The 112035-nt window shown below is 71.0% G+C and carries 105 protein-coding genes, 1 tRNA gene, 1 other RNA gene and 1 pseudogene (2 of these 108 running past the window's edge); 54 read left to right on the top strand and 54 right to left on the bottom strand.

The features are described 5' to 3' along the window. The 3 genes from tnpC to tnpA form a co-directional block, all read right to left on the bottom strand. Positions 1 to 765, bottom strand: partial view of an IS66 family transposase gene (gene tnpC / locus QM788_RS13785; protein ID WP_415659924.1) — the beginning only. It extends 819 nt beyond the left edge of the window; the window shows 765 of its 1584 coding nt (coding positions 1-765); it begins with the start codon at positions 763 to 765; its stop codon lies off the left edge, out of view. Positions 766 to 852: 87 nt separating this feature from the next. Then, on the bottom strand, positions 853 to 1203 hold the full coding sequence (gene tnpB, locus QM788_RS13780; RefSeq protein ID WP_415659925.1) for an IS66 family insertion sequence element accessory protein TnpB: 351 nt from the start codon (positions 1201 to 1203) through the stop codon (positions 853 to 855). Next, complete coding sequence (gene tnpA / locus QM788_RS13775) at positions 1179 to 1616, bottom strand: IS66-like element accessory protein TnpA (RefSeq protein ID WP_415659926.1); 438 nt, start codon at positions 1614 to 1616, stop codon at positions 1179 to 1181. The genes tnpB and tnpA overlap by 25 nt, the downstream gene beginning before the upstream one ends. A gap of 120 nt (positions 1617 to 1736) precedes the next feature. On the opposite strand from tnpA, the gene QM788_RS13770 reads away from it, so the two are divergent. Then, positions 1737 to 2312: a DJ-1/PfpI family protein gene (locus QM788_RS13770; protein WP_415662040.1), complete on the top strand. Its 576-nt coding sequence runs from the start codon at positions 1737 to 1739 to the stop codon at positions 2310 to 2312. A gap of 26 nt (positions 2313 to 2338) precedes the next feature. Then, positions 2339 to 2722, top strand: coding sequence for a ribbon-helix-helix domain-containing protein (locus tag QM788_RS13765; RefSeq protein WP_415662039.1), 384 nt, complete (start codon positions 2339 to 2341; stop codon positions 2720 to 2722). Here QM788_RS13765 and gdhA read toward each other — a convergent pair. The 4 genes from gdhA to sbcB form a co-directional block, all read right to left on the bottom strand. After that, positions 2719 to 4062, bottom strand: a complete 1344-nt coding sequence (gene gdhA / locus QM788_RS13760; RefSeq protein ID WP_415662038.1) for an NADP-specific glutamate dehydrogenase — start codon at positions 4060 to 4062, stop codon at positions 2719 to 2721. The genes QM788_RS13765 and gdhA overlap by 4 nt on opposite strands. Before the next feature lie 180 nt (positions 4063 to 4242). Beyond that, complete coding sequence (locus QM788_RS13755) at positions 4243 to 4524, bottom strand: hypothetical protein (RefSeq protein ID WP_415662037.1); 282 nt, start codon at positions 4522 to 4524, stop codon at positions 4243 to 4245. Positions 4525 to 4678: 154 nt separating this feature from the next. Beyond that, positions 4679 to 5617 (bottom strand): GGDEF domain-containing protein, encoded by a 939-nt coding sequence (locus QM788_RS13750; protein ID WP_415662036.1) that lies wholly within the window; start codon positions 5615 to 5617, stop codon positions 4679 to 4681. Between the two features lie 74 nt (positions 5618 to 5691). Next, complete coding sequence (gene sbcB / locus QM788_RS13745) at positions 5692 to 7125, bottom strand: exodeoxyribonuclease I (RefSeq protein WP_415662035.1); 1434 nt, start codon at positions 7123 to 7125, stop codon at positions 5692 to 5694. Between the two features lie 36 nt (positions 7126 to 7161). Here sbcB and QM788_RS13740 point away from each other — a divergent pair, with 36 nt between their 5' ends. Next, positions 7162 to 7911, top strand: a complete 750-nt coding sequence (locus tag QM788_RS13740; RefSeq protein WP_415662034.1) for a transporter — start codon at positions 7162 to 7164, stop codon at positions 7909 to 7911. On the opposite strand, the gene QM788_RS13735 is transcribed toward QM788_RS13740, so the two are convergent. Then, positions 7908 to 9041: a beta-ketoacyl-ACP synthase III gene (locus QM788_RS13735; RefSeq protein WP_415662033.1), complete on the bottom strand. Its 1134-nt coding sequence runs from the start codon at positions 9039 to 9041 to the stop codon at positions 7908 to 7910. The genes QM788_RS13740 and QM788_RS13735 overlap by 4 nt on opposite strands. Before the next feature lie 227 nt (positions 9042 to 9268). Between QM788_RS13735 and QM788_RS13730 the strand changes: the two genes are divergently transcribed. Continuing rightward, positions 9269 to 10246 (top strand): GMP reductase, encoded by a 978-nt coding sequence (locus tag QM788_RS13730; RefSeq protein WP_415662032.1) that lies wholly within the window; start codon positions 9269 to 9271, stop codon positions 10244 to 10246. 82 nt (positions 10247 to 10328) lie between these two features. On the opposite strand, the gene QM788_RS13725 is transcribed toward QM788_RS13730, so the two are convergent. After that, a complete protein-coding gene (locus tag QM788_RS13725; RefSeq protein WP_415662031.1) occupies positions 10329 to 10496 on the bottom strand; it encodes a hypothetical protein in 168 nt (55 codons plus the stop codon). Between QM788_RS13725 and QM788_RS13720 the strand changes: the two genes are divergently transcribed. From QM788_RS13720 to galU, 3 genes are all read left to right on the top strand, one after another. After that, positions 10495 to 12270 (top strand): CocE/NonD family hydrolase, encoded by a 1776-nt coding sequence (locus QM788_RS13720; protein ID WP_415662030.1) that lies wholly within the window; start codon positions 10495 to 10497, stop codon positions 12268 to 12270. The two genes, QM788_RS13725 and QM788_RS13720, sit on opposite strands and share 2 nt — an antisense overlap. Before the next feature lie 91 nt (positions 12271 to 12361). Next, positions 12362 to 15190: a valine--tRNA ligase gene (locus tag QM788_RS13715; RefSeq protein WP_415662029.1), complete on the top strand. Its 2829-nt coding sequence runs from the start codon at positions 12362 to 12364 to the stop codon at positions 15188 to 15190. A 142-nt stretch (positions 15191 to 15332) separates the two neighbouring features. Further along, complete coding sequence (galU, locus tag QM788_RS13710; RefSeq protein WP_415662028.1) at positions 15333 to 16226, top strand: UTP--glucose-1-phosphate uridylyltransferase GalU; 894 nt, start codon at positions 15333 to 15335, stop codon at positions 16224 to 16226. An 83-nt stretch (positions 16227 to 16309) separates the two neighbouring features. Here the strand turns inward: galU and QM788_RS13705 are convergent, their stop codons facing one another. The 3 genes from QM788_RS13705 to cysM are packed head-to-tail and all read right to left on the bottom strand — an operon-like array spanning position 16310 to position 17968. Further along, entirely contained in the window at positions 16310 to 16537 is a 228-nt protein-coding gene (locus tag QM788_RS13705) for a sulfurtransferase TusA family protein (RefSeq protein WP_415662027.1), read from the bottom strand. Positions 16538 to 16541: 4 nt separating this feature from the next. Then, positions 16542 to 17075, bottom strand: coding sequence for an NUDIX domain-containing protein (locus tag QM788_RS13700; RefSeq protein ID WP_415662026.1), 534 nt, complete (start codon positions 17073 to 17075; stop codon positions 16542 to 16544). After that, a complete protein-coding gene (gene cysM, locus QM788_RS13695; protein ID WP_415662025.1) occupies positions 17072 to 17968 on the bottom strand; it encodes a cysteine synthase CysM in 897 nt (298 codons plus the stop codon). The genes QM788_RS13700 and cysM overlap by 4 nt, the downstream gene beginning before the upstream one ends. Positions 17969 to 18041: 73 nt before the next feature. Here cysM and QM788_RS13690 point away from each other — a divergent pair. Beyond that, positions 18042 to 18126, top strand: a tRNA-Leu gene (locus QM788_RS13690). An 82-nt stretch (positions 18127 to 18208) separates the two neighbouring features. Here QM788_RS13690 and QM788_RS13685 read toward each other — a convergent pair. Together QM788_RS13685 and QM788_RS13680 are read right to left on the bottom strand one after the other, a co-directional pair. Beyond that, complete coding sequence (locus QM788_RS13685) at positions 18209 to 19342, bottom strand: MFS transporter (protein WP_415662989.1); 1134 nt, start codon at positions 19340 to 19342, stop codon at positions 18209 to 18211. A gap of 56 nt (positions 19343 to 19398) precedes the next feature. After that, on the bottom strand, positions 19399 to 20478 hold the full coding sequence (locus QM788_RS13680) for an alpha/beta hydrolase (protein WP_415662024.1): 1080 nt from the start codon (positions 20476 to 20478) through the stop codon (positions 19399 to 19401). A 98-nt stretch (positions 20479 to 20576) separates the two neighbouring features. Here QM788_RS13680 and QM788_RS13675 point away from each other — a divergent pair, with 98 nt between their 5' ends. Together QM788_RS13675 and QM788_RS13670 are read left to right on the top strand one after the other, a co-directional pair. Then, positions 20577 to 21509, top strand: coding sequence for a LysR family transcriptional regulator (locus QM788_RS13675; protein WP_415662023.1), 933 nt, complete (start codon positions 20577 to 20579; stop codon positions 21507 to 21509). Positions 21510 to 21562: 53 nt separating this feature from the next. Beyond that, positions 21563 to 22141 (top strand): rhomboid family intramembrane serine protease, encoded by a 579-nt coding sequence (locus QM788_RS13670; protein WP_415662022.1) that lies wholly within the window; start codon positions 21563 to 21565, stop codon positions 22139 to 22141. Positions 22142 to 22160: 19 nt separating this feature from the next. Here QM788_RS13670 and QM788_RS13665 read toward each other — a convergent pair whose 3' ends face one another. Then, positions 22161 to 23024 carry an NAD-dependent epimerase/dehydratase family protein gene (locus tag QM788_RS13665; RefSeq protein ID WP_415662021.1) on the bottom strand — a complete coding sequence of 288 codons (864 nt, stop codon included), beginning with the start codon at positions 23022 to 23024 and terminating at the stop codon, positions 22161 to 22163. A gap of 76 nt (positions 23025 to 23100) precedes the next feature. On the opposite strand from QM788_RS13665, the gene QM788_RS13660 reads away from it, so the two are divergent. The 3 genes from QM788_RS13660 (at position 23101) to QM788_RS13650 (ending at position 26009) form a co-directional block, all read left to right on the top strand. After that, positions 23101 to 24120 carry a CDP-6-deoxy-delta-3,4-glucoseen reductase gene (locus QM788_RS13660; protein ID WP_415662020.1) on the top strand — a complete coding sequence of 340 codons (1020 nt, stop codon included), beginning with the start codon at positions 23101 to 23103 and terminating at the stop codon, positions 24118 to 24120. Position 24121: 1 nt separating this feature from the next. Then, complete coding sequence (locus tag QM788_RS13655; protein WP_415662019.1) at positions 24122 to 24850, top strand: 2OG-Fe dioxygenase family protein; 729 nt, start codon at positions 24122 to 24124, stop codon at positions 24848 to 24850. 103 nt (positions 24851 to 24953) lie between these two features. After that, complete coding sequence (locus tag QM788_RS13650; protein ID WP_415662018.1) at positions 24954 to 26009, top strand: Leu/Phe/Val dehydrogenase; 1056 nt, start codon at positions 24954 to 24956, stop codon at positions 26007 to 26009. A 74-nt stretch (positions 26010 to 26083) separates the two neighbouring features. Here the strand turns inward: QM788_RS13650 and QM788_RS13645 are convergent, their stop codons facing one another. The 8 genes from QM788_RS13645 to QM788_RS13610 form a co-directional block, all read right to left on the bottom strand. Further along, entirely contained in the window at positions 26084 to 26806 is a 723-nt protein-coding gene (locus QM788_RS13645) for an ABC transporter ATP-binding protein (protein WP_415662017.1), read from the bottom strand. Between the two features lie 8 nt (positions 26807 to 26814). Beyond that, positions 26815 to 27600, bottom strand: coding sequence for an ABC transporter ATP-binding protein (locus QM788_RS13640; RefSeq protein ID WP_415662016.1), 786 nt, complete (start codon positions 27598 to 27600; stop codon positions 26815 to 26817). Between the two features lie 17 nt (positions 27601 to 27617). Next, entirely contained in the window at positions 27618 to 28697 is a 1080-nt protein-coding gene (locus QM788_RS13635) for a branched-chain amino acid ABC transporter permease (RefSeq protein ID WP_415662015.1), read from the bottom strand. Positions 28698 to 28710: 13 nt separating this feature from the next. Then, the gene (locus QM788_RS13630; RefSeq protein ID WP_415662014.1) at positions 28711 to 29634 is read right to left on the bottom strand and encodes a branched-chain amino acid ABC transporter permease; all 924 of its coding nucleotides are present in this window, start codon (positions 29632 to 29634) and stop codon (positions 28711 to 28713) included. A gap of 130 nt (positions 29635 to 29764) precedes the next feature. Then, a complete protein-coding gene (locus QM788_RS13625; protein ID WP_415662013.1) occupies positions 29765 to 31087 on the bottom strand; it encodes a replication-associated recombination protein A in 1323 nt (440 codons plus the stop codon). Beyond that, a complete protein-coding gene (lolA, locus tag QM788_RS13620; protein ID WP_415662012.1) occupies positions 31084 to 31689 on the bottom strand; it encodes an outer membrane lipoprotein chaperone LolA in 606 nt (201 codons plus the stop codon). Before lolA ends, QM788_RS13625 begins: the two co-directional genes overlap by 4 nt. After that, positions 31686 to 34088: a DNA translocase FtsK gene (locus QM788_RS13615; protein ID WP_415662011.1), complete on the bottom strand. Its 2403-nt coding sequence runs from the start codon at positions 34086 to 34088 to the stop codon at positions 31686 to 31688. The genes lolA and QM788_RS13615 overlap by 4 nt, the downstream gene beginning before the upstream one ends. A 16-nt stretch (positions 34089 to 34104) precedes the next feature. Beyond that, positions 34105 to 34773 carry a Crp/Fnr family transcriptional regulator gene (locus QM788_RS13610; protein WP_310330243.1) on the bottom strand — a complete coding sequence of 223 codons (669 nt, stop codon included), beginning with the start codon at positions 34771 to 34773 and terminating at the stop codon, positions 34105 to 34107. Between the two features lie 177 nt (positions 34774 to 34950). Between QM788_RS13610 and trxB the strand changes: the two genes are divergently transcribed. The 4 genes from trxB (at position 34951) to QM788_RS13590 (ending at position 37482) form a co-directional block, all read left to right on the top strand. Continuing rightward, a complete protein-coding gene (gene trxB, locus QM788_RS13605) occupies positions 34951 to 35910 on the top strand; it encodes a thioredoxin-disulfide reductase (RefSeq protein WP_415662010.1) in 960 nt (319 codons plus the stop codon). A 169-nt stretch (positions 35911 to 36079) separates the two neighbouring features. Next, positions 36080 to 36313 carry a 50S ribosomal protein L28 gene (rpmB, locus tag QM788_RS13600; protein ID WP_268153841.1) on the top strand — a complete coding sequence of 78 codons (234 nt, stop codon included), beginning with the start codon at positions 36080 to 36082 and terminating at the stop codon, positions 36311 to 36313. Positions 36314 to 36350: 37 nt separating this feature from the next. After that, the gene (rpmG, locus tag QM788_RS13595; RefSeq protein WP_025564431.1) at positions 36351 to 36521 is read left to right on the top strand and encodes a 50S ribosomal protein L33; all 171 of its coding nucleotides are present in this window, start codon (positions 36351 to 36353) and stop codon (positions 36519 to 36521) included. Positions 36522 to 36657: 136 nt separating this feature from the next. Continuing rightward, entirely contained in the window at positions 36658 to 37482 is an 825-nt protein-coding gene (locus QM788_RS13590; protein ID WP_415662009.1) for a lysophospholipase, read from the top strand. A 9-nt stretch (positions 37483 to 37491) separates the two neighbouring features. Here QM788_RS13590 and QM788_RS13585 read toward each other — a convergent pair whose 3' ends face one another. The 3 genes from QM788_RS13585 to QM788_RS13575 form a co-directional block, all read right to left on the bottom strand. Next, the gene (locus tag QM788_RS13585; RefSeq protein ID WP_415662008.1) at positions 37492 to 39420 is read right to left on the bottom strand and encodes a methyl-accepting chemotaxis protein; all 1929 of its coding nucleotides are present in this window, start codon (positions 39418 to 39420) and stop codon (positions 37492 to 37494) included. Between the two features lie 215 nt (positions 39421 to 39635). Next, positions 39636 to 40532, bottom strand: coding sequence for a patatin-like phospholipase family protein (locus QM788_RS13580; protein WP_415662007.1), 897 nt, complete (start codon positions 40530 to 40532; stop codon positions 39636 to 39638). Between the two features lie 68 nt (positions 40533 to 40600). Beyond that, a complete protein-coding gene (locus tag QM788_RS13575; RefSeq protein WP_415662006.1) occupies positions 40601 to 41026 on the bottom strand; it encodes an Lrp/AsnC family transcriptional regulator in 426 nt (141 codons plus the stop codon). A 126-nt stretch (positions 41027 to 41152) separates the two neighbouring features. Here QM788_RS13575 and QM788_RS13570 point away from each other — a divergent pair, with 126 nt between their 5' ends. The 17 genes from QM788_RS13570 (at position 41153) to QM788_RS13490 (ending at position 60272) form a co-directional block, all read left to right on the top strand. Next, positions 41153 to 42190, top strand: coding sequence for an ornithine cyclodeaminase (locus QM788_RS13570; RefSeq protein WP_415662005.1), 1038 nt, complete (start codon positions 41153 to 41155; stop codon positions 42188 to 42190). A 31-nt stretch (positions 42191 to 42221) separates the two neighbouring features. Further along, on the top strand, positions 42222 to 43148 hold the full coding sequence (gene ybiB, locus QM788_RS13565; protein WP_415662004.1) for a DNA-binding protein YbiB: 927 nt from the start codon (positions 42222 to 42224) through the stop codon (positions 43146 to 43148). 181 nt (positions 43149 to 43329) lie between these two features. Further along, positions 43330 to 44097: a sulfite exporter TauE/SafE family protein gene (locus tag QM788_RS13560; RefSeq protein ID WP_415662988.1), complete on the top strand. Its 768-nt coding sequence runs from the start codon at positions 43330 to 43332 to the stop codon at positions 44095 to 44097. A 2-nt stretch (positions 44098 to 44099) separates the two neighbouring features. Then, positions 44100 to 45815 (top strand): nitrite/sulfite reductase, encoded by a 1716-nt coding sequence (locus QM788_RS13555; protein WP_415662003.1) that lies wholly within the window; start codon positions 44100 to 44102, stop codon positions 45813 to 45815. Positions 45816 to 45817: 2 nt separating this feature from the next. Continuing rightward, positions 45818 to 46315 (top strand): DUF934 domain-containing protein, encoded by a 498-nt coding sequence (locus tag QM788_RS13550; RefSeq protein ID WP_415662002.1) that lies wholly within the window; start codon positions 45818 to 45820, stop codon positions 46313 to 46315. Then, the gene (locus QM788_RS13545; protein WP_415662001.1) at positions 46312 to 47067 is read left to right on the top strand and encodes a phosphoadenylyl-sulfate reductase; all 756 of its coding nucleotides are present in this window, start codon (positions 46312 to 46314) and stop codon (positions 47065 to 47067) included. Before QM788_RS13550 ends, QM788_RS13545 begins: the two co-directional genes overlap by 4 nt. Further along, positions 47064 to 48029, top strand: coding sequence for a sulfate adenylyltransferase subunit CysD (cysD, locus tag QM788_RS13540; RefSeq protein WP_415662000.1), 966 nt, complete (start codon positions 47064 to 47066; stop codon positions 48027 to 48029). Before QM788_RS13545 ends, cysD begins: the two co-directional genes overlap by 4 nt. Then, the gene (locus QM788_RS13535) at positions 48029 to 49318 is read left to right on the top strand and encodes a sulfate adenylyltransferase subunit 1 (RefSeq protein ID WP_415661999.1); all 1290 of its coding nucleotides are present in this window, start codon (positions 48029 to 48031) and stop codon (positions 49316 to 49318) included. The genes cysD and QM788_RS13535 overlap by 1 nt, the downstream gene beginning before the upstream one ends. Continuing rightward, entirely contained in the window at positions 49318 to 50157 is an 840-nt protein-coding gene (gene cobA, locus QM788_RS13530) for a uroporphyrinogen-III C-methyltransferase (RefSeq protein ID WP_415661998.1), read from the top strand. The genes QM788_RS13535 and cobA overlap by 1 nt, the downstream gene beginning before the upstream one ends. Further along, positions 50154 to 50477: a ferredoxin FdxA gene (fdxA, locus tag QM788_RS13525; protein WP_415661997.1), complete on the top strand. Its 324-nt coding sequence runs from the start codon at positions 50154 to 50156 to the stop codon at positions 50475 to 50477. Before cobA ends, fdxA begins: the two co-directional genes overlap by 4 nt. Before the next feature lie 13 nt (positions 50478 to 50490). Beyond that, positions 50491 to 51585, top strand: a complete 1095-nt coding sequence (locus QM788_RS13520) for an NAD(P)/FAD-dependent oxidoreductase (RefSeq protein ID WP_415661996.1) — start codon at positions 50491 to 50493, stop codon at positions 51583 to 51585. Positions 51586 to 51803: 218 nt separating this feature from the next. After that, the gene (locus tag QM788_RS13515) at positions 51804 to 52514 is read left to right on the top strand and encodes a PEP-CTERM sorting domain-containing protein (RefSeq protein WP_415661995.1); all 711 of its coding nucleotides are present in this window, start codon (positions 51804 to 51806) and stop codon (positions 52512 to 52514) included. A 23-nt stretch (positions 52515 to 52537) separates the two neighbouring features. Continuing rightward, complete coding sequence (locus tag QM788_RS13510) at positions 52538 to 53407, top strand: PEP-CTERM sorting domain-containing protein (RefSeq protein WP_415661994.1); 870 nt, start codon at positions 52538 to 52540, stop codon at positions 53405 to 53407. Between the two features lie 132 nt (positions 53408 to 53539). Continuing rightward, a complete protein-coding gene (locus tag QM788_RS13505) occupies positions 53540 to 55582 on the top strand; it encodes a hypothetical protein (RefSeq protein ID WP_415661993.1) in 2043 nt (680 codons plus the stop codon). Beyond that, entirely contained in the window at positions 55579 to 57711 is a 2133-nt protein-coding gene (locus QM788_RS13500) for a TonB-dependent receptor (protein WP_415661992.1), read from the top strand. The genes QM788_RS13505 and QM788_RS13500 overlap by 4 nt, the downstream gene beginning before the upstream one ends. 10 nt (positions 57712 to 57721) lie before the next feature. Continuing rightward, complete coding sequence (locus QM788_RS13495) at positions 57722 to 58897, top strand: hypothetical protein (protein WP_415661991.1); 1176 nt, start codon at positions 57722 to 57724, stop codon at positions 58895 to 58897. A 16-nt stretch (positions 58898 to 58913) separates the two neighbouring features. Continuing rightward, positions 58914 to 60272, top strand: coding sequence for an MATE family efflux transporter (locus QM788_RS13490; protein WP_415661990.1), 1359 nt, complete (start codon positions 58914 to 58916; stop codon positions 60270 to 60272). 9 nt (positions 60273 to 60281) lie between these two features. Here QM788_RS13490 and QM788_RS13485 read toward each other — a convergent pair whose 3' ends face one another. Continuing rightward, positions 60282 to 61220, bottom strand: a complete 939-nt coding sequence (locus tag QM788_RS13485) for an asparaginase (protein WP_415661989.1) — start codon at positions 61218 to 61220, stop codon at positions 60282 to 60284. Between the two features lie 71 nt (positions 61221 to 61291). Here QM788_RS13485 and lexA point away from each other — a divergent pair, with 71 nt between their 5' ends. The 3 genes from lexA (at position 61292) to QM788_RS13470 (ending at position 63286) form a co-directional block, all read left to right on the top strand. After that, entirely contained in the window at positions 61292 to 61960 is a 669-nt protein-coding gene (lexA, locus tag QM788_RS13480) for a transcriptional repressor LexA (RefSeq protein WP_415661988.1), read from the top strand. A 688-nt stretch (positions 61961 to 62648) separates the two neighbouring features. Next, entirely contained in the window at positions 62649 to 62936 is a 288-nt protein-coding gene (locus tag QM788_RS13475) for a DUF6516 family protein (protein WP_415661987.1), read from the top strand. Continuing rightward, complete coding sequence (locus QM788_RS13470) at positions 62936 to 63286, top strand: hypothetical protein (protein WP_415661986.1); 351 nt, start codon at positions 62936 to 62938, stop codon at positions 63284 to 63286. The genes QM788_RS13475 and QM788_RS13470 overlap by 1 nt, the downstream gene beginning before the upstream one ends. Positions 63287 to 63293: 7 nt before the next feature. Here the strand turns inward: QM788_RS13470 and QM788_RS13465 are convergent, their stop codons facing one another. The 13 genes from QM788_RS13465 to ompA all read right to left on the bottom strand — a co-directional run bounded on the left by QM788_RS13465 (position 63294) and on the right by ompA (position 74803). Beyond that, entirely contained in the window at positions 63294 to 66377 is a 3084-nt protein-coding gene (locus QM788_RS13465; protein ID WP_415661985.1) for a DUF927 domain-containing protein, read from the bottom strand. Further along, the gene (locus tag QM788_RS13460; RefSeq protein WP_415661984.1) at positions 66377 to 66772 is read right to left on the bottom strand and encodes a hypothetical protein; all 396 of its coding nucleotides are present in this window, start codon (positions 66770 to 66772) and stop codon (positions 66377 to 66379) included. The genes QM788_RS13465 and QM788_RS13460 overlap by 1 nt, the downstream gene beginning before the upstream one ends. Beyond that, entirely contained in the window at positions 66769 to 67254 is a 486-nt protein-coding gene (locus QM788_RS13455) for a hypothetical protein (RefSeq protein WP_415661983.1), read from the bottom strand. Before QM788_RS13455 ends, QM788_RS13460 begins: the two co-directional genes overlap by 4 nt. Then, positions 67251 to 67628: a hypothetical protein gene (locus QM788_RS13450; protein WP_415661982.1), complete on the bottom strand. Its 378-nt coding sequence runs from the start codon at positions 67626 to 67628 to the stop codon at positions 67251 to 67253. The genes QM788_RS13455 and QM788_RS13450 overlap by 4 nt, the downstream gene beginning before the upstream one ends. Next, the gene (locus QM788_RS13445) at positions 67625 to 67834 is read right to left on the bottom strand and encodes a hypothetical protein (protein ID WP_415661981.1); all 210 of its coding nucleotides are present in this window, start codon (positions 67832 to 67834) and stop codon (positions 67625 to 67627) included. Before QM788_RS13445 ends, QM788_RS13450 begins: the two co-directional genes overlap by 4 nt. Before the next feature lie 296 nt (positions 67835 to 68130). Further along, entirely contained in the window at positions 68131 to 68694 is a 564-nt protein-coding gene (locus QM788_RS13440; RefSeq protein ID WP_415661980.1) for a hypothetical protein, read from the bottom strand. 17 nt (positions 68695 to 68711) lie between these two features. Then, a complete protein-coding gene (locus QM788_RS13435) occupies positions 68712 to 68975 on the bottom strand; it encodes a helix-turn-helix transcriptional regulator (RefSeq protein WP_415661979.1) in 264 nt (87 codons plus the stop codon). A gap of 173 nt (positions 68976 to 69148) precedes the next feature. Next, positions 69149 to 69889 (bottom strand): hypothetical protein, encoded by a 741-nt coding sequence (locus tag QM788_RS13430; RefSeq protein ID WP_415661978.1) that lies wholly within the window; start codon positions 69887 to 69889, stop codon positions 69149 to 69151. 933 nt (positions 69890 to 70822) lie between these two features. Continuing rightward, on the bottom strand, positions 70823 to 72118 hold the full coding sequence (locus QM788_RS13425) for a tyrosine-type recombinase/integrase (protein WP_415661977.1): 1296 nt from the start codon (positions 72116 to 72118) through the stop codon (positions 70823 to 70825). Positions 72119 to 72289: 171 nt separating this feature from the next. After that, positions 72290 to 72662, bottom strand: a transfer-messenger RNA (tmRNA) gene (gene ssrA, locus QM788_RS13420). A 13-nt stretch (positions 72663 to 72675) separates the two neighbouring features. After that, a complete protein-coding gene (locus QM788_RS13415) occupies positions 72676 to 73353 on the bottom strand; it encodes an HAD-IA family hydrolase (RefSeq protein ID WP_415661976.1) in 678 nt (225 codons plus the stop codon). A 7-nt stretch (positions 73354 to 73360) separates the two neighbouring features. Continuing rightward, a complete protein-coding gene (gene ubiG, locus QM788_RS13410) occupies positions 73361 to 74065 on the bottom strand; it encodes a bifunctional 2-polyprenyl-6-hydroxyphenol methylase/3-demethylubiquinol 3-O-methyltransferase UbiG (protein ID WP_415661975.1) in 705 nt (234 codons plus the stop codon). 81 nt (positions 74066 to 74146) lie between these two features. Next, the gene (gene ompA / locus QM788_RS13405) at positions 74147 to 74803 is read right to left on the bottom strand and encodes an outer membrane protein OmpA (protein ID WP_415661974.1); all 657 of its coding nucleotides are present in this window, start codon (positions 74801 to 74803) and stop codon (positions 74147 to 74149) included. Positions 74804 to 75076: 273 nt separating this feature from the next. Here ompA and gyrA point away from each other — a divergent pair, with 273 nt between their 5' ends. The 11 genes and pseudogenes from gyrA to QM788_RS13350 all read left to right on the top strand — a co-directional run bounded on the left by gyrA (position 75077) and on the right by QM788_RS13350 (position 87849). Next, entirely contained in the window at positions 75077 to 77710 is a 2634-nt protein-coding gene (gyrA, locus tag QM788_RS13400; protein ID WP_415661973.1) for a DNA gyrase subunit A, read from the top strand. Between the two features lies 1 nt (position 77711). Beyond that, positions 77712 to 78287, top strand: coding sequence for a DUF2059 domain-containing protein (locus QM788_RS13395; RefSeq protein WP_415661972.1), 576 nt, complete (start codon positions 77712 to 77714; stop codon positions 78285 to 78287). Between the two features lie 16 nt (positions 78288 to 78303). Further along, positions 78304 to 79389: a 3-phosphoserine/phosphohydroxythreonine transaminase gene (gene serC / locus QM788_RS13390; protein WP_415661971.1), complete on the top strand. Its 1086-nt coding sequence runs from the start codon at positions 78304 to 78306 to the stop codon at positions 79387 to 79389. Next, complete coding sequence (gene pheA / locus QM788_RS13385) at positions 79382 to 80479, top strand: prephenate dehydratase (RefSeq protein WP_415661970.1); 1098 nt, start codon at positions 79382 to 79384, stop codon at positions 80477 to 80479. The genes serC and pheA overlap by 8 nt, the downstream gene beginning before the upstream one ends. 13 nt (positions 80480 to 80492) lie before the next feature. Continuing rightward, complete coding sequence (locus QM788_RS13380; RefSeq protein WP_415661969.1) at positions 80493 to 81389, top strand: prephenate dehydrogenase; 897 nt, start codon at positions 80493 to 80495, stop codon at positions 81387 to 81389. Beyond that, positions 81389 to 83375, top strand: a pseudogene (locus QM788_RS13375) (bifunctional 3-phosphoshikimate 1-carboxyvinyltransferase/cytidylate kinase). The gene QM788_RS13380 and the pseudogene QM788_RS13375 overlap by 1 nt, the downstream one beginning before the upstream one ends. Positions 83376 to 83529: 154 nt before the next feature. Beyond that, positions 83530 to 85245, top strand: coding sequence for a 30S ribosomal protein S1 (gene rpsA / locus QM788_RS13370; protein ID WP_415661968.1), 1716 nt, complete (start codon positions 83530 to 83532; stop codon positions 85243 to 85245). Between the two features lie 113 nt (positions 85246 to 85358). Then, on the top strand, positions 85359 to 85655 hold the full coding sequence (locus tag QM788_RS13365; protein WP_415661967.1) for an integration host factor subunit beta: 297 nt from the start codon (positions 85359 to 85361) through the stop codon (positions 85653 to 85655). A 16-nt stretch (positions 85656 to 85671) separates the two neighbouring features. Further along, a complete protein-coding gene (locus QM788_RS13360; RefSeq protein WP_415661966.1) occupies positions 85672 to 85965 on the top strand; it encodes a LapA family protein in 294 nt (97 codons plus the stop codon). Beyond that, entirely contained in the window at positions 85955 to 87112 is a 1158-nt protein-coding gene (gene lapB, locus QM788_RS13355; protein ID WP_415661965.1) for a lipopolysaccharide assembly protein LapB, read from the top strand. The genes QM788_RS13360 and lapB overlap by 11 nt, the downstream gene beginning before the upstream one ends. Further along, complete coding sequence (locus tag QM788_RS13350; RefSeq protein WP_415661964.1) at positions 87112 to 87849, top strand: glycosyltransferase; 738 nt, start codon at positions 87112 to 87114, stop codon at positions 87847 to 87849. Before lapB ends, QM788_RS13350 begins: the two co-directional genes overlap by 1 nt. Before the next feature lie 134 nt (positions 87850 to 87983). Here QM788_RS13350 and QM788_RS13345 read toward each other — a convergent pair whose 3' ends face one another. After that, a complete protein-coding gene (locus QM788_RS13345; protein ID WP_415661963.1) occupies positions 87984 to 88859 on the bottom strand; it encodes a Kdo hydroxylase family protein in 876 nt (291 codons plus the stop codon). 22 nt (positions 88860 to 88881) lie between these two features. Between QM788_RS13345 and QM788_RS13340 the strand changes: the two genes are divergently transcribed. Next, positions 88882 to 89736: a hypothetical protein gene (locus QM788_RS13340; RefSeq protein ID WP_415661962.1), complete on the top strand. Its 855-nt coding sequence runs from the start codon at positions 88882 to 88884 to the stop codon at positions 89734 to 89736. Positions 89737 to 89749: 13 nt separating this feature from the next. Here QM788_RS13340 and QM788_RS13335 read toward each other — a convergent pair whose 3' ends face one another. After that, positions 89750 to 90871, bottom strand: coding sequence for a glycosyltransferase (locus tag QM788_RS13335; RefSeq protein ID WP_415661961.1), 1122 nt, complete (start codon positions 90869 to 90871; stop codon positions 89750 to 89752). A 62-nt stretch (positions 90872 to 90933) separates the two neighbouring features. On the opposite strand from QM788_RS13335, the gene QM788_RS13330 reads away from it, so the two are divergent. Next, a complete protein-coding gene (locus tag QM788_RS13330; RefSeq protein ID WP_415661960.1) occupies positions 90934 to 92670 on the top strand; it encodes an ATP-binding cassette domain-containing protein in 1737 nt (578 codons plus the stop codon). After that, entirely contained in the window at positions 92667 to 92972 is a 306-nt protein-coding gene (locus QM788_RS13325) for a ComEA family DNA-binding protein (protein WP_415661959.1), read from the top strand. Before QM788_RS13330 ends, QM788_RS13325 begins: the two co-directional genes overlap by 4 nt. Before the next feature lie 2 nt (positions 92973 to 92974). Here QM788_RS13325 and QM788_RS13320 read toward each other — a convergent pair whose 3' ends face one another. Continuing rightward, entirely contained in the window at positions 92975 to 94264 is a 1290-nt protein-coding gene (locus QM788_RS13320) for a patatin-like phospholipase family protein (RefSeq protein WP_415661958.1), read from the bottom strand. 27 nt (positions 94265 to 94291) lie between these two features. Continuing rightward, entirely contained in the window at positions 94292 to 97861 is a 3570-nt protein-coding gene (dnaE, locus tag QM788_RS13315; RefSeq protein WP_415661957.1) for a DNA polymerase III subunit alpha, read from the bottom strand. A gap of 79 nt (positions 97862 to 97940) precedes the next feature. Here dnaE and QM788_RS13310 point away from each other — a divergent pair, with 79 nt between their 5' ends. Then, positions 97941 to 99053: an HD-GYP domain-containing protein gene (locus QM788_RS13310; protein ID WP_415661956.1), complete on the top strand. Its 1113-nt coding sequence runs from the start codon at positions 97941 to 97943 to the stop codon at positions 99051 to 99053. Between the two features lie 106 nt (positions 99054 to 99159). On the opposite strand, the gene glmM is transcribed toward QM788_RS13310, so the two are convergent. The 4 genes from glmM to QM788_RS13290 form a co-directional block, all read right to left on the bottom strand. Beyond that, a complete protein-coding gene (gene glmM, locus QM788_RS13305) occupies positions 99160 to 100491 on the bottom strand; it encodes a phosphoglucosamine mutase (RefSeq protein ID WP_415661955.1) in 1332 nt (443 codons plus the stop codon). Beyond that, positions 100488 to 101348 (bottom strand): dihydropteroate synthase, encoded by an 861-nt coding sequence (gene folP / locus QM788_RS13300; RefSeq protein ID WP_415661954.1) that lies wholly within the window; start codon positions 101346 to 101348, stop codon positions 100488 to 100490. Before folP ends, glmM begins: the two co-directional genes overlap by 4 nt. 55 nt (positions 101349 to 101403) lie before the next feature. After that, complete coding sequence (gene ftsH / locus QM788_RS13295) at positions 101404 to 103302, bottom strand: ATP-dependent zinc metalloprotease FtsH (RefSeq protein WP_415661953.1); 1899 nt, start codon at positions 103300 to 103302, stop codon at positions 101404 to 101406. A gap of 86 nt (positions 103303 to 103388) precedes the next feature. Next, entirely contained in the window at positions 103389 to 104063 is a 675-nt protein-coding gene (locus QM788_RS13290) for an RlmE family RNA methyltransferase (RefSeq protein ID WP_415661952.1), read from the bottom strand. 20 nt (positions 104064 to 104083) lie between these two features. On the opposite strand from QM788_RS13290, the gene QM788_RS13285 reads away from it, so the two are divergent. Further along, positions 104084 to 104560 carry a YhbY family RNA-binding protein gene (locus QM788_RS13285; protein WP_415661951.1) on the top strand — a complete coding sequence of 159 codons (477 nt, stop codon included), beginning with the start codon at positions 104084 to 104086 and terminating at the stop codon, positions 104558 to 104560. Here QM788_RS13285 and QM788_RS13280 read toward each other — a convergent pair. The 6 genes from QM788_RS13280 to QM788_RS13255 form a co-directional block, all read right to left on the bottom strand. After that, positions 104538 to 104981 carry a DUF4149 domain-containing protein gene (locus QM788_RS13280; RefSeq protein ID WP_415661950.1) on the bottom strand — a complete coding sequence of 148 codons (444 nt, stop codon included), beginning with the start codon at positions 104979 to 104981 and terminating at the stop codon, positions 104538 to 104540. The two genes, QM788_RS13285 and QM788_RS13280, sit on opposite strands and share 23 nt — an antisense overlap. Beyond that, a complete protein-coding gene (greA, locus tag QM788_RS13275; RefSeq protein ID WP_415661949.1) occupies positions 104981 to 105457 on the bottom strand; it encodes a transcription elongation factor GreA in 477 nt (158 codons plus the stop codon). The genes QM788_RS13280 and greA overlap by 1 nt, the downstream gene beginning before the upstream one ends. A gap of 175 nt (positions 105458 to 105632) precedes the next feature. Further along, positions 105633 to 108908 carry a carbamoyl-phosphate synthase large subunit gene (gene carB / locus QM788_RS13270; protein ID WP_415661948.1) on the bottom strand — a complete coding sequence of 1092 codons (3276 nt, stop codon included), beginning with the start codon at positions 108906 to 108908 and terminating at the stop codon, positions 105633 to 105635. A gap of 15 nt (positions 108909 to 108923) precedes the next feature. Continuing rightward, positions 108924 to 109574 (bottom strand): leucine efflux protein LeuE, encoded by a 651-nt coding sequence (leuE, locus tag QM788_RS13265; protein ID WP_415661947.1) that lies wholly within the window; start codon positions 109572 to 109574, stop codon positions 108924 to 108926. 10 nt (positions 109575 to 109584) lie between these two features. Next, positions 109585 to 110745, bottom strand: coding sequence for a glutamine-hydrolyzing carbamoyl-phosphate synthase small subunit (gene carA / locus QM788_RS13260; protein ID WP_415661946.1), 1161 nt, complete (start codon positions 110743 to 110745; stop codon positions 109585 to 109587). A gap of 168 nt (positions 110746 to 110913) precedes the next feature. Further along, positions 110914 to 111315 (bottom strand): GlcG/HbpS family heme-binding protein, encoded by a 402-nt coding sequence (locus QM788_RS13255; RefSeq protein WP_415661945.1) that lies wholly within the window; start codon positions 111313 to 111315, stop codon positions 110914 to 110916. A 90-nt stretch (positions 111316 to 111405) separates the two neighbouring features. Between QM788_RS13255 and QM788_RS13250 the strand changes: the two genes are divergently transcribed. Further along, a protein-coding gene (locus QM788_RS13250; protein WP_415661944.1) for a Bax inhibitor-1/YccA family protein crosses the window boundary here: on the top strand, positions 111406 to 112035 show its 5' portion. Its footprint extends 63 nt past the window's final position; only the first 630 of its 693 coding nucleotides appear in the window; the start codon lies at positions 111406 to 111408; its stop codon lies off the right edge, out of view.

Genomic DNA, 112035 nt, shown 5'->3' with positions numbered 1-112035 from the left:
CTGCAAATCGGTCTCGTCGCCGAAGATCAGCGGCGAGTCCAACAGCAGGTCGCGCAGCAGGTTGACGACCGGCTGCACGGCCAGGCCGGTGCGCACGGTGCTGCCAGCCAGCGTGTTGCGCGAGATGTCGGTGCCGCCGAAGCGGCCTAGCAGCACCGCCTGGCGGTACAGCGGCAGCCCGTCCAGGTACTTGGACGTGGCGATCCACGCGAGAGCGCTCTCGGTGAACAAGCCTCTGGGGATGATCTGCGCCGGGCGCGCGGCCAGCCGCATGCCGCCGTCACAGCAAGGGCACGCGTACTTCACGCGCTCGTGCCGGATGACGCGCACCTGCTGAGGAATGATGTCCAGTTGCTCGCTGGCCTCCACGCCGATCTCGCGCAGCCCGGCGCCGTCGTGCGGGCACACACGCTCGGCTTCGGGAAGTTCGTGGCGAATCACCTCGCGCGGCAGCGCCGGATCCAGCGGCTTGCGACCGCGCTTGGCGCGCTGGTGGCCGGGGACGTCGACCTTGTCGTCGGTCTCTTCGCGCGCGGGCTCGGCCTGCGCGCCGAGGTTCTCGGCCTCGTTGAAGAACATGTCCTTCTGCAGGCCGGCGACCTCGCTGCTCGCGGCGAACAGCTGTCGCTTGAACTTGTTGAGCTGCTCCTTGAGCAGGTCGCGCTCGGTGCGTGTCACGCGCAGCTCGCCGGCCAACGACTCATTGCGCTTGAGCGCGTCGGCCAGTGCTTGCTGCAAGGCGATGACTTCGTCGGGCGTGGGCATGTGGACCATCGGGAGCCAGTGTCTGGACTCCAGGGTCACTGCACCATGCGGATCTGCAGCAATGGCGCGCGAGCGCGCCAGGGTGTCTCAGCCAGCGTGCACGTACATGCGCTGGGGATGGCGCTGGACAACGCCGATGTCGATGCCCTCCAGCAACCAGTGCAGCTGCTCCACCGTCAGCGTCGGTACGACCGCTTCGTCAGGCCAGATGAACCGGTCCTCCTCCAGGCGCTTGAGCAGAAGCCAGAAGCCGTTGCGGTCCCAGCCGAGGATCTTGACCCGGTTGCGACGCCGGTTACTGAAGACGTACACGCAAGCCGCAAACGGGTCCAGGCCAAGGGCCTGCTGCACGAGTGTGGCCAGGCCGTTGATGCTCAGTCGGAAGTCCACCGGTGCGCGGTGCAGGTAGACCTTCAGATGGTCGTCGAAGCGGAACACGCCAGCCTCCCCAGCGCCTGAATCACGTCCTCGACCTGGCGCGTCCCGACGCCGCGCAGCTCGACCGTCACGCCGTTGGGCAGCCTGGCCTGCAACGTCATCTCGTGCGCGTCGCGGGCTTGGGGGACGAGCGGCTCGGCGGGCGTCCTGAACACCGGTACCGCCACGAAGGGTGATGTCGGCGCCGAAGTCACGATCGCTGGGCGCTTGCGCCGCTCGCCGTGATCGCGTATCCATTGCGAGACCTGGTTGGCGTTGATGCCGACCTCGCGCGCCAGGCGCGACACCGACACGCCGGGCCGCAAGCACAGCTCCACAAACTCGGCCTTGGCCGCCTTGTCGTAAACACAGCGTCCGCCGGGCCTCTGGCGCAGCACAAGGCGGCGCTTCAGCTCTTCCAGATCTCCCGACATACGTTCCCACTTCTGTAGTTAAGTGGGAACGCAGACTGTCAGCTTGCCTGCGGCTTCTCAAGGTCGCTGTTTATTGAGCGCTTACCCAGAATCGGCCCTCCACCAACCAAGGAGACGAACATGGGCAAGAAACTGCTGCTGGCCGGCGACTATGTGGAGGACTACGAGATCATGGTGCCCTTCCAGGCGCTGCAGGCCGTGGGGCACCGCGTCGATGCGGTCTGCCCCGGCAAGCAGGCGGGGGATTTCGTGTTCACGGCCATCCACGATTTCGAGGGCGCGCAGACCTATTCCGAGAAGCCGGGCCACCGCTTCGTGCTGAATGCCAGCTTCGACGCCGTGCAGCCGGCCGACTACGACGCGCTGGTCATCCCCGGCGGCCGCGCGCCCGACTATTTGCGCACGGTGGCCGGCGTGCTGCCGCTGGTGCAGCACTTCGCGCAGGCGGGCAAGCCCATCGCGGCCATCTGCCACGGCGCGCAGTTGCTGGCGGCGGCCGGCGTCATCCGCGGCAAGAAGGTCTCGGCCTACCCGGCCTGCGCGGCCGAGGTGGAACTGGCCGGCGCCAGCTACGCCAGCATCCCGGTGGACCAGGCCGTCACCGACGGCAACCTCGTCACCGCGCCCGCCTGGCCGGCCCATCCGGCCTGGATCGCGCAGTTCCTGGCCGTGCTGGGCACGCGCATCAGCGGCTGACGAGAATCGCCGCCAGGAGGTGTGTCATGTGCCAGGTCTTCATCAGCGCCAACCCCGAGTCCTACGAGTCGCGCACGCGCTCGGTGCGCCTGCATGGCGTGGTCACCAGCATCCGGCTGGAGAACCTGCATTGGGAGGTGCTGGAGGAGATCGCCGCGCGCGACGGCATGGGCGTCACGCAGTTGATCGAGAAGCTGCACGACGAGTTGGGGCAGGCGCGCGGCGCGGTGGGCAATTTCGCGTCCTTCCTGCGCGTCTCGGCGCTGCGCTACATGGCGCTGCTGGCGCGCCAGCGCATCCCGGCCGACCTGGCCGTGCCGCTGCGCTCGCTGGACGCCGAGGCCGTGCTGCACGGCCTGCCGGCGAGCTGGGCGCGGCCGACGCCGCGCCCCGTGGCGCTGGACCGTTAGACCACGCCCTGCGCCAGCATCGCCTCGGCCACCTTGACGAAGCCGGCCACGTTGGCGCCGTCGATGTAGCTGACGCTGCCGTCGGCGCGCCGTCCATGCTTCAGGCAGGCGGCGTGGATGCCCTGCATGATCTGCAGCAGGCGGGCGTCCACCTCCTCGCGCGTCCAGGACAGGCGCATCGCGTTCTGGCTCATCTCCAGGCCCGAGGTCGCCACGCCACCGGCGTTGCTGGCCTTGCCGGGCGCGTAGAGCACGCCCGCCGCCTCGAAGGCCTTGGCGGCCTCGATGGTGGACGGCATGTTCGCCCCCTCGGCCACGCAGACCACGCCGTGCTGGATGAGCGTGGCGGCGTCCTGCTCGTCCAGTTCGTTCTGCGTCGCGCAGGGCAGCGCCACGTCCACCGGCACCTGCCAGGGGCGCTCGCCGGGCATGAAGCGCGCGCCGGTGCGCTGGGCGTAGTCGCCGACGCGGCCGTAGTGGTGGTTCTTCACGTCCATCAGCACGGCCAGTTTCTCGGGCGAGAAGCCGGCCTCGTCGATGACGGTGCCGCTGGAGTCGGACACGGTCACGACCTGAGCGCCGAGCTGCATCGCCTTCTCGACCGCGTACTGCGCGACGTTGCCCGAGCCGGACACCGACACGCGCAGGCCCTCGAAGCAGCGGCCGCGCGTCTTCAGCATCTCCTGCGCGAAGTAGACCGTGCCGTAGCCCGTCGCCTCCGGGCGGACCAGCGAGCCGCCGAAGGCCAGGCCCTTGCCGGTGAACACGCTGGCGGCGCTGTTGGCGAGCTTTTTGTACATGCCGGCCATGAAGCCCACCTCGCGGCCGCCGACGCCGATGTCGCCGGCCGGCACGTCGGTGTCCGGGCCGACGTGGCGGAACAGCTCGGTCGCGAACGCCTGGCAGAACCGCATGATCTCGGTCGGGCTCTTGCCCTTGGGATCGAAATCGGAGCCGCCCTTGCCGCCGCCCATCGGCAGCGTCGTCAGCGCGTTCTTGAAGGTCTGCTCGAAGGCCAGGAACTTCAGCACCGACAGGTTCACCGACGGGTGGAAGCGCAGCCCGCCCTTGTAGGGGCCGATGGCCATGCTGTGCTGGATGCGGTAGCCGCGGTTGACGTGGACGTTGCCGTGGTCGTCGAACCAGGAGACGCGGAACATGACGACGCGCTCCGGCTCCACCAGCCGGTCCAGCAGGCCCTGCTCGGCATAGCGCGGATGCTGCTCGATGAAGGGCCACAGGCTCTCCATGACCTCGGTGACGGCTTGCAGGAACTCGGGCTGACCGGGGTTGCGCTGGGCGACCTGTTCAAGGAACTGGCCGACGGAGGCGTATTTCATGGCGCGGGCTTTCTCGGGGAATCGGGAGGCGCCATGTTAAAAAGTCATGAGTCCATGCACCATCTCGGGTCGAGAACCCGGTGTTCGCACCACGACAACACAGGACCGCACCAATGCAAAGCGGCGCCGAGGTCGGAGCCGCTTTGCGTTGGTGCAGGGAACGCGACGCGAGGGGCCGGCTCAGGCCTTGATGTCCAGCAACGCGCCGGTGGTGTTCAGGTGGGTCTGCAGCACCTTCACGTTGGCGATGAAGGCATAGGCGGCCGACCGCTGCTCGACGACCTCGCGGACCGGGTTGACCTCGCGCTCGGGCAGCTTGTCCACGGTCGTGGGCTCGGCACCGCGGCGGGCCGTGGCCGCACTGCCGCCGGCGGCCAGGTGGGCGATGCTGGCCGCCGACGCGCGGAGGCGCTCGCTGGCGGACGAGATGCCGGACAGGGCGGTGGACAGCGGCACGTTCATGGCTCGGCCCTTCACATTGCAAGCGCTCCGCCGTGACATCGGCCGGGCTGGCGGGAACTGTAGAACAGCCGGGCGAACACCCCGCGGTTCGGCGCTTCGAATCCGGCCCGGCCCGTGACTACCGCACGCCGTCCCGATGAAACGGCCGGCGGCGTCAGCCCGCCAGCTCTTCGTAGCCGCCGGCCGGCACGAACACGCGCACGCTGTCGCCGCCGGCCGCCTTGGCCTCGGTGCAGGCCAGCGCCGCGCCGCCGAGGACGGCGTCCACGCTGGCCAGCGAGGGCTGGATCTGCACCACGCCCAGCGACGCCTTCACGCGCGCGCGGTGCAGGCCCCAGTGCAGCCGGTAGCCGGCGACGGCCGCGCGCAGCTTCTCGGCAATGATCTGCGCGTAGTGCTGGTCGCAGTCGGGCAGCAGCAGCGCGAAGTGGTCGTCCTCCAGCCGCGCGACCAGATCGGACGCCCGCACCTTGGCCGTCAGCATCTGGCCCAGGCCATACAGGAAATGGTCGCCCACGCTGGTGCCCAGGCCGTTGACGGCGTCGGCGAAGCGGTCCACGTCCAGCCACAGCACCGACACCGGCTCGCTGCGGCGGCTGCCGACGTGCTCGCTCAGCCGGCGCTCGAACTCGCGACGGTTGGCCAGCTCGGTCACCGTGTCGTGCCGGGCCGTCCAGGTCGGCTGCAGGCGCTGCGCGCGGGCGGCCGTCACGTCCTCGACCAGCCACAGCGCCTCGCCCGCCGGGGCGTCCCAATGCACCGGCGTGGCCTGCAGGCGGCCCCAGAAGCGGTGGCCGTCGCGCTTCACGTACTCGATCTCCTCGTCCAGCGGCCGGCCGGCCGCGAACGCCGCGGCGGCGCGCTCGTGCAGGCCGGCGTGGGCCGGCTCGGTGGTGTGGATGACGCGGGTGCCCTGACCGGCGAGGTCGCTGTCGTCGCCGAAGCCGAACAGGTGGTTGAACTCGTCGCTGACGACCTCGAAGCGCTGGCCGGCCACGAAGGCGATGGCCGCCGGCGCCCGCGTCAGCAGCGCGCGCAGTCGGGCGGCGGTGAAATCGGCGGGGGCGGCAGCGGCGGATGCGGCGGGGCTCATGGGGTCTCCAGTGGAAATTGCCGGCCCCGACTATCGCAGCGCCCCCCGCCGCCGGACCGTGCGCAGATCACGCACTACGGCGCTATCTGCTCCGCGTAGTCATACAGCGCCGACAGGATGTCCTCGCCGCGCTCGTCGGCCGCCTCCCCCAGTTGGTCGATGCGCTCCATGAAGGCCGCCAGCGTCTGCGCGCCGCCCTCGCCTTCGTGCAGCCGCGCGTCGCAGTGCGCCTGCCAGCGCTCGGCCTCCTCGGCCGACAGCGAGGCCGGAAAGTTGCGCGCGCGCCAGCGGAACACCAGTTCCTCCAGCCGCCCGTCCTGGAAGGCCAGCTTGCCCTGGGCCGCACGCTCGGCGAGCTGCGCGGGCGGCGTCGCGCGCACGCGATTCAGCGAGCGGCGGTCCTCGTTGCCGATGAAGCCGCCGTAGAGGTCCTCGTCCACGTCGGCCGCCTCGAACGGCTCGCGGGCGAACACGTCGCCCCACAGCCCGTCCAGCAGCCGGCCCTTCTCGGCCAGCACCCGGGCGTGGGCGAGCTGGGCCTCGACGTCCAGCCCCCAGCGCCCGGCCATCGCGGGCGAGAGCGTCTTCAGGTTGCCGATGACGACGGGCGACTTGTTGACGTGGATGGTCTTGATCGGCAGCCGCGCGACGCCCTCGGGCAGTTCGTCCTGCTTCGTGAACATGCGCTGGCGGATGGCCTCGGCGTTCAGCGTCAGCAGCTCCTCGGGCGACGTGGCGCAGTCCCACACGATCAGCTCGTTCTTGTTCGTCGGGTGCGGTGCCAGCGGCCAGACCAGCGCGATGCAGCCGCGCTCGGGCCCGTACATGCCGGAGACGTGCAGGAACGGCTTGCCGATGCCGATCTCGTCCCACACCGCCTGCTTGCCGCGCAGCTTCAGGCAGAACTCCCACAGCTTGGGCTGGGCCTGGCGCAGCTTGCGCGCGAGCGCGACCGTCGCGCGCACGTCGGACAGCGCGTCGTGCGCGGCCTCGTGCGCGAGGCCGTTGGCGGCGGTCAGGTGTTCGAGCTTGAAGCTGGGGCGGCCGTCCTCGTGCGTCGGCCATGCCAGCCCGTCCGGCCGCAGCGCGTAGGCGCAGCGCACGACGTCGAGCAGGTCCCAGCGGCCGCAGCCGTTCTGCCACTCGCGGCCATAGGGGTCGATGAGGTTGCGCCAGAACAGGTGGCGCGTCACCTCGTCGTCGAAGCGGATGCTGTTGTAGCCGACGCCGACGGTGCCCGGCAGCGCCAGCACCGCCTCGATGGCGGCGGCGAACTCATGCTCGGGCACGCCGCGCTGCTGGCAGTGCTGCGGCAGGATGCCGGTCAGCAGGCAGGATTCGGGGTCGGGCAGGTAGTCGGGCGCGGGCTGGCAATAGAGCATCAGCGGCTCGCCGACCTCGTTCAGCTCGGCGTCGGTGCGCAGGCCGGCGAACTGGGCCGGGCGGTCGCGCCGGGGCACGCGGCCGAAGGTTTCATAGTCGTGCCAGAAAAATGAAAGGGAGGACATGGGGCGCACGATAGCGCAGCGGCTAGAGTGGCCCGCATGAAACCCGCGCTGCTGCTGCTCCTGGCCTGCATGGCCGCCCAGGCCGACGACGCGATCTCGCCCGACCGCCCCGACTTCACGAACGGCCCCGACGTGATGGCCGCTGGCCGCTTCCAGATCGAGACCAGCGGCGCCTGGCAGCGCAACCGGGCGGACGGGCAGGCGACGCGGCTGCGCTCGACGCCGACGCTGCTGCGCCTGGGCCTGGGGCACGACCTGGAACTGCGGCTGGAGAGCGAGGGCGCGCTGCGCCAGCGCCACCCCGACGGCAGCGGCCGCGCCGACCTGTCGCTCGGCGCCAAGTGGCGCATGCAGGGCGGCGGCGAGGGCCGGCCCAGCCTGGGATGGATCGCCACGGTGCAGACGCCCTCGGGCAGCGGCCCCTTCAAGGGCCGGGGCCTGCGGCCGGCGCTGAGCCTGCTGGCGCAGTGGGAGCTGCCGGCCGGCTATTCGCTGGGCACGATGGCCGGCGTCGTCACCGACCGCAACGACGACGGCCGGCGCTACACGGCCGGCGTGCTGTCGGCCAGCCTCGGCCTCCCGCTCGGCGAGCGCCTGCGCGGCTTTGCCGAACTCGCCGGCCAGCAGCTCGCGTCGCGGCGCGATGGCGGCCACGTCGTCACGGCCGGCGCCGGGCTGGCCTGGCCGCTGACGGACGATGCGCAGATCGACACCGCCGTATTCCGCGGCCTGAACCGCGACACCCCCGACTGGGCGTGGACGCTGGGGCTCTCGCTGCGTTTCTAGCGCTTCTTCACCACGACGCTGCCGATGGAGTAGCCGGCGCCGAAGGAGCAGATCACGCCCGTGTCGCCGGCCTGCAGGTCGGCGCGGTGGTGGTGGAAGGCGATGACGGAGCCGGCCGACGCGGTGTTGGCGTACTCGTCCAGGATCAGCGGCGCGACCTCGCTGCCGGCCTCGCCGCCGATCAGCTTCTTAATGACCAGTTGGTTCATGCCCTGGTTGGCCTGGTGCAGCCAGTAGCGGCGCATCTGCGCGGGCTGCAGGCCGAGCTGGCCGAGGTGGGCCTCGATGTGGGCGGCGGCCATCGGCACCACTTCCTTGAAGACCTTGCGGCCCTCTTGATAGAAGGTCAGGTCGCGGTCGCCGGGGTCGCGGTCCTCGGCGCGGTTCATGAAGCCGAAGTTGTTGCGGATGTTGTTGCTGAACTGCGTGGCGAGCCGGGTACCGAGGATTTCCCACTGGTCGGCGCCCACGGCCGTGTCGGCGCGCTCGACGAGCAAGGCCGTGCAGACGTCGCCGAAGATGAAATGGCAGTCGCGGTCGCGCCATTCCAGGTGGGCCGACGTGATCTCGGGGTTGACGACCAGCACGCAGCGGCTCGCGCCCGAGCGCACCGCGTTGAACGCCTGCTCCAGCGCGAAGGTGGCCGAGGAGCAGGCCACGTTCATGTCGAAGCCGTAGCCGCCCGCGCCCAGCGCCTGCTGGATCTCGATGGCCATCGCCGGGTAGGCGCGCTGCATGTTGGCGCTGGCGCACAGCACCGCATCCACGTCCGCGCCGCTGCGGCCGGCGGCGTCGAGCGCCTGCCGGGCCGCATCGGCGGCGATCTCGGCCATCAGCGACAGCTCGCCGTCGCCGCGCGGCGTGAAGCGCGGGTACATGCGCGCCGGGTCGAGCACGCCGTCCTTCTCGATCACGTAGCGCTGCCGGATGCCCGAGGCCTTCTCGATGAACTCGACGCTGGAGTGCGTCAGCGGCTGGCGCTCGCCGCGGGCGATGGCGTCGGCGTGCAGCGTGTTCTGGCGGTCCGCGTAGGCGTTGAAGGCGTCCACCAGCTCCGCGTTCGTGATGACGTGCGGCGGGCGGTACAGGCCGGTGCCGCTGATGACCACGGCCGGAAGGGATGCTTGCATGGGGTGCTGCGCCTGATGAGGGGCGGCCATCTTATCGGCCGGGTCGGCGCGCGGGCTTGCGTAGAATCGGGCACCGGGCCCAAATTTTGGTGTCCGGTTTTTTGTGGCCGGAACACCAGGTCAAGCGCTCGCAGCCCAGGCCGCGCACTGCATCAACGCGCGCCGTCTTGCGATCTTGAAAGGAAGCCCTCGCGCCCGCGGTGTCGGGCGGGCCGGGCACCGCCGACATGGAAATCTTCGACTACGACAACATCCTGCTGCTGCCGCGCAAGTGCCGCGTGGACAGCCGCTCCGACTGCGACACCTCCGTGCAGTTCGGCCCGCACCGCTTCAAGCTGCCGGTGGTGCCGGCCAACATGAAGACCGTGGTGGACGAGCGCATCACCGAGATGCTGGCCCGCGAGGGCTATTTCTACGTGATGCACCGCTTCGATCTGGACAGCCTGGCCTACGCCCGCGCCATGCGCGACAAGGGCCTGATCGTGTCGCTGAGCGTGGGCGTGAAGCCGGCCGACCATGAGCTGGTGGACCGGCTCGCCGCCGAGGGACTGGGGGCCGACTACCTGACCATCGACATCGCCCACGGCCACGCCGAGAGCGTGCAGCGCATGATCGGCCACATCAAGCAGCGGCTGCCCGCGGCCTTCGTCATCGCCGGCAACGTGGGCACGCCCGAGGCCGTCATCGACCTGGAGAACTGGGGCGCGGACGCGACCAAGGTCGGCGTCGGGCCCGGCAAGGTCTGCATCACGCGGCTGAAGACCGGCTTCGGCACCGGCGGCTGGCAGCTCTCGGCGCTGAAGTGGTGCGCCCGCGTGGCGACCAAGCCCATCGTCGCGGACGGCGGCATCCGCCACCACGGCGACATCGCCAAGAGCATGCGCTTCGGCGCCAGCATGGTGATGATCGGCTCGCTGTTCGCCGGCCACGAGGAGTCGCCCGGCCAGACGGTCGAGGTCGACGGCCGGCGCTACAAGGAGTACTACGGCTCGGCCTCGGACTTCAACAAGGGCGAGTACCGCCACGTCGAGGGAAAGCGCATCCTGGAGCCCGTCAAGGGCCGGCTGGCGGACACGCTGCGCGAGATGCAGGAAGACCTGCAAAGCTCGATCTCCTATGCCGGCGGCACGCAGCTGGCGGACCTGAAGAAGGTCAACTACGTGATCCTCGGCGGCGAGAACGCGGGCGAGCACCTGTTCATGTGACCGCCCCCAGGGAAGGCGGGCGGCGGCCCCCTTCCCCATGCCTCGTCCCCGCCTGGGCCGCGGATAGCACAGCCCGGCCGGATCACGGCTCCCCAAGCCGCGGCGATCGTTTCGCCGCCGCAACGTCAAGCGTGGCGGGCGGGATTTCCCCAGGCGGCGGCTGCCCGCGTTTGCGAAAAATAAAACGAACGGTCGTGCTTTTATCGGGGATGCCGACCGTCTCCACATCAACCCCGATGGAGACATCCATGACTGTTTCGATCAAGGGCTGGCGCCGCCGCGCCACCCTGGGCCTGGCCTTGACCGCCGGCGCGCTGGGCCTTTTCGGCGCCCAGGCTGCCCGGGCTGCCCAAACCGCCGCGCCACTGAGCTGCCGCGCCGCGACGCCGCTGGAAGCCCTCGCCTACACCACGCCGCTGGCCATGCCCGGCGTGGTCTCGCCCCGGGACGGCACCTGCTTCCTCAAGAGCCTGAAGGTCACGCGCCCGGACGGCGTGCGGCTGGCGGCCAACGTCTTCCTGCCGGCCGGCGCCAGCAGCGGCGCGGGCACGGCGCGCTACCCGGCGGTGATCTTCATCACCAGCTGGGCGTCCGCCGACTTTTTCGAGTACCTGGGCCAGCAGCAGCGCCTGGCCCGCGACGGCTACATCGCCGTGGCCTACACGACGCGCGGCTTCTGGGACTCCGAGGGCAGCATCGGCGTGGCCGGCCCGGGCGACCTGGCCGACGTCAGCGGCGTGCTGGACTGGACCCTGGCCCAGACGCCGGCCGACCCCGCCCGCGTCGGCGCCGCCGGCATTTCCTATGGCGCCGGCCTGTCCCTGCTGGCGCTGGGCCGCGAGCCGCGGCTGCGGACCGCAGTGGCGCTGTCGGGCTGGGCGACGCTGCTCGACCAGATGTACGGCAACCAGGTGCCCAACCCGACCTGGATGAACATCCTGCAGCTCTCCGGCCAGCTGACGGGCCGGCTCGACCCGATCGTGGCCGAGTACAACGCCGCCATCCAGAACCCGGACACGCCGGCCGCCAAGATCGCCGAGATCGCCGCCTGGGGCTGGCAGCGTTCGCCGGCCAGCGCCGTCGCCGCCATCAACCAGCGCGGCGCGCCGGTCTTCATCGGCAAGAACTGGCAGGACGACATGTTCTCGCCCAACTCCTCGCTGGCGCTGTTCGGCCAGCTCACCGTCCCCAAGAAGCTGATGCTGCAGCCCGGCATCCACGCCTCGGCCGAGCTCCCCGGCGCGCTGCTCGACGTCGACAACGCGATCTGGGACCAGGCCCACCGCTGGTTCGACCGCTGGCTCAAGGGCCAGGCCAACGGCATCGAGAACGAACCCCAGGTCTCGCTGCAGCCCAAGTTCCAGGCCTACCGCGAGACGCTGTCGACCTGGCCCGCGCCCGAGCTGCGTAGCCTGGACTACCAGATCACCCCGCGCGGCGCGCGGCGCTGGGACCTGTCCTGCCTGTGCTGGCGCGGCGTCGCCGGCCAGCTGCAGGCCGGCCAGCGCAGCACCAGCGGCCGCGACAGCATCGGCAACGCGCTGGACACCTCGGCCACCACGGGCCCCATCCCGGTGCTGTCGCCGCTGGCCGAGAGCGTCGGCCTGCCGGTCGTCAACCAGATGGCCACGGTGCTGCCGGCCTTCGGCATCCGCTACGAAGGCCCGCTGCTGCGCCAGGCACTGAAGCTGCGCGGCGCGCCCGCGCTGCGGCTGAGCGCCGTGCCGTCGCAGCAGCGCGGCATGCTGGTGGCCTATCTCTATGACGTCGACGTCGCCGGCTTCGGCACGCTGATCACGCACGGCGCCCGCGCCGTGCATGCGGCGACGCCGGGCCAGTCGCAGGACTTCGGCTTCGACATGGTCGCCACCGGCTACGACGTGCCGGCCGGCCACCGCCTGGTGCTGGTCTTCGACACCCAGGACAGCCTCTACGGCCCGCCGGTGCGCGCCGGCGAGCGCTTCGACATGGCGCTGGATTTCGGCTCGGGCAGCCCGCTGCAGCTGAAGCTGCCGACGCGCTGAGCGCCCCGGGGCCGCGCAGTGCGGCCCCTACAATCGCGCGCCCCGAAAAGCCCACTTCTTTTCGCCCGGATCCACAGCGGGCGACGCCGCGATGACCGAACTTGCCAAGTCCTTCGAACCCGCCGCCCTGGAAGCCCACTGGGCACCCGCCTGGGAGGCCAGCGGCCTGTACGAGCCGACGCTGGACGCGGCCAAGCCGTCCTTCAGCATCCAGCTGCCGCCGCCCAACGTGACCGGCACGCTGCACATGGGCCACGCCTTCAACCAGACGGTGATGGACTCGCTGACGCGCTACCACCGCATGCGCGGCTTCAACACGCTGTGGGTGCCGGGCACCGACCACGCCGGCATCGCGACGCAGATCGTCGTCGAGCGCCAGCTGCAGGGCGCGGGCCAGAGCCGCCACGACCTCGGCCGCAAGAACTTCGTCGCCCGCGTCTGGGACTGGAAGCAGGAGAGCGGCAACACCATCACGCAGCAGATGCGCCGGCTGGGCGACTCGGTGAGCTGGGGCCACGAATACTTCACGATGGACGACAAGCTCTCCAAGGTCGTCGTCGAGACCTTCGTGCGGCTGTACGACCAGGGCCTGATCTACCGCGGCAAGCGCCTCGTGAGCTGGGACCCGGTGCTGCAGTCCGCCGTGTCCGACCTGGAGGTGTCGTCCGAGGAGGAGGACGGCTCGCTGTGGCACATCCGCTATCCGCTGGCGGACGGCTCGGGCTCGGTGGTGGTGGCCACGACGCGCCCCGAGACCATGCTGGGCGACGTGGCCGTCATGGTCCACCCCGAGGACGAGCGCTACGCGGCGCTGGTCGGCAAGTTCGTCAAGCTGCCGCTGACCGACCGCGAGATCCCGGTCATCGCCGACGACTACGTGGACCGCGAGTTCGGCACCGGCGTCGTCAAGGTCACGCCGGCGCACGACGTGAACGACTACGCCGTCGGCCAGCGCCACGGGCTGCCGATGATCTCGGTGCTGGACCTGCAGGCCAAGGTCAACGACAACGCGCCGGCGACCTACCGCGGGCTGGACCGCTTCGTCGCGCGCAAGCGCATCGTCGCCGACCTGGAGGCGCTGGGCCTGCTCGTCGAGGTCAAGAAGCACAAGCTGCAGGTGCCGCGCTGCGAGCGCACCGGCCAGGTCATCGAGCCGATGCTGACCGACCAGTGGTTCGTCGCCGTCACCCAGCCCGGCAGCGACGGCCAGAGCATCGCCGACAAGGCCATCGCCGCCGTCGAGACCGGCGCCGTGAAGTTCCACCCCGAGCAGTGGGTCAACACCTACAACCACTGGATGAACAACCTGCAGGACTGGTGCATCTCGCGCCAGCTCTGGTGGGGCCACCAGATCCCGGCCTGGTACGGCACGGGCGGCGAGCTGTTCGTCGCGCGCAGCGAGGACGAGGCGCGGGCCAAGGCCAAGGCCGCCGGCTACCTGGGCGAGCTGGCGCGCGACCCGGACGTGCTGGACACCTGGTACTCCTCCGCGCTGGTGCCGTTCTCGACGCTGGGCTGGCCCGAGCAGACGCCGGAGCAGGCGTTGTTCCTGCCCTCCTCCGTGCTCGTGACGGGCTACGACATCATCTTCTTCTGGGTCGCCCGGATGATCATGATGACGACCCACTTCACCGGCCAGGTGCCGTTCAAGGACGTCTACATCCACGGCCTCGTGCGCGACTCGCAGGGCCAGAAGATGAGCAAGAGCGAAGGCAATGTGCTCGACCCGGTGGACCTGATCCAGGGCTGCGACCTGGAGACGCTGACGAAGAAAAGCACCACCGGCCTGCGCAAGCCCGAGACGGCGCCCAAGGTCGCCGCCCGCGTGAAGAAGGAATTCCCAGAGGGCATGCCGGCCTACGGCGTGGACGCGCTGCGCTTCACGATGGCGTCCTACGCGAGCCTGGGCCGCAACATCAACTTCGACACCAAGCGCTGCGAGGGCTACCGCAACTTCTGCAACAAGCTCTGGAACGCGACGCGCTTCGTGCTGATGAACTGCGAGGGCCAGGACTGCGGCCTCGCGCACGCGGACGGCCACTGCCCGCCCGGCTACAACGAGTTCAGCCCCGCCGACCGCTGGATCGTCAGCGAGCTGCAGCGCGTCGAGGCCGCCGTCGCCCAGGGCTTCGCCGAATACCGGCTCGACAACGTCGCCAACGCCCTCTACAGCTTCGTCTGGGACGAGTACTGCGACTGGTACCTGGAGATCGCCAAGGTGCAAATCCAGGCCGCCAAGGACGCCGGCGACGAGGCCCGGCAGCGCGCCACGCGCCGCACGCTGATCCGCGTGCTGGAGACGACGCTGCGCCTGCTGCACCCGATCGCGCCCTTCATCACCGAGGAGCTGTGGCAGGCCGTCGCGCCCATCGCCGGCCGCAAGGCGAGCAGCTTCATCGGCCAGGCGCCCTACCCCGTGGCCCAGCCCGAGCGCATCGACGCGGCGGCCGACGCCTGGGTGGCGCAACTGAAGGACGTCGTCGGCACGACGCGCAGCCTGCGCAGCGAGATGGCGCTGAGCCCCGCCGAGCGCGTGCCGCTGCTGGTGGGCGGCGACCTGTCCTTCCTCGGCGAGGCCGCCGCCGTGCTGAAGGTGCTGGCCAAGCTGAGCGCCGTCGAGCTGATCGCCGACGAGGCCGAGTTCGCGCGCCAGAGCGCCAACGCGCCGGTGCTCGTGCACGGCGCGGCCAAGCTGGCGCTGAAGGTCGAGATCGACGTGGCCGCCGAACGCGCGCGGCTGTCCAAGGAAATCGCGCGGCTGGACGGCGAGATCGCCAAGGCCGAGGCCAAGCTCGGCAACGAGAGCTTCGTCGCCCGCGCGCCGGCCGCCGTCGTCGAGCAGGAGCGCGGCCGCGTCGCCGGCTTCAAGGAAACCGTGGCCCGCCTGCGCGAGCAGCTGGCGCGGCTGCCGGCCCCGTAACCGCCGCCGGCCCGGCCGGCCGCCGCCCCGACCCGCGCGCCCGGGCCGGCGCCCGGCCGTCCCTGCACGACCCCGGCGTCCTGCAGGAGCCGTCACACCCGCGTGACAGAATCCACGCGCCCCCCACCCCCCGTTCACCACCATGGCCTCCTCGTCCACATCGCCGATCACCAAAGCCATCTTCCCGGTCGCCGGCCTCGGCACCCGTTTCCTGCCGGCCACCAAGGCCCAGCCCAAGGAGATGCTGCCGGTCGTCGACAAGCCGCTGATCCAGTACGCCGTCGAGGAGGCCTACGAGGCCGGCGTGCGCGAAATGATCTTCGTGACCGGCCGCCACAAGCGCCCCATCGAGGACCATTTCGACATGACCTTCGAGCTCGAGGTCGCGCTGGAGAACGCCGGCAAGCAGGAGCTGCTGGACGTCGTGCGCTCCGTGAAGCCCGACGACATGGAGTGCATCTACGTGCGCCAGGCGCAGGCGCTGGGCCTGGGCCACGCGGTGCTGTGCGCGCAGCGCCTGGTGGGCAACGACCCCTTCGCCGTGCTGCTGGCCGACGACCTGATGGTCGGCCCCGCGCCGGGCCGCGGCGTGCTCAGGCAGATGGTGGAGCAGTTCGCCGACTGGCGCGCCTCGATCCTCGCGGTGCAGGAGGTGCCGGCCGAGCACACGCGCCGCTACGGCATCGTCGCCGGCACGCAGGTCAACGACAACCTGGTGGACGTGAACCGCATCGTCGAGAAGCCGGCGCCGGAGAGCGCGCCGTCGCGCCTGGGCGTCGCGGGCCGCTACATCCTGACGCCCGGCGTGTTCCACGAGATCGCCAGCCAGCCGCGCGGCGTGGGCGGCGAGATCCAGCTCACCGACGGCATCGCCGGCCTGCTGCGCCGCGAGAAGGTGTTCGCCTACCGCTACGACGGCAAGCGCTACGACTGTGGCAGCAAGGAAGGCTTCCTGCAGGCCAACGTCGAGCTGGCGCTGACCCACCCGCAGCTCGGCCCGGGCTTCAAGGAATTCCTGCAGGGCCTGGCGCTGTAATCGCTCGTTGCCGGCTGGTGAACCGGCTTGGCCGGGCCGCCAGCGAGCGCCCCCTTGAGGGGGCCGGCGGAGCCGGCAGGGAGCTATCGCCTGCGCAGCACGTGCACGAACTCGCCGCCGGACGAGTCCTGCGCCACCAGCTCGTTGCCGGTCTGGCGCGCGAAGGCCTGGAAGTCGCGCATCGAGCCCGGGTCGGTCGCCACGACGCGCAGCAACTCGCCGCTGAGCATCTCGGCCAGCGCCTTCTTCGCCTTCAGGATGGGCAGCGGGCAGTTCAGGCCCCGGGTGTCGATCTCGCGTTGCACGTCCATCGCGTCATTCTCCCTGTGGCGCCAGCCACTGCGGCGTGATGCCGCGCGACCGCAGCCAGGCCGCCAGCGCCTGGCCCGTGCCCTGGGGCCAGCAGCGCAGGTCCCGGGGCGCGATCAGCTTGTACTCGGCCAGCTCGGGCGACAGCCGGATCTCGCCGCGCGCCTGCGCGTGGTAGGCCACGATGAGCTGGTTCATGCGCTGGAAGTCCCACACGCCCAGCAGCGCCAGCGCGTCGACCTGCAGCGAGGTCTCCTCGCCGATCTCGCGGCGGATGCCGTCCTCCGGCGTCTCCCCGGCCTCCAGGAAGCCGGTGATCAGGCCGAAGAAGCGCCCCGGCCAGGCGGCGTTGCGGGCCAGCAGCACCCGGCCGTCGCGGTCCGTGCACTCGATGACGGCGGCCAGCACCGGGGTCGGGTTGTTCCAGTGCGTGAAGCCGCAGGCGGGGCAGCGCAGCCGCGTCTTGTCGCCGCCGTCCTCGGCCTGCGTGATCCAGCCCAGCGGCGTCGCGCAGTCGGGGCAGTAGGTGGGCGCTTTCACGCCGGGAACACGCCGGTGGACAGGTAGCGGTCGCCGCGGTCGCAGGCGATGAAGGCGATGGTGGCGTTCTCGACGCTGCGCGCGATCTGCAGCGCCACCCAGCAGGCGCCGGCCGCCGAAATGCCGGCGAACAGGCCTTCCTCGCGCGCCAGCCGGCGCGCCATGTCCTCCGCGTCGTCCTGGCTGACCAGCACCAGTTCGTCCACGCCCGCGGGGTCGTAGATCGCGGGCAGGTAGGCCTCGGGCCATTTGCGGATGCCAGGGATGCGCGAGCCTTCCGCCGGCTGCGCGCCGACGATGCGCACGGCCGGGTTCTGCTCCTTCAGGAAGCGCGACACGCCGGTGATGGTGCCGGTCGTGCCCATCGCGCTGACGAAATGCGTGATCCGCCCGCCCGTGTCCCGCCACAGCTCGGGGCCGGTGGTCTCGTAATGCGCGCGCGGGTTGTCGGCGTTGGCGAACTGGTCCAGCACGCGGCCCTTGCCTTCGCGGGCCATCTGCTCGGCCAGGTCGCGGGCGTACTCCATGCCGCCGGTGCGCGGGGTCAGGATCAGCTCGGCGCCGAAGGCCTTCATCGTCTGCGCGCGCTCGATGGACAGGTCCTCCGGCATGATCAGCACCATGCGGTAGCCGCGGATGGCCGCGGCCATCGCCAGCGCGATGCCGGTGTTGCCCGACGTGGCCTCGATCAGCGTGTCGCCCGGCCTGATCTCGCCGCGCTCCTCGGCGCGCCGGATCATGCCGATGGCGGGCCGGTCCTTCACGGAGCCGGCCGGGTTGTTGCCCTCCAGCTTGGCCAGGATCACGTTGCCGCGCGCCTCGGCGCCGGGCAGCCGCTGCAGCCGCACCAGGGGCGTGGCGCCGATGACGTCTTCGAGGGTCGGATAGCTCATGGCGGCGATTGTCGCAGCGCGGGCGTGCATAATCCGCCCCCTCGCCCGATCGGCGAGGCACTGTTTCCGACGGGCCCGGGTGGCGAAATCGGTAGACGCAGGGGACTCAAAATCCCCCGCCGCAAGGTGTGCCGGTTCGAGTCCGGCCCCGGGCACCACGAGGAAACAAGCGACGCGGGCAGCCAGCCCTGTGAATCCATCGGTGCGCAGGGCTTTTCCTTGCCCGCCACTGACCGGCACTCACCTGCCGGCCGCCGCCGAGCGAGCCGCCATGGCCGTCAGCAGCGCAGCGAGCAGCAGCAGCGCCGCGCTGGCGGCAAAGGCCGACCGGGGGCCACCGGCGTCGAACAGCAGGCCGCCCACGGTGGAGCCCAGCGCGATCGACAGCTGGATGACCGCCACCATCAGCCCCCCGCCGGCCTCGGCGTTCCCGGGCATCGCCCGGGCCACCCAGTTCCACCAGCCCACCGGCGCCGCCGTGCCCAGCAGGCCCCACAGCGCCAGCAGCGCCGCGACGGGCGCGACCCAGGCGCCCGCCGGGATCAAGGCCAGCGCGGCGGCGGCCATCAGCATCGGGATCGCCACGAGCGTGCCGTACAGGCTGCGCCGGAGCACCGAGCCGATGAGCGCGGTGCCGATGACGCCCGCGGCACCGGTGGCGAGCAGCATCAGCGACAGCGTGGGCACATCGACGCGCGTGACCGTTTCGAGGAAGGGGCGCACATAGGTGAACAGCGCGAACTGGCCCATGAAGAACAGGCCGCAGCCGGCCATGCCCAGCGCGATGGCGGGGCGCCCCAGCGGGCTGAACACCTGGCCGACGCCCCGGCCGGGGGCCCGCTCATCGGCCGCCATGGCCGGCAGGCTGACCCACTGCCAGGCGAACGTGAGCAGCGCGGCCGGCACCAGGCACCAGAACGCCCCGCGCCAGCCGATGGCGGCGCCGAGCCAGGCACCCAGCGGGGCCGCGACGACGGTGGCCAGCGCATTGCCGGCATTGAAGACCGCCAGGGCCTTGGGCACCGCGCTGGCGGGCACCAGCCGGATCGCCACCGCGGCCGACAGCGACCAGAAGCCACCGATGACCACGCCGATGAGCGCGCGGCCGGCCATGTAGACGGGATAGTTCGGCGCCAGCGCAATGACGGCGCCGGACACGCCCATCAACGCGGTCAGCGCCAGCAGCAGCGTCTTGCGGCTCATGCCACCGGCCAGCGCCGGCATCGACAGGCTGGCCAGCACCGCGAGGGCGCCGGAGAGGGCGATGCCTTGGCCGGCCAGGCCTTCGCTGACCCGGAGGTCGCCCGCCATGGGCGTCAGCAGGCTGACCGGCAGGAACTCGGAGGCGATCAGCGTGAATACGCACAGCGTCATCGCCAGGACGCCGCTCCAGCAGGCGCGCGGCGGCGCGGCGGTCACGGGGCGGCCGCTCAAGCCAGGTGCTCGCCGAAGAACGCCGCCAGCCTGTCGAACGGAATCTTGTCCAGCCGGTCGTACAGGTCGACGTGGCTGGCATCCGGCACGATCAGCAGCTCCTTGGGCGCTGCCGCCGCCGCATAGGCGGTTTCGCTGAAGTAGCGCGAATGCGCCTTCTCGCCATGGACGAAGAGGACGGGCCGCGGCGCGATCTCCTGGATGCGGGCCAGCAGCGGCAGATTCATGAACGCCAGCGGGGTGGTCACCGTCCAGGCATTGCCGGAGTTGACCGCGCGCGGGTGATGGCCGCGCGGCGTGCGGTAGTAGTCGTGGTAGTCGACCAGGAACTGCGCCTCGCCCCCCTTCAAGTCGTTGTAGGGCGGCTGGTAAGCCGGGGCGCCGCTTTCCGCATCCTTCCAGCGCTGCTGGCCGAGCTGCGCCAGCGCCTGCGCGCGCTGCTGTGGTGTCACGCTGTCGTCGTAGCCCTTGGACATGACGCGCGTCATGTCGTACATGGTGCTGGCGGCGACGGCCCGGATGCGCGGGTCCACCGCCGCGGCGGCCAGCGCCATGCCGCCCCAGCCGCACAGGCCGAGGATGCCGATGCGCCCGCGGTCCACGCGGGGCTGCAGGCCCAGGGCATCGACCGCGGCGCTGAAGTCCTCGATGTTGATGTCCGGCGAGGCGACGTGGCGCGGCTCGCCGCCGCTCTCGCCGGTGTAGGAGGCGTCGAAGGCCAGCGTGACGAAGCCGCGCGCCGCCAGCGTCTGCGCATACAGCCCCGACGCCTGCTCCTTCACGGCGCCGAACGGGCCGCCGACGGCGATCGCCGCAAGCCGGCCGGCGGCATGCTTGGGCTGGTACAGGTCCGCTGCCAGCGTGATGCCGTAGCGGTTCCGGAAACCGATCTTCCGGTGGTCGACCTCGGCGCTCCGGGGGAAGGTCTTGTCCCACGGGCCGCCGGATGCCGCCGGCGGCGGCGCGGCCGCCGGGCTTGCGGTGGCGGTCCCCAGCGCGGCCAGGCCGGTGCAGGCGGTTCTCAGCAGGCTGCGGCGGCCGGGATCGGCGCCGTCTTGATGGGCAGGTTTCGTCATGCCCGGCATGCTGACGGCGGTGGGCACCATTGACTAGCTGATCGGTTCTTACCAGCCCTATAAGTTCTGCTGATCAATCGCGGTGGGAGACTCGCGCCATGGCCCGGCGCAATCTCAACGACCTGCTGTACTTCGTCACCGTGGCGCGGGAGGGCAGCTTCACGCGCGCGGCGGCGTTGCTGGGCGTCACGCAGCCGGCACTCAGCCAGGCCATCCGCGGGCTGGAGGCGCGGTTGCAGATCCGGCTGCTCACGCGCACGACGCGCAGCGTCTCCTGCACGGCGGCGGGCGAGCGGCTGCTGCAGGCCATCGGCCACCGCTTCGACGAGATCGACGCCGAGCTGGACGGCCTGACCGAACTGCGCGACAAGCCGGCCGGCACGGTGCGCATCACCTGCGGCGATCACGTGCTGCGCACGACGCTGCTGCCCAGGCTGGCGCCGCTGCTGCGGGAGTACGCCGACATCCACGTGGAGTTCGACGTGAACTACGGCTTCCGCGACATCGTGGCCGACCGCTTCGACGCGGGCGTGCGGCTGGGCGACACCATCGACAAGGACATGGTCGCCGTGCCCATCGGCCCGCCGCTGCGCATGGCGGTCGCGGCCTCGCCCGACTACTTCGCCACACGCCCCCGGCCGAAGCAGCCCCAGGACCTGATGGCGCACAACTGCATCAACATGCGCATGCAGTCCGGCGGCGGCCTGTACGTGTGGGACTTCCAGCGGCGGGGCCGGCAGGTCAACGTGCGCGTGGCGGGGCAACTGGTCTTCAACACCTCGCCCAACATCGTGGACGCGGCGCTGGCGGGCCTGGGCATCGCCTGGCTGCCGGAGGAGGAGTTCGCCCCGCACCTCGACGAGGGGCGGCTGGTCCGCGTGATGGAGGACTGGTGCGCCCCGTTTGCCGGCTACTCGCTCTACTACCCGAGCCGGCGACAGCCGTCGCCGGCCTTCTCGCTGGTGGTGGAGGCACTGCGCTACCGCCAGCAAACGGCCGGGCCCGCAAGCGCTGGCATACTCAAAATGTAAGCACCGGCTTCTCCGGTGCAAGCGCTCCGTGAGGGGCGCACCGCCGCAGCCCCATGCCCCCTCTGCCTCCGGTTACCAAAGCCTTCCTGCTGGCATGCGTCGGCGCCTTCTGCCTGTTCGAGCTGCTGCCGGGCCTGGCATTCTGGTTCGAGCTCTGGCCGCTGACCTCCGGCGCCTTCCTGCCGTGGCAGGTGGTGAGCTACGCCTTCCTGCATGGCAGCTTCACGCACCTGCTGTTCAACATGCTGGGCCTGTGGATGTTCGGCGGCGAGCTGGAGCGCGTCTGGGGCCCGAGGCGCTACACGCAGATCCTCGTCGCCAGCACGCTGGCCGCGGCCGTCGTGCAACTGGTCTTCACCTTCGTCATCGGCGCGCAGTCGCCGACGGTGGGCGCCTCGGGCGCGATCTTCGGCCTGCTGCTGTCCTTCGGCATGCTGTTCCCGAACCGCATCATCGTGCCGCTGATCCCGCCCATCCCGATGAAGGCCAAGTACTTCGTCGCCATCTACGGCGGGCTGGAGCTGCTGCTCGGGTTCAACGGCAACAGCGGCGTGGCGCACTTCGCCCACCTGGGCGGCATGCTGGGCGCGTGGCTGCTGATCCGCCACTGGCGCGCGTCGCGGCGCCGCTGAACGGCGCGCCCGCAAAGCCCTACAGCCCGTCGCGCGGCGTCGGGTAGCGCAGCACCAGGCGCAGCTCGCGCTTCATGCGCGCGTTGCCGATCCGGCGCGATTCGCGCCAGAAGCTCAGCGCCAGCGCGCCCAGCCGCGCCTCGGCCTCCTCGCGCGGGATGCGCTCGGGCCGGGGCAGCCCGGCCAGGTCGGCCGCGAGGTCGCAGTAGTCCCCCATCCGCAGCTGGCTGTCGTCGCAGACGTTGACGGCGCGCTGCGGCCGCCCGCGCAGCAGCGCCAGCAGGCAGGCGCGGGCCAGGTCGTCGGCGTGGATGTGGTTGGTGAACACGTCGTCCTCGCGCCGCAGCACCGGCGTGCCGCGCGCCAGCCGCTCGCGCGGGTGGCCGCCGTCACGGTCGCGCGCGTAGATGCCGGGGATGCGCAGCAGGCTCACGCGCGTGCCGTGGCGGCGGCCGAAGGCGCGCAGCCGCGCCTCGGCGTCCACGCGGCGGCGCGCGCGGTCCGTCGCCGGGTCCGGCGCGCGGGTCTCGTCGATCCACGCGCCCCGGCAGTCGCCGTAGACGCCGGTGGTGCTCGCGTACACCAGCGCCGCCGGCGGCTTGCGCGCCAGCGCGGCCAGCAGCCGCCGCGTGCGCGCGTCCGCGTCGCCGTCGCGCGCGGGCGGCGCCAGGTGCAGCACGAAGTCCGCCAGCCCGGCCAGCCGCGCCAGCGTCGCCGGCTCGTCGAGGTTGCCGGCCAGCGGCACGGCGCCGGCCGCGCGCAGCGCCGCATGGCGACCGGGGCTGGAGCTCAGCGCGAACACCCGCCAACGCCCGGCCAGCAGCTTCAGCACGCGCAGGCCCACGTCGCCGCAGCCGATGATCAGGAGTCGGGGGGAGGACATTCGGGGGTCGGGCAAAATGGCGGGCAGTCTACGGCCCCGGGATGCGCTGCGGGGCCGCTTGCTTTTTGAAGCCCCCATGCCCCATCAGATCACCATCCAGCCCGCCGGCCGCGTCTACACCGCCGAGGGCGACGACACCCTGCTCGCCGCCGCCATCCGCAACGGCGTGGGCCTGCCCTACGGCTGCAAGGACGGCGCCTGCGGCTCCTGCAAGAGCCGGCTGCTGGAGGGCGCCGTCGTGCACGGCAACCACCAGGCCAAGGCGCTGACGCCGGACGAAGAGGCCGCCGGCTTCGTGCTGACCTGTTGCGCGCGGCCGCAGACGGACTGCGTCGTCGAGGCCCGCACGGTGCCCGGCGCGGGCGAGTTCCCGGTGCTGAAGCTGCCCACGCGGGTCAGCGCCATCCTGAGGCCCGCCGCCGACGTGGCGGTGCTGACGATGCAGCTGGCCGCCAACCAGAACTTCCAGTTCCGCGCCGGCCAGTACGTGGAGTTCATCCTGCGCGACGGCGCGCGGCGCAGCTACTCCATGGCCAACGCGCCGCACGCGCTGCCCGGCCAGATCGAGCTGCACATCCGCCACATGCCCGGCGGCAAGTTCACCGACCACGTGTTCGGCGCGCTGAAGGAGAAGGACATCCTGCGCATGGAGGGGCCCTTCGGCAGCTTCTTCCTGCGCGAGGACAGCGACAAGCCCATCGTGCTGCTGGCCAGCGGCACCGGCTTCGCGCCGATCAAGGCCATCATCGAGCGCGCGCGACACATCGGCTCGACGCGGCCCATGGTGCTGTACTGGGGCGCACGCAAGCAGGCCGACCTGTACCTGGACGGCTGGGCCGCGCAGGTGGCCGCCGACTGGCCGACGCTGCGCTACGTGCCCGTGCTGTCCGAGCCGGACGCGGGCTGGACGGGCCGCACCGGCTTCGTCCACCGCGCCGTGATGGCCGACCTGCCCGACCTGGCCGGCCACCAGGTCTACGCCTGCGGCGCGCCCGTCATGGTGGACTCGGCGCAGAAGGACTTCGTCGCGCAGTGCGGCCTGCCGGCCGACGAGTTCTACGCCGACGCCTTCACCTCCGAAGCCGACAAGCACTGAGATGTTCGAACCGCCGTGGACCGATCCCGCCGACCTCGTCGGCGCGCTGAGGCGCGATGGCGAGGCCGTGCTGGCGCCGGGTGAGCTCGCGGCGCTGGGCGTGTCCGCCGCGGCGCTGGACGCGCTCCGACCCTGCTGGGACGAGCTGCCGCCCGACGGCTACCTGCGCGACGGCGGCCGCTACCGCTTCCGCCGCCACGGCTGCTTCGTCGCGGACGGCGGCGTGCTGACCCTCAGCGCCCACCGCGCGCACTGGCAGCCGCTGGACTACAACGCGCTGCACGGCGGCATCCAGCGCTGGTTCGTGCCGCTGGCGCCGGCCATGAGCGAGTCGCCGGCCTGGCAGGCGCTGCTGCTGGGGCTGGCCCGCGTGGCGTCCGCGCTGCGCGGCGAGCAACCCTGGTTCATCGAGGCCCACCCCTTCCGCATCGACACCAGCGACGGCATCGGCCGGCCCACGCCCGAGGGCGCGCACCGCGACGGCGTGGACCTGGTGGCGGTGCTGCTGGTCGGCCGGCACGGCGTCAAGGGCGGCGAGTCGCGCGTGTTCCAGGCCGACGGCCCGGCCGGCCAGCGCTTCACGATGACCCAGCCCTGGACCACGCTGCTGCTGGACGACGCGCGCGTGATCCACGAGACCACGCCCATCCAGCCGCTGGCCGCGGGCGAGCGCGGCTGGCGCGACACCCTGGTCATCACGCTGCGCAGCGGCGGCTTCCAGGGGCCTTGAGCCCGGGCCGGCCGACGCCGGCCTCGGCCTCGATAAACTGCCGGACGGCCGCGCCACAAGCGCGGCCGTTTCTTCATCCACCGCGCCACGAGCGCTGAACATCATGACCCCCTTCCCTCTCTTCGGCCTGCCCGGGCAAGCCGCCCACGAGCGCGTGCTGCTCGCCACCGACCCGGCCACCGGCCTGAAGGCCATCCTCGCCGTCCACAGCACCGCGCGCGGCCCCGCGTTCGGCGGCTGCCGGCTGTGGCACTACGACACCGAAGCCGACGCGCTGCACGACGCGCTGCGCCTGTCGCAAGGCATGAGCCTGAAGAACGCGCTGGCCGACCTGCCCTTCGGCGGCGGCAAGGCCGTGATCCTGAAGCCGGCCGGCGACTTCGACCGCCCCGCCCTGTTCGCCGCCTTCGGCCGCGCCGTGCAGTCGCTGCAGGGCGCCTACATCACCGCCGAGGACGTGGGCACCAGCACCGCCGACATGCGCGGCCTGCAGGCGCACACGCGCTACGTCAGCGGCATCCCGCGCGACGGCGCGTTCGGCGGCGATCCCAGCCCCAAGACGGCGTGGGGCGTGTTCGTCGCCATCCAGGCCGGCGTGCGCCAGGTGCTGGGCCGCGCGTCGCTCGACGGCGTGCGCGTCGCGCTGCAGGGCCTGGGCGCGGTGGGCTGGCACCTGGCCGGCTTCCTGCACGAGGCCGGCGCGAAGCTCGTCGTCGCGGACGTGGATGCCGGCAAGGTCGCGCGCGCCGTCGAGCAGTTCGGCGCCACGCCGGCCCCTGTCGCCGAGATTCTGGCCGCCGACGTCGACGTGCTGGCGCCCTGCGCGCTGGGCGCGTCGATCAACGAAAAGACCGTGCCGGCGATCCGCGCCCGGCTGGTCGCCGGCGCCGCCAACAACCAGCTCGCGACGCCGGCCGACGGCGACGCGCTGCAGCGCCGCGGCATCTGCTACCTGCCGGACTACCTGGTGAACGCCGGCGGCATCATCAGCGTCGCCCGCGAGTACCGCGGCGAAGGCGAGGAGGCGGCCGTGATGGCCGAGGTCAGCCGCATCGCCGAGCGCGTGGAGGAGCTGCTGCAGCGCGTGCGCGCGGCCGACTCGACGCCGGCCCGCGTCGCCGACGACTGGGCGCGCAGCAAGCTGGTCAAACCGGCCTGAGCGGCCCCGGAGAAGCGCCTGGCAGGGCTGCCAGGCGTTCGTCCTTCAAGCCGCCGCCCTCGCCCGGGCGGTGGCTATTCGCCGAGGTAGGCGGCGCGCACCTTGGGGTCGTCGAGCAGCGCCTGGCCCTGGCCGCTCATCGTCACCTCGCCGGACTCCATCACATAGCCGCGGTTGGCCAGTTGCAGCGCGCGGCTGGCGTTCTGCTCGACGAGCAGGATGGTCACGCCCTGCTGGTGGATGTCGTTCACGACCTCGAAGATCTTGTCCACCATGATGGGCGACAGGCCCATGGACGGCTCGTCCAGCAGCAGCAGCTTGGGACGGGCCATCAGCGCGCGGCCCATGGCCAGCATCTGCTGCTCGCCGCCGGACATGGTGCCGGCCAGTTGCTTGGCGCGCTCCTTCAGGCGCGGGAACAGCGCGAAGACCTTGTCGATGTCGGCGTCGATCTCGCCATCGTCGCGGTTGTAGGCGCCCATCAGCAGGTTCTCGGTGATGGTCATGCGGGTGAACGTGCCGCGGCCTTCCGGCACCATGACCAGGCCCTTCTTGGCCAGGTCCCACGCGCCCTTGCCCTTGATGGAGTCGCCCAGATAGGTCACGTCGCCGTCGGCGATGGGCTGCAGGCCGGTGACGGCCTTCAGCGTGGTCGTCTTGCCCGCGCCGTTGGCGCCGATCAGCGACACCAGTTCGCCCTCGCGCACCTCGAAGTCCACGCCCTTGACGGCCTGGATGCCGCCGTAGGCCACCTTCAGGCCGCCGACCTTGAGCAGGGTTTGTTTTGCGTCTGCCATGTGCGTGCTCAATGTGTTTTGTGCCCGGCGCCGAGATAGGCCTCGATCACCTTCTCGTTGCGCTGCACCTCGGCGGGCGTGCCTTCGGCGATCTGCTTGCCGTAGTCCAGCACCGTGACGCGGTCGCACAGGCCCATGACCAGCTTCACGTCGTGCTCGATCAGCAGGATGGTGCGGCCGTCGTTGCGGATGCGGTCGATCAGCTCGCGCAGCACGACCTTCTCGGTCGCGTTCATGCCGGCGGCGGGCTCGTCCAGCGCGATCAGCTGCGGGTCGGTGGCCAGCGCGCGGGCGATCTCCAGGCGGCGCTGGTCGCCGTAGCTCAGCGTGCGGGCCTTGTACTCGGCGTACTTGCCGATGCCGACGTAGTCCAGCAGCTCCTGCGCGCGCGCCTTGATCGCGGCCTCCTCGGCCTTGAAGCCCGGCGTGCGCAACACCGCGCCGAGCAGGCCCGACTTGGTGCGGACGTGCCGGCCCACCATGACGTTCTCCAGCGCCGTCATGTCGGCGAACAGCCGGATGTTCTGGAAGGTGCGCGCGATGCCGGCCTTGGCGACCTGGTGCACGGCCTGCGGCGTGTAGGGCGTGCCGCCGAGCGAGAAGCTGCCGCCGTCGGGCACGTACAGGCCGGTGATGACGTTGAAGAAGGTGGTCTTGCCGGCGCCGTTGGGGCCGATCAGGCCGTAGACCTGGCCGCGCCGGATCTGGATGCCGACGTCGGACAGGGCCTGCACGCCGCCGAAGCGCTTGGACGCGCCGCTGACGTTGAGGACGATGTTGTCTTGGGTGCTCATGCTTGTCGTGCCTCCCCTCACTTCGCGGCGGGCGCGGATTTGCCGTGCTCCGGCGCCGGCCACAGGCCGCGCGGGCGGATCAGCATGATGACGATCATCGCCAGCGCCACCAGCAGCTGGCGCAGGATGGCCGCGTCGATGCGGCCGTCGGTCAGGCTCTGCACGTCGCCGGCCACGTAGCGCAGCACCTCGGGCAGCGCCGCCAGCAGCAGCGCGCCGAGGATGACGCCCGGGATGTGGCCGATGCCGCCCAGCACGACCATCGCGACGATCAGGATGGACTCCTGCAGGCTGAACGACTCCGGCGACACGAAGCCCTGGAAGCTGGCGAACATCGAGCCCGCCACGCCGCCGAAGGTGGCGCCCATGCCGAAGGCCAGCAGCTTGAGGTTGCGGGTGTTGATGCCCATGGCCTTGGCGGCCACCTCGTCCTCGCGGATGGCCATCCAGGCGCGGCCGATGCGCGAGCGCTCCAGCCGGTAGCAGATCACGACGCTCAGCACCACCAGCGCCAGGAACAGGTAGTAGTACAGCGTCACCGAGGGCAGCGTGTACTCGCCGATCTGCAGCGACTTGCCCAGGTCGATGCCGAAGAAGCGGAACGAGTCGATCTGGCCGATGCCGCGCGGGCCGTTGGTGATGTTGAGCGGGTACTCCAGGTTGTTCAGGAACACGCGGATGATCTCGCCGAAGCCCAGCGTGACGATGGCCAGGTAGTCGCCGCGCAGCTTCAGCGTCGGCGCGCCCAGCAGCACGCCGAACAGCGCCGCGACGCCCGCGGCCAGCGGGATGACGATCCACAGCGGCGAGTGCAGCCCGTTCGGGAACGCGGCCTGGAAGGACTCGAAGTTCTCCGACAGGTGCGGGCTGGCCATCAGCGCGAACAGGTAGGCGCCGACCGCGTAGAAGGCCACGTAGCCCAGGTCCAGCAGGCCGGCGTAGCCGACGACGATGTTCAGCCCCAGCGCCAGCAGCACGTACAGCAGCGCCAGGTCGATGATGCGCACCGGGCCGTTGCCGAACTGCTGCGCGAACAGCGGCACGACCAGCAGGCCCAGCGCCGCGATCAGGAAGGTGATGAGTTTCTTGGCTTGCATGGTGTCTCTCTCCTCACGCCCGGTCCGCGACGCGCTCGCCCAGCAGGCCCGAGGGGCGCAGCGTCAGCACCAGGATCAGCGCGACGAAGGCGAAGATGTCCGCGTAGTGGCTGCCCAGCACGCCGCCGGTCAGCTCGCCGAGGTAGCCGGCGCCGATCGCCTCGATCAGCCCCAGCAGCACGCCGCCGACGACGGCGCCCGCCAGGTTGCCGATGCCGCCCAGCACCGCCGCCGTGAAGGCCTTCAGGCCCGGCATGAAGCCCATGGTGTGCTGCACGGTGCCGTAGTTGGCCGCCCACATCAGGCCGGCCACGGCGGCCAGCGCGGCGCCGATGACGAAGGTGGTGGAGATGATGAAGTCGGGCTTCACGCCCATCAGGCCGGCCACGCGCGGGTTCTCGGCGGTGGCGCGCATCGCCCGGCCCAGCTTGGTGAAGTTCACCAGGTACATCAGCGCGGCCAGGATGCACACCGTCAGGCCGAGGATCAGGCACTGCGTGACGGTGATGACCGGGCCGCCCAGGTCGAAGGGATCGGTGGGCAGCAGCAGCGGGAAGGGCTTGGGGTTGGGCTTCCAGATGATCATCGCCAGCACCTGCAGCAGCAGCGACATGCCCATCGCGGTGATCAGCGGCGCCAGCCGCGGCGCGTTGCGCAGCGGCCGGTAGGCGATCTTCTCGACCGCGAAGTTCAGCACCGCGCAGACGACCACCGCGCAGACCAGGCCGATCAGCATCAGCAGCCAGCCGGGCAGGCCGCTGTCGGCCAGCAGCGTGACCACGGTCCAGCTGACCATGGCGCCGACCATCAGCACCTCGCCGTGCGCGAAGTTGATGAGGTTGATGATGCCGTAGACCATCGTGTAGCCCAGCGCGACCAGGGCGTACATGCTCCCCAGCACCAGGCCGTTGATGATTTGTTGGATCAGAGTCTCCATGAGGGCTCCAGAAATTTTCGTGGGGCGCAGCATGCGCCAGGCGACGGCGGAGAAACCGCAAACCTCATGCCAATCGGGGCGTTTTGAGGGTATTCACCGAGGGTCTTCGTGGCAGCCAGGACGCGCCGCGCTAGCCGCCGGCGGCCGCTTCGTCGTCCAGCCGGCGCAGCTCGGCCAGCTTGTCGGCGATGCGCGTCTCCAGGCCGCGCGGCACCGGCGCGTACCAGCGCTGACCCTCCAGCCCGTCCGGCAGGTACTGCTCGCCGGCCGCGTAGGCGCCCGGCTCGTCGTGCGCGTAGCGGTAGGCGCGGCCGTGGCCCAGCTCCTTCATGAGCCGCGTGGGCGCGTTGCGCAGGTGGACGGGCACCGGCCGGCTCTGGTCCTGCTTGACGAAGGCCCGGGCTTCGGCGAAGGCCTTGTAGACCGCGTTGGACTTGGGCGCGACGGCGAGATAGACGACCGCCTGCGCCAGCGCCAGTTCGCCCTCGGGCGAGCCCAGGCGCTCGTAGGCCTCGGCGGCGTCCAGCGTCAGGCGCAGCGCGCGCGGGTCGGCCAGGCCGATGTCCTCGCTGGCCATGCGGATCAGCCGGCGGGCGATGTAGCGCGCGTCCACGCCGCCGTCCAGCATGCGCGCGAACCAGTACAGCGCACCATCCGGGCTGCTGCCGCGCACGGATTTGTGCAGCGCGGAGATGACGTCGTAGAACTGGTCGCCGCCCTTGTCGTAGCGGCGCAGCTGCTCGCCCAGCGCGCGCTCCAGCAGCGCCTCGTCGATGGGCGCACCCTGCGCCAGCGCGGCGGCGGTGTCCAGCGCGTTCAGCAGCCGGCGCGCGTCGCCGTCGGCATAGCCGATCAGCCGCTGCGCGGCCTCGGGCGTGGGCGGCGCCACGCCCAGCTCGGCGGCGGCGCGCGCCGTCAGCTGGCCCAGCTCGGCGGCGTCCAGGCTCTTGAGCACCTGCACCGTCGCGCGCGACAGCAGCGCGGAGTTGACCTCGAAGCTGGGGTTCTCGGTCGTCGCGCCGATGAAGGTGAACAGGCCGGATTCGACATGGGGCAGGAAGGCGTCCTGCTGCGACTTGTTGAAGCGGTGGACCTCGTCCACGAACACCACCGTACGCCGGCCCTGCGCCGCGGCGACCTGGGCGCGCTCGACGGCCTCGCGGATGTCCTTGACGCCGCCCAGCACCGCCGAGATGGCGATGAACTGCGCGTCGAAGGCGCCGGCCATCAGCCGCGCCAGCGTCGTCTTGCCGACGCCAGGCGGCCCCCACAGGATCATGCTGTGCAGCCGGCCGGCGTCGAAGGCGACGTGCAACGGCATGCCGGGGCCGAGCAGGTGGCGCTGGCCGATGACCTCGTCGAGCGTGCGCGGCCGCAGGCGCTCGGCCAGCGGGGCGCCGGCCAGCGGCGCGGCCGGCGGGCCGGGCTCGTCGTCGAACAGCGAGCCGCTCACTGCTCGATCAGGTCGGCGCCCGCCGGCAGCCTGAACTGGAAGCGCTCGGCGGCGACCGGCACATTGGCCCGCACGGCGCTGAAGTCCAGCCGCGAGCGCTGGCCGAAGCCGTCGACGATCTCCATGGCCGCCAGCTCCAGGCCCTTGAAGCCGAGCTTCAGCGACTGGATGGACGACTCCGCCTGCCTGGGCAGCGCCTGCACCCAGTCCAGCCCGCCTTCCCCGGCCGCGGCCTTCAGCGTGAAGTCGCGCTCCAGGTCGGTGCCGGCCAGCAGCGCCGCGGGCGTGGCGCCCAGCGCGTCGGCCAGCTTGCGGGAGCTGGCCTGGTTCAGGTCGGCGTCGTAGATCCAGACCTTGCTGCCGTCGGCGACGATGACCTGCTCGAAGGGCTTGGCGTAGACGAAGCGGAAGCGGTTGGGCCGCTGGAACTCGAAGCTGCCGCTGGAGACCTTCTTGCGTTTGCCGTCGGGCGAGGTGACGGTCTGCGTGAAGCTCGCGGTGCCGCTCTTCACGTCGCTGGCGAAGCGGCGCAGCGCGTCGACGGCGTCGGCCTGGGCGGCGCCGGCCAGCAGCAGGATCAGGGGGGCGAGGATGCGTTTCATTCGTCTCTCTTCGGCACGATCAGTTCACGGCTGCCGTTGGACGCCAGCGCGCCCACCAGGCCCGATTTCTCCATCTGCTCCAGCAGCCGCGCGGCGCGGTTGTAGCCGATGCGCAGATGGCGCTGCACCAGCGAGATGGACGCCTTGCGGTGCTGCAGCACGATGGCGACGGCCTGGTCGTACATGGGATCCTGCTCGCCGCTGGCCTCGCCCGGCGCGGGCGCCTCGCCGCCCATCTCGTCGAGCACGCCGCCTTCGAGGATGCCTTCGATGTAGTTCGGCTCGCCCTGCGACTTGATGTACTCGACGACGCGGTGCACCTCGTCGTCGCTGACGAAGGCGCCATGCACGCGGATGGGCAGGCCGGTGCCGGAGGGCATGTAGAGCATGTCGCCCATGCCGAGCAGCGCCTCGGCGCCCATCTGGTCGAGGATGGTGCGGCTGTCGATCTTGGAGCTGACCTGGAAGGACAGCCGGGTCGGGATGTTGGCCTTGATGAGGCCGGTGATGACGTCCACCGAGGGCCGCTGCGTCGCCAGGATCAGGTGGATGCCGGCTGCGCGCGCCTTCTGCGCCAGGCGGGCGATCAGTTCCTCGATCTTCTTGCCGACCACCATCATCAGGTCGGCCAGCTCGTCGATGACGACGACGATGAAGGGCAGGCGCTCCAGCGGCTCGGGCTCGTCGTTGTTCAGCGCGAACGGGTTGGGGATGCTCTGGCCGGCCGCGCGGGCCTCGTCGATCTTCTTGTTGTAGCCGGCCAGGTTGCGCACGCCGAGCTTGGACATCAGCTTGTAGCGCCGCTCCATCTCGCCGACGCACCAGTTCAGCGCGTTGCCGGCCTGCTTCATGTCGGTGACGACCGGCGCCAGCAGGTGCGGGATGCCCTCGTAGACGCTCATCTCCAGCATCTTGGGGTCGATCAGGATCAGCCGCACGTCGCGCGCCTCGGCCTTGTAGAGCAGGCTGAGGATCATCGCGTTGATGCCCACCGACTTGCCCGAGCCGGTCGTGCCGGCCACCAGGCAGTGCGGCATCTTGGCCAGGTCGGCCACCACCGGCAGGCCGATGATGTCCTTGCCCAGGCCCATGGTCAGCTGCGACGGCGCGTCCGCATAGACCTGGGAGCCGAGGATCTCGGACAGCCGGATGGTCTGGCGCCGCGCATTGGGCAGCTCCAGCGCCATGTAGTTCTTGCCCGGGATGGTCTCGACGACGCGGATCGAGGTCAGGCTCAGCGAGCGCGCCAGGTCCTTGGCCAGGTTGACCACCTGCGAGCCCTTCACGCCGGTGGCCGGCTCGATCTCGTAGCGCGTGATCACCGGGCCCGGCTGCGCCGCCACCACATGCACCTCGACGCCGAAGTCGCGCAGCTTCTTCTCGATCAGCCGGCTGGTCATCTCCAGCGACTCGGGCGTCACCGTCTCCTGGCGGCCCGGCGCGGCGTCCAACAGGTCCACCTGCGGCAGCTTGCCGCCATCGCCCACGTCGGCGAACAGCGTCTGCTGGCGCTCCTTGGCCACGCGCGTGGACTGCGGCACCTCGACCACCGGCGCCTCGATGACCAGCGGCGCATGCTCGGCCTCCACCTGGCGCTCGATCTGGCGCTCGACCTCGACCTCCTGCTCGCGCTCCTTCACCGCCTGCTCGCCGGCCTTCTGGTCGGCGCGCATCTCGCGCTTCTCGAGGCGCTGCTCGCGCAGCTGCTCGATGCGCTCGCCCAGGGACTCCGCCACCTGGCCCCACGAGAAGCGGAACGCCCAGGCCATGCCGGTCAGCAGCAGCACGATCCAGACGACGCCGGAGCCCGCGAAGCCCAGGCCCTTCATGCCCAGCGGCCCCAGCGTGTAGCCCAGCAGGCCGCCGGCATGGCCGGGCAGGCGCGGCTCCACCGCGTACAGGCGGCTCCATTCCAGCGCGCAGCTCGCGCCGACCAGCAGCAGCACGCCGGCCGCCCAGCGCAGGCGCCGGCTCCAGCGCGGCGGGGCCGCCGCGTCGTGGCGCAGCAGGCCGGCCAGCCCGCGCAGCCAGGCACGCAGCGCCAGCAGCGGCAGCCACCAGGCCGAGAAGCCGAACAGGAACAGCAGCCCGTCCGACACCCAGGCGCCCAGGTTGCCGACGCGGTTGCCGACGAGCTCGTGCTGGCCGCTGGTGCTGAAGGCGGCGTCGCGCAGGTCATGCGTGGCCATCGCCAGCACGACCAGCGCGAGCACCAGCGCCGTCAGCGCCAGCCACAGCGGCGTGCGCAGCAGCCGCGAGGCCGCCGACGGCGGCTCGGGCTCGCGCCGGGGCGCCTGGCGGCGGGGGGTGGGTTTGGCCGCGGCGGCGGGAGCGGCGGGTTCGCTGGCGGGGCCGGATCCGTCCGCGCCGCCCAGCAGGGAACCAAGGGGAAAACTCATCCCCGCATTGTGCCGTTCAGTCGTGGGTCAGCCGTTCCTTGATGACCACCGAACCGTTCTCAAGCGTTTCGATGACGCCGCGCTCCTCCAGGTCCTTCATGACCCGGCTGACCATCTCGCGCGACGCGCCGACGACCTTGGCCATGTCCTGGCGCGACACCTTGCCGCGGATGATCTTGATGCCCTTCTCGTCCTCGGCCATGTCCAGCAGCGTGCGCGCGACGCGGCCGTAGACGTCCAGCAGCGCCAGCGACTCGATCTGCCGGTCCGCGTTGCGCAGCCGCGCGACCAGGCCGCGCAGGATGCCGTAGGCCAGGCTGCTGCCCTCCGGCAGGCAGCGCGCGAACTCCAGCCGGCCGAGCACCAGCATGTCGGTCTGCACCTCGGCGCGCACGGTGGCCGAATGCGGCTCGTTGTCGATCAGGCTCATCTCGCCGACGTAGTCGCCCGACTGCAGCACCGCCAGGATGACCTCGCGGCCGCGGTGGTCGGCCGTCAGCACCCGGGCGCGGCCGTTCAGCAGGATGAACAGCGCATTGGACTTGGTGCCCTGCTCGACGATCAGCTCGCCGCGCTTGAAGCGGCGCTTGACGACGCTGTCGGCGATGGACTGGGCCTGGTCGGTGGTCAGCATCGAAAACAGCGGGACCCGGCGGATCAGGTCCAGGTTGGAAATCATCGCCATATGCACTCTCCAGGTTCGTGGCCCAGGCCGGCCGCAAGAATGCGCCTGCCTAAAATGGCGTGCATTGTGCACACGCGGCACGCTTCGCCGCTTCCGGGTAAGGCCGGGGTTTGCCCCCCAAATGCGCCCTTGGGGCCTGCCTTGCGAAACCGCCCCGCCACCCTCACCTGCCCCGCCATGACCACGAACACCCAACACCACGGCCTGCTCATCCTCGGCTCGGGCCCGGCCGGCTACACCGCCGCCATCTACGCCGCGCGCGCGAACTTGAAGCCCACGCTGCTCACCGGCATGGCCCAGGGCGGCCAGCTCATGACCACGACCGAGGTGGACAACTGGCCCGCCGACGTGATGGGCGTGCAGGGCCCGGAGCTGATGCAGCGCTTCCAGCAGCATGCCGAGCGCTTCCAGACGCAGATCGTGTTCGACCACATCAACAGCGTCGATTTCTCCAAGCGCCCGTTCACGCTGACCGGCGACAGCGCCAGCTACACCTGCGACGCCCTCATCATCGCCACCGGCGCGTCGGCCAAGTACCTGGGGCTGGACTCCGAGCAGGCCTTCATGGGCCGCGGCGTCAGCGGCTGCGCGACCTGCGACGGCTTCTTCTACCGCGACCAGGAGGTCTGCGTCGTCGGCGGCGGCAACACGGCCGTCGAGGAGGCGCTCTACCTGTCCAACATCGCCAGCACGGTCCACCTGATCCACCGCCGCGACAAGTTCCGCGCCGAGCCCATCCTGGTGGACAAGCTGATGGAGAAGGTGGCCGCCGGCAAGATGAAGCTGCACCTGTTCCAGCAGCTCGACGAGGTGCTGGGCGACGACTCCGGCGTGACCGGCGTGCGCACCGTCAACGTGCAGGATGGCAGCAAGGCCGAGATCCCGGTGCACGGCTGCTTCATCGCCATCGGCCACCAGCCCAACACCGACATCTTCAAGGGCCAGTTGGAGATGAAGGACGGCTACATCGTCACCCGCAGCGGCCTGAACGGCTTCGCGACGATGACCAGCGTGCCCGGCGTCTTCGCGGCCGGCGACGTGCAGGACCACGTCTACCGCCAGGCCATCACCAGCGCCGGCACCGGCTGCATGGCCGCGCTGGACGCGCAGCGCTATCTCGAACAGCAGCAGGGCTGAACGGTTTCCAGGTTTTCCCGCTATACTCGCGGGCTTGCCTGCCGGATGGATCGCGCCGGGCTTCCTGGAGCTTGCTTCAGGACAGCCGGGTTTAGCAGGCATATGCGGTCAAAGGGTTGCCCACGCGGCTCGCGGGGCAACTGGTCAAACGTCAGAGTGGAGAAGCGTCATGGCACGCGTCTGTCAAGTCACGGGCAAGAAGCCCATGGTCGGGAACAATGTGTCCCACGCCAACAACAAAACCAAGCGCCGGTTCCTGCCGAACCTGCAATACCGCCGTTTCTTCGTGGAATCGGAAAACCGCTGGGTGCGCCTGCGCATCAGCAACGCCGCCCTGCGTTTGATCGACAAGGTCGGCATCGACCAGGTCGTCGCCGACCTGCGTGCCAAGGGCGAGCTGTAAAGCGCGCCGTCCACTGACCCACTGAAGGAACACGACCATGGCATCCAAAGGCGGCCGCGAAAAGATCAAGCTGGAGTCCACTGCGGGCACCGGCCACTTCTACACGACGAACAAGAACAAGAAGACCACGCCCGAAAAGCTCGAATTCATGAAGTTCGACCCCAAGGCGCGCAAGCACGTCCTGTACAAGGAAATCAAGCTGAAGTGACGCCCGGCGGCATGCGCCGCCCCGGCCCACAGCCCGCACAGAACCCGCCGGACGGCAAGGTCCGGCGGGTTTTTTCTTTGGCGCCGGCGCTCATGCACACTGGCGGCCCGACAGCCCTGCCCCGCGCGACCCGCCGATGAACATCACCACCGACGACGGCCTGAGCCTGCACGCCCGCCACTGGCCCGCCACGGCCGCAGCGCGCGGCCAGTTGCTGATCGTCCACGGGCTGGGCGAGCACATCGACCGTCATGCCCAACTGGCCGCCGCGCTGGCCGCCGCCGGCTGGGACGTGTACGGCTGGGACCACCGCGGCCACGGCCAGAGCCCGGGCCGGCGCGGCGACATCCCCGATCCCGAGGCGCTGCTGCGTGACACGGCCCGCGCCATCGACACCGTGCGCCGGCCCGGCCATCGCTTCGTGCTGCTGGGGCACAGCCTGGGCGGTGCGGTGGCGGCGCGCTTCGTCGCCGAGGGCCTGTCCGCCCGGCCCGCGGCCTGGCACCGGCCGGTGGACGGCCTGGTGCTCAGCTCGCCGGCGCTGGACGCCGGCCTGAGCGGCGCGCAGCGGCTGCTGCTGGCCGTGGCCGGCGCGCTGGCGCCCGGGCTGTCGGTCGGCAACGGCCTGAAGCCCGGCTGGATCAGCCGCGACCCGGCCGTCGTCGCGGCCTATGTGGCGGACCCGCGGGTGCATGACCGCATCACCGCGCGGCTGACCCGCTTCATCCTGGCGGCCGGCGCCCGCGCGATCGCCGACGCGCCGCGCTGGACCGTGCCCACGCTGCTGATGTGGGCCGGCGCCGACCGCTGCGTCGCGCCGCGCGGCAGCGAGGCCTTCGCGGCCGCCGCGCCGGCCGGCGTCGTCAGCGCCCGGCCCTGGCCCGGCTGCGCGCACGAGATCTTCAACGAGCCCGAGAAGGCCGAGGTGATCGCGGCCCTGCTGGCCTGGCTGAAGCGCTGACGCGCCGCGTCAAGCGGCGAGCCGGAACACCGCCACGCCCTGCACCAGCTCCTGCGCCTGGCCGCGCAGGCTGCTCGCGGCGGCGGCCATTTCCTCCACCAGCGCGGCGTTCTGCTGCGTCGCCTGGTCCATCTGCGTGACGGCCTCGCCGACCTGGGCCACGCCCTGGGACTGCTCGCGGCTGGCGGCGCTGATCTCGCCCATGATGTCGGTCACGCGGCGCACGGCGGCCACCACGTCCTGCATGGTCGCGCCGGCGCGCTCGACCAGCGCATTGCCCTGCTGCACGCTGTCCACGCTCGCGGAGATCAGCGCCTTGATCTCGCGCGCCGCCTCGGCGCTGCGCTGCGCCAGGCTGCGCACCTCGCCGGCCACGACCGCGAAGCCCCGGCCCTGCTCGCCCGCACGCGCCGCCTCGACGGCCGCATTCAGCGCCAGGATGTTGGTCTGGAAGGCGATGCCGTCGATGACGCCGATGATGTCGGCGATCTTGCCGGACGAGGCGTGGATGCCGTGCATGGTCTGCACCACCTGGGCCACCACCTCGCCGCCCTGCGCGGCGACCTCGCTGGCGTTGGCGGCGAGCTGGCTGGCCTGGGCGGCGCTGTCGGCATTCTGGCGCACGGTGGCGGTCATCTGCTCCATCGACGCGGCGGTTTCCTCCAGCGCACTGGCCTGGCTCTCGGTGCGCGCGGAGAGGTCGAGGTTGCCCTGCGCGATCTGCGTGCTGGCCGTGGCCACGCCCTCGGCGCCGCTGCGCACCTGCGCCACCACTTGCGTGAGCCGGGCACGCATGTGCAGCAGCGCCTCGATGAGCCGGCCGGCCTCGTCGCTGCCGTGCGGGATCGCGGGGCCGGAGAGGTCGCCCTGCGCCACCGCGCCGGCCAGCGCCACGGCCTGGCCCAGCGGCCGCGTGATGGAGCGCACGAACACCGCCATCAGCACGCCGGCCAGCAGCAGCGTCAGCGCCAGCACGGCGGCCTGGACGATCAGCGCGTTGCGCAGGCCGGCGATGCGCTGCTGCAGCGTGACGTCCAGCCGCTCCAGCGCCTGGGTGTCGACGGCATACAGCGCCTCGATGGCGCGCGTGAAGGTGTCGAAATAGGCCGGCGCCGGATGGCTCAGCGCGGCGGCGTCGATGAGGGCTTCGTCGGCCAGCCGCAGCGCGCCGGCGATCTGCTCGTGGGCGTTGCGGATGGGAGCCGCCAGCCCGCTGCGGAAGACCGGGTTGCCCTCGGTGGCGCGGGCGAAGCTGCGGAAGACCTCGCCCTCCAGTTCGTCCACGCGCTGGCGCAGCGCCACCAGCCCGCCCTTGGCCTGCGCCGGCAGCTCGCCGCGCCCGAGGAAGCCGGTGCCCTGCGCGCGCAGCACGCCCAGCTTCTCGCCGAGCATGGGCGCCTGGACCAGCGCGGCCTGGATCAGCGCATAGGTGTCGGGGTTGGCGTCCAGCGCCAGGCCGTAGCCGTGCAGCAGGTCGTCCTCGATGCGCATCACGGCGGCGATCAGCGCCGTGTGCCGGGCCGTGCTCTGCGCCGGCTGCAGCTCGCGCTGGGCGACGGCGGGCTCGAGCTGCCGCCAGGCCTGGCGCACCTCGGCCCAGGCCGAAGCCTGCGCGGCGGGCACGCCGGCCTCGGTGAAGCGCGCGTCCACGACGTCCATCGCCCGGACCGCCGCGTCGCGCGCGGCGGGGCGGCGCGCGGCCAGGCTCTCGTCGCCGCCCAGCATGCCGGCGGACAGGCCGCGGTGCACCTGCAGCCACTGCACGGCCTGGTTCAGCGCCAACAGCGGCCGCGCGCCGCGCGCTTCCTGGCGGGCGGCGTCGATGTCGTGCAGCGCGCTGCGCATGTACATGAAGGTGGGCAGCGCGCTCATCAGCAGGCCGATGCACGCGAGGATGATGAATTTGTGGAGCAGCCTGAGCCGGGACAGAAAGGTCATGGGATGAGCAATGGGCAGGCGCGCGGAGCGCGCGTAACAAGGCACGGGAGCCGTCGCGGCTCCAGGGAGGCCGCACCATTGTGGGGAGGTAACCCGAAGAAACCCTGACACGTGGCAAGCCCCGGGGCGCGGCGGGCGCACCAGGCAGGCAAAGCGGTACTAATGCGCGCCCTCGGCGCGGCCCGCGCGGGGCGGGGCCCGGCGTCAGCGCCGGGTCAGCGCGCCCGGGCTTCGAGGCGCTGGCGCAGCAGCGGCAGCGCGGCCAGCGCGGCATCGCGGCCGGCCTGCACGGCACGGCGGCGGGCGGTGAAGTCGGCGCTGCCCACGCCGTCCAGCCGCGGGCGGATCACGAGGTCCGCATCGCGCAGCTCGAAGCCGTTGATGCTGCGGCCCATGATGGCGAAGGTCTGCAGCAGCATGCGGAAGGCGTCGCCGGGCGGCTCCTTGCCCGGCGGCGAGGTGATGTCCACCGCGATGACGAACTGCGCGCCCATCTCGCGCGCGAAGCGCACCGGCACCGGCGAGACCAGGCCGCCGTCCACGTACTCGCGCTGGCCGATGCGCACCGGCTGGAACACCGCGGGCACGGCGCTGGACGCGCGCACGGCGGTGCCGGTGTCGCCGCTGCGGAACAGGATGGGCGAGCCGTCGGACAGGTCGGTGGCGACGATGCCCAGCGGCAGCGCCATCTGCTCGATGCCGCGGCCGCCGGTCTTGTCGCGGATGAAGCGCGCCAGCGCCTCGCCGCGGATCAGGCCGCGCAGCGGGAACGACCAGTCGGTGATGGCGCCCTCGTCCATGCCCTCGGCCAGCGCCTGCAGCTCGCGGCCGCCCTTGCCCGACGCGTACAGCGCCGCCACCAGGCTGCCGGCCGAGGTGCCGGCCACGAGGTCGACGTGGATGCCGTTTTCCTCCAGCACCTGGATGACGCCGATGTGCGAGAAGCCGCGCGCCGCGCCGCCGCCGAGCGCCAGGCCGATGCGCGGCGGCTTGGGCGCGGGCTTCGCGGCCGGCGGCGGCTCGACGGGCGGCGACGTCCGCAGCGTGGCGCAGCCGGCCAGCAGGACGAACAGGGCCGCGAGCGATGCACGGCGGAGGGCAGCAGGTTTCATGGGCCAGGCGGACGGGAAAGCGCGCGCACGATAACCGAGCCGCGCTGCCGCACCGTGTTGGCGGCGCGTCAACCGAGCTTGTAGCTCTGCAGGTGGATGGAGGTCTCGGTGCCGGCGATGCCCTTGATGAGCCGCACCCGCTCCAACACGTCGGCCAGCTCCTGCAGGCTGGCGCTGCGGATCTCGGCCAGCAGGTCCCAGCGGCCGTTGGTGTCGAACAGGCTCGCGACGCCGGGCTCGCCCAGCAGCCTGGCCACCACCTCGCGGGTGCGGTTGCCCTCCACGGTGATGCTCATCCAGGCGGTGATCTGGTCGGGCACCGAGTCCGGCCGCAGCCGCACCGTGTAGCCGGTGATGACGCCGCCGTCCTCCAGCCGGGCGATGCGGTTGGTGACGGTGCCGCGCGACACCTTGAGCTTGGCCGCCAGCGTGGCGACGCTGGCGCGGGCATCGGCGCGCAGCAGCGCGAGCAGTTGCTGGTCCAGGGCATCCATCTTGATCAGATCGTCATTTTTCGCTGCCATTTTGCCAAATCACATCGCATTACTGATCAGGATTTGCGCTTCTGCCTGGCGGCGCGCGTCGGAAGAATCCGGGCCAACACCTGCCGGAGAGATCCCATGACGACCTTGCTCACCCCCCGCGACATCGCCCACCTCGTGCAGCGCGTCGGCCTGCCCGATCTGCTGCGCCGCCTCGTCGGCTACCTGGAGGAGGACTACCGGCGCTGGGCCGCGTTCGACAAGACGGCGCGCGTGGCGGCGCATTCGCCCACGGGCGTCATCGAGCTGATGCCCATCGCCGATGCCGCGCACTACAGCTTCAAATACGTCAACGGGCACCCCGGCAACTTCCGCCACGGCCTGCCCACGGTGATGGCCTTCGGCGTGCTCGCCGACGTGGCCACCGGCGTGCCGGTCCTGCTGTCCGAGCTGACGCTGACCACCGCGATGCGCACCGCCGCCACGTCGGTGATGGTGGCCCGGCGCCTGGCCCGGCCCGACAGCCGCGTGATGGCGCTGATCGGCAACGGCGCGCAGAGCGAGTTCCAGGCGCTGGCCTTCCACCACCTGCTGGGCATCCGCGAACTGCGCCTGTTCGACATCGACCCGGCCGCGACCGCCCGGCTGGTGCGCCACCTCGCCGGCACGCCGGGCCTGGCATTGACCGTGTGCGCCTCCACGGCCGAGGCCGTGCGCGGCGCCGACATCGTCACCACCGTCACCGCCGACAAGACCAACGCCACCATCCTGACGCCCGGCATGATCGAGCCCGGCCAGCACATCAACGGCGTCGGCGGCGACTGCCCGGGCAAGACCGAGCTGCACCCCGGCGTGCTGGCGATGGCGCGCGTGGTCGTCGAGTACGAGCCGCAGTCGCGCATCGAGGGCGACCTGCAGCAGATGCCGGCGGACTTCCCCGTCACCGAGTTCTGGCGCGTGCTGGCCGGCCAGGCCCCGGGCCGCGAGTCGGCGGCGCAGGTCACGGTGTTCGACTCGGTGGGCTTCGCGCTGGAGGACTTCTCCGCGCTGCGTCTGCTGCACGACCTGGGCCGCCAGCTGGGCCTGGGCGCGCCGCTGGACCTGGTCCCGCGCATGGCCGACCCCAAGAACCTGTTCGGCGAACTGCAGCTCGACCGCCAGCGCCAGGCCGCCTGACCCGCACCGCCCGCGCCGGACAATGCCGGGCATGGACTACGCCCCGCTGATCAAGGAACTGGGCCGAGGCGCCCGTGGCGCACGCGACCTGACGCCGGCCCAGGCACAAACGCTGTTCGGCGCGATGCTGGACGGCGCCGTGCCCGACCTCGAACTGGGCGCGCTGCTGATCGCGCTGCGCGTGAAGGGCGAGAGCCCCGGCGAGGTGGCCGGCTTCCTGGCCGCGATGCAGGCGCGCACCGCCGGCCTGCGGGCGCCGGACGGCCCGCGCACCGTGCTGCTGCCCAGCTTCAACGGCGCGCGCAAGCAGGCCAACCTGATGCCGCTGGTCGCCCGGCTGCTGGCGCGCGAGGGCGTGCCGGTGCTCGTCTTCGGCCGGCACGACTTCGACAGCCGCGTCAGCCCCTTCGCGCTGCTGGACGCGCTCGGCCTGCCCGCCAGCCCGACGCTGGGCGAGGCCGAGCGGCGGCTGCGCGACGAGCGCCTGGCCGTGCTGCCGCTGCACCGGCTCAACCCGGGCCTGGACGCGCTGATGGCGCTGCGCCCGCGCCTCGGGCTGCGCAACAGCGCGCACAGCCTGGCCAAGCTGCTCGACCCCTTCCCGCCCGGGCGCGGCGTGCGCGTCGTCGCCGTGACGCACCCGGAATACCTGGCCAGCATGGCCACCGTCCTGCCCGCGCTGACCGCGCACGGCGGCCGCGCGCTGCTGATGCGTGCCAGCGAGGGCGAGGCCTATGCGCACCTGCGCCGCAAGGCGCACCTGATCGGCTTCGCCGACGGCGCGGCCACGCCGCTGCACCCGGCCGACAGCACCGACCTGGACTGGCCGCTGCCGCCGCAATGCGCGCCGGCCGAGAACGCGGCCCTGGTCCGCGCGATGCTGGACGGCACCGAGCCCGTGCCGACGCGCATCGCGGAACAGGTCGCGGCACTGCGGCGGCTGGCGGGCGCGGATTGACGCGCCGCGCCTCACCACCAGCAGCGACCCGGTCCAGCGCCAGCCCCCGAAAACCAACGTTGCTTATTCAGCCTGGGCATATGGCCCCAAGAAATCTGTAGTTCTGCTGCGGCGCAACATTGCCTAGAGTCGCGCCCTCGGGTGGCAGGGGTCGCCCCAACGGAGCGGAGGAGGCCGGGTGCTGGACGGGGTGGCGATTGCGAGCGGGTGGGGGGTCGGCCTGATCGTCGGCATCACCGGCGTGGGCGGCGGCTCGCTGATGACGCCGCTGCTGCTGACCGTCTTCAAGCTGAACCCGGCCGTGGCCATCGGCACGGACCTCTGGTTCGCCGCGCTGACCAAGATGAGCGGCTCCGTCGCCCACGCCCGCCACGGCCACGTGAACTGGCCCATCGTGCGCCGCCTGCTGGCGGGCTCGGTGCCGGCGTCGCTGGCCACCGTCGCGCTGATGCACCTCAGCGGCGTCACCCAGGGCTGGGCGGCCGCGCTGACCTTCTCGCTGGGCATCGCGCTGCTGCTGACGGCGGTGGTCGTCGCGTTCAAGCGGAGCTGGCAGGCGCTGGGGCTGCGGCTGGAGCGCTGGATCCCCGAGCACGCCAAGCCCGCGCTGACCGTTGCCAGCGGCGCCGTGCTCGGCGTGCTGGTGTCGCTGTCGTCCATCGGCGCCGGCGCGATCGGCGCGACGCTGATCCTGCTGATTTACCCGCGCCTGAAGGCGCGCGACATCGTCGGCACCGACATCGCCCATGCCGTGCCGCTGACGCTGGTGGCCGGCATCGGCCACGCCAGCCTGGGCAACGTGGACTGGGCGCTGCTCCTGTCCCTGCTGATCGGCTCCCTGCCCGGCATCTGGCTGGGCGCCCAGTTGACCCGCCGCCTGCCGGACGGCGTGGTGCGCAGCCTGCTGTGCGCCTCGCTGCTGGTGGCCGGCTGGAAAGTGATTCACTGACCATGTACCAATACACCGACTTCGACCGCCGTTTCGTCCGCCAGCGCGCGGCCCAGTTCCGCGACCAGCTGGAACGCAACCTCGCCGGCACGCTGGGCGACGACGAGTTCCGCGCGCTGCGGCTGCAGAACGGCTGGTACATCCAGCGCCATGCGCCCATGCTGCGCGTGGCCGTGCCGTATGGCGCGCTGTCGTCGCGCCAGCTGCGCCAGCTCGCGCGCATCGCCCGCGAGTACGACGTGGTGGCCGACGGCCCCTTCCAGGGCCAGGGCGGCTACGGCCACTTCACGACGCGCCAGAACCTGCAATACAACTGGATCCCGCTCGTGAAGAGCGCCGACGTGATGGACCTGCTGGCCGACGTGGACATGCACGGCATCCAGACCAGCGGCAACTGCATCCGCAACATCACCAGCGACGCCTTCGCCGGCATCGCGCCCGACGAGCTGGTGGACCCGCGCCCCTACGCGGAAATCATGCGCCAGTGGAGCACGCTGCACCCCGAGTTCGCCCACCTGCCGCGCAAGTTCAAGATCGCCATCAGCGGCGCCGCCGAGGACCGCGCGGCCATCGGCTGGCACGACATCGGCCTGCAGCTGAAGAAGAACGCGGCCGGCGAGGTCGGCTTCCAGGTCTTCGTCGGCGGCGGCATGGGCCGCACGCCCATCCCGGGCGTGGAGATCGGCGCCTTCGTGCCCTGGCAGCAGATCCTGGTCTACATCGAGGCCATCGTGCGCATCTACAACCTCGCCGGCCGGCGCGACAACCTCTACAAGGCCCGCATCAAGATCCTCGTGAAGGCCGAGGGCCGGAAGTTCATCGACGCGGTCAACGAGGAGTTCGCCCGCATCCTGGCCGACGACCCGGCCGGCCACGAGCAGCTCATCCCGCAGGCCGAGCTGGACCGCGTGGCCGCCTGCTTCGTGGCCCCGGCGGGCGTGCGTGCCGAGCCGGCCGCGCCGCCGGACGCCAGCGACCCGGCCTTCGCGCGCTGGCTGGCGCGCAACGTCCACGGCCACCGCCTGAGCGGCTACCGCGCCGTCACGCTCAGCCTGAAGCGCGTGGGCATCGCCCCGGGCGACGCGTCGGCCGACGTGATGGACACCGCCGCCGCGTTGGCCGACCGCTTCAGCCACGGCGAGCTGCGCGTGAGCCACCGCCAGAACCTGGTGCTGCCCTGGGTGCGCGAGGCCGAGCTGGCCGAGCTGTTCCAGGCCGCGCGCGCCGCCGGCTTCGCCACGCCCAACGCCGGTCTGCTGACCGACCAGATCGCCTGCCCCGGCGGCGACTTCTGCGCGCTGGCCAACGCCCGCTCGCTGCCGCTGGCCGCCGAGATCGCCGAGCGCTACCAGGACATCGACGAGCTGGAGGACCTCGGCGAGATCGACCTGCACATCAGCGGCTGCATCAACTCCTGCGGCCACCACCACAGCGGCCACATCGGCGTGCTGGGCGTGGACAAGGACGGCGCCGAGTGGTACCAGCTGACGCTGGGCGGCAGCGACGGCTCGACGCTCTCGGGCGCCACCGTGGCCGGCAAGGTCATCGGCCCGAGCTTCGCGGCCGACGAGATCGCCGACGCCGTGGACGCCGTCATCGAGACCTTCAAGCGCGAGCGCTGGTCGGGCGAGCATTTCATCGACACGGTCCGGCGCCTGGGCCTGGACCCGTTCAAGACCGCGGCGAACGCCGTGCGCGTGTCCACCGCGAAGGCCTGACCATGAAGTTCATCCACCCCAACACCTGCCCCTGGAAGCACGCCATCGGCGAGGACGGCCCCAAGCCCGACCCCGACCCGGCCCCCCACCGGCTGCTGACGCTGGAGCAGTGGCACGCCGTCAAGGGCCACTGGCCGGCGGACCTGCCGGTCGCCATCGAGTTCCCGAACGACGCCGACGTGAAGGAGCTGGTGCCCGACCTGCACCGCATCGCGCTGGTGGTGCTGGACTTCCCGAAGTGGACCGACGGCCGCGCCTACAGCCAGGCCCGGCTGCTGCGCGTGCGCCACCAGTTCAAGGGCGCCCTGCGCGCGCGCGGCGAGGTGCTGGTGGACATGATGCAGCTGCTGGCCCGCACCGGCTTCGACGAGGTGGTGCTGCGCGGCGACCAGTCCCAGGCCGCGGCGCAGAAGGCGCTGGACCTGTTCGCGCCAGTGGGCTTCTACCAGGGCGACGTGGCCGAGACGCGGCCGTGGTTCCTGCGCAGGAGCGCGGCGTGAGCGGGGCCAGCAGCCTGCCCTGGGCCGCCGCGCCTGCGGCCGGCAACGCCATCGCCCTCTACGCGCGCTGGACGCCCGCGCTGGACGCCAAGGTCGAGGCCGCGCTGCAGCGCCTGCGCGACGCCAGCATCGAGCACGGCGACGGCCTGGTGCAGAGCAGCAGCCTGGGCGTGGAGGACATGGTCGTCACCGACCTGATCTCCCGCACCGGCCTGCCCGTGCACATCGCCACGCTGGACACCGGCCGCCTGCACGCCGAGACGCTGGCGCTGCTGCCGCAGATCAAGGACCGCTACGGCTTCGACGTGGAGGTGTTCAAGCCGGTCGCCGAGGCCGTCGTCGAGTTCGTCGCCCGCGAGGGCGAGGACGCGATGTACAAGAGCATCGAGCTGCGCAAGGCCTGCTGCGGCGTGCGCAAGATGGAGCCGCTCTCCCGCATGCTGAAGGGCCGTTCGGCCTGGATCACCGGCCTGCGCCGCGAGCAATCGGGCGCGCGCGGCGACGTGGCCTTCGATGAGGACGACGGCAATGGCCGCCGCAAGATCAGCCCCATCGCCGACTGGCGCTGGGCCGAGGTCTGGGCCTACGTCGAGCAATACGCCGTTCCGTACAACCCGCTGCATGACCAGTTCATGCCGTCCATCGGCTGCGCGCCCTGCACGCGCGCGATCGCCGTGGGCGAGGACTTCCGCGCCGGCCGCTGGTGGTGGGAAGACAGTTCCAAAGAGTGCGGCCTGCACGCGAAATCATGAATGCTGCTGTGAAACCCGAACAACTCGTCGCCGACGTCGACCACGCGCACCTGGACGCGCTGGAGGAAGAGGCCATCTTCATCCTGCGCGAGGTGGCCGCCAGCTTCGAGCGCCCCGCGCTGCTGTTCTCCGGCGGCAAGGACAGCTGCGTCGTGCTGCGCCTGGCCGAGAAGGCCTTCAAGATGAAGAACGCCGCGCACGCCAGCGGCTATTCCGGCGCGCTGCCCTTCCCGCTCGTCCACATCGACACCGGCCACAACTTCCCCGAGGTCATCGAGTTCCGTGACCAGCGGGTCGCCGAGATGGGCGAGCGCCTCGTCGTCGGCCACCTCGAGGACTCGATGGCCAAGGGCACGATCCGCCTGGCCCACCCGCTGGAAAGCCGCAACGGCCATCAGACCGTGACGCTGCTGGAGACCATCGAGGAGCACAAGTTCGACTGCCTGATCGGCGGCGCCCGCCGCGACGAGGAGAAGGCGCGCGCCAAGGAGCGCATCTTCAGCCACCGCGACAGCTTCGGCCAATGGCAGCCCAAGGAGCAGCGTCCCGAGCTGTGGACGCTGTTCAATACCCGCATCCGCCCGGGCGAGCATTTCCGCTGCTTCCCGATCAGCAACTGGACCGAGCTGGACGTCTGGCTCTACATCGCCCGCGAGAACATCCCGCTGCCGCCGATGTACTACGCGCACCAGCGCCAGGTGATCCGCCGCAAGGGCCTGCTGGTGCCGCTGACCGAGGTGACGCCGCCCGAGGCCGGCGAGACGGTGGAGACCGCCACCGTGCGCTTCCGCACCGTCGGCGACATGACCTGCACCTGCCCGGTCGAGAGCCCCGCCGCGAATGCGAGCGAGGTGGTGGCCGAGACGCTGACCGTGACGGTCAGCGAGCGCGGTGCCACGCGCATGGACGACCGCACGTCGGAAGCCTCGATGGAAAAACGCAAGAAGGAAGGCTACTTCTGATGAAAGCCCTGAGATTCCTGACCGCCGGGTCCGTGGACGACGGCAAGTCCACGCTGATCGGCCGCCTGCTGTTCGACGGCCAGGCCATCCTCGCCGACCAGCTCGACACGCTGGAGCGCCGCGCCGCCGGCCGGCCCATCGACCTGAGCCTGCTGACCGACGGCCTGGAGGCCGAGCGCGAGCAGGGCATCACCATCGACGTGGCCTACCGCTACTTCGCCACCAAGACGCGCAAGTTCATCATCGCGGACGCCCCCGGCCACGAGCAGTACACGCGCAACATGGTGACGGCCGCCGCCGGCTCTGACGCCGCCGTCGTGCTGGTGGACATCACCAAGCTGGACCTGGCGCAGGACGAGGTCACGCTGCTGCCGCAGACCCGCCGCCACTCGCTGCTGGCGCAGCTGCTGCGCGTGCCCAGCCTGGTGTTCGCCGTCAACAAGATCGACGCGCTGGCCGACCCGGGCGCGGGCTTCGCCAAGGTCCGGGCCGCGCTGGACAAGTTCGCCGCCGCCGCCGGCCTGAACGTGGCCGCCACGGTGCCGGTCAGCGCGCTGCGCGGCGACAACGTCACCCAGCCGCTGGACGCGCCGTGGTGGAGCGGCGAGAGCCTGCTGCAGGTGCTGGAGCGGCTGCCGACGGTTGCCGAGCGCAGCGACGCGCCGCTCTCCCTGCCGGTGCAGTACGTGCAGAAGAACGCACACCAGTCCGAAGGCACCGGCCACCAGCCGCGCGTGCTGTGGGGCCGCATCGCCCACGGCGCCGTGAAGGCGGGCGACACCATCGAGGTGCTGCCGTCGAAGCAGACGGCGGTGATCGCCGAGGTGCGCCTGGCCGGCGAGACCGTGCCCAGCGCCGCGGCCGGCGACTCGGCCGGCCTGGTGCTGGACCGCCAGCTGGACGTGAGCCGCGGCGACTGGATCGTCACGCCCGGCTCGGCCGCGCCGGCCAAGACCTTCCCCGCCACACTCGCCTGGCTGGACACCGAAGCCGCCAAGCCCGGCCGCAAGTACTGGGTGCGCCACGGCAACCGCTGGGTGCAGGCGCGCATCTCGACCATCGACTCGGTGCTGGACATCAACACCCTGCAGCCGCAGGACGCGCACGAGCTGCCCGTCAACGCCATCGGCCGCGTGCAGATGGAGGTGCAGCACGAGCTGCCGGTCGAGCCCTTCGCGGACAACCGCGTCGGCGGCGCGCTGATCGTCGTCGACCCCGCCAGCCACCGCACCAGCGGCGCGCTGCTGGTGGACCTGCCGGCCGCCGCGCCGGCGGAAGAGGCCTGGTGATGACCGGCAGCAAGGGTCCGGGCGCGCGGCCGGCCGGCTGCGGCGATCGGGACACGCAGCCGGCCGGCTGCGTGGTCTTCGTCAGCGCCGGCCCCGGCGCGGCCGACCTGATCACGCTGCGCGGCGCGCGGGCGCTGGCCCGGGCCGACGTCGTGCTGGCCGACGCGCTGGCCGACCCGGCGCTGCGCGAGCTGGCGCCGCAGGCGCGCTGGATCGCCGTCGGCAAGCGCGGCTTCGAGCATTCCGCCAAGCAGACCGAGATCAACGCGCTGCTGGTCAAGGCCGCGCGGGAGCACGCCGTCGTCGTGCGGCTCAAGGGCGGCGACGCCAGCATCTTCGGCCGCCTGGAGGAAGAGCTGGCGGCGCTGGCCGCCGCCGGCATCGCCTGCGAAGTCGTTCCCGGCGTCACCGCTGCGCTGGCCGCCGCCGCGCAGGCCCGGCGCCCGCTCACCCGGCGCGGCCGCGGCCGCAGCGTCAGCCTGACCACCGCCATGACCGAGGCCGGCGAACTGCGCGCCGCGCGCTCCGCCGACACCGAGGTCTTCTACATGGCCGGCCGCCAGCTCGCGGCGCTGGGCCGGCAACTGCTGGCCGCCGGCTGGGCGGCGGACGCGCCGGCGCTGGTCGTCTCCCGCGCCGGCTGCGCCGACGCGCTGGTCAGCGAGCACCGCGTGGCCGGCCTCGCCGCCGCCGCGCTGCTGCACCGCGGCCGCCCGACGGTCGTCACCGTCGGCGCGGGCGCCGCCGCGCTGCCCGCTCAGGGCAAACCCGTGCCGCCCCCTAAAATCGCTGTTTCGCCTGACCCCTCGCAGGCCCCCCTTACCCCGAGCCGCCCATGACCCACGTCGTCACCGAAGCCTGCATCCGCTGCAAATACACCGACTGCGTCGACGTCTGCCCGGTCGACTGCTTCCGCGAAGGGCCGAACTTCCTGGCGATCGATCCGGACGAGTGCATCGACTGCGCCGTCTGCATCCCCGAGTGCCCGGCCAACGCCATCCTGCCGGAGGAGGACGTGCCCGGCGACCAGATGCACATGGTCCAGATCAACGCCGACCTGGCCAAGCAGTGGCCGAGCATCACCAAGCGCAAGCCCGCCCTGCCCGACGCCGACGAGTGGAAGGACCGGACCGGCAAGCTGCCCGAGCTGATCCGCTGACCGCGCGCGCTCCATGCCGGCCGCCCCCGCCCCCGCCCCCCAGCCCGACACGATAGAGACCGACGCCGTCATCGTCGGCGCCGGCCCGGTGGGCCTGTTCCAGATCTTCGAACTGGGCCTGCTGGAGATCAAGGCCCACGTCATCGACAGCCTGCCCGCCCCCGGCGGCCAGTGCGTCGAGCTCTACCCCGACAAGCCCATCTACGACATCCCGGCCGTGCCCATGTGCACCGGCCAGGAGCTGACCGACAACCTGCTCAAGCAGATCGCGCCCTTCGGCGCGACCTTCCACCTGGGCCAGGAGGTCACCGGGGTGCGCAAGCGGGACGACGGGCGCTTCGACGTCGAGACCAGCAAGGGCACGCGCTTCCTGGCGCGGACGGTGTTCATCGCCGGCGGCGTCGGCAGCTTCCAGCCGCGCACGCTGAAGGTCGAGGGCGTCGCCGCCTATGAAGGCACGCAGATCCACTACCGCGTGAAGGCGCCGGCCGACTTCGCCGGCCAGCAGTTGCTCATCATCGGCGGCGGCGACTCGGCGCTGGACTGGGCGCTGAACTTCTGCGCCGGCCACCCGGACGGCAACCCGCACAAGGCCGAAAGCGTCATCCTGGTGCACCGCCGCGACGAGTTCCGCGCCGCGCCCGCTCAGGTGGCGAAGCTGCGCGAGCTGTGCGACGCGCAGCAGATGCAGCTCATCATCGGCCAGGCCACCGGCCTGGACGAGCGCGACGGCCGGCTGACCGGCCTCAAGATCACCGGCAACGACGGCATCACCCGCATCGTGCCCTGCGACCAGGTGCTGGCCTTCTTCGGCCTCAGCCCCAAGCTCGGCCCGATCGCCGACTGGGGCCTGGCGCTGGAGCGCAAGCAGGTCGTCGTCGACACCGAGAAGTTCGAGACCAGCGTGCCCGGCATCTTCGCCGTGGGCGACGTGAACACCTACCCGGGCAAGAAGAAGCTCATCCTGAGCGGCTTCCACGAGGCCGCGCTCGCGGCCTTCGGCGCCGCGCCCTATGTGTTCCCGGACAGGCGCATCCACCTGCAGTACACGACCACCAGCCCCAAGCTGCACCAGGTGCTGGGCGTGGAATCGCCGGTGTTCGACTGAGCCCGGCCCCGAACGCCCCGACACGGTGCGCACGCACCACCCGGCAGCAGCACGCCGCTCGCCCCCCGTTCCGGGGGTGGAGCGGCGCCGCGCCTGCGGTAATTCGTCACATGAAAATGCGTATGATTCTCATTTGTAAACCACGGTAGCCAGTGCGCGCGCGCCAGCCAGGTGGATTCGCCCCATTTCGGGGACCGATTCATTCACCAGGAGCACCTATGCGCACCTTGTCCGTGCTGGCCTTCGCCGCCAGTTCCCTCGCCATGGCCTCGGCCCAGGCCGGCAGCTTCAACCTGTCGCTGAACGCCGCCGACGGCAGCCGCTGGTACGAGTACTTCTCGGACGCCTACGCCGAGCTCGGCTCCCAGCATCCCGGCGCCAACCCGGCCACCGGCTTCTCGCCGGACGGCTTCTACCTGATCAGCACCGGCGCACCCGTCGGCACCGGCGCCGTCGTGTTCCCCCACGCGAACAACTTCGCCGACCTCGCCACGCTGAGCTACGACGACGCCACCGGCGCCATCACCGGCCTGAGCTTCAACGCGGGCGGCTTCTCGAAGTTCATCGCCGACGACGACTCGGTGGCCAACGTCGGCTACAGCACCTCGGTCGCCAACGTCAGCGGCTCGGTCAGCCTGGTCGGCGGCCAGGTCAGCGGCATCACGCTGAACTCCAACGTCACCTTCACCTTCGACACGATGTTCGGGGCGGCCCCCTACACCGGCAGCTTCACGATCAACGGCAGCCAGTTCGCGCTGGACGTGGACGACAGCAACATGCTGCCCTTCGGCGAATTCCGCTACCGCTGGGACGTCACCGGCTCGGTCCAGAACCTGGCCGCCCCGGTGCCGGAACCGGCCACCTACGCCCTGATGGCCGCCGGCCTGGCCGCCGTCGGCGCGCTGGCCCGCCGCCGCCGCCACGCCTGAACGTCTGACGACACGGAGACTCCATGAACTTCACCCTCAAATCCACGCTGGCCGCGGCCGCGCTGCTCGCCGGCTTCGCCGCCCAGGCCGCCACGGCCTCCATCGACCTGGCCGGCGTCGGCACCGGCTACGCGGCCCTGGCCAACGTCAAGAGCGCCACGGCCGACCGTGTCGACTACGCGGAAAGCTGGAACTTCCCCTACTACCTGGACGCGTCCACCGGCCTGCTGCGCAGCATCGCCGCGTCGCCGCTGTCCGCCGGCTCCGACTACTCGGTGATCACGTCCAGCACCGTGTCCGGCAAGGACATCACGGCCGACAACTTCTCCAGCTTCTCGGCCGGCGCCATCAGCTACGACGCCGCATCGCTGACCGGCGTGGGCACCGAGACCATCGGCGCCGGCGCGCTGTCCATCAAGCTCAACGCCACCGGCTTCTCGCCCTACACCTCGGGCTACAACACCGGGACGGGCATCGGCGACTTCGCGTTCGCCTACACGATGGAAGTCTCCAACCTGACCGGCAAGGGCCTGACCTTCGTGAACGGCCAGCTGAGCTCCATCGACCTGGACGCCTCGGTCGCGGTCAGCGTGCAGCTGGGCAGCCTGGGCTTCTACTTCACGGAGTCGCCCACCTTCACGCTGAACGGCGCCCGCGCGCAGTACACCGGCACGCTGTCCATCAGCGGCGACCACTACGCCTTCGACATCAACCAGAAGAAGACCGTCGGCTCGCCGCTGGGCACGCTGAGCAACACGCAGTTCGTGATGAACCGCGAAGGCAGCATCGGCGCCGTGTCGCCCGTGCCGGAGCCGAGCACTTACGCGCTGCTGGCCGCCGGCCTCGCGCTGGTCGGCACCGCCGCGCGCCGCACGCGCCGCCGCCAGGCCTGATCGCCCGCGCCACGGGGCTCCGGCCCCGTGCGACGGCACCCCGTTGAACGAACGAGGCCGCCGGCCCCACCAGGGTCCGGCGGCCTTCATGCTGCACCCGCCTGGCCGCCCCGCCGCCGGAGACGACAAGAGATGACGAGCCCCCGCCCCCGGCGTCCGACGCGCCTGACGCGCGCGATGCGCCCGCTGGCCGCGCTGGCCACCGCCTGGCTGCTCACGGCCTGCGGCGGCGGCAGCGGCAGCAGCAGCACCGAGGCGTTGAACCTGAACGGCATCGCCGCCGTCGGCCAGCCCATCGTCGGCGGCCAGGTGCAGGTGCGCTGCGCGGGCGGCGCCGCGCTCAGCGGCGAGCCCACCGGCAGCGACGGCAGCTACCGCGTGCTGCTGCAGGGCGCCCAGGCGCCCTGCATGGTCGCCGTCAGCGGCGGCCGGGTGGGCCGCGCCGCGGAGGCGCCGGCCAACACGCAGTCCCTGCACGGCTACGCCGCCGTGGCCGGCACCGCCCATGCGACCCAGCTGACCGAGCTGGTGCTCGCCCATGCGCTGGGCCGCGCGCCGTCGCAGGTGTTCGCGCAGTTCGGCAGCAGCGGCGGCACCACGGCCGTCGCGCCGGCCGCGCTGGCCGCGGCCAGCGACTACCTGCGCACCCAGTTCGCCGCCATCGGCCTGGCCGCGCCCGGCGCGGACCCGCTCAGCGGCGGCTTCGCCATCGGCGACGCCAACGACCGGCTGATGGACCAGCTCGCCGCCCAGCTGGCCGCCGCCGACGCCACGCCCGCCGAACTGACCGCCGGCACCGCGTCGCACGCGCCCTGGCCGCCCCTGGTCACCGAACGCCCCTGCGCCGCCGCCGAGCTGCCGTGGGCGCGCGGCGAGCATGTCTGCAGCGCCGCCGCGCCGGCCACCGCGTCCGGCCAGAGCCTGACGCTGGACGACGGCATGGCGCCCGAGACCGGCCGCGCCACCTTCAGCTGCGGCAACGGCCGCTGGAGCGCGCCCACGGCGGCCAGCTGCGACCCGCCGCCCTCGCCCTGCGCGGCAGGCCCGGCCCACTGGAACGTCGACGGCCATGCCTGCGAGGCGGTGCTGGCCGAGAGCCCGTCCGGCGGCACGCAGACGCTGGAAGACCTCAGCGAGCCCAGCACCGGCCGCGCCACCTTCAGCTGCAGCAACGGCCAGTGGAGCGCGCCGGTCGCCGCCGCCTGCACGACCCGCGCCGTGTCCTGCCCGGCGCAGCCGGCCAGCTGGCGCGTCGGCGGCAACCGCTGCGACGCCGAACTGCCCGTCGGTGCCGCGGGGGCCACCGCCACCGTCACCGACGGCCTGGGCGACACCCTCGGCAGCGCCAGCTACAGCTGCAGCAACGGCAGCTGGAGCGGCCCCAGCCACGCCAGCTGCACGGTGCCGGCCACCTGCCCGGCGCAGACGCTGAACTGGACCGCCGGCGGCCAGGCCTGCAGCGCCGCCGTCGCCGCGACGCCCTCCGGCCGCAGCGCCACCGCCAGCGACACGACGCTGCCGACGCTGGGCAGCGCCAGCTTCCCGTGCAGCAACGGCAGCTGGGGCGTCGCCAGCTCGGCCAGCTGCACCGCGCCGCCGCAGGGCCCGCGCACCGTCCGGCTGGGCCTGAACGCGGACCCCACCGGCCGCTGGTACGAGTACTTCTCCGACGCCTTCGCCGAAATCGGCCGGCCGTGGAACGGCAGCCAGGTGATGGACGGCTTCTTCCTGATCAGCGCGCTGCCCGCCTCCACCGTCATCGGCAGCGGCCAGGACGTGTTCCCGCAGGAAGGCGACTGGGGCAACGTCGGCAGCCTCACCTACAACCTCGACGGCTACACCGGCAGCGGCACCTTCAACGCCCCGATCACCGCGCTGGCCATGAACCTCGCGCCCTACGTGGCCGAGAACGCCAGCGTGCTGAACATGCCCTACACCACCACCGTCACGGCGGTCTCGGGCGCGGTCACGCTGACCAACGGCGCCGTCACCGCGATCGTGCTGAACGCCAGCATCGCCTTCGGCTGGGCCGACACGCCGTTCGGCCCGCTGAACTTCCCCGGCACCTTCGTCATCACCAGCGACGGCCGCTTCACGCTGCGGGCCGGCCTGGGCGGCGCCATCGGCACGCCCGCCGCCGGCTGGGACTTCAGCGGCACCGTCAAACTGCCATGAACCCCCTCGTCCGACGCACCGCATCCCGCCGCCTGCGGCCCGCGCTGGCGCTCGCCGCCGGCCCGCTGGCCGCCGCGGCCTGCCTGGCCCAGACCGCGCAGCTGCAGGCCCCCGAGGCCGTGACCCGGCTGGAGCCGGTCATCATCACCGGCCAGAAGGTGCGCCGCAGCAGCGAGGACACGCTCACCAGCACCGGCGTCATCACCGGCCGCCAGGCCGAGGAGCTGAACCTGCGCGACCTGCGCGACGCGCTGAAGCTGCAGGGCAACGTCTACGTCGCGCCGTCCAACAACGGCAACAATGGCATCGCCATCCGCGGCATCAACTCCGAGGGCCTGGGCGAGCCCGGCGGCAACGTGCGGCCGCTGACCACGCTGGTCATCGACGGCGCGGCGCAGTCCTTCGAAGGCCTGCGCCGCGGCCAGCGCGGCACCTGGGACGTCGAGCAGATCGAGGTGGCCCGCGGCCCGCAGTCCACGCTGCAGGGCCGCAACGCGCTGGCCGGCGCGCTGACCATCAAGACCCACGATCCCAGCGACCACTGGCAGGCCGCCGCGCGGCTCAACGTCGGCGAGGCCGGCCTGGTGGCGCCGGCGCTGCTGCTGTCCGGCCCGATCGGCAGCGACTGGGCCTTCCGCTTCGCCACCGAGCAGGCGCGCGGCAACAAGGGCATCCGCTACACCGCGCCGGGCGACGAATCCCTGGACGACGACACCTACCGCAACAACCGCTTCAAGCTGCGCTGGCGGCCCCGGGCGCTGGGCGGCTTCGAGGCCAAGCTGACCGTCTCCGACACGCTGGACGACCCGTCCGTCACCGCCATCACGCTGCTGCCCGCCGTGCCCAGCGACAGCTGCCCCAGCGGGCTGCGCATCGAGGACCGCCTCTACTGCGGCCAGGGCCCCTACGAGGGCCGGCGCAACCGCGTGCGCAACCACGTGCTGGACCTCAGCCAGTCGCTGGCCCCCGGCGTCACGCTGGCCAGCACCACCGCCTACGTCACCACCGACGCCCGCATCCACGGCGGCGGCACCGTCGCCACCCTGCCCTACCGCCGCGACGAGGCGCGCGCGGACGCCGACCTGACGCAGGAATTCCGCCTGCAGCACGCCGCCCCGGGCGCCCGGCTCACCGGCGTGGCGGGCCTGTTCATCGGCCGCTTCCGCAACCAGCGCGACTCGCTCGTCGCCATCGGCGGCCCGGCCTACCAGCAGATCGCCAGCCACAGCCGCAGCCTCAACGTCGCGCTGTTCGGCGAGGCCACCTGGACCTTCCTGCCCGGCTGGCAGCTCACCGCCGGCGCCCGCGCCGACACCGACCGCACCGAGTCCGTCTCGCGCAATGACGTGCTGTACGGCAAGCCGGTGGGCGAACTCTCGCGCAGCGACTTCCGCTCCCACGCCTTCCTGCCCAAGCTCGCGCTGGCGCGCGAGTTCGCGCCCGGCCAGACGCTGGGCGCCACCTGGTCCACCGGCTACCGCGCCGGCTTCCGCGAGCTGGACCACGACGTCAAGCCCGAGCACCTCGGCGCCTTCGAGCTGGCCTGGCGCAGCCGGCTGCTGGACGGCCGCATGCAGCTCAGCGCCAACCTCTTCCACTACGACTGGCGCGACCAGCAGCTCACCGTCTCCGTCGGCTCGGCCGGCGTGTTCTACACCGAGAACGTCGGCCGCTCGCACGTCGACGGCGGCGAGCTGTCCGTCAGCTGGCGGCCGTGGCGGCGCGTGGACGTCGGCGCGTCGCTGGGCCTGACGCACGGCAAGTTCGACCAGGGCCGCATCACGCGGACCGACCAGGACTTCAGCGGCAAGGGCTTCCCCGAGTCGCCGCGCCTGTCCGGCGGCCTGTGGGCCACGGCCCGCTTCGGCACCGGCTGGTTCCTGTCCGCCGACCTCGCCGCGCGCGGCCGCGCCTACGCCAGCGGCGACATCTTCAACGACCCCGCCAAGCGCGTGCCCGGCCGCGCCGTCAGCGCGCTGCGCGCCGGCTACGAGGCCGAATGGCTGTCCGTCGTCGCCTGGGTGGACAACCTGTTCGACAAGCAATACCTCAGCGGCCGCGACGTGCGCCAGGGCTACTACGTCGGCGACCCGCGCCGCGTCGGCGTCACGCTGAGCACCTCGTACTGACCCGGCCGCCGTGACCTCCCCCCGCCTCCACGGCCCGCTCGCGCGCGCGCTGGCGCCGCTGGCGCGCCAGGCGCTGCCGCTGCTGCTGCGGGCGCGCCGCCGCCTCACGCGCGACGCCTACGCGCGGCTGCTGCACGGCTACCGGCTGGACTTCCTGCAGGCCCGGCGGGCCTGGCCCGCCGGCATCGCCTGGCGGCTGCTGGACGTGCGGCAGATGACGCCGCAGGCCCGCGCCTACCGCCTGCAGGCCCCGCCCGGCCTGCGCCACCGGCCGGGCGACGTGCTGCTGCTGCAGTGGCACAACGGCGACGCCGACGTGCAGGCCCTGCTGGCGCGCACCGGCTGGCCGGCCGACGCGCCGGTGCGGCTGCCGGGCGGCGGCTCGGCCTTCCTGCCGGCGCCGCCGGTGCAGGGCCGGCTGGCCGACGTGCTGCGCGAGCACCTGGACTTCCGCGGCGCCGCCCCGCCGCCGGCATCACAGATGCCGCAGGCCTGGCTGGCCGCGCTGCCGCGGCCGCAGCCGCGCTCCTACTCGATCAGCGGGCTGGCCGCGACGCCGCAGGGCGAGGTCGTGGAGATCATCGTCAGCGACGTGGCCGGCGGCACCGGCCGCTGCAGCGGCCACCTGGCCCGGCTGCGCCCCGGCATCGACGCGGTGCGCGGCTGGCCGCTGGCCTTCCCGCTGCACCTGGCGGCCGGCGGTAGCGCGCCGCTGCTGGTCGTGGCCACCGGCATCGCCGCCGCCGGCCCGCTGCACGAGCTGGGCCGCGCGCCGCCCCGGCCGCTGTGGCTGGTGGTGGGCCTGCGCGAGCTGGCGGCCGGCCAGCCCTTCGTGCAGCGCCTGCTGGACTTCGCCGCCGCGCACCCGGCCTGCCGGCTGGACCTGGCGCTGTCGCGCGCCGACGCCGGCCCGCCGCCGGCCGCGCTGCCGCCCAATGTGTTCCTGCATGCCCGCGCCCGCGTGCAGCAGGTGCTGGCCGCCGAGCAGGCGCGCTGGACGGCGCACGCCGACGCGCAGGGCCACGCGGTGCTGATCGGCCACGCCCGGATGGGCGCCGACGTGCAGGCCTGGCTGGCGCAGTGGCTGGTGGCCAGCGGCCGCGCCGCCGACGCCGCGGCCGCGCAGCAGCGGCTGCGGCGGATGGAACGCAGCCTGACCCTGCAGTACTCGCTCTCCGGCGACTGACCCCACGACCCGCCCCATGACCGCCAACGCCACCGCTCCCACCCCGCCCACCACCGGCAAGACGCTGCTGCAGCTGTGCCTGCCGCTGTTCCTGAACGGCTTCCTGGCACTCGGCGTGGCGCTGATCGACCAGTTCATCATCAGCAGCTACTCCGACGACGCGGCCGCCGCCATCAGCGTGGCCAACCAGGTGCTGGGCATCGTCTACGACCTGTCGGGCCTGCTCGCGGTGGGCGGCGTCATCGTCGTCGCGCGCCGGCTGGGCGCCGGCGACGAGGCGCAGGCGCGCCAGACCGCCCAGGTGGCCATCGTCGCCAACTCTCTGCTCAGCGTGCTGCTGGCGCTGGGCCTGCTGGCCGCCGGCCACCGCGTGCTGCCGCTGATCGGCACGCCGCCGCAGATCGTCGGCGATGCCACGCTCTACATCCGCGTCATCGCCATCGCCATGGTGTTCAACGGCATGCTGACCGCCGCGGTGGGCGTGCTGCGCGCCTTTGGCCATGTCAAGGTCATCCTGCTGCTGGGCGTGCTGGCCAACCTGCTCTACGTGTTCCTGGAGTTCTCGCTGATGCACGGCCTCGGGCCGATCCCGTCGCTGGGCGTCTACGGCTCGGCGCTGGCCACGCTGATCGTGCGCGGCGTCGGCGTGGCGCTGCTGCTGTGGGTGCTGGCGCGCCGGCTGCGCCTGGCCTGGCGCAGCGGGCTGGACCGCGGCGCCTGGCTGGCGCGGGTGCGGCAGCTGACCGCGCTGTCCGGCCCCAGCGTGCTGGACAACATGGCCTACGGCTTCTACCAGCTGGCCATCGTCAGCTTCATCACCGTGCTGGGCGTCGGCGCGGTGCTCAGCCGCTCGTACACGCTGACGCTGACGGCCTTCCTGTCGCTGCTGACGCTGACCATCAGCCAGGGCAACGAGGTCATGGTGGGCTGGCGCCTCGGCGCCGGCGACCCGCAGGCGGCGCGGCGGCGGGCCTGGCGATCCGCCGCCATCGCGATGGCGCTGAGCTTCGCGGTGGCCCTGCTGCTCTGGCTCGCGGCCGGGCCGCTGATCGGCCTGCTGACGCCCAAGGCGGAGATCCACGCCACCGCCCGCCAACTGCTGCTGCTGACCCTGCTGCTCGCCCCCATCGGCGCGCTGAACACGGTGCTGTTCAACTCGCTGAAGGCGGCCGGCGACGTCAACGCGCCGGTGCTGGCCAGCCAGCTGGTGACCTGGGCCGTGGCGCTGCCGCTGGCCTATTTGTTCTCTCGGACGCTGGGCCTGGGCGTGCCGGGGCTGTGGTGGGCCTTCATCATCGAAGAGTCGCTGAAGGCCGCCTACATGGCGCTGCGCTGGCGCAGCAGCGCCTGGGAGCGGCGCGGCCCCATGGGCTGAGCGCCGACGCTAGGCTTCGGCGAGCAGCGCCAGGATCAGCGCCACCCGCGCCTTCACCGCGCTCAAGGCCCCTGCGGCGGGGAGCTGCCCGGGCAGCGGGATGACCGGCCCGGCATCGCAGCGGGTGCTGCGCAGCACCCGCACGCCGGCCGCCTGCGCCTCGCGCAGCGCGCCCTCCAGCGCCTGGCTCAGCGTGCCATTGCCGGTGCCGGCCGCGACGATGCCGTCCACGCCCGCGGCCACCAGCGCCCGCACGACGCGGCCGTCCGCGCCCGCGTGGTTCAGCACGATCTCGACGCGCGGCCACGCCGCCGCCGCCCGGGCGATGCGCGCCAGCCCCAGCGCCTCGCCGTCCGGCCAGGCGCCGAGCCGCCGCACCGCGCCCTCCTCCACGCGCGCCACCAGCGCGCCGTCCGCCGACTCGAACGCATCGACGCGGTAGCTGTGCGCCTTGCGCACCTGCACCGCGTCATGCACCCGGCCCGCCAGAGCCACCAGCACGCCCCGCGCGCCCGGCGTGCCGGCCAGCTGCACGGCGTCGAACAGGTTCTGCGGCCCGTCCGGCGCCAGCGCCGTGGCCGGCCGCATCGCCGCGGTCAGCACCACCGGCTTGGCCGGCGCCAGCACGCGGTGCAGGAAATAGGCCGTTTCCTCCAGCGTGTCCGTGCCGTGCGTGATGACCACGCCGCCCACCTCCGGCCGGGCCAGCTGCGCCTGCACCGCGCCGGCCAGCCGCTGCCAGGTCGCAAAGTCCATGTCCTTGCTGTCCAGCTGGGCCACCTGCTGCGCCTCCAGCCGGCGCCCGGCCAACGCCGGCACGGCGGCCAGCAGGTCCTCCACGCGCAATTGCGCCGCCGCATAGCCCACGCCATCGCTGGCGGTCGGGGCCGTGCCGGCAATCGTGCCGCCCGTGCCCAGGATGACGATCAGATCCGCCGGGGTTTGCAATTTCGTTGATTCCTGGATGAAAATACAGGCACTGGATGAATCACCAGCCACCTCGTTGTCAAAGGCCGCCTGTGCAAGATCGACCCAAGCTTACCGCCCGCCAGCAGCAGATTTTCGATCTCGTCCGCCACGCGATCGAGAGCACCGGCGCCCCGCCCACGCGCGCCGAGATCGCCGCCGAACTCGGCTTCAAGTCCGCCAACGCCGCCGAGGAACACCTGCAGGCGCTGGCCCGCAAGGGCATGCTGGAACTGGTGGGCGGCACATCCCGCGGCATCCGGCTGAAGTCCGACGCGCTCAGCGCCGTCAACCGCGCCCGCCAGTTCACGCTGCCCCTGCCCCAACTGGCACAGCTGACGCTGCCGCTGATCGGCCGCGTCGCCGCCGGCGCCCCCATCCTCGCGCAGGAGCACGTGGAGCAGACCTACACCGTGGAACCCGGCCTGTTCGCCAGAAAGCCCGACTACCTGCTCAAGGTCAAGGGCATGAGCATGAAGGACATCGGCATCCTCGACGGCGACCTGCTCGCCGTGCAGTCCGCCAAGGAGGCGCGCAACGGCCAGATCGTCGTCGCCCGGGTCGGCGAGGACGTCACCGTCAAGCGCTTCCAGCGCAGCGCCCAGGGCATCCGGCTGCTGCCCGAGAACCCCGACTTCGAGCCCATCGTCGTCCAGGAAGACGAGCACTTCAGCATCGAAGGCCTGGCCGTCGGCCTGATCCGAGGCCAGGGGTTCAACTGATCGGACCGGCGGCACCGACGCCGGCATGAAAAAGCCCGATCCTTGACGGATCGGGCTTTTGTGCCGGGGTCACTTGAACACTCGCCGCAAACCCGCATGTCTATTGGGTTAAGACGCTGAAACCACAAGCGGTTACTGTAAAAGTTACTGCACAACCGCGCCGCTACCCCGGTTCCGGGGCGCCAGCCGGCAAGCTCCGCAGTCACCAGGATTGCGACCCTGGCCCCCGTTGCCGGCGCATCGCGCCGTGCAACTTTCCGGGCAACTCGGCACCGCCTGCACGGCCTCTCGACTCCGTCAACCAGCCCGCGCCCGCCCGCAACCCGTATCGGCCAAAATGTAACTTTTTGACCCTCAATCCTTACAGCGTTGCACACTTCGCGGCCCAAACCATTTCCCATCCGCTGCAAAACAAGCGTGGACAGCGGGGACACGGGGACAAACGATGCAAGCTGTTGATTTTCATAGGGATTGTTGTCCCCGCTTTCTGTCCCCGCCTAAAAACAGGCGGGGACAAACCGGCAGAAACAGGCCGATTTCGCGTCATTTTTCGCATAGTGACAATCTCAGGCTGTGCCGCGCCGCTTTCATCGGCTTTTGCACATGACGCCGAAATGCCGCCGCTGTAAGGTTTGTATCTTTGTTGTCATGATTGCCAACACCTTTGCGCGTTGGCATACTCGCCAACATGAAAGCCCAGCTCATCACCCGCTTCCGGGACGTGACGCCAGAGGGTGGCGTGTTGGAGCTTGTGGTCTGGCGCGTGCCGGAACCCGTGCCGCCGACCACCCACGGGTTCAAGTACCGCGCCGCCTACGCTCTGAACGGCGTGCGGGTCATCGGCTTCGACAACGAGCGTGGCAAGGGCGATCACCGTCATGCCGGCGACAAGGAGCTGCCCTACACGTTCAGCACGGTGGAGCAATTGGTGGAAGACTTCATTGCGGCCGTGGACGCGGCCCGGAAAGGCCCATGATGCAGCGAACCCTCACCATCACCCTGAACAGCGACTGGCGCGCCGCCCTGCGCCAGGCCGGCAAGCAGGCAGCATCGGCCAGCTATGCCGGCGAGGTGTTGAACTTCGAGACGCCGGCCGCCTTCTTCGGCCAGCTCACGGAACGGCGCTGGGCCATCGTGCGGGCCATGCAGGGCCAGGGCGCGATGACGGTGCGGGAGCTGGCGCAGCGCGTGGGCCGGGACGTGAAGCGCGTCCATGAGGATGCGCAGGCACTGGCAGAGCTGGGCCTGCTGGAACGCGACGAAGCCGGCCTGCTGTGCCCGTTTGAGACGGTGCATATCGACATGGAGCTACACGCCGCCGCTTGAACGGGCCTCACGGCTCCGCCATGAAGATCGCCGCCTTGATGTGATAGACCTTTGCCGGGCCGATGCCCGGCAGGCGGTGCGTGCGGGTCAGCCGGCCCTTCTCATGCACCAGCAGGCCGCGCGCCTTCAGCATCTCGGCCACGGCGCGAGGGTCGCGGCCCTTGCAGACTTCGTTCTTCCACGCCTCGGGCAGCACCAGGTATTCGGTTTCGGACCTGAACTTGTCCGACTGGTCCAGCGGCGCGCGGTCATCGGCGTAGCGGCTGGCTTCGTCGAACTTCACGGGGTTGCCGTCCTCGTCCACCCGCCGCTTGAAGCCCATGCGCAGGGCCGTGTTCGGCCGGTGGTCGTCATGGGTGCGGTGCAGCGGGGTGAACAGCGCATCGCCGTTCTTCTCAAGCACCGCCTGCACCTGCGCCAGCGCGGCCGCATCCTCGCCATTGCCGGCATGCCCGCGCGCGGCCAGCCAGTCATCGAAGCACCGCCCCGCCGCCTCGGCCGCCGCGCCCGCCGGCCAGCCGGTGATGCCCGCCGCGCCGGCCAGCTCGCCCGCAGCGGCCACCAGCGCAAAGCGCCGGGCCACGCGGCGCACCTGCTCGCCGCAGCCGTGCGGCATCAGCCGCTCCAGCCCTTCGGCCAGCATCGCCGCCAGGCGGCCCGACAACTCGGCTTGATGCGCGCAGGCCCATTCCAGCCAGGCCCGGCCAGCCACGCCATAGCAGCGCGCCGCCGCGCCGGTGATGGCCTCCACCAGCGCGCCGGGCGTGGCGTGGCCGTGCAGCGCTTCCACGCCGCCCATGCCCTGGCCGGCGTCCAGCGGGATGTCCACCATGCGCACCTCCTGCCCGGCCATCACGCGCTTGCCGGCCTCGGCCATGTGCGCCGACAGGCTCACCTCCCCCGACGACAGGAACAGCAGCCGCCAGGTGCGTTGCTTGCGGTTCAGGCCGCCGCGCGTGTTGCGGCCCTTTTCCTGTTCGTTCGCCAGCATGTAGGCGCACTCGCCGGCCTTCGCTGCATCGAGCTGGGCAATCTCGTCGAGGATCAGCAGGCCGTCGCTGTGCTGCACGGCCGTGGCCTCCAGCGCGTTGTCCGTGGTGCGCCAGCGCTTCACGTAGTCGGGCCGGCCCCACACGCTGGCCGCGATGCGCAGCGCCGAGGTCTTGCCCTGGCTGGAACCGCTGCGGAAGTGAAAGCCCCCGCTCTCCACGCCCGCCGGCAGCAGCAGCGCCCCGGCAAAGGCGCAGCTCACGGCGAACACGAAGCGGCTGTTGCCCGCGCACGGCGCCGCGACGCTGGCCTGCCAGTCGGCCAGCTCGCCGCGCTGGCGGAAGGTGTCGTCCATGCCCGCCTCAGACTGGAACACGTAGCGCCGGCCCTCGGCCTCGCCGATGCAGCGGCTGGGCAGCACGTAGGCGCCGCCATGCCAGCCCACGCGGTCGGTGCAGGTGGCGCGCTCGGCCGGGTGGCGGGTCTTGATGTACTGGCCCACGCGGTTGCGCGAGGCCGGGCCGTGGGCAATCTCCAGGCCCATGTCCGCCAGGCGCGCGGCCCACTCGGCGCCCTCGCCGCTCAACAGCGCGACGGGCATGGCCCAGGTCTTCGGGTTGCCGTCCGGGTCGCTGAACTCCAGCAGGTAGCCCCAGCCGTTGGCCGCATCGTCGCGCGTGCGGGCCGTGACGTGCAGCGGCGCGCACACCCACACGGGCGGGCGGTCGTCGCCGTTGCTGTCGCGGGCGATGAACCACACGCCGCGCTCATCGAGCATGAAGGGGTCGCGGCCGCCCGGGCCCGGTGCGGGCGCCTGCACGGCGCCGGCATCGGCGCCGGCATCGTCAGCGGGCGCAGGCGCGTTCGCATCGTCGCCGGGCCGCCCTGACCCATCCGCGCCCCCGTTCGGGCCACCTGCGGCCGTTTGCGCGGCCTGCCGGGGCCGGCGCGGCCGGCGCACGTCGTCCAGCGTGGGCGCATCGGCCGCGGCGGCGAGCTGGCGCGTCACTTCGGCCAGGCCGGCAGCGGCGGCCAGGTCGTTGAAGTCGCTGGCGCCCTCGGGCCGTTCGGCGGGCCACCGAGGCAGCAGCACCGCCGCCGCGCAGCCCAGCGCGCGCAGCTTGCGGGCGGCCTTGTCGGCGCCGTCGCGGCCGGGGTTCTTGCCGCTGCGGGCCTCGGTGGCCGTGTCGTCGTCGGCGCACAGCAGGAAGCGGGCGCCAGGGAAGCGCGCCGGCAGCACCTCGGCCACGGCGGCCAGGTTGCCGGCATCGAAGCCGACGATGCAGGGCCGGCCGCTGGCCTCATGCAGCGTGGCGCCCGTGGCGTAGCCCTCGGCGATCAGCACCAGGTCGGCATGCGCGCGCAAGGGCGCCAGCGGCGAATCGGCCGCAGCGGCATCCAGCACCTGGCCGACGACGTGGAACAGCCCGCGCTTGCGGCCGCCGGACAGGAAGCGCTTTTCCGTCAGGCCGCGCGCCGCCTCTTCGTCGGTGGGCGGCTGCGGCGCGATGCGCTGGAGGTTGTGCAGCTCGCCGGCCTCGTCCCGCAGCGGCACCAGCAGCGTGCCGTCCTTCAGGATGCGCACGCCGTGGGCCTGGACGCCCTTGCGGGCCAGGTAGGGGCTAACGCCGCTGTCGGCCGCATCGGCCCACAGCTCGGCCGCATCGCGCGCGGCCTTCTCGGCGCGGCGGCGGTACTGCTCGGCTTCAGCGGCCTGGGCCGCCTCACGCTTGGCAGCCCGCTCGGCGTGCTGGCGTTCCTGTTCGGCCAGCGCCTCGGGCGTCATGCCTTCGGCCGCGTCGTCGGGGAAGCGGAAGCCGTGGTCCTTCGCAATGCCGAACAGCGTTCCCACCGTCACCCGGCCGCCGGCCTTGATGCTGCGCCAGGTGTCGCGGGCGTCGGTGGCGCTGTAGCCCTGGGCCTGCTGGCTCCAGGCGTCCCACAGGTCGAAGCCCTCAGCCCCCAGCTCGGCCTTGACCGCCATGCCCAGGCGCACCCAGGTTTCGCGGTCGAGGTCGGGCGGGATGCAGGCCAGGGCATCCCGGATCAGCGCGGGCGTGATGACGCGCGGCGCCTTGTGGTGCTGGGGGCCGCGTGGCATCAGTCGCCCCCGGGGCAAGGCGCGCCAGCGTCCACGGCGACGCTCACGGCGCGCAGGGCGAGCCCCTGCAAGCCCAACGCCTCGGCGCACAGCACACCGCAGGCGGCGGCCGCTTCCTGGCTGTCGGCAGCGGTGCCGGAGGCCACTGCCATCAGGCGCAGCAGCGCATCGAGCTGGCGCAGGCGTTGTTCCAGCGTACACAGCGCATCCAGCAGCGACACGTCGCGGCGCACGAAGAATGCCGACTCGGCGCAGCGTGCGGCCAGGTCGCCCGCATCGTCGGCGCGATGCATGCCGGTCTCGGCGTGAAACGCCGCCAGTTCGGCATCGCTCATGCAGGCCAGCGGCGTGGCGTCATACAGCGTACGCGGGTCGGGTTTGCGGGCGCGGCTCATGCTGCACCTCCAGCGGCTTGCAGCTTCTGGCGCAGTTCGGCCAGGCCGGCCGCCTCTTCGGTGGTCAGCATCATGCCGGCGCAGGGGGCGGCGGGGATCAGCTCATCCAGGCCCACGGGGGCAGTCGGGCAGGCCGGCATGGGCTCGCCCACATCGGCGCCGCCCAGGGCATCGGCCAGCCGGTCGGCCAGGTGCTGCAGGCACACCACGGCCAGGCGCTGCAGGCCGCCGCGCATGTCGTCCGCCATCAGCGGCGGCACCGGGTTGCCGGCCTCGTCGTCGCAATCACGGTCGAGCCAATCCTGTTCCAGCAGCGCGGCGATGGCGGCGGCGCCGGCCGCCACGTCGCGGGCATCGGCAATCAGCGCCAGATGGCAGGCATGCGGCGCCTGCTGCTGCGCCTCGGTCAGCCAGGTGAAGGGCCGGATGACGGGGCGGACGGCGGGGCTGACGGCGGCCAGGGGCATCGGTGCGGCGCTCATGGGGCACCCCCTTCTTCGCCGCCAGCGTCCAGGCAGGCCAGCCGCTGCGCGGTCAACTCGATGCGATGGCGCAGCACCTCGCCGACCCGCTCCAGCTCGGCCAGCGCCCATTCCTGATCAACCAGCGCCGATTGATCCTGCTCCAGCGCGGCCTCCAAGGCGCGCCGCTCGGCGACCCGCGCCGCCCGCGCGCGCCTGGTCTCCCAGAGGGCCGCCACGGCAGCAGGGTTGCGGCCCGCGCCCCCGCGTTGCGGGACGGGCTCGGCATGCGCCCTGGGGTGCAGCCGCAGGTTCTGGGGCAGCACCGCCAGGTCGGCGACGTGGGGGATTCTGCGCACCCGCGCGGGCACGCTCAGCGGGCGGGCGGCGCTCATGGCTGCGCCTCCAGGCGTGCCAGCAGCGCCAGCGCGGCGGGCCAGCCCAGCCGGCCGCGCACGGCGGCGCGCAGCACGATGAAGCGCGCCACGCGCTTCAGGTAGTGAGGGGGCGCGGAACTCGTGTTCTTCGTGTTCGGCGCGGGGCGTGCAGGTGTCTGCACGGGGGCGGGTGCGGCGTTGCGGCCGGCTTGCGTTGCGGTCATGGTCACAGGCTCCTAAACGAGCGACTGAGAACCACCCCCAGGCGTTTTGAAGCGCATGAGGGTGGGCGGGATGTTCAAAACACGAGTTCAGTCGTGCGGCCGTCCTTACGAATGGGCCCATCCCGCCCCTAACCGTGAAGTCGGGACGTGACAAAGCCGCGCTGTCGGGGCGGCTGGCCGCTGAACTCAAGGTGTTTTGAAGCACCTGCGCGCAGTGTACGGGCGCGGGCTGGGGCAAGGCAAAGGCAGGCATGGGCATGCGGGGGCCGTGGGGCGGTGGTGTTGCAGGGGTGGCGTCAGGGAGCGGGCCCGGATGGGCCTGGAGAAGGCGCAAGGCCGGCGGCGCGGCGACTCGGGAAGGCGGCCGCGTCCACTTCGGCGAAGCGGCCGGGCAGGCTCTGCACGACAAGCCGGGCACTCGCCTCCAGGGTGAGGCGCAGCACGTCGCCATGCGGGGTCGCCAGCACCTGCGCCCGCAGCCGCACGCCATCGAAGGCGGCCGGCGCCAGCTTCAGGCCACCAGGCAGGCGCATGGCGTGGCCGTCGCGGGCGGCCAGCCGGGCGGCAACCTTGAGCCACTCCGATCCGGGCGCCACGGCCTTGAAGGTGCGCGGGTCGGCGCTTTCGGCCCGGCGCTCGCACAGCACGCCGTGCAGGGCCTGGACCGCGCGCTGCGCATGCTCACCTTCTGCGGCCCGCAGCTCTTCGAGCGCTTCGAGCGCGGCGCGAAACGCGGCCGCCTCGCCGCCCGGCAGGGCCTGGGCGAAGCCGTATAGCTGGTCAAGCGCGTCGCAGGTCGAAACACCGGCATCGAGGTAGCGCTGCCACGCCGCATCCGACTCGCGCAGAGCCCATGCCACGGGGGTGGCCCCGGCATTCATTGCTGCACCCCGCTGGCCTGGGCAGTGCGGGCCTGGGCAACCCCTTCAGCCTGGGCAATGCGGTCTTGCACCCACTGCAGCACGGCCGACTCGGGCCAGGCCACGCAGCGGGGAGTGACCTGCACACAACGCGGGAACTCGCCGCGCTTGATAAGCAGATAGATAGTTGACTTACGGAGGCCAGTTGCGGCCTCCACGTCGGGCAGTCTCAGCAGGCGGTCGCGCCTGACCTGCGGGCGGGTTTCAGAGACGAGTTGCACGGGGGTTCTCCGTCGTTGTTGACGGTTCCCATTGGGCCTAGCAGGCCCGTGCGGCAGCAAAACCGCCGCACGTCGTCGAAGCCCGTTTCCGTCTTGTCGGCCGCCTGCGAACTCCAGAAACTGCCGCACGGCCTTCGTGCGGCGCTACCGTGCGGCGGCGAGCCGACGCGCCCTCAAGCCGCCTTTGCGCCCAGCCAAGAAGCGACCTTCCGGGCACTGGCCGCCTTCTTCACGTGCCGCTGAATGGTGTCCACGCTGCACCCGTACTTCTCGGCAAGCCTCAGGGTGGCGCCCTTCTTCTGCTTGCGCCTCTCGTCGCGCAGTTCCATCTCCAGATCGGCATCGCTGGGCAAGCCAGGCACTGGCTTCCCCACCTCCACCTTGCAGCGAACTGCATCAGGCGCATTGGCTGCACCGGGGGCCTGGACAACAGGCGACGTCGCGACGTCGCCCTGATCTGGCACCACTGCCTCCACCTCATCAAGCAGCAAGCCCATGCGGTGCGCCGGGCTCATCAGGCCATCCCGCGCAACAGCCGTGCCCAAATCTTTCGCGCCCATCTGCTTCAGCATCTCAACAACGCCCAGCCGTCCCACGATGGCGGGCTTCGCAGCAACGGCAGGCCTGTCCATGGGGACCGGCTTCCCAGGAATATCCCGGCAATCGAAGCGGAACGGGTCAACACGGACGGCCTCTTGCGCTTCGACGGCCTCACGCCAGACGTAATCCTCGCCCTGGGCAGCCCGCGCGCCGGACTCAAGAGCGACGACGGTCAGGCGACCAGCGGCCACCAGCTCAGCCAGATGGCTGCACGCATTGACATGCGGCCACTGGGCCGCGTCAGCGACCCGGCACACCGCATCCGCCAGCGACACGGCCTCCCGGCCGCGAGCATCCGGCGTCGCCGGCGCCATGAAGTGCCGCGACCGCTCACCAGCAGCCTTTGAACCACCTGCCATCCGATCCCCCACGCCCCCCAGCACCAGACAAGGTGCCACGCCGCCAGCGGGGGGCACTGGCATGCCGCTGGGGATCAACCAGCAGCCGGCGTAGCCCCGCCATTGTCCGCCACGGCCGCATGCCTTCAGCCATCGCCCGCGCTGGGCGGCACGCCGGGGAACCCTTTTCGCCGCCAGTTTCCGCCCACGCCCGCTGCCGTCCAGCACCAGGGCAAGGCGCGGCCGCGCCCGCAGTGCCATTCAACATCCCTGAACCCCTGCCGCGAGCCGGCCGGCGGGCCTGGATGAACCGGGGTGAACAGGGGTGAACCGCCTGGCAGTTAAGTAACTCCGCATGCCTACAGGCGCGGAATGCCCGAGGCCCGAACTACCCGCACGGGGCCCCCCTCCCGGGAGAACCTATGACTTTCATCGCGGTGCGGCAGCGCCCCGACGCCCACCGGCCCGGGGCGGGCCGGGCCACCGGGCCAGGGCGACCGGCGAGCTGGCGGCCTGTTCTGGTGTCGATGGATACAGGAAGGAAGAGGAAGGAAGTGAATTCATAGCTTCTACCTAACGTTTCCTCGTACCCGTGTCCGTTCCCGCTATTTCGTCCTTGTCCACGCCCCTGTTACCACCTCCCGCCCAGGCCCGCCCATCGGCCTGAAACCCAGTATCCATGCGGGTTCCCGGCCGATTCCCCCTCAGACGAACCGGCCTCGCCCCCGTGTCCACGTCATTTTTTTCCGCCCAGCCCGGCGGGAAGAGCTGATGAACACTTCAAATTCATCCTGGAACAGCCCATGCCGCCTACCCGGCGCGAAGGGAATCCCGGCCCGCGCCCCGCCGCGCGCGCAGCAAAAAGGGGCCTTGCGGCCCCCGTGAGGTGTTGCGGTGCTGGCCCGGCCGTCAGGCGGCCCGGCTGGGCAGCGGCACCACGTCGGCGCCCTGCCGCAGGCGGTCCAGGTAGTCCGCCCATGCCTGCATCATCTGCACGCGCTGTTCCACGTATTGGGTGCGGTTGTAGGCCCGCCCCAGGGCATCCGGCACGGCATGGGCGAGCTGGGCTTCCACCACTTCGGCCGGCACGTCCAGGCGCTCAGCCAGCATGGTGCGGGCCATCGCCCGGAAGCCGTGCGCCGTCATCTCGTCGTTCCCGTAGCCCAGGCGGCGCAGCGCGCTGCGGACCGTGTTCTCGCTCATGCAGCGCTCGCCCGACGTGAGGGCCGGGAAGACGTAGCGCCCCGCGCCCGTGAGCGTCTGCAACTCGGTCAGCAGGGCCACGGCCTGGCGAGCCAGCGGCACCAGATGCGGCGGGCCGTCCGCCTTGTCGGCCTTGGTGCGCTTCATCACCTCGCCCGGTACGGTGAGCGTCCCCGCTTCCAGGTCGATCCAGGCCCATTGCATGTGCCGCAGCTCACCCGGGCGCAGCAACAGCAGCGGCGACAGCAGCAGGGCCAGGCGGGTGACGGGCTGGCCGGCGTAGTCCACGGCCGCGCGCATGAGCTGGCCCACGGCGGCCGGGTCGGTCAGCGCCGCATGGTGGCGGGTCTGCACCGGGCGCAGGGCGTCGCGCAGGTCGGCAGCCGGGTTGCGGGCACAGGCCCCGGTAGCGACGCCGTAGCGGAAGACCTGGCCGCAGGCGTCCTTCAGGCGGTGCGCGGTTTCGATGGCGCCCCGCCCTTCCACCCGGCGCAGGACGGCAAGCAGTTCGGGAGCGTCGATATCGGCCAGCGGGCGGCGGCCGATCCAGGGGAAGGCGTCCTGTTCCAGGCGGATGCGCGTGCGGTCGTGGTGCCCCTGGCTGACCTTCACGGCGTGCACCGTGGACAGCCATTCGAGGGCCACCGCCTGGAAGGTGCCCGGCAGCGGTTCCCCTGCCGCTTCCAATCGTGCGCGCTCTCGCACGACCGTGGCTGCGGCCTTGTCGGCCTTCCGGGCAGTGCTGGGGTCTGCCCCCGCCGCGACCAGCGCGCGGGCCTCGCCGGCCTTCTTGCGGGCCATTGCGAGGCCGGTATCCGGGTAGGTGCCCAGGCTGATCGTCTTACGCCGGCCGTCGATACTGAAGTCGAGGCGCCAACCATGCGAGCCGCCTTTGACGAACAGCAACAGGTAGAGGCCCGCGCCGTCGCTCAGTCGCTTGCGCGGGTCGCCCGGCTTGATGGAGCGGATTGCCGTGTCCGAGGGGATCAGGTGGCGGGCCATGCAGTAACTTTCTGGGTCGAGTTGCTGCAATTTTGGAGTTACTGCGGAAGTTACTGCAAGGTGGGCCGGATGTTGGCGGAAGTTCCTGCACCTCAGCGGACAAAGAAAAAGGCCTAAGTCGTTGATTGACTTAGGCCTTTGGACTTCAGCGCACCTTGCTGAACTCTGATGTGGTGGAGCCGGGGGGAATTGAACCCCCGTCCGCAAGCCATCACCGGGCAGATCTACATGTTTAGCCGGCTGATTTGAATCTCACGGTCAACTCGCGCAGTGGCACGCTAGCTTTCCCGCCAGTCACTTGATCTCGCGCCGCACCGAGTGACCCGGTACGACGCCAGCCGATGTGAATGACTTCTCAGCCTCGCCCCTTGCGGAACTCGGCCCGGCCCATCGGCCTGCCGTTGAGAAGCTCAACCGCAATTAAGCGGCGAGTGCGAACGTAGAGTCGTTTGCAGTTACTTTGTTTCCAGTGGTTTTACGAGCGGACTGGTGCTCGACATGCCCTACTCCGGATCCGCACCCACGTCGAAACCAGGTCGGCCCCAGAAGCGCCTATTTTAGGCCAGACCGAGCAGCTTCAAGAGCGAACCGGGCGCACGCAGTTGCGCGTCGGCGTTCCAGCGGCCGATGTCGGCCTCCGCGCCCAGGTAGCCCCAGGCCGCCACCGCCGTGGCCATGCCGGCCGCGCGGCCGGCGATCACGTCGCGCTCGTCGTCACCCACGTACAGGCAGGCCCGCGGCGCCACGCCCAGCCGGCGCGCGGCCTCCCGCAGCGGCGCGGGATGCGGCTTGGCGCACGCCGTCGTGTCGCCGCAGACCACCGTCGCCGCGCCCAGCCGCAGCGCGGCGACCAGCGGCAGCGCGAAGCGCTCGGCCTTGTTCGTGACGATGCCCCAGGCCAGGCCGGCCGCCGCCAGCCCGGCCAGTTCCGCCTCGATGCCGGCAAACGCCCGCGTGTTGTCGTACATCAGCCCCTCGTAGCGGTCCAGGAATTCCTGCTTGAGCGCGTCGTAGTCCGGTCGCCCGGGCGCGGTGGCGAAGGCCTGCGCCAGCATGCCCCGCGCACCGGAGCCGCCATGGGGCCGGTAGCGCGCCATCGGCAAGGGCGCCAGGCCGCGCGCCACGCGCATCGCGTTCGCGGCGCGACCCAGGTCTTGCGCGCTGTCGATCAGCGTGCCGTCCAGGTCGAACAGCACGGCCCGCAGGTGCGACCAGGGCGGTGCCGGGGCGCTCAAGACGGCCTCACAGCGGACGCCGGCAGGCCAGCAGGTAGTTGACGTCCGTGTCGTGGCCGAGGCTGTAGCGCTGCGTCAGCGGGTTGTAGGTCAGGCCGCGGCTGGCCTGCACGTTCAGCCCGGCATCGCGGCAAAAACCGGCCAGTTCGGACGGCCGCAGGAAACGCGCGTACTCGTGCGTGCCCTTGGGCAGCATCTTCAGCACATGCTCGGCACCGACGATGGCCAGCAGGAAGGACTTGGCGTTGCGGTTCAGCGTCGACAGGAACACCCAGCCGCCCGGCTTCACCAACGCGGCGCAGGCGCGCACCACGGAGGCGGGATCGGGCACGTGCTCCAGCATTTCCATGCAGGTCACCGCGTCGAAGCCGGCCGGCTGCTCGGCGGCCAGCGCCTCCACGGCGACCTCACGGTACTCGACGCCCTGGGTGCCGGCCTCCATCGCATGCAGTTCGGCCACGCGCAGCGGCTTGACGGACAGGTCGATGCCCAGCACCTGCGCGCCGGCCCGGGCCATGGCGTCGCTCAGGATGCCGCCACCGCAGCCCACGTCCACCACGCGCTTGCCGGCCAGCGGGCAGAGCTGCTGGATCCAGCCCAGCCGCAGCGGGTTGATCTGGTGCAGCGGCTTGAAGTCGCTCTCGGGGTCCCACCAGCGGTGGGCCAGTTCGCCAAACTTGGCGAGTTCCTGCGGATCGGCGTTGATCGTCATGACAGATGCTGGAAAAGGAAAAAGCCCCGGACGGCGAGGCCGTGCGGGGCTTTGGCGTCAAGCGCCCGGAGGCGCGTGAGCTTACTTGGTGCGCGTACCGACGACTTCGATTTCCGTGCGACGGTTCTTCGCGCGGCCTTCGGCGGTCTTGTTGTCGGCCACGGGCTGCTTCTCGCCCTTGCCTTCGGTGTAGACGCGGTTCGGCTCGACACCCTTGCTCACCAGGTAGGCCTTGACGGCTTCCGAGCGGCGGATCGACAGCTTCTGGTTGTAAGCATCGCTGCCCACCGAGTCGGTGTGGCCGACGGCGATGATGACTTCCAGGTTGATGCCGTTGGTCTTGCTGACCAGGTCGTCCAGCTTGGCCTTGGCTTCGGGCTTCAGCGTCGACTTGTCGAAGTCGAAGAAGGCGTCAGCGGCGAACGTGACCTTCTCGCTGACCGGAGCGGGCGGCGGGGGCACCGGCTTCGGGGGAGCCGGCGGCGGGGGCGGCGGCGGAGCGACCGGAGCCGGTGCCTCGACCTTCGGGGCCGGCTTGATTTCGCCGTCGCAGCCCTTGGCCGCCGTGGCCGGCGTCCAGAAGTTGTCGCGCCAGCAGTATTCGTTGGTGCCGTTCTTCCAGACGGTGCCGTCGGTTGCACGCCAGTTGTCGATGGTCTGCGCCGACGCGCCCGACGCTGCCGCAGTGGCGACCGCAGCCACCGCAAACAGCGACGCCACGCGATTCAGTTTCTTCATGATTCTCCTCTCAAGGAATGCCGCAGTTGCCCTGCGAGAGTCTGTACTCGAACCTTCAAAACCTCAGGAAAGACTTTAGGGTTTCTCCTAGGGACTCGACGATTGTGCCATGCGGGCACCGAGACGGGCGCATTGTGGCGGTCTCCGCCTGTGGGCACCTTGACGATGTTGCGCTGCTGCTACATGGGCGCACCGCATAGAATCCGCGCCTTTTACCTACACCATGAGCACTGTGCGCCCGTGTAGCGCGCGCGTGATCGAGCCCGCCCCCGCATGACCCAGTTCGCCAAGGAAACCCTCCCGATCAGCCTCGAGGAGGAGATGCGCCGCTCCTACCTCGACTACGCAATGAGCGTGATCGTCGGACGCGCGCTGCCCGACGCCCGGGACGGCCTCAAGCCGGTGCATCGTCGCGTGTTGTACGCGATGCACGAGCTGAACAACGACTGGAACCGGCCGTACAAGAAGTCCGCCCGCATCGTCGGCGACGTCATCGGTAAATACCACCCGCACGGCGATACCGCGGTGTACGACACCATCGTGCGCATGGCGCAGGATTTCTCGCTGCGCCACATGCTGGTGGACGGCCAGGGCAATTTCGGCTCGGTGGACGGCGACAACGCCGCGGCGATGCGGTACACCGAAATCCGGCTGGACAAGATCGCCCACGAAATGCTGGCCGATATCGACAAGGAAACCGTCGATTTCGGGCCGAATTACGACGGCAGCGAAAAGGAGCCGCTGGTTTTGCCGACGCGGCTGCCGCAGCTGCTGGTCAACGGCTCGGCGGGCATCGCGGTCGGCATGGCCACCAACATCCCGCCGCACAACCTGAACGAGGTGGTGGACGCCTGCCTGTTCGCGCTGCGCAAGCCCGAATGCACGGTGGACGAGCTGATGGAGATCATCCCGGCGCCGGACTTCCCGACCGCCGGCATCATCTACGGCCTGTCGGGCGTGCGTGACGGCTACCGGACCGGCCGCGGCCGCGTGGTGATGCGCGCCAAGGTGCACTTCGAGGACATCGACCGCGGCGCGCGCCAGGCGATCATCGTTGACCAGCTCCCCTACCAGGTCAACAAGAAGACGCTGCTGGAGCGCATCGCCGAGCTGGTCCACGAGAAGAAGATCGAGGGCATCAGCCACCTGCAGGACGAGTCGGACAAGTCCGGCATGCGCGTCGTCATCGAGCTCAAGCGCGGCGAAGTGCCCGAGGTGGTGCTGAACAACCTGTACAAGCAGACCCAGCTGCAGGACACCTTCGGCATGAACATGGTCGCGCTCGTCGACGGCCAGCCCAAGCTGTGCAACCTGCGCGACATGGTCATCGTGTTCCTGGAGCACCGCCGCGAGGTGGTGACCCGCCGCACGATCTTCGAACTGCGCAAGGCGCGCGAGCGCGGCCATGTGCTGGAGGGCCTGGCCGTCGCGCTGGCCAACATCGACGAGTTCATCGAGACCATCAAGACCTCGCCGACGCCGCCGGTCGCCAAGGCCGCGCTGATGGCCAAGGGCTGGGATTCGTCGCTGGTGCGCGAGATGCTGTCGCGCACCGAAGGCGGCGGCCAGTCCTACCGCCCCGAGGGCCTGGAGGCCGAGTTCGGCATGCAGCCGGACGGGCTGTACCGCCTGTCCGAGACGCAGGCCGGCGAGATCCTGCAGATGCGCCTGCAGCGTCTGACCGGCCTGGAGCAGGACAAGATCGTCGGCGAGTACAAGGACGTGATGGCGCAGATCGCCGACCTGCTGGACATCCTGGCCACGCCGGCCCGCGTGACGACCATCATCGGCGACGAGCTGGCGCAGCTGAAGGCCGAGTTCGGCCAGACCAAGGTCGGCGCACGCCGCAGCGTCATCGAGCACAACGCGCAGGAGCTGGGCACCGAAGACCTGATCACGCCGACCGACATGGTCGTCACGCTCTCGCACACCGGCTACATCAAGAGCCAGGCGCTCAGCGAGTACCGCGCGCAGCGCCGCGGCGGCCGCGGCAAGCAGGCCACGGCGACCAAGGACGACGACTGGATCGACCAGCTCTTCATCGCCAACACGCACGACTGGCTGCTGTGCTTCAGCGACCGCGGCCGGGTGTACTGGCTCAAGGTGTGGGAAGTGCCGCAGGGCTCGCGCAATTCGCGCGGCAAGCCCATCGTCAACATGTTCCCGCTGCAGGCCGGCGAGAAGATCACCGTCGTGCTGGCGCTGACCGGCGAGTTCCGCGTCTTCCCCGAGGACCATTTCATCTTCATGGCCACGGCCATGGGCACGGTCAAGAAGACCTCGCTGAAGGACTTCAGCAATCCGCGCAAGGCCGGCATCATCGCCGTGGACCTGGACGAGGGCGACCACCTGATCGGCGCCGCGCTGACCGACGGCCGCCACGACGTGATGCTGTTCAGCGACGGCGGCAAGGCCGTGCGCTTCGACGAGGACGACGTGCGCCCGATGGGCCGGCAGGCGCGCGGCGTGCGCGGCATGATGCTGGAGCCCGACCAGCGCCTGATCGCGATGCTGGTGGCCGAGGACGAAACCCAGAGCGTGCTGACCGCCACCGAGAACGGCTACGGCAAGCGCACCAGCATCGTCGAGTACACCCGCCACGGCCGCGGCACCAAGGGCATGATCGCCATACAGCAGAGCGAGCGCAACGGCCGCGTCGTCGCCGCGACGCTGGTGCGCCCGGAGGACGAGATCATGCTGATCACCGACAAGGGCGTGCTGGTGCGCACCCGCGTCGCCGAGATCCGCGAGCTGGGCCGCGCGACGCAGGGCGTCACGCTGATCGCGCTGGACGACGGCGCCAAGCTGTCGGGCCTGCAACGCATCGTCGAGAACGACGCCAATGAATCCGATGCCGGCGCCGACCCCGACGCGACCGGCGACACCCCTGAAGCACCCAAGGACTGACATGACCTCTCGCAAACTGGGCCTGGCCCTCGCACTGGCCCTGGCGGCCGGCACCGCCCTGGCGCAACCCTCGCCGGCCAAGAAGGCGGTGATCGACAAGATCGTCGCGCTGCAGCAGCAGGGCATGACCGAAGGCCTGGCCGCCAACATCATGCAGGGGCCGCTGGCCCAGCTCACGCAGGTGGGCCGTAACGCGCTGCAGCAACTGCCCGCCGACAAGCGCGAGGCCACGGCCAAGGCGCTGGACGCCGAGCTGAAGAAGTTCCTCGACGAGAACCTGCCCTACCTGAAAGGCAAGATTTCCAAGGCCGTGCCGACGACGGCTTCGGCGCTGCTGGATGAACGCTTCAACGAGGACGAACTGAAGCAGATCCTGGCGTGGGCAGAATCCCCGGTCAGCCAGAAGTACGGCATGGCCAGCGTCGAGCTGCAGAAGGCGGTCGCGCAGAAGGTGATGACCGAGGCCGGCCCGACGCTGGAGGGCCGCTTCAAGGCCCTGCAGGCCAGCATGGCCAAGCAGCTCGGCCAGCAGCCCGCCGCCGCGCCCAAGCCGGCGACGTCCACGCCGAAGAAGTAGCCTCCCCTCGATCCCGATGACCTCATCCCGCCGCCCGTTCAATTTCTCCGCCGGCCCGGCGACGCTGCCCGAGCCCGTGCTGCGCCAGGTGGCCGCCGAGATGCTGGACTGGGGCGGCAGCGGCATGAGCGTCATGGAGATGAGCCACCGGGGCAAGGAGTTCGGCGCCATCATCGAGCGCGCCGAGTCCGACCTGCGCGAGCTGCTGGCCGTGCCGGCCGAGTTCCGCATCCTGTTCATGCAGGGCGGCGGCCTGGGCGAGAACGCCATCGTGCCGCTGAACCTCGGCCGCGGCGGCAAGGTGGACGTGGCCGTCACCGGCGCCTGGTCGCGCAAGAGCGCCGCCGAGGCGCGCCGCTATGCCGATGTGCAGGTCGCGGCCGAGGGCTTCGTCCCGGTCGGGCAATGGCGGCTGCGCGACGATGCCGCCTACGTCCACGTCTGCAGCAACGAGACCATCGACGGCATCGAGTTCCACGAGCTGCCGCAGCTGACGCACGGCGTGCCGCTGGTCATCGACTGCTCGTCGCACCTGCTGTCCCGCCCCATCGACTGGCGCCGCGTCGGCCTGGCCTTCGGCGGCGCGCAGAAGAACATCGGCCCGGCTGGGCTGACGCTGGTGTTCGTGCGCGACGAGCTGCTGGGCCATGCGCTGGACATCTGCCCCTCGGCCTTCAACTACGCGACGGTGGCCGCCGCGCAGTCCATGTACAACACGCCGCCGACCTTCGCGATCTACGTCGCCGGCCTGGTGTTCCAGTGGGTGCAGGGCTTCGAGTACGCCGGCCAGCGCGGCCTCGCGGCCATCGAGCGGCGCAACATCGACAAGGCCGCCCTGCTCTACGCGGCGCTGGACGGCTCCGGCTTCTACGAGAACCGCGTTCCCGCCGCCTGCCGCTCGCGCATGAACGTGCCCTTCTTCCTGAAGGACGAGACGCTGAACGAGCGCTTCCTCGCCGAGGCCCGGGCGCACGGCCTGCTGCAGCTCAAGGGCCACAAGTCGGTCGGCGGCATGCGCGCCTCCCTCTACAACGCCATGCCGCTGGAAGGCGTGCAGGCACTGGTGTCGTTCCTGCAGGATTTCGAGGCCCGCCATGGTTGAACCCGTTGCCTCCCAGGCGCTGCTGGCGCTGCGCGACCAGATCGACGGCCTGGACAAGCAGCTGCTGGCGCTGCTGAACCAGCGCGCCCGCATCGCCGAGCAGGTCGGCGAGATCAAGCGCGCCGAGGGCACGCCCTTCTTCCGGCCCGACCGCGTCGCGCAGGTCATCGCCAAGATCCGCGATGCCAACCCCGGCCCGCTGAAGGCGGAGCACGTGGCCGCCATCTGGCGCGAGATCATGTCCGCCTGCCTGGCGCTGGAGTCGCCGCAGCGCGTCGCCGTGCTCGGCCCGGTCGGCACCTTCTGCGAGCAGGCCGCGATCGAATACTTCGGCGGCGCGGCCGACATGACCTACTGCGCCAGCTTCGACGAGGTCTTCCACGCCACCGCCAGCGGCAGCGCGCAGTTCGGCGTCGTCGGCGTCGAGAACATGACCGAGGGCGTCGTCACGCGCTCGCTGGACCTGTTCCTGCACACGCCCTGCCACGTCGTCGGCGAGGTGTCGCTGCTGATCCGGCACAACCTGATGCGCAAGGAGCCGTCCATGCACGGCGTGGAGGCGGTGCTCGCGCATCCGCAGGCGCTGGCGCAGTGCCAGAACTGGCTGAACAAGCACTTGCCGGACGTCGAGCGCCGCGCTGTCTCCAGCAATGCCGAGGGCGCGCGGCTGGCCGCCACCAACCCGGCCTGGGCGGCGCTGGGCAGCGAGCGCGCGTCGGCGCTGTTCGGCCTGCACATCGTCGCGCACGCGGTCCAGGACGAGGCCTACAACCGCACCCGCTTCGCCGTCATCTGCCTGCCGCAGACCATGGCCACGCCGCCCGCCACCGGGCGCGACTGCACCAGCCTCGTCGTCTCCGTGCCCAACAAGCCGGGCGCGATGCACGACCTGCTGATGCCGCTGAAGAAACACGGCGTGTCGATGACCCGGCTCGAATCCCGCCCGGCGCGCACCGGCCAGTGGGAGTACTACTTCTACATCGACCTCGACGGCCACCCCAGCCAGGCCAACGTCGCCGCGGCGCTGGAGGAACTGCGCGCCTCCTGCGCCTTCTTCAAGATGCTGGGCGCCTACCCGGTGAAGAACTGAGCGGGGCCCGGCGATGTTCCAGCAGCTCGGCGTGATCGGATGCGGCCTGATGGGCGGCAGCTTCGCGCTGGCGATGAAGAAGGCCGGCCTGGTCAAGCGCGTCGTGGGCTACAGCAAGTCGCCCTCCACCACCAAGCAGGCCAAGAAGCTGGGCGTCATCGACGTGGCCGCCGGATCGGCGCTGCTGGCCGTGGCCGGGTCCGACATCGTGCTGATCGCCGTGCCGGTGTCCGCCACCGAAAGCACGCTGAAGGCCATCCGCCACCTGGTGAACCCCGGCGTGCTGTTCATGGACGTGGGCTCCACCAAGTGCGACGTCATCGAGGCCGCGCGCCGCGCTCTGGGCGAGCGGGCCGCCAGCTTCGTGCCCTGCCACCCGATCGCCGGCAAGGAGTCGGGCGGCGTGCAGCACGCCGAGGCGACGCTGTACGAGGGCCGCCAGGTCATCCTGACGCCGCAGCCCTTCACCAACCCGCAGCTGGTGCAGCGCGCCACCGATGTCTGGTCGGCGCTGGGCGCCACGGTGCTGAAGATGCGGCCGCACAACCACGATGCCGCCTTCGCCGCCGTCAGCCATTTGCCGCACCTGCTGGCCTTCGCCTATTTCCAGGCCATCGCCGAGCAGCCCGCCGCGCGCGACTACCTGAGCCTGGCCGGCCCGGGCTTCCGCGACTTCACCCGCATCGCCGCCGGCGAGCCCGCCGTCTGGCGCGACATCCTGCTGGCCAACAAGCACGAGGTGCTGGCCCAGTCGCAGCGCTTCCGCGCCATGCTGGACGGGCTCGAAGCGCTGATCGAGGCCGGCGACGCCGCGGCGCTGGAAGCGGCGCTGCGCCCCATCGCCGAAGGCCGCGCGGCCTGGACCCTCCCCTCCCCCGCAGCCCCGCCCGGCCGCCCGGCGGCCAAGTGATGTTCAAGATCCCCTTCCTCGACCTGCCGCCGCTGCGCGGCGCCGCAGGCACCGTGCGCCTGCCCGGCTCCAAGAGCATTTCCAACCGCGTGCTGCTGCTGGCGGCGTTGAGCGAAGGCCGCACCATCGTGCGCGATCTGCTCGCGTCGGACGACACCGCCGTCATGCTGGACGCGCTGCGCACGCTGGGCTGCGGCGTCGTGCAGGACGGCGACACGGTCAGCATCGTCGGCCTCGGCGGCCAGTTGCACGCGAAGCAGGCCCGGCTCTTCCTCGGCAACGCCGGCACCGCGATGCGCCCGCTGACCGCCGCGCTCGCGCTGCTGGCCGCGACGCAGGGCGGCAGCTTCGAGGTCTCGGGCGTGGCGCGCATGCACGAGCGGCCGATCGGCGACCTGGTGGACGCGCTGCGCGCCCTGGGCTGCGCCATCGACGACCTCGGCACCTCCGGCTACCCGCCGCTGCGGCTGCGCGGCCCGTCCGCGCTCGCGCTGGACGCGCCGGTGCGCGTGCGCGGCGACGTATCCAGCCAGTTCCTGACCGCGCTGCTGCTGGCGCTGCCGCTGGTGGCCACGCAAGATGTGCGCATCGAAGTCATCGGCGAGCTGATCTCCAAGCCCTACATCGAAATCACGCTGGCGCTGCTGGCGCGCTTCGGCATCCAGGTACGGCGCGAGGGCTGGCAAGCCTTCGTCATCCCGGCCGGCAGCCGCTACGTGTCGCCGGGCGCGGTGTTCGTCGAGGGCGACGCGTCGTCGGCGTCCTATTTCGTCGCGCTGGGCGCGATCGCGGCAACGGACGCGCCGATCCGCATCGAGGGCGTCGGCCGCGAGTCGCTGCAGGGCGACGTGCGCTTCATCGAGGCCGCCGCCGCGATGGGCGCCGCGGTGCAGGCCGGCCCGAACTGGCTGGAAGTGCGCCGCGGCGCCTGGCCGCTCAAGGGCCTGACGCTGGACTGCAACCACATCCCCGACGCCGCGATGACGCTGGCCGTGATGGCGCTGTACGCCGACGCACCGACCATGCTGACCAACATCGCCAGCTGGCGCGTCAAGGAGACCGACCGCATCGCCGCGATGGCGACCGAGCTGCGCAAGCTCGGCGCGACGGTGGACGAAGGCCCGGACTGGATCCGCGTCGTACCGCTGCACGACTGGCAAGCGGCGGCCATCCACACCTACGACGACCACCGGGTCGCGATGTGCTTCTCGCTGGCCGCCCTCAACGGCGCCGTGCCGGTGCGCATCCTGGAGCCGCACTGCGTCGCCAAGACCTTCCCGGACTATTTCGAGACGCTGTTCGGCGTCGTCGCCGCGCGACGCGAGGAGATCCCCGTCATCACCATCGACGGCCCCTCCGCGTCCGGCAAGGGCACGCTGGCCGACGAGGTGGCCAAGGCGCTGGGCTTCGGCGTGCTGGACTCCGGCGCGCTCTACCGCGTGACCGGCCTGGCCGCGCGCCGCGCCGGGCTGGACCTGGACGACGGCCCCGCCGTCGCCGCGCTCGTACCGACGCTGCGGCTCGCCTTCCGCGGCGGCCTGGTCTTGCTCGGCGACGAGGACGTCAGCGCCCGGCTGCGCGCCGAGGCCACCGGCCTGCTGGCCTCGCAGGTCGCGGCCCACCCCGAGGTGCGCACGGCGCTGCACCAGTTGCAGCTCGACTTCCGCCGCCTGCCCGGCCTGGTCGCCGACGGCCGCGACATGGGCACGGCCATCTTCCCGGACGCCGCCCTCAAGGTCTTCCTGACCGCGAGCGCCGCGACGCGTGCCGAGCGGCGGTATAAGCAATTGATTTCCAAAGGGATTTCGGCTAATATCGAGGGCTTGCGCGAAGATTCTGGAGGCGCGGGACGAACGGGACAAGAACCGCTCGGCCTCGCCGCTGGCCCCCGCGCAGGACGCGCAGCTGCTGGACAACTCGGCGCTGGGCATCGAGGAATCGGTGACCCGGGTGCTGGATTGGTGGCAGCGGCGCCGGCCGTTCTGAGTCCCTTCAGCGCGGCCCCGGCCTGAGAAGCCCTGGCCCGCCGGCCTTCCCTCCGAGCGTCAGCTCACTGAGGCCGGCGATGTCAACAACCTAACCCGCAGGCCCGCCTGCACCGCCGCGCCGGCCCAAGCCGGCGCATCAGGATCCAACCAACATGTCCCAAACCCAAACCGCCCAATCCTCCGGCATGGAATCCTTTGCCGCGATGTTCGAGGAGTCGCTGCAGCGCTCCGACATGCGCGCCGGCGAAGTGATCTCGGCCGAGGTCGTTCGCGTCGAGCACAACTTCGTCGTCGTCAACGCCGGCCTGAAGTCCGAGGCCTATGTGCCCATCGACGAGTTCAAGAACGACCAGGGCGAACTGGAAGTCCAGGTCGGCGACTTCGTCTCCGTCGCCATCGACGCCATCGAGAACGGCTACGGCGACACCATCCTGTCGCGCGACAAGGCCAAGCGCCTGGCCTCGTGGCTGAGCCTGGAAACCGCGCTGGAGTCCGGCGACTTCGTGACCGGCACCGTCTCCGGCAAGGTCAAGGGCGGCCTGACCGTCCTCGTCAACGGCATCCGCGCCTTCCTGCCCGGCTCGCTGCTGGACACCCGCCCGGTGAAGGACATGAGCCCGTTCGAGGGCAAGACCATGGAATTCAAGGTCATCAAGCTCGACCGCAAGCGCAACAACGTCGTGTTGTCGCGCCGCGCCGTCGTCGAGGCCTCCATGGGTGAAGAGCGCGCCAAGCTGCTGGAAACGCTGTCCGAAGGCGCCATCGTCAACGGCGTGGTCAAGAACATCACCGAATACGGTGCGTTCGTGGACCTGGGCGGCATCGACGGCCTGCTGCACATCACCGACATGGCCTGGCGCCGTGTCCGCCACCCGAGCGAAGTCGTTCAGGTCGGCCAGGAACTGACCGCCAAGGTCCTGAAGTTCGATGCCGAGAAGAACCGCGTCTCGCTGGGCATCAAGCAGCTGGGCGACGACCCGTGGTTCGGCGTGGCCCGCCGCTACCCGACCGGCACCCGCCTGTTCGGCAAGGTCACGAACATCGCCGACTACGGCGCGTTCGTCGAGATCGAGCCGGGCATCGAGGGCCTGGTGCACGTCTCCGAAATGGACTGGACCAACAAGAACATCGCCCCCAGCAAGCTGGTCTCGCTGGGCGACGAGGTCGAAGTCATGGTCCTGGAGATCGACGAGGACAAGCGCCGCATCAGCCTGGGCATGAAGCAGTGCAAGGCCAACCCGTGGGAAGAGTTCGCCGAGAACGTCAAGCGCGGCGACAAGGTCAAGGGCCCCGTCAAGAGCATCACCGACTTCGGCGTGTTCGTGGGCCTGGCGCAAGGCATCGACGGCCTGGTGCACCTGTCCGACCTGTCCTGGGACGAGTCCGGCGAAACCGCCGTGCGCAACTTCAAGAAGGGCCAGGAAGTCGAAGCCGTCGTACTGGCCGTGGACGTCGAGCGCGAGCGCATCTCGCTGGGCATCAAGCAGCTGGACAGCGACCCCTTCACCGCCTACACGACCATCAACGACCGCGGCGCCTCGGTGACCGGCAAGGTCAAGACCGTCGACCCGCGCGGCGCTGAAGTCGAGCTGGCCGAAGGCGTGATGGCCTATCTGCGCGCTTCGGAAATCTCCCGCGACCGCGTGGAAGACGCCCGCAACGTGCTGAAGGAAGGCGACGAAGTCACCGCCGTCATCGTCAACATCGACCGCAAGACCCGCAACATCCAGCTGTCGATCAAGGCCAAGGACAACGCCGACCAGCAGGAAGCCATGCAGCGCATCAGCCAGTCGAACGAGCGTGAGAACGCCGGCACGACCAGCCTGGGCGCCCTGCTGCGCGCCAAGCTGGACAACCAGAACAACTGATCTGGCTGCCCCGCCCGGCTCCGGCGCCTCGCCGGGGCCGGGTATGCTCCAAGACAGGCTCGCCGGCCCCGCCAGCGGGCCTGTTTCAATTTCGACTCCCGCAAAGCTCCGCCATGACCCGCTCCGACCTCGTCGCCGTGCTCGCCGAACGCTTTGGCCAACTGACCCAGCGCGACACCGAGTTCGCGGTCAAGACCATCCTCGACGCGATGAGCGACGCGCTCGCGCGCGGCCACCGCATCGAGATCCGGGGCTTCGGCAGCTTCTCGATCAGCCGCCGCCCGCCCCGCGTGGGCCGCAACCCGCGCAGCGGCGAGCGGGTCATGATCCCCGAGAAGCTCGCCCCCCACTTCAAGCCCGGCAAGGCGCTGCGCGAAGCCGTGGACGAGAACCTTCCCGTCACCGAGTGACGCAAAATCCCGGGCCATGCGCACCCTTGTCTGGCTCCTGCGGGCCCTACTCTTCTTCACGCTGTTCGCGTTCGCGCTGAACAACAGCCACGAGGCCGTCGTGCGCTGGTTCTTCGGCCACGAATGGCATGCGCCGCTGGTCATCGTCGTGCTGCTGGCCTTCGGCCTCGGCGCCGCGTTCGGCGTGCTCGCCATGGTGCCGGCCTGGTGGCGCCACCGCCGCGCCGCGCAACGCATCGAGCCCCTGCCCGGCGCACCGGCGCCCGACGCCCCCGCCACGCCCTACGCCGCCCACCAAGATGGAGTTTGACCCGCGCTGGCTGCTGTTCGTCCTGCCCGTCGTCTTCGTGCTCGGCTGGCTGGCGTCCAAACTCGATTCGCGGCAATGGAAGCTGGAGCAGCGTGAATCGCCCAAGGCCTACTTCAAAGGCCTGAACCTGCTGCTGAACGAACAGCAGGACAAGGCCATCGACGCCTTCATCGAGGCCGTCCAGAACGACCCCGACACCTCCGAGCTGCACTTCGCGCTCGGCAGCCTGTTCCGCCGCCGCGGCGAGACCGAGCGCGCGGTGCGCGTGCACGAGCACCTGCTGCGCCGCGGCGACCTGCCCCGCGCCGACCGCGAACGCGCCCAGCACGAGCTGGCGCAGGACTTCTTCAAGGCCGGCCTGTTCGACCGCGCCGAGGCCGCCTACGCCGCGCTGCGCGGCACCGCCTTCGAGCGTGAGGCGCGCCTGGCGCTGCTGTCGCTGTACGAGCGCTCGCGCGACTGGTCCAAGGCCGCCGAGGTCGCCGCCGAGCTGGAGGCGGCCGGCACCGGCTCCTTCTCCGGCCGCATCGCGCACTACCTGTGCGAGCAGGCGCTCGTCGCGCAATCGCAAGGCCATGCCGACCTCGCGCAGGCGCTGCTCGGCCAGGCCCAGCGCCGCGCGCCAGAAGCCGCGCGTGCCTACGTGCTGCAGGGCCAGTTGCTGCTGAAGGCCGGCCTGCCGGACGGCGCGCTGGCCGCGTTCACCCAGCTGCTGGCCGCGAACCCGCCGGCCTTCAACCTCGTCGCCGCCGACTGCGCCGCCGCCGCCCAGGCCCTCGGCCAGCCGGAGCGCGCCGTCGCGCTGCTGGCCGAGCAGTACCAGCGCGCGCCCAGCATGGCGCTGCTGCGCGCGCTCTCGGCGCTGCAGCCCGGCCCCGACGCCTGCGCACATCGCGAGCGCCTGGCCGCCCACTTGCGTGAACAGCCCACGCTGTCGGCCGCCGCCGAACTGCTCAAGCTCAACGCCCCGGCCCTGCCCGCCGACGAGGCCGCGCCGATGATCCAGGCGCTGGACAAGGCCGCCCGGCCGCTGCAGCGCTACCGCTGCGCCGCCTGCGGCTTCGAGGCCGCCCACTATTTCTGGCAATGCCCGGGTTGCCTGAACTGGGACAGCTACCCGCCGCACCCCATCGAGGAACTCGCCTGATGACAGCCACCGACGACCGCTTCGTCATCTGCATGAAATGGGGCAGCAAGTACGGCCCCGAATACGTCAACCGCCTCTACGGCATGACGGCGCGCCACCTGCTCGGCCCGTTCCGCTTCGTCTGCTTCACCGACGACAGGGCCGGCATCCGCCCCGAGGTCGAATGCCTGCCGCTGCCCGAGACGCACGCCGCCCAGGGCAAGCGCGACGGCGGCTGGAAGAAGCTCGGCACCTACCAGGCCGACCTGTTCGGCCTGCAAGGCACGGCGCTGTTCCTGGACCTGGACGTGGTCATCGTCGGCGACATGACGCCCTTCTTCGAGCTGCCCGGCGACTTCCTCATCATCAAGGACTGGAAGCGGCCCTGGCGCGTGACCGGCAACTCCTCGGTCTACCGCTTCCGCATCGGCGCGCATGCCGACGTGCTGGCCCACTTCGTCGCCCACCAGGACGAGGTACGTGCCAAATACCGCAACGAGCAGGAATACCTCAGCCACTTCCTCGCCGACCAGGGCAAGCTCGGCTACTGGCCGCGCGACTGGTGCGCGAGCTACAAATACCACTGCCTGCCGGTCTGGCCGACCAGCTTCTGGCGCGACCCCTTCATCCCGCAAGGCGCGCGCGTGCTGGTCTTCCACGGCGTGATGAACCCGCCGGACGCGCTGGTCGGCCGCTCGCAGGGCAACTGGCGCCACGCCCGCCCCGCGCCGTGGATCGCCGAGCACTGGAAAGAGTGAGCCGCAGGCCGGCGCCGAGTTGGGCGACATGCGGCTGGGCGCTGAACCCGGTATTCAGCCTCTCACGGCCCCACTGCGCGCCCGGCGCGCCCGGCCCGCCCGGCTGCGAACCGCCCCCCCTCAACGGGGAGCGGTCAGACCAGGGCCCTCCCGGTGACCCGCTGAAGAATCCCGAGTGGGCTGGCCGCCGGGTCGTACTGCTTGTCCGCCGGCAGGTGCAGCGTCTGCTCCATCATGTACTGCCCTGCCATCACCGCATGCGCCGTCTGATCGGAGAAGCACACCCAGACGGAGCCCGCAGCGAACGGCATGGTCACCTGGGGGCAGTCACGCTGATAGTCCAGGTCGCGCTTCATGCCGTCGTGCAGCTGGAGCATCAGGTGGTCGTACTCGCTGCGAAAGGACTTCGTCACATGCAGCCACTGCAAGGCCTTGGCCTGCCAGGCCGAATAGGGCTTGGCCCGCGGCACGAAGCGCTCGGCGATGGCCTCGAAGGACTCGCCGACGCGCCACACCCGCGGCTGGCCATCCGGGTTCACGTTGGCAAACACGCGCAGGATGCGCTCGCCATAGTTGGGCCGCGAGGGAAAGGCATCGACATGCAGCCGGCGGTCATCCGCACGCCAGCTCTGTACGCGCGACTCGACCTGGCCGGGGCGAAAGCTCGTCGGCGCCACGCGCAGCGCAGGCACGTAGCGTGGCAGCAGGCCGTGGACCAGCTGCAGCGCCTGCTCGCGGAAACGCCCGAGCATGCCGGCCAGCAAGGCCAGCGTGCCCGCATCGCCGACGGCACCCGCCAGGCGTCCTTGGGCGTTGAAGCTGATGTTGCGCGACTTGGGATCGCGGATCTCGGGCGTGAACAGGCGGTCGCGCTCCTGCGGCGTCACCGCGAAGGGCAGCTGGTGGAAATACAGCACCTTGCCCGCTTCGAGGGCCGCAATCAGCGACGGTGCATCCGGGGGCGCAGACTGCCAGTCACTGCCGGGAACGTGAAGGATCTGCTCACTCATGCGGTAATTATCATCACCCCACATGCCCGCCCTACCGACCGATTCCCGCCCCTGCACCGACCTCCCGCTGGTTCTCGTCTCCTGGGACGGCGACGACCTGCCGCTGCGGATGGTCCACCTCGACACCACGCCACAGTTTCGTTTCCTGGTCTTCGACTACACGGGGCGCTGCCAGGACGAGCGGCTGCAAGTGGCCGGCGTGGATTGCAGCGTCATGGCCCACAAGACGGAATGCAAGGGCGACATCTATCAGATCATGGCGGCCCATCTGGAGGCGCTGGAGGTCTGGCCCGAATACGTCGCACTGATCGACGACGACATCCTGCTGTCCATCAGCGACATCAACCGGCTGCTGCACGTGGCCCGCGTCGCCGCCCTGGACAGCTTCGCGCCCGTCCTCGCGCACGATTGCCATTGGGGCCATCGATGGACGCTGCGCCAGGGTGATCGCCTGCTGCTGCCGGTCGACTGGGTCGAGGTCATGATGCCCTTCTACCGCACGCCGCTGTTCATGGCCGGGCGTGAACTCTACGAAGGCAGGATCTCGTCCTACGGCATCGACAAGTACGCGATGACCACCGTGCAGAAGCTCACGGGCATGGACCACGTGGCGCTGGTCAACGGCGTCGTGGCCAGCCATATGCGCCCGATCTCCACGGGCGCGGGCCGGCGCTATCGCAACGGCCTGACCGGCGACGAGGAAAAGGCCCAGCTGCGCGAGCAGTGCATGGCGCTGGTGCGCCGCCTCGCTCCGGATCTGAAGGACTCGGCCTGGTGGCGGCGCACCTTCGAGCAAAGGCATGTCCGCAGCTTCGGGCAGCGCATGCTCGCCGGCCTCGGACGCCCGATCCGGCACTGGCTGGAGCGCGCAACCTGATCGACGCGTGCGCTCAGAGTGACAGCAGCAAGGCGTCGTAGCGCGCCGTCATGTGCTGGACGCCGAACTCGGCCACGGCGCGTTCGCGCGCCGCGCGGCCGAGGGCCGCGGCATGAGCCGGTTCGCGCAGCAGGCGCTCGAGGGCATCGGCCATCGCGGCCGCATCACCCTCGGGCACGACCACACCGCAGCCGCCATCGAGCAGCCCTTGCGTGCCGGGCACGGCCGTGGTCACGCAAGCGCAGCCGGCAGCCATGCCTTCGACCAGGGCCAGCGGCATGCCCTCCCAATGCGTGGACAGCACGAAGATCCGTGCGGCCATCAGCCGCTCGGGCAGGTCACGCACATGGCCCAGGAACTGCACGTTCGTCAGGCCGAGTTCGCGCACCAGCGCCTCGCTGCGCCGCAGCCAGCCGGGCGCACCGCTACCGGCCAGATACAGCGGTGGCGTGAGACCCCGGTCGCGCAGCAGCGCCATGGCGCGGATCAGCGTCGGCTGGTCCTTCTGGCGCGCAAAACGAGCCGACATGATCACGCCCGGTTCGCGCGCCTCGAACGGCTGCGCCGCCGCAGCCGCGAAGCGCGCCAACTCGATGCCGTTCGGAATCGCCAATGTCGACGCCGCCGGCATGCCCAGCGCCAGCAGCCGCTGGCGCACGCCCTCCGAGACCCCCACCAGCCGGGCGGTGTGGGCGGCCAATCGGCGCGCCTGCCACAGCCGCCACGGCGTATAGCGCTCGCGCGAGTTGTGCTCCACCTGCACCAGCGCCGACACGCCCGCCCACAGGCCGGCCCAACGGCCCAACAGGTGCTCGGGAAAGCCGTGCGCCACCAGCACGTCCGGCGCCAGCCGCCGGCACAGCCGCAGCAAGGCCCAGATCGTCGCCAGATGGGCCCACCCGGGCACCAGGCGCACATCCAGCCCCTCGTCGCGCAAGGCCTGCACGCGCTGCAGGTCGGTATGGCGCTTGCGCCGCAATACCAGGACGGGATCGATGGCGCCACCGCGCATCGAAGCGCGGCACAAATCCACGGCCACCTGCGTGGCGCCGGAAAAACCACCGGTGACGAAATGCAGCACGCGGCGCCGGCCGCTGCTGCCCGGCACGGCGACCCGAGGCACTGGCGAATTCATGGCGCGGCAGTATAGGAAGCGTCGCAAAGGTGGCGGCCGGACACCGACGACAATCGCGCCCCATGCCTTCCGACGCCCCCGCCTCCGTCGCCCGCCGCCTGGGCGAATTCGTCTATCCGCACCGCTGGGGCGCCGTGCTGACCGTGCTGGCCTACGTCGGCGCCGCTTGCACCGAGCCGATGATCCCCAAGCTGATCGGCTATGCCTTCGGCGAGGGCTTCGCGCAGGACGCCTTCCCGCTGTGGATGGTGCCGGCCGTGCTGATCGGCCTGTACCTGGTGCGGGGCCTGTTCGGCTTTGCGGGCCAATACCTCTTCCACTGGACGTTCACGCGCAGCGTGATGGACTTCCGCGCCGCGCTGGTCAACGCGCTGCTGCGGCTGGACGCCCAGGTCTACACGCGCATGCAGCCGGGCACGGCGGTCAGCAAGATCGTCAACGATCCGCAGCAGATCCTGCAGCTCACCGGCGACGTGGGCGTGAGCGTGCTGCGCGACGGCCTGCCGGCGCTGGCCATGCTGGGCTATCTCTTCTACCTGAACTGGCAGCTGACGCTGCTCAGCCTGGTCGTCACGCCGCTGATGGCCGTCGTCATGAAGAAGGTCAACCAGCGCATGCGGCTGATGGCCACGCGCTCCTACGACTCGCAGCTGCTGCTCGTCAACAAGGTGGACGACCTGGCGCGCGCCTGGCGGGTGGTGCGGCAGTTCGGCGCCGGCGCGCACGAGCGCGAGCGCTTCGCGGCCGTGGCGCACGAGGTGCGCCGCAACAACCTGAAGACGGCCACCGCCGCCGCGCTGGCGCAGCCGATGTCGCAACTGGTGGCCAGCGTGGGCCTGTCCTTCATCATCTGCGTGGCGCTGTGGCAGGCGCGGGCCGACGGCACCGGCGTGCAGGCCTTCGCCGAGTTCGTCGCCGCGCTGCTGCTGCTGACCTCGCGCATGCGCCACCTGTCCGACCTCGCCGCGCCGCTGACGCGTGCGGGCGTCATCGCCAAGGGCTGCTTCGAGCTGATGGATGCGCCCAAGGAGGCGGACGCCGGCACCCGCGAACTCACGCAGCCCGCGCAGGGTGACATCACCATGGAAGGCGTGCGCCTGACCTACCCCGGCGCCGCCCAGCCGGCGCTGGACGGGCTGGACCTGCACTTCGCCGCCGGCAAGACGACGGCGCTGGTGGGCGCATCCGGCGCCGGCAAGAGTTCCATCGTCCACCTGCTGCTGGGCTTCGGCCGGCCGGACGCGGGCCGCGTGCTGCTGGACGGCCAGGACATCGAGACGCTGACGCGCCTGAGCCTGCGCCGGCAGTTCGCCGTCGTGTCGCAGGACATCGTGCTGTTCGACGACTCCATCGCCAACAACGTCGCCTACGCACAAACCCGTAATGACGCGCGGCTCGAGGCCGCGCTGCGCGCCGCCCACCTGTGGGACTTCGTGCAGACGCTGCCCGAGGGCGTGGACAGCTTCGTCGGCGCCAACGGCAGCAAGCTCTCCGGCGGCCAGCGCCAGCGCCTGGCCATCGCGCGGGCGCTGTACAAGGACGCGCCGGTCTGGATCTTCGACGAGGCCACCTCGGCGCTGGACACCGAGAGCGAGCGCGCCGTGCAGCAGGCGCTGGCGGCGTGGTCGGGGCGCAAGACGCTGATCGTGATCGCCCACCGGCTGTCCACCATCCGCGACGCCGACGCCATCCACGTGCTGGGCGCCGGCCGGCTGGTGGAGACGGGCACGCACGCCGAGCTGATCGCCCGCGACGGCGCCTACGCGGCCATGGTGCGCGCGCAGGCGGGCCAGCCATGAGGCGCCGCGCGCTGCTGCTGTGGGCGGCGGCGCCCGCCTTCGCGCAGGCCGCGGACGTGGACGTGGACGCCAACACCGCCAGCCGCGCACGGCTCGAATCCCTGCCCGGCGTCGGCCCGGCGCTGGCGCAGCGGCTGCTGGATGCGCGGCCGTTCGCGGACTGGGCCGACCTGATGAAACGGGTGCCCGGCATCAAGGCCGCCACCGCGAGAAAGTTGTCGGCGGCCGGGCTGCGGGTGGCCGGGCAGCCGTTCGGCGCGGACGCCGCGCCTGCAGAAAGCGCGTCGGCCCCGCCGCCCTGATCTCAGCCCCCGGCCGCGAACCCCGCTGACCGCGGCCGGCGCAGCGACGCCGGGTCCACCGGCGGCGCGCAGGCCGGCCAGCCGAAGAAGCGCTGCACCTCGGTCCGCCGGGCCAGCGTGTCGCTCATGCCGAGGTGGATCAGCTCGCCGATGAAGCTGGGCTCGAACAGCAGGTAGCTGACCAACGCCGAGCCGCTGGTGCTCTGGCCCTGGCCGCTGACGCCGAAGGCGCGCAGCATCGCGCGCACGGCGTTGGGCAGGCTGGCCTGGTGTTCGCCGGCCAGGTCGTCCAGGCGGCGGCTGGGCGCGATGACGAGCAGTTCGACCGGCCGCAGCGAGGTCGCCGCGCGCGCCTCGCGCGGCAGCAGCGCCAGCGTGCGGTTGATGCGGTGCAGCCGCTCCACGTCCACGGCCAGCGCGTCCAGGAAGATGTTGGACAGCGCATGGCCGGCGACCTGCGCCAGGCTCGGGTGGTTCTCGGCGCCGCCGGTGCGCCGGCCCTCGGGCTCCTTCATGCGCCCGGCGCCGATGACGAGCACGCGCTCGGCGCCCAGGTGGATGGCCGGCGAGATGGGCGCGCTCTGGCGCATGGAGCCGTCGCCGAACCATTCCGGCGCGCCTTCCAGGTCCAGCCGCTCGGCCGGGAAGATGAAGGGGATGGCCGACGACGCCATCAAATGCCCCAGGCCCAGCCGGGCCTGCACGGCCAGGCGCTGTTCGCGCAGCCAGGGCTCGACGTGCTGGTGGGTCTGGAAGAAGGTGACGTGCTGGCCCGAGGTGTAGCTGGAGCCGCTCAGCGCCAGCGCGCGCAGGTGGCCGCCGCCCAGCATGGCCTCCACGCGGCCCATGTCCAGGTGGCGCGTCAGCAGCGTCCGCAGCGGCGTGTTGTCGAGCAGGCTGTGCGGGCGGCTGCGCGTCCAGCGCGCCAGCGCCCAGCCCAGGCTGAGCACGGAGAGCCAGCGCGCGCCGCTCTTCACGGCCTCGAAGGCGTCGGCGCGGTAGATGGTCTCGACGTGCAGGCCCTGCCACAGGTGCAGCAGGCCGTCCACGGCGCCGTCGAAGTCGTCGGCGTGGCAGGCCAGCGTGGCCGCGTTGATGGCGCCGGCCGAGGTGCCGCAGATGACCGGGAAGGGCGCGGCCTGCGTGGCGCCGGCGTCGCGGCGCAGCTGCGCGATGGCGGCCAGCACGCCCACCTGGTAGGCCGCGCGCGCGCCGCCGCCGGTCAGGATCAGGCCCGTGACCGGCGGCGGGCACGGCACCCCACCGGGGGGCTTGGGCACGGCTTGCAGCATCGGCGAAATCATCGCCGATGCGGGCGCTCATCCGGCCTCGTAGATCACCTCGGCGGCCGTGCCCAATTTGGCAAGCGCCTCGTCGGCGGGCCAGAAGCGGCTGGCCTCGCCCAGCTCCACCAGCCAGCGCGCGCCGGCCGCGCCGCCTTCGGGCGGCGCCTGCACGGCCACGCGCACCGGCAGGCCCAGGCGGCGGGTGCCGCCCTCCTCCGTCTCGACGTCGCGCGGCGGGAAGCGCAGCACCAGCTCGTGCAGCAGGCCGGCGGCCCCGGCGTCGCCCAGCAGCAGGTGCCGCCCGAAGCGCGCCCGCGCGGCGGCCAGGCTCCACACCGCCTGCACGTTCATGCGCAGGCCGCCGGAGAAGCGGTCGTTCTGCACCTTGCCCTGGGCGATGACGAGCTCGTCCTCGGCCAGCAGCTCCTTGTTCGCGTTCAGCAGCTCCTCGTTGGCGACGGCCTCGATGGCGTCGCTCTTGTCATCCAGCTTGAACAGCGCCACGCGGCCGCGCTGGCCGTTGATGACGCGCAGCCCGCTGACGATGCCGGCCACCAGCACCGGCTCGCGGCTGTCCTGCAGGTCGGCGATCTGGCGGCGGACGATGCGGCGCACCTCGGCGCCGCTCTGGTCGAACAGGTGGCCGGACAGGTAGAAGCCGATCGCCGTCTTCTCCAGCGACAGCCGCTCCTTGATGCTCCAGGGCGGCATCTCGACGAGATCGGGCTCGGCGGTAGACGAGGCATGGGAGTCGCCGAAGTCGAACAGCCCGCCCTGGTCCGCGTTGGCCTCGGTCGTCTCGGCATGCGTGTAGCCGCGCGCGACGCTGGCGAGCAGCTTGCTGCGCTCGGGGTTGATGCTGTCGAAGGCCCCGGCCTTGACCAGCGCCTCGACGACGCGCTTGTTGACGGCCTTGCGGTCCACGCGCAGGCAGAAGTCGTAGAAGCTCAGGAAGGGCCCGCCGGCCTCGCGCGCCGCGAGGATGGCCTCGATGGCGCCGCGCCCCGTGCCCTTGATCGCGCCCAGGCCATAGTTGACCCGCCGGTCGGACAGCGGCTCGAAGCGGTAGACGCCCTTGTTCACGCAGGGCGGCTGGAAGTCGATGCCGAACAGCTTGGCGTCGTTCAACAACACCTTGAGCTTGTCGGTGTCGTCCATCTCGATGGTCATGTTCGCCGCGTAGAACTCGGCCGTGTAGTGCGTCTTCAGCCAGGCCGTGTGGTAGCTCAGCAGCGCATAAGCGGCGGCGTGCGACTTGTTGAAGCCGTAGCCCGCGAACTTCTCCATCAGGTCGAAGACCTCGTCGGCCTTCTGCTGGGCTATGCCCTTCTCCGCGGCCCCCTTGCGGAAGATCTCGCGGTGCATGGCCATTTCCTCGGCCTTCTTCTTGCCCATCGCGCGGCGCAGCATGTCGGCGCCGCCGAGGCTGTAGCCGCCCAGCACCTGGGCCGCCTGCATCACCTGCTCCTGGTAGACGAAGACGCCGTAGGTCTCCTCCAGCACCTGACCCAGCAGCGGGTGCGGGTACTCGATGGTCTCCTTGCCGTGCTTGCGCGCGACGAAGGACGGGATCAGGTCCATCGGCCCGGGCCGGTACAGCGACACCAGCGCGATCAGGTCCTCGAAGCGCGAGGGCTTGGCGTCCTTCAGCAGGCGCTGCATGCCGGGCGATTCGAACTGGAACACGCTCTCCGACAGGCCCTTGCCGAACAGCTCGAAGGTCTTGCGGTCGTCCAGCGCCACGGCGGCCCAGTCGAAGCCGGCACGGTCCTTGTGCCGGGCGACGATGAAGTCCTTGGCCAGCTCCAGGATGGTCAGCGTCGCCAGGCCCAGGAAGTCGAACTTGACGAGGCCGATGGCCTCCACGTCGTCCTTGTCGAACTGGCTGACCGCGCTGGTGGAGCCGGGCTGCTGGTACTGCGGGCAGAAGTCGGTGATCTTGCCCGGCGCGATCAGCACGCCGCCCGCGTGCATGCCGATGGAGCGCACCGTGCCCTCGACGCGCGCGGCCATCTCCAGCAGGCCGGCCACCTCCTCGTCGGCCTTCTCGCGCTCCTCGATCTCGGGCGACTCGTGGCGGGCGTAGACCAGCTTGGCCTTGTCGGGGTCGAAGCCGGGCGGCAGCCGGGCCAGCGTCACCGTCTTGCCCGGCGGAGCCGGCACCAGCTTGGCGATCGAGTCCACGTGGCCGAAGCCCATGCCCAGCACGCGGCCGATGTCGCGCAGCGCGCCCTTGGCGGCCATGGTGCCGAAGGTGGCGATCTGGCTGACCGCCGCGCGGCCGTACTTGTCCTTCACGTAGTCGATGACGCGGTCGCGGTTGCCCTGGCAGAAGTCGATGTCGAAGTCGGGCATCGACACCCGCTCCGGGTTCAGGAAGCGCTCGAACAGCAGGTTGTAGCGCAGCGGGTCCAGGTCCGTGATCAACAGCGCGTAGGCGACCAGCGAGCCCGCGCCCGAGCCCCGGCCCGGGCCCACCGGGCAGCCGTTCTCCTTGGCCCAGCGGATGAAGTCCGACACGATCAGGAAATAGCCCGGGAAGCCCATCTTGATGATGGTGTCCAGCTCGAACTCCAGGCGCTCGACGTAGCGCGGCCGCTCCTTCTCGCGCTGCGCCTCGTCCGGGAAGAGGTGCAGCAGCCGGGCCTTCAGGCCGTCGTGGCTCAGCTCGCGGAAGTACTGGTCCATCGGCATCGGCGTGCCGTCCGCGAGCCGCGGCGTCGGGAAGTCCGGCAGCTGCGGCTTGCCCAGCACCAGCGTCAGCGAACAGCGGCGCGCGATCTCGACGGTGTTCTGGACGGCGCTCGGGATGTCCTTGAACAGCTGGCGCATCTGCGCCTGGGTCTTGAAGTGCTGGCTGGGCAGGAAGCGCTTGATGCGCTTGGGATTGGCCAGCGTCTCGCCCTCGGCCACGCAGACGCGCGCCTCGTGCGCCTCGAAGTCGTCCTCGGTGAGGAACTGGATCGGGTGCGTGGCCACCACCGGCAGGCCCAGCTCGGCCGCCAGCGGCACGCTGGCCTGCACCAGCGCCTCCTGGCCGGGCAGGCCGGCGCGCTGCAGCTCGATGTAGAAGCGGCCCGGGAAGGCCTCGGCGCCGCGCAGCGCGGCCTCGCGGGCCCGGGCGGTGTCGCCCTGCAGCAGCGCCATGCCCACGGCGCCGTGCTGCGCGCCGGACAGGCAGATCAGCCCCTCGCCCAGCTCCGCGAACCACGCCCACTTCAGGCAGGCCTGGTTGCGCTGCACATTGGTGATCCAGGCGCGCGACAGCAGCTCGCTGAGGTTCAGATAGCCCTGCCGGTTCTGCGCCAGCAGCAGCAGCCGGGTGGGCGGCTTGTCGGCGGCATCGCTCTCCAGCCAGCAGTCGGCGCCCAGGATGGGCTGCACGCCCTTCTTGCGCGCGGCGGCATAGAACTTGATGCCGCCGAACAGGTTCGCCAGGTCGGTGATGGCGGCGGCCACCTGCCCGTCGGCGGCCGCGGCGGCGGCGGCGTCATCGGTGCGCAGCGTGCCGTCGACCACCGAGAACTCGGTGTGCATGCGCAGGTGGACGAAAGCGGGCGGGCCGGCGGCCGGATCGTTGTGCGCGGGATTCACATCGGACATGAATGGATTGTAGGAAGGCGGTCCGGCCCCGAAGTTCGGCTACGCTCCCTGGTCAATGCGCCTGTGCTCCCTCCAATCCGTGCAAGCCCACATCGCCCTTGGCGAGCCCTTGCGCTTCAGCGTCCGCGACGACCAGCACCAACTGCTGCTGGCGCGCGGGCAGGTCATCCACGACAACCAGCAGCTCGACGAGCTGTTCCGGCGCGGCGCGCTGGTCGAGATCGACGAGGTCGCCGGCATCGTGCAGCCGCAGCGGCGGGCGGCACCGGCCCTGCGCGCGGACCGGTTGCCGCAGGCCTGGTCCCGCTGCGGCGGCGAGCTGCGGCAAGTGCTGCAGGCCGACCCCAGCCTGCTGGTCGCGGCCGTGGACGGCGCCACCGACCAGCTGCTCGCCCTCATCCACCAGGCGCCGGCCATCGCGCTGGCCCAGGTCGTGCGCCAGCCGCAGACCGACGGCCACTACGGCACCGACCACGCCATCCACGCCGCCACGGCCTGCCAGGCGGCGGCGCGCTACCTCGGCTGGTCGGCCGAGGAACAGCGCCGCGCCTTCCAGGCCGCGCTGACGATGAACCTGTCCATCATCGACCTGCAGGCCCGCCTGGCCAGCCAGGTCTCGCCGCTGACCACGCTGCAGCGCGAGGCCATCCACCACCACCCGACGCGCAGCGCCGAACAGCTGGAGCGGGCTGGCGTGGCCGACATCGCCTGGCTGGAAGCCGTGGCCCGCCACCACGAGCAGCCCGACGGCTCCGGCTACCCCGCGGGCACCCGCGAGGTCAGCGAGCTGGCCAGCCTGCTGCGCTTTGCCGACGTCTACACCGCCCGGCTCAGCGCGCGGGCCAACCGGCCCGCGATGTCGGCCCAGCAGGCCGGGCGCGAGCTGCACCTGCTGGCCGCTGCCAACCCGCTGGCGGCGGCGCTCATCAAGGTCTTCGGCCTGTTCCCGCCGGGCAGCCTGGTGCGGCTGGCCTCGGGCGAGCTGGCGCTGGTGGTGCGCAACGGCGACAAGGCCAACCACCCGCGCGTGCTCGCGCTGACCGACGCCGCCCGCGAGCCGCGCGCCAAGCCCGTGCCGCGCGACACCTCGCGTGACCAGCATGCCGTCGTCGCGCTGCTGTCGCCGCAGTCTCTGCCGATGCGGCTGACCGAGGAGCGCATCGCCAGCCTGATCGCGGAACACGGCGGCTGACCGGGCGATCGCCCCGGACCAACGAAAGCAGGCCGCGCTCCGAAGACGGGCCAGCCGGGCTTGCCGGCGTTCAGCCAGCACAAGCCCGGACGAGAAGGGCCTCGCCTCAGGCCGCGATGGCGTCCACCAGGCGTTGCGCGCAGCGCTGCGCCACGCCAGCGTCGGACGCCTCCACCATCACGCGCAGCAGCGGCTCGGTGCCGGATGCGCGGATCAGCACGCGGCCCCGGTCGCCCAGCTCGGCCACCACGGCGGCCTGTTCGTCGGCCAGGCGGGGGCTGCTCCGCCAGTCCTGGCCGGCGGCCAGGCGCACGTTCAGGAGCGTCTGCGGGAACAGGTCCACGCCCTGCAGTTGCTGGGCCAGGCCCAGGCCGCTGCGGCAGACGGACTGCAGCACCAGCAGCGCGCTGACGATGCCGTCGCCCGTCGTGTGCTTGTCCAGCGCCAGCAGATGGCCCGAGCCTTCGCCGCCCAGCTGCCAGCCGCGCGCGGCGAGTTCCTCCAGCACGTAGCGGTCGCCGACCTTGGCGCGCACGAACTCCACGTCGCGCGCGCGCAGCGCCAGCTCGACGGCCATGTTGGTCATCAGCGTGCCGACGGCGCCGGGCACGCGCTGGCCCTGGCCCAGGCGGTCGGCCACCATCACGTAGAGCAGCTCGTCGCCGTTGTAGAGCCGGCCGGCGGCGTCCACCAGCTGCAGCCGGTCGGCGTCGCCGTCCAGCGCCACGCCGTAGTCCGCGCCGTGGGCCTTGACCGCCTCGACCAGCGCGGCCGGCGCGGTGGCGCCGACGCCGGCATTGATGTTGAAGCCGTCCGGCTTGCAGCCGATGGCGACGACCTCGGCGCCCAGCTCGTGGAACACGTCCGGCGCGACGTGGTAGGCCGCGCCGTGCGCCGCGTCGACGACGATCTTCAGGCCCTTGAGCGTCAGGTCGGAGCCGAAGCTGTTCTTGCAGAACTCGATGTAGCGGCCGCGTGCGTCCTCCAGCCGCCGGGCGCGGCCCAGGCTGGCGGAGTCCACCCACTGCGGCGGTTCGTCCAGCGCGGCCTCGACGGCCAGCTCCCAGGCGTCCGGCAGCTTCTCGCCCTTGGCCGAGAAGAACTTGATGCCGTTGTCCTCGAAGGGGTTGTGCGAGGCGCTGATGACGACGCCCAGGTCCAGCCGCAGCGCGCGGGTCAGGTAGGCCACGCCGGGCGTGGGCAGCGGGCCGGTCAGCAGCACGTTGACGCCGGCCGACGCGAAGCCGGCTTCCAGCGCGGACTCGATCATGTAGCCGGAGATGCGCGTGTCCTTGCCGATCAGCACGGTGGGGCGCTGGGCGGACTGGCGCAGCACGCGGCCCACCGCATGGCCCAGGCGCAGCATGAAGTCGGGCGTGATGGGCGACTGGCCGACCGTGCCACGGATGCCGTCGGTGCCGAAATACTTGCGGCTCATGGAGCAGGTTCCTTTGTTTCAGAGAAGTCGATTTTCGCCGCGTCGACGGCGGTCCAGACCTTGAGCGCGTCCACCGTCGCCGCGACATCGTGCACGCGCACGACGTGGGCGCCCGCGCTGACGGCGCGCAGCGCCGCGGCCAGGCTGGCCGGCAGGCGCTCGTGGACGGCGCGGCCCGTGAGCTCGCCCAGCGTGCGCTTGCGCGACCAGCCCGCCAGCAGCGGGTGGCCCAGGGCGGCCAGGCGCCGCTGGCCGGCCAGCAGCTGCAGGTTGTGCGCGGCGGTCTTGGCGAAGCCGTAGCCGGGGTCCAGCGCGATGCAGCCGGCCGGGATGCCCGAGGCCATCGCCGCCTGCGCGCGCTGCGCCAGGAAGCGGCCGACCTCGGCGACCACGTCGCCATACACCGCCAGCTCCATCATCGACGCCGGGTCGCCACGCATGTGCATCAGGCACACGCCGGCGCCGCGGCCGGCCACCGCCGCCAGCGCGCCCGGCAGCTGCAGCGCCTGCACGTCGTTGATGATGTCGGCGCCCGCGTCCAGCGCGCGGCGCATGACGTCCGGCTTGTAGGTGTCGACCGAGACCGGCACGCCCAGCGTCACCGCGGCCGCCAGCACGTCGGCGATGCGCGCCCATTCGCTGTCGGCGTCCACGCGCGGCGAGCCGGGGCGGGTGGACTCACCGCCGATGTCCAGGATGTCCGCCCCCTCGGCCACCAGGCGCTCGCAGTGCGCGATGGCGGCGCGCGCGTCGTCGTGTCGGCCGCCGTCGGAGAAGGAGTCGGGCGTCACGTTGACGATGCCCATCACGCGCGGCCGGCTCAGGTCCAGCAGGAAGCGGCGGGTCTGCCAGTGCATGGTCTTTCGGAATGGAAAACGGGCCCTCGCGGGCCCGTCGGTTTCAAGTGAGCGCTCAGGCCGCGGCGGGGGCGCCGTCGGTGCTGACCGGGGGCGTGCCGCCGGCGGGGCCGCTGGGCGTCGTCGGCTTGTCGTCGGGCGCGCGCGGCGGGCGGCCGGCCATGATGTCCAGCACCTGGTCGCGGTCGATGGTTTCCCACTTCATCAGCGCCTCGGTCATCGCCTCGACCTTGTCGCGGTTGTCCTCCAGGATCTTCTGCGCGACGGCGTACTGCTCGTCCAGGATGCGGCGCATCTCGGAATCGACCTTCTGCTGCGTGCTCTCGCTGATGTTGGCCGTCTTGGTCATGCTGCGGCCGAGGAAGACCTCGCCCTCGTTCTCGGCATAGACCATCGGGCCGAGCAGCTCGCTCATGCCGTAGCGGGTGACCATGTCACGCGCGATGCGGGTGGCACGCTCGTAGTCGTTGGAGGCGCCGGTGGAGATGTCCTTCACGAACAGGTCCTCGGCGATGCGGCCGCCGAACAGGATGCTGATCTCGTTGAGCATCTGCTTGTAGTACTTGCTGTACTGGTCGCGCTCGGGGAGCTGCCAGGTCACGCCCAGCGCGCGGCCACGCGGCATGATGGTGACCTTGTGGACCGGGTCGGTGCCCTCCAGCACCTCGGCGACGATGGCGTGGCCGGACTCGTGGTAGGCCGTGGCGCGCTTCTCGTCCTCGGTCATCACCATGCTCTTGCGCTCGGGGCCCATGTAGAGCTTGTCCTTGGCGCGCTCGAAGTCGATCATCTCCACGAGGCGGCCGCCGCGGCGGGCTGCGAACAGCGCGGCCTCGTTGACGAGGTTGGCCAGGTCGGCGCCGCTCATGCCGGGCGTGCCGCGCGCGAGGATGGAGGCGTTGACGTCCTGGCCGATCGGCACCTTGCGCATGTGGACGTTCAGGATCTGCTCGCGGCCGCGGATGTCCGGCAGCGTCACGTAGACCTGGCGGTCGAAGCGGCCGGGGCGCAGCAGCGCGGGGTCGAGGATGTCCGGGCGGTTGGTGGCCGCGATGACGATGACGCCGAGGTTGGTGTCGAAGCCGTCCATCTCGACCAGCATCTGGTTCAGCGTCTGCTCGCGCTCGTCGTTGCCGCCGCCCAGGCCCGCGCCGCGGTGGCGGCCGACGGCGTCGATCTCGTCGATGAAGATGATGCAGGGCGCGCTCTTCTTGGCCTGCTCGAACATGTCGCGCACGCGCGCCGCGCCGACGCCGACGAACATCTCGACGAAGTCGGAGCCCGAGATCGTGAAGAACGGCACCTTGGCCTCGCCGGCGATGGACTTGGCCAGCAGCGTCTTGCCGGTGCCCGGGGGGCCGACCATCAGCACGCCGCGCGGGATGCGGCCGCCGAGCTTCTGGAACTTCTGCGGATCCTTCAGGAAGTCCACGAGCTCCTTCACCTCCTCCTTGGCCTCGTCGCAGCCGGCCACGTCGGCGAAGGTGATGGTGTTGTTGTTCTCGTCCAGCATGCGGGCCTTGGACTTGCCGAAGCTGAACGCCCCGCCCTTGCCGCCACCCTGCATCTGGCGCATGAAATAGACCCAGACGCCGATCAGCAGCAGCATGGGCGCCCAGTTCATCAGCATGCTGATCAGGAAGCTCTGCTCCTCGCGCGGCTTGACGTCGAACTTGACGCCGCTCTTGATCAGGTCGCCCACGAGGCCCTGGTCCTTGGCGGTCGTCAGCGTGCGCAGCTTGTTGCCGTCGGTGTCCTCGGCGACCACGTCGCCGGCGAAACCGTCAGGCAGCGTGGCGGACTTGATCCGGTGCGACTGGACCAGGTCCAGGAACTCGGAATAGGTCACCTGCTTGCCGGGTGCCGTGGCGCCGCCGAACTGCTTGACGACCGTGAACAGCACCAGGGCGATCACGATCCAGACGGCGAACTTCGAAAACCATTGATTGTTCACTGCGACTCCTTGGCCCTGAATGGCCCAGCGCGGGTTTCAGGACAGTGGGGGCGATTTTAGGTGACGCAAGGGGATGGCCCCCGGCATCAGCGAGGTTTCAAACCGATACCGACCAGGAAGGTCTCGGAAGACCGCTCCCGCGAGGCCTTGGGCTTGACCACCTTGACGGCCTTGAAATGCGCGCGGAACAGCGCGACGAGCTGGTCGTAGCCGCTGCCGTGGAAGACCTTGGCCACCAGCGCGCCCTCGGGCTTGAGGTGGCTGCCGGCGAAGTCCACGGCCAGCTCGATCAGGTTGACGATGCGGGCGGCGTCCGTCACGGCGATGCCCGACAGGTTGGGCGCCATGTCCGACACCACCACGTCCACCGGCCGCCCGGCCAGCGCCGCGTCCAGCTCGGCCAGCACCGCGTCGTCCTGGAAATCGCCCTGGATGAAATGCACGCCCTCGATGGGCTCGAAGTCCAGCAGGTCCAGCGCGATGATCGTGCCGTTGAGCTGGCCCACGGCCGCCCCGCCCTGCCCCGCCTCCTTGGGCGCGAACCTGCGGCGCAGGTACTGGCTCCAGGCGCCCGGCGTGGCGCCCAGGTCGACCACGACCTGGCCCGGGCGGATCAGCTTCAGCTCCTCGTCGATCTCCTTGAGCTTGTAGGCCGCGCGGGAGCGGTAGCCGTCCTTCTGCGCCTGCTGCACATAGGGGTCCGACACATGGTTGTTCAGCCACGCCTTGTTGAGCTTCTTGCTTTTCGTTTGAGTTTTCATCGGGTAACGATAATAGGCAGATGCCTCAAATCAACCTGACCCCCGCCCAGCGCAAGGACAAGCGCGCCGATGCCCATCATCTCGACCCGGTCGTGATGATCGGCGGCGAGGGCCTGACGCCCGCCGTCGTCAAGGAAACCGACGCGGCGCTGGCCTCGCACGGCCTCATCAAGGTGCGCGTGCTCGGCGACGACCGCGCCGCCCGCGAGGCCATGCTCGCGCAGCTGTGCGACGAGCTGAACGCCGCGCCCATCCAGCACATCGGCAAGCTGCTGGTGCTGTGGCGCCCCGTCGCCGAGAAGGCCCGGGCCGAGCGCGACGGCGCGATGCCCGGCCCGCGCGTGGTCAAGATCGTCAAGTTCTCCAAGAGCGGCAACGGCCGCCCGCAGGTGAACAAGGTCAAGGTCATGGGCAACGAGCGCGTGACCCAGGGCGGCGAGGTCAAGCGGGCCAAGAAGCGCCGCATGACCAGCGTCAAGAAGTCCGCTTCAGACTGAGCCAGGCCAGGGCCAGCACCGCCAGGCCCTTGACGCCGAAGAAGGCCAGCGACACGCCGTGCAGCGCCGCGAAGGACGCGACGCCCACGCCGGCCCGGGCCTGGGCCATCAGCGGCTGCAGGCCGTAGTAGCCGGCCACGGTGCAGAACAGCGCCACGGCCGGCAGCAGCAGCCTGGCCGAGAACACCGGGCGCGCCACGCCCGCCGCCAGCGCCTCGCGCGCGAGGCGGCGCTCGAGCAGCATCAGCACCAGGGCCACCGCCAGGCTGGCCTGCGCCTCGACGGCGAACACCCGCGCCACGTAGGCGCCGGCCTGCGCCCGCTCCAGCACGGCGAACGCGCTGGGCGTGGCGACGGACGCGATGCACAGCAAAAAGCCGCCCCACAGGGCGGCCAGCAGGGCCTGCAGCCGCGCGACCATCACTCGTAGCGGACAGCGATGATCTCGTAGCGGCGCACGCCGCCCGGCGCCTGCACCTCGGCGGTGTCGCCGGCTTCCTTGCCGATCAGCGCGCGCGCGATGGGCGAGCTGATCGAGATGCGGCCCAGCTTGATGTCGGCCTCGTCGTCGCCGGTGATCTGGTAGGTCACGGCGTTGCCGCTGTCCTCGTCCTCCAGGTCCACCGTGGCGCCGAACACCACGCGGCCGCCGGCATCGAGCGCGGCGGGGTCGATGACCTGCGCGGCGGCCAGCTTGCCTTCGATCTCCAGGATGCGGCCCTCGATGAAGCCCTGCTTGTCCTTGGCGGCCTCGTACTCGGCGTTCTCGCTCAGGTCGCCCTGCGCGCGCGCCTCGGCGATGGCCTGGATCACCGCATGGCGCTCCACGGTCTTCAGGCGGTGCAGCTCTTCCTTCAGCTTCTCGGCGCCGCGCGTGGTCAGGGGGATGGTCGTCATGTCAAAACTCGATGGACAAAAAGAGTTCCGCCGCTGCGGCCCAGGCGCTCCTGGACGGCGGCGGCGGAATCAATGGAGGCCGGATTTTAAGCCAGCCCGATGCTGCCAACGGCCACGGGCCGCCCGCACAAACCCTGAAGGCCCCGGCGTTGCCCGACGGGGCCGGGGCGGACCGTCACACCAGCTCGGCGTGCAACTCCTGCAGCGACTGCACGAGCAGGCCGTCCTGGTGCTTCATGCCTTCCACGGCGGCTTCGCAGCCGGCCATCGTCGTGTAGTAGGTGACGCGGTTGGCGAGCGCGGCTTGGCGGATGTAGCGGCTGTCGGCGATCGCGGTGCGGGTCTCGTCCACCGTCGTGAAGACGAGCTGGATGTCGCCGCCCTTGAGCGCATCGACGATGTGCGGCCGGCCGTCCTTGACCTTGTTGATGAGCTTGACCGGCACGCCCGCGTCCGCGATGGCGGCGGCCGTGCCCTTGGTGGCGACGATGCCGAAGCCCAGCGCGTGCAAGTCGCGCGCGATGGCGACCGCGCGGGCCTTGTCGCCGTTCTTCACGGTGAGCAGCACCTGGCCCTGGCGCGGCAGGCGCGAGCCGGCGCCGATCTGGCTCTTCAGCATCGCCTCGCCGAAGCTGCGGGCCGCGCCCATCACCTCGCCGGTCGAACGCATCTCGGGGCTGAGGATGGGATCCACGCCGGGGAACTTGTTGAACGGGAAGACGGCTTCCTTGACGCTGTAGTACGGCGGCACGACCTCGCGCGGGGGCCTGCCGTTGCGGTCCTTCTGGTCCTTGAGCCTGACGCCGGCCATGCAGCGCGCGGCGATCTTGGCGAGCTGCTGGCCGGTGGCCTTGCTGACATAGGGCACGGTGCGCGAGGCGCGCGGGTTCACTTCCAGCACGTAGATCGTGCAGGCGGCGAGGCCCTGCACCACGTCGCCCTGGATCGCGAACTGCACGTTCATCAGGCCGACGACCTTCAGCGCCCGGGCCATCGCGGCGGTCTGGCGGCGCAGTTCGTCCTGCACGTCGGCGGCCAGCGTGTAGGGCGGCAGCGAGCAGGCCGAGTCGCCGCTGTGGATGCCGGCCGCCTCGACGTGCTCCATGATGCCGCCGATCATCACGTCGGCGCCGTCGCTGATGCAGTCCACGTCCACCTCGACGGCGTCCTGCAGGAAGTGGTCCAGCAGCACCGGCGACTTCTCGGACACGCGCACGGCCTCGCGCATATAGCGCTCCAGGTCCTTGTCGCCATGCACGATCTCCATCGCGCGGCCGCCCAGCACGTAGCTGGGGCGCACGACCAGCGGGTAGCCGATCTCGTTGGCCAGCATGACGGCCTGCTCCTCGGTGCGCGCCGTGCGGTTCGGCGGCTGCTTCAGGCCCAGTTCGTGCAGCAGCTTCTGGAAGCGCTCGCGGTCCTCGGCGATGTCGATGCTGTCGGGCGTCGTGCCGATGATGGGCACGCCGGCGCGCTCCAGGTCCAGCGCGAGCTTCAGCGGCGTCTGGCCGCCGTACTGCACGATGACGCCGGCCGGCTTCTCCTTGTCGACGATCTCCAGCACGTCTTCCAGCGTGACGGGCTCGAAGTACAGGCGGTCGGACGTGTCGTAGTCGGTCGAGACGGTCTCGGGGTTGCAGTTGACCATCAGCGTCTCGTAGCCGTCCTCGCGCATCGCGAGCGCGGCATGCACGCAGCAGTAGTCGAACTCGATGCCCTGGCCGATGCGGTTCGGACCGCCGCCGAGCACCATGATCTTCTTCCTGTCCGTCGGCTGCGCCTCGCACTCGGCGCCCTCGCCTTCGTAGGTCGAATACATATAGGCCGTCTGCGTGGCGAACTCGGCCGCGCAGGTGTCCACGCGCTTGTAGACCGGGCGCACGTTCAGCGCATGGCGGCGTTCGCGCACGGCGTGCTGGTTCGTGCCCAGCAGCGTGGCCAGGCGCTTGTCCGAGAAACCCTTGGTCTTCAGCAGGCGCAGCTCGGCCTCGGTGATGGATTCGATCGCGCGGCCCTTCAGGTCCGCCTCGATCTGCACCAGCTGCTCGATCTGCGCGAGGAACCACGGGTCCACCGCGGTCTCCTCGAAGATTTCGTCCAGCGTCATGCCGATGCGGAAGGCGTCGGCCAGGAACAGGATGCGCTCGGGGCCGGCCTCGCCGATCTCCTGCACGATCTCTTCGCGGTCGGTGGAGCGCTCGGTCAGGCCGTCGATGCCGGTCTCCAGGCCGCGCAGCGCCTTCTGGAAGCTCTCCTGGAAGGTGCGGCCCATCGCCATCACCTCACCGACGGACTTCATCTGCGTCGTCAGCCGCGAGTCGGCCATCGGGAACTTCTCGAACGCGAAGCGCGGGATCTTGGTGACGACGTAGTCGATGCTGGGCTCGAACGAGGCCGGCGTCGCGCCACCGGTGATGTCGTTCTTCAGCTCGTCCAGCGTGTAGCCGACGGCCAGCTTGGCCGCGACCTTGGCGATCGGGAAGCCGGTGGCCTTGGACGCCAAAGCAGACGAACGCGACACGCGCGGGTTCATCTCGATGACGACCATGCGGCCGTCCTTCGGGTTGATCGAGAACTGCACGTTGGAGCCGCCGGTGTCCACGCCGATCTCGCGCAGCACGGCGAGCGACGCATTGCGCAGCAGCTGGTATTCCTTGTCCGACAGCGTCTGCGACGGCGCCACGGTGATGGAGTCGCCGGTGTGGATGCCCATCGGGTCGAGGTTCTCGATGGAGCAGACGATGATGCAGTTGTCCGCCTTGTCACGGACGACCTCCATCTCGTACTCCTTCCAGCCGATCAGGCTCTCTTCGATCAGCAGCTCGTTGGTCGGCGACAGGTCCAGGCCGCGCTTGCAGATGGTCTCGAACTCTTCCGGGTTGTAGGCGATGCCGCCGCCGGTGCCGCCCAGCGTGAAGCTGGGACGGATGACCATCGGGAAGCCGCTGCCGCCGATCTCGGCGTGGATGCGCTTCTGCACGGCCCAGGCCTCTTCCAGCGTGTGCGCGATGCCGGACTTGGCCGAGTCCAGGCCGATCTTGGTCATCGCGTCCTTGAACTTCAGCCGGTCCTCGGCCTTCTCGATGGCCGTCTCGTTGGCGCCGATCATCTCGACGCCGTACTTGGCCAGCACGCCATGCTTGTGCAGGTCGAGCGCGCAGTTCAGCGCGGTCTGGCCGCCCATGGTCGGCAGCACCGCGTCGGGCCGCTCCTTGGCGATGATCTTCTCGACCACCTGCCAGGTGATGGGCTCGATGTAGGTGACGTCCGCCGTGTCCGGGTCCGTCATGATGGTCGCCGGGTTGCTGTTGACCAGGATGACCTTGTAGCCCTCCTCGCGCAGCGCCTTGCAGGCCTGGGCGCCGGAGTAGTCGAACTCGCAGGCCTGGCCGATGATGATCGGGCCGGCGCCGATGATGAGGATGCTCTTGAGGTCTGTACGTTTTGGCATGGCTTGCGAGTCTGCTTAGAGCGTGGCCGTGGCCAGCTTGGCCCCGAACCCCACGAAAAGTGCGCCGACGCCGGCATTGGCGGCACCGGAGAGCCGGCGCCGCGCGCGGAAGGCCGCCGCGAGGCGGGCGCCGGCGAAGATCAGCGTCGAGAGGTAGAGAAAGCTGAGCACCTGGATGATGGAACCCAGGATCAGGAAGGTCAGCGCCGGGTGCGGGTAGGCCGGATCGACGAACTGGATGAAGAAGGACAGCAGGAAGGCGATGGCCTTGGGGTTCAGCAGGCTGACGACCAGCGCCTTGCGGAAGGGCTGGCGGGCATCGACGGCGCGCGGCGCCTCGGCCTGCCCCGCTGCCAAGGTCCCGCCGCGCCAGCTCTTCACGCCGCCGCGCAGCAGCTGGATGCCGATCCAGCCGAGGTAGGCCGCACCCACCATCTTCACGACGAAGAAGACCTGCGGGCTGGCCATCAGCAGCGAGGCACCACCAGCGGCCGCGGCCGTCATCAACACCGTGTCGCCGACGAACACGCCGCAGGCGGCCGTGTAGCCGGCGCGCACGCCGCGCTGGGCCGCGACAGACAGCACGTACAGCGAGTTGGGCCCCGGCAGCAGGATGATGAAGATCGCTGCCGCGAGGTAGGTGCCGAGGTCGGTGATGCCGAACATCGCGCGGTCCTCAGGCCTTGGCCATCATCCCGATGAAACGGTCGAACAGGTAGGCGATGTCGTGCGGGCCGGGGCTGGCTTCCGGGTGGCCCTGGAAGCTGAAGGCCGGCTTGTCGGTGCGGGCGATGCCCTGCAGCGTGCCGTCGAACAGGCTGACGTGGGTGGCGCGCAGATGGGCCGGCAGCGTGTCGGCATCGACCGCGAAGCCGTGGTTCTGGCTGGTGATGCCGACGCGGCCGCTGTCCAGGTCCTTCACCGGGTGGTTGGCGCCGTGGTGGCCGAACTTCATCTTGAAGGTCTTGGCGCCCGAGGCCAGCGCCAGGATCTGGTGGCCCAGGCAGATGCCGAAGACCGGGATGCCGGACTCGATCAGCTGCGCGGTGGCCGCGATCGCGTAGTCGCAGGGCTCCGGGTCGCCGGGGCCGTTGGACAGGAAGACGCCGTCCGGCTCCAGGTCGAACACCGCGCTGGCCGGCGTCTGCGCCGGCACGATGGTGACCTTGCAGCCCCTGGAGGACAGCATGCGCAGGATGTTGTGCTTGACGCCGAAGTCGTAGGCGACGACGTGGAACTTCGGGCTGGCCTGCGTGCCGTAGCCGCTGCCGAGCTGCCATTCGGTCTGCGTCCAGACCTCGCGCTCGCGGCGGCTGACGACCCGGGCCAGGTCCAGGCCGGCCATCGACGGCGCGGCCTGCGCGGCGGCGACGGCCGCGTCGAGGTGCGCCTGGGTGAGGGCCTCGCCGGCCGGCAGCGCCAGGATGCAGCCGTTCTGCGCGCCCCGGGTGCGCAGCACGCGCGTCAGGCGGCGCGTGTCCAGGCCGGCAATCGCCACCGCGCCCTGCTCACGCAGGTAGGCGTCCAGCGTCCTGCCGGCGCGGAAGTTGGACGCGCGCAGCGGCAGGTCCTTGATGACCAAGCCGGCGGCGAACACCCGGCCCGCCTCGACGTCTTCCTCGCTGATGCCGTAGCTGCCGACGTGCGGATAGGTCAGCGTGACGATCTGCCGGCAGTAGCTGGGGTCGGTCAGGATTTCCTGGTAGCCGGTCAGTGAGGTGTTGAACACCACCTCGCCGACGGTCTGGCCCGTCGCGCCGATGGACTGGCCCCGGAACACCGTCCCATCCGCCAGCGCCAGGATTGCTTGAGGGGGATGGAGCAGGTCAGCCAGCACAAAGAGTCTCCGCAAGTGGGGCGCGTGCCCGGCATCAACCCGGCCGAAGACGGGTCAGCTTGAAGAAACCAAGGAGGTTTTCGCCGGGCAGCAGGTGGGTTCAGGTAAACCCATCGAGTATAGCCGACACGGGTTAGTACCGAGGCTTCGTAACCGGCCCGGGCCGCCTCAAAGCGCCGCGATGCCGGCGCGGGCGATCTCCGCATCCTCGAAGGAGCGCACGCCGCTGACGCCCACCGCGCCCACGCACTGCCCGTCCACCAGGATGGGCAGGCCGCCCTCCAGCAGCCCCTGCAGGCCCGGCGCGCTGAGGAAGGAGGTCCGGCCCTGGTTGACCATGTCCTCGTAGACCTTGGACTCGCGGCGGCCCAGCGCGGCCGTCTGCGCCTTGGCCGGCGCGATCTGCGCGGAGATGGGCGCGGCGCCGTCCAGGCGCTGCAGCCACAGCAGGTGGCCTCCCGCGTCGACGATGGCGACGCTGACCGCCCAGCCCTGGGCGCGGGCGTGCGCCTCGGCGGCCGCGGCGATGCGTTTCACGTCTTCGAGTTCGAGCTGGACTTGCTGCTTCATGGCCTTGTTTTCCCGATAAAAGCCTCAATGTAGCCGGCTGTTGCCGCAACTAAAATCGGCACGTTTCCATTCGTCTTTCGGAGGATCGTCATGAACGACACCTTGCAAACGCAATACGGCTACGCCCCCGGCGGCCTGGCCACCGACCGCCAGCGCGTGCTGCGCAACACCTACTGGCTGCTGGCGCTGTCCCTGGTTCCCACGGTGCTGGGCGCCTGGGTCGGCGTCGCCACCGGCCTGTTCGCCACGATGAGCCCGGGCATGAGCACGCTCGTCTTCTTCATCGGCGCGTTCGGGCTGATGTTCGCCGTCGAGAAGACCAAGAACAGCGCCGCCGGCGTGGCCGTGCTGCTGGGCTTCACGTTCTTCATGGGCCTGATGCTGTCGCGCCTGGTGGGCCACGTGCTGGGCTTCAGGAACGGCACCTCGCTGGTCATGACGGCCTTCGGCGGCACCGCGGCGATCTTCTTCACGATGGCCAGCCTGGCCACGGTCATCAAGCGCGACCTGTCCGCCATGGGCAAGTTCCTGCTGGTGGGCGCCGTCATCCTGATGGTGGCCGGCATCGCCAACATCTTCCTGCAGTCGTCGGCGCTGATGCTGACGATCCTGGTGCTGGTGCTGGCCGTGTTCTCGGCCTTCATGCTGTACGACATCAAGCGCGTCATCGACGGCGGCGAGACCAACTACATCAGCGCGACGATGGCCATCTACCTGGAC

Source organism: Roseateles sp. (assembly GCF_047654785.1).
Taxonomy (GTDB): domain Bacteria; phylum Pseudomonadota; class Gammaproteobacteria; order Burkholderiales; family Burkholderiaceae_C; genus Pelomonas.
This window is presented reverse-complemented; position numbering and strand designations above follow the sequence as displayed.

Excerpts from the sequence above, each read along its gene's own strand:
- tnpA (WP_415659926.1), bottom strand. The coding sequence starts at position 1,616 with ATGTCGGGAGATCTGGAAGAGCTGAAGCGCCGCCTTGTGCTGCGCCAG.
- QM788_RS13770 (WP_415662040.1), top strand. The coding sequence starts at position 1,737 with ATGGGCAAGAAACTGCTGCTGGCCGGCGACTATGTGGAGGACTACGAG.
- QM788_RS13765 (WP_415662039.1), top strand. The coding sequence starts at position 2,339 with ATGTGCCAGGTCTTCATCAGCGCCAACCCCGAGTCCTACGAGTCGCGC.
- gdhA (WP_415662038.1), bottom strand. The coding sequence starts at position 4,062 with ATGAAATACGCCTCCGTCGGCCAGTTCCTTGAACAGGTCGCCCAGCGC.
- QM788_RS13755 (WP_415662037.1), bottom strand. The coding sequence starts at position 4,524 with ATGAACGTGCCGCTGTCCACCGCCCTGTCCGGCATCTCGTCCGCCAGC.
- QM788_RS13750 (WP_415662036.1), bottom strand. The coding sequence starts at position 5,617 with ATGAGCCCCGCCGCATCCGCCGCTGCCGCCCCCGCCGATTTCACCGCC.
- sbcB (WP_415662035.1), bottom strand. The coding sequence starts at position 7,125 with ATGTCCTCCCTTTCATTTTTCTGGCACGACTATGAAACCTTCGGCCGC.
- QM788_RS13740 (WP_415662034.1), top strand. The coding sequence starts at position 7,162 with ATGAAACCCGCGCTGCTGCTGCTCCTGGCCTGCATGGCCGCCCAGGCC.
- QM788_RS13735 (WP_415662033.1), bottom strand. The coding sequence starts at position 9,041 with ATGCAAGCATCCCTTCCGGCCGTGGTCATCAGCGGCACCGGCCTGTAC.
- QM788_RS13730 (WP_415662032.1), top strand. The coding sequence starts at position 9,269 with ATGGAAATCTTCGACTACGACAACATCCTGCTGCTGCCGCGCAAGTGC.
- QM788_RS13720 (WP_415662030.1), top strand. The coding sequence starts at position 10,495 with ATGACTGTTTCGATCAAGGGCTGGCGCCGCCGCGCCACCCTGGGCCTG.
- QM788_RS13725 (WP_415662031.1), bottom strand. The coding sequence starts at position 10,496 with ATGGATGTCTCCATCGGGGTTGATGTGGAGACGGTCGGCATCCCCGAT.
- QM788_RS13715 (WP_415662029.1), top strand. The coding sequence starts at position 12,362 with ATGACCGAACTTGCCAAGTCCTTCGAACCCGCCGCCCTGGAAGCCCAC.
- galU (WP_415662028.1), top strand. The coding sequence starts at position 15,333 with ATGGCCTCCTCGTCCACATCGCCGATCACCAAAGCCATCTTCCCGGTC.
- QM788_RS13705 (WP_415662027.1), bottom strand. The coding sequence starts at position 16,537 with ATGGACGTGCAACGCGAGATCGACACCCGGGGCCTGAACTGCCCGCTG.
- cysM (WP_415662025.1), bottom strand. The coding sequence starts at position 17,968 with ATGAGCTATCCGACCCTCGAAGACGTCATCGGCGCCACGCCCCTGGTG.
- QM788_RS13685 (WP_415662989.1), bottom strand. The coding sequence starts at position 19,342 with ATGACGCTGTGCGTATTCACGCTGATCGCCTCCGAGTTCCTGCCGGTC.
- QM788_RS13680 (WP_415662024.1), bottom strand. The coding sequence starts at position 20,478 with ATGACGAAACCTGCCCATCAAGACGGCGCCGATCCCGGCCGCCGCAGC.
- QM788_RS13675 (WP_415662023.1), top strand. The coding sequence starts at position 20,577 with ATGGCCCGGCGCAATCTCAACGACCTGCTGTACTTCGTCACCGTGGCG.
- QM788_RS13670 (WP_415662022.1), top strand. The coding sequence starts at position 21,563 with ATGCCCCCTCTGCCTCCGGTTACCAAAGCCTTCCTGCTGGCATGCGTC.
- QM788_RS13665 (WP_415662021.1), bottom strand. The coding sequence starts at position 23,024 with ATGTCCTCCCCCCGACTCCTGATCATCGGCTGCGGCGACGTGGGCCTG.
- QM788_RS13660 (WP_415662020.1), top strand. The coding sequence starts at position 23,101 with ATGCCCCATCAGATCACCATCCAGCCCGCCGGCCGCGTCTACACCGCC.
- QM788_RS13655 (WP_415662019.1), top strand. The coding sequence starts at position 24,122 with ATGTTCGAACCGCCGTGGACCGATCCCGCCGACCTCGTCGGCGCGCTG.
- QM788_RS13650 (WP_415662018.1), top strand. The coding sequence starts at position 24,954 with ATGACCCCCTTCCCTCTCTTCGGCCTGCCCGGGCAAGCCGCCCACGAG.
- QM788_RS13645 (WP_415662017.1), bottom strand. The coding sequence starts at position 26,806 with ATGGCAGACGCAAAACAAACCCTGCTCAAGGTCGGCGGCCTGAAGGTG.
- QM788_RS13640 (WP_415662016.1), bottom strand. The coding sequence starts at position 27,600 with ATGAGCACCCAAGACAACATCGTCCTCAACGTCAGCGGCGCGTCCAAG.
- QM788_RS13635 (WP_415662015.1), bottom strand. The coding sequence starts at position 28,697 with ATGCAAGCCAAGAAACTCATCACCTTCCTGATCGCGGCGCTGGGCCTG.
- QM788_RS13630 (WP_415662014.1), bottom strand. The coding sequence starts at position 29,634 with ATGGAGACTCTGATCCAACAAATCATCAACGGCCTGGTGCTGGGGAGC.
- lolA (WP_415662012.1), bottom strand. The coding sequence starts at position 31,689 with ATGAAACGCATCCTCGCCCCCCTGATCCTGCTGCTGGCCGGCGCCGCC.
- QM788_RS13615 (WP_415662011.1), bottom strand. The coding sequence starts at position 34,088 with ATGAGTTTTCCCCTTGGTTCCCTGCTGGGCGGCGCGGACGGATCCGGC.
- QM788_RS13610 (WP_310330243.1), bottom strand. The coding sequence starts at position 34,773 with ATGGCGATGATTTCCAACCTGGACCTGATCCGCCGGGTCCCGCTGTTT.
- trxB (WP_415662010.1), top strand. The coding sequence starts at position 34,951 with ATGACCACGAACACCCAACACCACGGCCTGCTCATCCTCGGCTCGGGC.
- rpmB (WP_268153841.1), top strand. The coding sequence starts at position 36,080 with ATGGCACGCGTCTGTCAAGTCACGGGCAAGAAGCCCATGGTCGGGAAC.
- rpmG (WP_025564431.1), top strand. The coding sequence starts at position 36,351 with ATGGCATCCAAAGGCGGCCGCGAAAAGATCAAGCTGGAGTCCACTGCG.
- QM788_RS13590 (WP_415662009.1), top strand. The coding sequence starts at position 36,658 with ATGAACATCACCACCGACGACGGCCTGAGCCTGCACGCCCGCCACTGG.
- QM788_RS13585 (WP_415662008.1), bottom strand. The coding sequence starts at position 39,420 with ATGACCTTTCTGTCCCGGCTCAGGCTGCTCCACAAATTCATCATCCTC.
- QM788_RS13580 (WP_415662007.1), bottom strand. The coding sequence starts at position 40,532 with ATGAAACCTGCTGCCCTCCGCCGTGCATCGCTCGCGGCCCTGTTCGTC.
- QM788_RS13575 (WP_415662006.1), bottom strand. The coding sequence starts at position 41,026 with ATGGATGCCCTGGACCAGCAACTGCTCGCGCTGCTGCGCGCCGATGCC.
- QM788_RS13570 (WP_415662005.1), top strand. The coding sequence starts at position 41,153 with ATGACGACCTTGCTCACCCCCCGCGACATCGCCCACCTCGTGCAGCGC.
- ybiB (WP_415662004.1), top strand. The coding sequence starts at position 42,222 with ATGGACTACGCCCCGCTGATCAAGGAACTGGGCCGAGGCGCCCGTGGC.
- QM788_RS13555 (WP_415662003.1), top strand. The coding sequence starts at position 44,100 with ATGTACCAATACACCGACTTCGACCGCCGTTTCGTCCGCCAGCGCGCG.
- QM788_RS13550 (WP_415662002.1), top strand. The coding sequence starts at position 45,818 with ATGAAGTTCATCCACCCCAACACCTGCCCCTGGAAGCACGCCATCGGC.
- cysD (WP_415662000.1), top strand. The coding sequence starts at position 47,064 with ATGAATGCTGCTGTGAAACCCGAACAACTCGTCGCCGACGTCGACCAC.
- QM788_RS13535 (WP_415661999.1), top strand. The coding sequence starts at position 48,029 with ATGAAAGCCCTGAGATTCCTGACCGCCGGGTCCGTGGACGACGGCAAG.
- cobA (WP_415661998.1), top strand. The coding sequence starts at position 49,318 with ATGACCGGCAGCAAGGGTCCGGGCGCGCGGCCGGCCGGCTGCGGCGAT.
- fdxA (WP_415661997.1), top strand. The coding sequence starts at position 50,154 with ATGACCCACGTCGTCACCGAAGCCTGCATCCGCTGCAAATACACCGAC.
- QM788_RS13520 (WP_415661996.1), top strand. The coding sequence starts at position 50,491 with ATGCCGGCCGCCCCCGCCCCCGCCCCCCAGCCCGACACGATAGAGACC.
- QM788_RS13515 (WP_415661995.1), top strand. The coding sequence starts at position 51,804 with ATGCGCACCTTGTCCGTGCTGGCCTTCGCCGCCAGTTCCCTCGCCATG.
- QM788_RS13510 (WP_415661994.1), top strand. The coding sequence starts at position 52,538 with ATGAACTTCACCCTCAAATCCACGCTGGCCGCGGCCGCGCTGCTCGCC.
- QM788_RS13505 (WP_415661993.1), top strand. The coding sequence starts at position 53,540 with ATGACGAGCCCCCGCCCCCGGCGTCCGACGCGCCTGACGCGCGCGATG.
- QM788_RS13500 (WP_415661992.1), top strand. The coding sequence starts at position 55,579 with ATGAACCCCCTCGTCCGACGCACCGCATCCCGCCGCCTGCGGCCCGCG.
- QM788_RS13490 (WP_415661990.1), top strand. The coding sequence starts at position 58,914 with ATGACCGCCAACGCCACCGCTCCCACCCCGCCCACCACCGGCAAGACG.
- QM788_RS13475 (WP_415661987.1), top strand. The coding sequence starts at position 62,649 with ATGAAAGCCCAGCTCATCACCCGCTTCCGGGACGTGACGCCAGAGGGT.
- QM788_RS13470 (WP_415661986.1), top strand. The coding sequence starts at position 62,936 with ATGCAGCGAACCCTCACCATCACCCTGAACAGCGACTGGCGCGCCGCC.
- QM788_RS13465 (WP_415661985.1), bottom strand. The coding sequence starts at position 66,377 with ATGCCACGCGGCCCCCAGCACCACAAGGCGCCGCGCGTCATCACGCCC.
- QM788_RS13460 (WP_415661984.1), bottom strand. The coding sequence starts at position 66,772 with ATGAGCCGCGCCCGCAAACCCGACCCGCGTACGCTGTATGACGCCACG.
- QM788_RS13455 (WP_415661983.1), bottom strand. The coding sequence starts at position 67,254 with ATGAGCGCCGCACCGATGCCCCTGGCCGCCGTCAGCCCCGCCGTCCGC.
- QM788_RS13450 (WP_415661982.1), bottom strand. The coding sequence starts at position 67,628 with ATGAGCGCCGCCCGCCCGCTGAGCGTGCCCGCGCGGGTGCGCAGAATC.
- QM788_RS13445 (WP_415661981.1), bottom strand. The coding sequence starts at position 67,834 with ATGACCGCAACGCAAGCCGGCCGCAACGCCGCACCCGCCCCCGTGCAG.
- QM788_RS13430 (WP_415661978.1), bottom strand. The coding sequence starts at position 69,889 with ATGGCGCCGGCGACGCCGGATGCTCGCGGCCGGGAGGCCGTGTCGCTG.
- QM788_RS13425 (WP_415661977.1), bottom strand. The coding sequence starts at position 72,118 with ATGGCCCGCCACCTGATCCCCTCGGACACGGCAATCCGCTCCATCAAG.
- ubiG (WP_415661975.1), bottom strand. The coding sequence starts at position 74,065 with ATGACGATCAACGCCGATCCGCAGGAACTCGCCAAGTTTGGCGAACTG.
- ompA (WP_415661974.1), bottom strand. The coding sequence starts at position 74,803 with ATGAAGAAACTGAATCGCGTGGCGTCGCTGTTTGCGGTGGCTGCGGTC.
- gyrA (WP_415661973.1), top strand. The coding sequence starts at position 75,077 with ATGACCCAGTTCGCCAAGGAAACCCTCCCGATCAGCCTCGAGGAGGAG.
- QM788_RS13395 (WP_415661972.1), top strand. The coding sequence starts at position 77,712 with ATGACCTCTCGCAAACTGGGCCTGGCCCTCGCACTGGCCCTGGCGGCC.
- serC (WP_415661971.1), top strand. The coding sequence starts at position 78,304 with ATGACCTCATCCCGCCGCCCGTTCAATTTCTCCGCCGGCCCGGCGACG.
- pheA (WP_415661970.1), top strand. The coding sequence starts at position 79,382 with ATGGTTGAACCCGTTGCCTCCCAGGCGCTGCTGGCGCTGCGCGACCAG.
- QM788_RS13380 (WP_415661969.1), top strand. The coding sequence starts at position 80,493 with ATGTTCCAGCAGCTCGGCGTGATCGGATGCGGCCTGATGGGCGGCAGC.
- rpsA (WP_415661968.1), top strand. The coding sequence starts at position 83,530 with ATGTCCCAAACCCAAACCGCCCAATCCTCCGGCATGGAATCCTTTGCC.
- QM788_RS13365 (WP_415661967.1), top strand. The coding sequence starts at position 85,359 with ATGACCCGCTCCGACCTCGTCGCCGTGCTCGCCGAACGCTTTGGCCAA.
- QM788_RS13360 (WP_415661966.1), top strand. The coding sequence starts at position 85,672 with ATGCGCACCCTTGTCTGGCTCCTGCGGGCCCTACTCTTCTTCACGCTG.
- lapB (WP_415661965.1), top strand. The coding sequence starts at position 85,955 with ATGGAGTTTGACCCGCGCTGGCTGCTGTTCGTCCTGCCCGTCGTCTTC.
- QM788_RS13350 (WP_415661964.1), top strand. The coding sequence starts at position 87,112 with ATGACAGCCACCGACGACCGCTTCGTCATCTGCATGAAATGGGGCAGC.
- QM788_RS13345 (WP_415661963.1), bottom strand. The coding sequence starts at position 88,859 with ATGAGTGAGCAGATCCTTCACGTTCCCGGCAGTGACTGGCAGTCTGCG.
- QM788_RS13340 (WP_415661962.1), top strand. The coding sequence starts at position 88,882 with ATGCCCGCCCTACCGACCGATTCCCGCCCCTGCACCGACCTCCCGCTG.
- QM788_RS13335 (WP_415661961.1), bottom strand. The coding sequence starts at position 90,871 with ATGAATTCGCCAGTGCCTCGGGTCGCCGTGCCGGGCAGCAGCGGCCGG.
- QM788_RS13330 (WP_415661960.1), top strand. The coding sequence starts at position 90,934 with ATGCCTTCCGACGCCCCCGCCTCCGTCGCCCGCCGCCTGGGCGAATTC.
- QM788_RS13325 (WP_415661959.1), top strand. The coding sequence starts at position 92,667 with ATGAGGCGCCGCGCGCTGCTGCTGTGGGCGGCGGCGCCCGCCTTCGCG.
- QM788_RS13320 (WP_415661958.1), bottom strand. The coding sequence starts at position 94,264 with ATGCTGCAAGCCGTGCCCAAGCCCCCCGGTGGGGTGCCGTGCCCGCCG.
- dnaE (WP_415661957.1), bottom strand. The coding sequence starts at position 97,861 with ATGTCCGATGTGAATCCCGCGCACAACGATCCGGCCGCCGGCCCGCCC.
- glmM (WP_415661955.1), bottom strand. The coding sequence starts at position 100,491 with ATGAGCCGCAAGTATTTCGGCACCGACGGCATCCGTGGCACGGTCGGC.
- folP (WP_415661954.1), bottom strand. The coding sequence starts at position 101,348 with ATGCACTGGCAGACCCGCCGCTTCCTGCTGGACCTGAGCCGGCCGCGC.
- QM788_RS13290 (WP_415661952.1), bottom strand. The coding sequence starts at position 104,063 with ATGAAAACTCAAACGAAAAGCAAGAAGCTCAACAAGGCGTGGCTGAAC.
- QM788_RS13285 (WP_415661951.1), top strand. The coding sequence starts at position 104,084 with ATGCCTCAAATCAACCTGACCCCCGCCCAGCGCAAGGACAAGCGCGCC.
- QM788_RS13280 (WP_415661950.1), bottom strand. The coding sequence starts at position 104,981 with ATGGTCGCGCGGCTGCAGGCCCTGCTGGCCGCCCTGTGGGGCGGCTTT.
- greA (WP_415661949.1), bottom strand. The coding sequence starts at position 105,457 with ATGACGACCATCCCCCTGACCACGCGCGGCGCCGAGAAGCTGAAGGAA.
- carB (WP_415661948.1), bottom strand. The coding sequence starts at position 108,908 with ATGCCAAAACGTACAGACCTCAAGAGCATCCTCATCATCGGCGCCGGC.
- leuE (WP_415661947.1), bottom strand. The coding sequence starts at position 109,574 with ATGTTCGGCATCACCGACCTCGGCACCTACCTCGCGGCAGCGATCTTC.
- QM788_RS13255 (WP_415661945.1), bottom strand. The coding sequence starts at position 111,315 with ATGAAGCAGCAAGTCCAGCTCGAACTCGAAGACGTGAAACGCATCGCC.